The sequence below is a fragment of the Paraglaciecola chathamensis S18K6 genome (assembly GCA_000314955.1).
Lineage (GTDB): Bacteria > Pseudomonadota > Gammaproteobacteria > Enterobacterales > Alteromonadaceae > Paraglaciecola > Paraglaciecola chathamensis.
This window is the reverse complement of the sequence record BAEM01000014.1, coordinates 1-96,362: the sequence shown is the minus strand read 5'-3', so window position 1 is coordinate 96,362 and position 96,362 is coordinate 1. Positions and strand designations below refer to the sequence as shown.

Sequence of the window (96,362 nt, the reverse complement as noted above, 5' to 3'; positions counted from 1 at the left end):
AAACTACTACTAAATTAAAGTGAGCTTTTTTAATATTCGCAGTACAAGCGCAGCTAGTTTACATCTCGTATGAGACTGTCACATAGCCGAAGCGACCAATGTTCTCGTACGCCCCTGTGTTTTCGCCTGTACCAGTTGTGCCGTAAGGCAGCTCTCGGTTAAAGACGTTATCCACACCGACAGTCAGTGAGAAGCCATTTTCAAATGCATAGCCTACTGTGACGTCAGATACCGCGTAAGAGCCGTATTCCATTAAGGTGCTACGGTTAGGGTTAACAGCAAGTTCTTGATTGTCATAGATGCTAACACGCTCTAAATAACGCGTTTTGATACCCGCTTGCCATGCATCAACCATGTAGTTTACGCTTAGCATACCTTGCCATTCTGATTCACCCGCTGTGCCAGCGTATTCAACATAGTCAGACGTATCTTCTTGGAACGGATACTCTTTACGTTCAATCAGGTAGGTGCCGATCAAATTGGTTTTAAATGAACCGCCTAGGGCGTCAAAGTCGTAGCCGAACTCGAAATCTACACCTGATGCATCTTGACCTGAAAGGTTAAGAGCAAAGCTTCTGATTTGTGAAATTTCACCACTTGCATCACGGGAGATAAGCGAACAGTAATCATTGTTTACGCCGCTTGTGTTATCAACGCAGCGATCAAGAATGGTTTGTGAGTCTACTGAGGAAATTGCATCGGTCAGTTCTATTTTCCAGTAATCAATAGTGGCAACAAAACCTTCAAGGTAAGCCGGCTGATAAACCACGCCCACAGTGGTACTTTTTGATTCTTCAGCACGAAGGTTAATGTTACCGCCTTGCTCGCCTTCAATAGTTGCTTGGTCGTAATCTGAATCAAAATCAGTGGGTACACCTAACGCGGCACAGTTAGCGGTACGGGTCGACGCGTCAGCGAGTTGACCTAGCTCAGAGGTTTTACACGGATCGTCAATGCTGAAAAAGGTCTGGCTTGCCTCACCGAACAATTCGCTAATGTTAGGGGCACGCAAAGCGGATGAGTGAGTAGAGCGGATACGTAAGTCATCATACACTTGCCAATCTAGGCCCAACTTCCAGCTTTTTGCATTGCCAATTGTGCTGTAATCAGCAATACGCAATGCAGTTTCAAAGTTAAGATCTTGAATGCCTGGTAAGTCAGTGAGCAAGGGTACTGAGAATTCTACGTAAGCTTCTTTAACATCAAAGTCGCCCTTGTCTTCGCCCAATACGTTGAAAAAGGTACCGGCCGCATTGTCTGGCTCTTCGATCTCACTTTCTTCTTTACGGTACTCAATACCGGCTGCGAAACCGACGTAACCTGCTGGTAATTCATAAATACCAGAGTTATTTACCGAGCCGCCCACGACTGTTTGGGTAATGGTGCTGTTACCAACAGAGGTAGTGTTAACGTAATCTATCGCCTCTTGGCTAGGCGCGCCGTCACCTAATAGGTTCAATGGTGCGCAGCCTGCTGCTTGAGCCTCTGGATTACTACATACAATTGAGCCGTCGTCAGCTTCAACAGCATCTACTGCATTGTAGAAGTTAGCCAGTACAAGGTTATTTTTGTTGGCACGCTCTAGTTTGGTTTCACCGCGAGTGATATAGGTTTCAAAGCCCCAGTCGTCGTTGATGTAACCTTCAAGGCCGGCAACAAACGCAGTGGTTTCACGCTCGTCATCTTCAATTCTGCGGCCAACATCAGTCAACATGCGATCGATAGTAATGCTCGTAAGGTTATTTGCACCCATAAGGGCACGCAGGTCATCCCCTACATACGGGTTATCGTTTTGAATAGTAATGGCATCATCTGGCGCTTCGAAGAAGAAAAACGCAGGCTGACCAATATTAGTTGAGCGAGTACGAGCGTATTTGCCTTCTACGTAACCACGGATATTATCCGTTAAGTCGTAGCTTAACTTCAGGTTATAGTTGGTACGGTCGAACTCAGGCTGAAGCTCGGTGAATTGGTTCAAATTAATGAAGTCACAGTTTTCACAAGCAATGCCGTCTACGTTATCACCAAGGTACACGTCGCGTACTGAGCCGTTGGGGTTAAATGAGTAGTAGTCATCCCCAATTGCAAAGGTCCCTGCGTTACTTAATGCATAGATACCTGCATTTGGGGTGTAGATATCATCTGGCACATCTAAAGAATCTTTATTTTCTTCAGTTTGCGCTTGGTTTGCCAAGTTACGGAATGAAGTAGACGTCCAAGGGTTATCAAGGGCGTTCAGGCTTTCTTGGCTGCTGTGTTCAACAGAGAAGGCGATATTACCGCGATCATCATTGAAGTTAGTGCCGTAAGAGAATGAATACTTGTCGTTGCTGTAGTCGTGGTTGTCAGCATAGCCTTTGGTCGCGCTAACTTGTAAGCCTTCAATCTTGTCTTTAAGAATAAAGTTAACCACGCCGGTAACCGCATCGGCACCGTAGACCGCTGATGCACCACCTGTGATGATTTCAACGCGCTCTATCCAGCTGGTGGGTATGGTGTTGGTATCAACAGATGCAGTACCTGCACTACTTGCCACGTGGCGCTTGCCGTTGACCAATACAAGCGTACGTTCTGTGCCCATTCCACGTAAATCAAGAAGGCTTAATCCAGCCGTACCAATGAATTGACCAGAGTTTGAAAGAGAGTAGGTACTTGCTAAAGCCGGAAGCTCGTTTAGTGCTTCACCGATATTCATTGCGCCAGTATTCAGTAAACTTTCGCCGCTAAGCACTGTCACAGGAGAAGGTGCAATGGCCCCTTCACGAAGAATGCGAGAACCTGTGATTTGAATTTTTTCAACTGTGTCAGCTGATTGCGCGTCAGTGCTTTGTTGAGCCAAAGCCTGTTGTGTCATCGCAATTGAGCCGCCTAAAAGCGCGAGCTTTACGGCCTGAGTGATTTTATGCATATGTGTCCCTGAGAAGATATTTATAGGAAATAAAGAATTCATCTGCTGTAAGCGCAGATTGTAGTGAATTGTATTGCTCATTAGGTTGATATTCAAACAAATGTATCGTGAATAATTTGTTAAATGGTGTTAATAACTGTTTACGTGCTCACTATTCGCCCGATTAGCGATTGCTAAATGCGCAGATCGACTGAACTTTGCACTGATTTTTTAGTGGGTTGGAATGGCCGGATTAAATAACTTTAATCCCATCAGGGAGTTACCCTGCAAAGGGCGAGTAGAACCAAAAAACAGCGTAAATTACGCTGAATTTAAGTGTATTTAGCTGAATTTAGCGCGGATATTGGCGAAATGTTAAGACGATTGGCGAAAGTCACTGACCACAGAGTTGGTTTTCTCGAGCAATAGGCGTCCCTGGCGAGATGACTGAGTGATCGCGATAAACAAAATGTCGATAATAAACTCTTGTGCTGTACGCGCCATGATAGAGGATAAACGCGCTGATTCTTCTTCAGCAACTGAATACAATTTGATATCGGCAAGATCAGAAACCGGCGTCGCTCCGTAGCGAGTGACTGTGATCACTTTGCAATTATTTTGCTTGGCTTGTTTGACTACGTTGACGATTTCTCGGGTACTACCGGATTCACTGATTGCAAACACCACATCATTTTCCGATAGGGTGGCTGCAAACGCTAGTTGCGCATGCATATCAGGCTCTTCAATGGCGAGCATTCCGAGTTTTTGTAGCTTGTAAGAAAAATCCTTTCCCACTAACGCTGAGCCGCCTAAGCCGCAAATTAAAATGCGTTTGGCGGATTTGAGCAAATCCACAGCTTGATGAAACGCAGCTTCTTCATTGAGGTTTTTGGTTTCTGTTAATACGGCCACTTTACTGCTGAGCAATTTCTCAGATACTTGCTTGAAACTGTCATTAAGGGTGATTTTGCCGTGTAGGTTACCCTCGGTTGTCGTGGAATTTAAGGCATCGATCACCCCTAATTTAAACGCTGGGTAACCTTTATAACCGAGTTTCTGGGCGAACTTAACCACACTGGATTGACTGACACCGACTACGTTTGCGAGCTCTTGTGAGGATAAGTCACGCACCGCGTTTGATGAACTAAGTACAAACTTAGCCAGTTTCAGTTCGCTATTTGATAAGGTATCTTTAATGGCTTTTATTTTTGTGAAAGTAGACATTAAGCAACTCTAAGTAATAATTTATTATTTAGTTTACCGTAATTTTAGCAACTTACGTGTAAAACCCAGAAAAAATAAGAGCAATAAGCTTACCGTTTTTATCGGTTAAGGTTAAATATAAATCGATAAATTATTCAATTGCTCTAAACACAGTTCAATTTAAAATTTCTTATGTTTTGCGTATTATTCCGCCGCAGTGCGAATGACGTATCTCCGTTTACTCAAGGCTTCAGATAGACCATTCAGAACGCATCACTGACCACGCGACCTGTAAACGCAGCGCATTGTTGAATGCGCTGTTTTTGAACAGGTGACAGTGTTTCAATATCAAAATAACCATATTCGCTGTGTTCGTCACTTAGACATATGGCTTGTTCTGGCAATCGCACTTTAAAAATACAGGCTTGTGAATTGTGCGCACTGTGAAAATACACACCAGATAGGTAGTCAATTTCAACATTTACGCCAAGCTCCTCATAACATTCTCGCAGCAAAGCCTGATGAATCGTTTCACCGGGCTCGAGTGCGCCTCCGGGCAACCCCCAGGCGCAATTACCGTAGGTGGCTTTCAATAAAAGCACTTGTCCTAACGCATTGAAAACCACGCCATGACTACTGATGCGAAACGTATCGTTAAATGCCATCGTTTCTCCAAGGGTTCAAAATTGCTTGCTTTGTACTATTTAATACCAATCAACAAGTAACGGCCTGTGCCTTAACAAGACCGTTTACTTGACAGAATATTTCACGCATTCACCCATGGTTGAGTTGTTTGATGATTAATCGTTCACTTTATCGATACTAACCGGCAGAGCACCTGTTGCTCGTTGATTACCCACCAGTATATTGGCTAACGCGCGATAGATTGGACCGTCATAATATAACGTTGCTTGCCCACTAGCATCGACTTGCTCTGTGACTTGTGTGTTATAGGCAAAACTTGCCAAGATGCCATCAAGGTAATCCGCGTAATCGACGACTGCATAGGGGGTGCGCATGCTAATCAGTAACGATATTTGATGGGGTTTTACCTCTTTCATTAATGACATTAGTTTTGCGTCCAAGGCTTCTTTTTTCGGCCGTAGGCGCCAATCGGTAATGTCATCCATGCCGCCCATCTCTACCAAGCTTTGTTGCGGAGTGATATCACTAAAAATAACCAGTTGCGCGGTGCGTTGTTGAGCAATAATGTGCTGTGTTGTGTCGCTAACAAGACTGGCACAGCGAATAGCAACATCAGTTGTTGAGGGAGTCGCTTTTAGTGCATCATCTAGCGCAGTGGTCATTGCCATGCATTTGCTGTTATCAGGCATCACTAACTGAATGATTTTGGTGGCTGGTTTTATCGGCCATGCTTGCTGGTTTTTAATCGCCACGATTGCACTGTTCGCTAGCTCTTGTTCTGCTTTTAAATGTGCTGGAGAAGCCAGTGTTTTTCGGGCCTTTACTAGAGCTTGAGACAAAGTAAGTTGTTCTTTTTCAGTGGGAACATAGCGCTGTTTTAAGGTATTAATACGCGCGACTGACTGCTCTACTTCTGCTAATGATAATTCACCTGTTTGCACGCTATAGGCTAAATCTGTAATCATCTTTTTAAGTTTAGGTATGTCTTGTGCCGTGCGGATGGCTAATGGCATTAGAGCGATGTCTGTGCCTGCTTTAAATGTTTGTAGCACCGCTTCTGTGGGTTCATAAAAGTGCGCGATGGCGGCCATATCCAGCGCATCGGTAATGATTACACCATTAAAGCCCATTTTGTCTCTTAACAGGTCAGTTAGAATTGCCCGCGACATTGTGGCCGGTAGCACCGTTTTTGTACCATTGGTAGCAGTGAACATGCTGTTATCAAGTGCTGGGTATTGAATATGGGCAGTCATGATCATGCCGGGGTCACCATGCTCGATGGCATATTGAAATGGGGCGAGGTCTACCGCTTTTATTTGGGCTAAATCATGCTCTACCAAGGGTAAGCCTGAATGGCTGTCGGTACTGGTATCACCGTGGCCTGGAAAATGTTTTAGTGCAGCAATCACCTTGTTATTTTGCATGGCTTGCATTTGCGCGAAGCCCAACTGAGATACGACGTGAGGATCTTCGCCGAACGAACGTACGTTTATCACTGGGTTCTCTGGGTTTACATTCACATCTACCGATGGTGCAAAATTCACATTAAAGCCCAGTACCGCTAGCTCTTTCGCAATTACGTCTCCGCTGAGAGTGGCAAAGTGTGTTCCATGTTCTGCGTAGGTGGCACCAATGGCCATATTACCACTAAATGCTGTGCTTATATTTTGCGGAATGCGCACCACGCGCCCGCCTTCTTGGTCTATGGATATAAGTAAAGGAGAGTGGCCGCCTGCTGCCGATGCAGCTTGCAAGTCACGGTTTAAACGGATCATTTGTTCAGTGTCTTGCAAATTATTGGCAAACAGAATAATGCCGCCGATACCCGTATCAGCAACCATGTCTTTAAGCTCGTCAGGTAATGTGGTCACAGGAGTGGTGCAACGCTGCGTCGCAGGATTGATGTCATTTTCACGACAAAAATAGCGTATATCGAGCATTAGCTTTTGGGCTACTAAGGCTTCAATTCGCGGATCAACAGTTGGTTTGTTTGCGCAGGAAACAAAGGTTAAGACCAATAAACTGATTAACAAAATACGCACTGGCCTAACGCCCATGACTCACTCCTGAAAAAATAGCGCGACTACGCTCTGTGCAATAACACCATGCGTTGATGCAATAAGATAGCGCGTGACAAAAATTAAAATAGATAAAAAAATCCCCGCCATAAGCGGGGATAAACAAACAACTACCTGTATTCGCTAAGGATAGTCGTCAAGCTGGATTAGTAATTTAAACTAACCGAAAGTTGCACACGGCGTGGGTTTATCAAGTTTCGTGCTTCACCAAAGGTGGCGCTAGACACGATAGGTTGATAGTTGTAACCGGTTTGACGGTCAAACACGTTGAATACGTCAGCTTTAAACTGCAACTCTAGATCTTCCGTTAGGTTGAATGCTTGTGCATAGTTTAAGTCTAACTGCCAATGGCTTGATTCACGGCGGCTACCAGCGGGTTCAGAGTAACGAATAGTTGAGCTTGAGTAACCGTAAGCTCCGCCATCCCACGCTTCCCATACATCACCAGACTGGAAGACAAAGTTGAAACCAATGTCGGCATTCCAATCAGTGGTGTAATAACCTAGGGCTTTGAGCACATGAGGACGGTCGCCATTCAGGGTACCTGATTTACCATCCCACAACATGCGGCCGGGGCCGTCACCTAAGTTAGACGAGCCAACAAACAAGTTGCCGTCAGAGGCTGTACTTGTAATGTCTTGGTCATAGTTACCGTAGTAATGACTCCATACGTAAGACACGTTCAAGTAGTAGTTGTCGCCGGTATAGTCACCTTCAATACTCCACTCGTAATACGTATTTTCAGCGCCATCTAATTCGGCAATAACATAACTACCATCACTGGCACTTAATCCCATGCTGGCATATTGCTCAGCTAAATCGGGGATAAATAAGCCTTTGTCGCGCAAGTTTTCAGGTACGCCTCCAAACGGGCCGTAATCACCGTAAGTGCGGGCGTTATTAGGTTGATCTTCCCATGCGTGGAAAGCCTTACGCTGACGTAAGTGAGTGCGTACAAAGAATTCATTTGATATGTACTTCGTCATACCTATGGTGATTTCGTCAGTACGACGAGCATCCATGTCATCTTGGAATAATTTACCTGATGAACCGTTTGCTTCAGTGTTGCCAATGAATGCACCGTCGGCATCAAAGTAAACTACTTGAGTTGATTGGTTGTTACGATCCCAAGATGCAGCACGCGCCAAAGACGTGGTATCAGGGTTATAACTAGCGAAGTTAGCAAACACAGTATCGCGACCGTTGTACGCCCAAGTAATACCTAGACGTGGCTGGATCATGTCCATAAAGTCAAGCTCATACATTTTGTATTTGTTGCCTGGCGCGACTTCGTAACCAGAAGCGTTGGCTGAGTTTTCTCTTAACCCTTGGCCGTATAAAGTGTCATTACTGAACAAGAAGCCCACGTTATAGGTAAAGTCGCCATGCTCAATTGTATCGTTCACTTCAATGTTGATAACTTCAGATGTTGAAGTCAGTGGGTTTAGGTTCTCTTCGCCATTTAAGCTATTTGAGTAAACGGTGGCGCTGTAATAGATAGCCTCATCCGTTTCAAAGTTGGTATCTACGCCTAAACCGCCGTTATAGCTGATTGCGCCCCAACCGTTTGACAGGCGAGTCAGCACCTCTTCGCTTTCTTTCCACTGCCCACCAATATGAATATTGTGCACGGTGTTGCCTAATTCCATTTCATGGTCAAGAGCAACTTCAAAACTCTGACGTGAGAAGTCTTGGTTGTTAATCAGAGATGCGCCACCAATATTGCCGCCACCGGTTATTACACCTGCATCATCAAGGTAGCCATACGTATCGATCAATACTTGTGCTGTCTGTGCATCAAAACCTTCATCAGTTCTGATAGTCGGCACAAAGAATAGGCCTTGTTGATCCAAGTTATTTAGATCAAGAGAGCCGCCAATAGTGGGAGTGACACTTGAATAAATTGTGTCAGGGCGACTCGAGTTTTCGTTTTTAAAGTCACTGTACTGGAAGGTTAACGTGGTGTAATCATCGATAATATATGACCCATCGATGGTGAATATATCTTGTGATACTGAACTACCTTCAGACGTCGAATCAGCCGCTTTCGAATCAACAGAGTCGCCTACAACCTCTTTATCAGACGTTCTGTAGCTAACGTTGAATAACAGGTCTTCGGTAGGGGCCCAGGTTAATTTACCGAAATATTCATCACGGTCACTTTCGTATTCTTTTGTTGGGCCATAAGCCGTTTCTTTATTGTCGCGGGTGATTTCCGGGCCAAAGTAAGAACCATAAAAATACAATTCATCTTCAATCAGGGCGCCGCTGACATTGGCGCTCATCCAGGTTTTGTCTTCTTCAAAAGTCGACGTTGTGCTTTCTGTTGTATCTCGGTCTGCTGACAAGCTCGCAGGTTCGATACGGTACTCTACACTGGCGTGAAATTCGTTTGTGCCAGACTTTGATAAGGTGTTAATGGATAAACCGCCTGCACGGTTAAAACCAATTGCTTTTGCACCCCCGCGATCAATTGATACATAGGCAACATCTTGCGTTGAAGGCTCAGATGCAAGGTTTCCGTACATGGGTAGCGAAACGTCTACCCCATCAAAACCGTATTTGTTATCACGACCCGAACCACCAGCTGATGGGCCAAGAGTGGCATTTTCTGAGTATTGAACTCCCGGAATGATAGCTAATAAAGAGCGGTAATCTTGTCCAGTAGGTACGCGAGAAATGACATCTTCGCCTAGGGAATTGGTCAACGAAGAATCCCCTTCGCGGCTGATACGAGAGCCAACAATTTGAATGACTTCGGTGCTATCAACAGGTGCAGCTTCAAACGCTACATCAACGTTAGATGTTTGGTCTAGCAATACATCGACTTGGGTTTGGCGCACCGTACCGTCAGAAGAAGTAAACGTTAGCGTATATCTGCCTGGTTTCAATGCAGGTAGAACATAGCTGCCATCCGCTTTTGTTTTTACTGTTCTAGGTTTGGGCATCACGTTACTTGACGCAGTAACCGTTACATCACTTACTGCGATGTCAGCCGCTTGAGTTTCAACCTTACCTTTTATGCCGCCAGCTTGTTGCGCTAGAGCAGCGGGCGCGCCTGCCAAAGAGCTGGCAAGCAGTACCGCTGAAAGCGTGGTTGCGCGATTGTTCCATGCACCTTGCATGGCACTGTATATCCGTTGTTGTATGAAATTCCTAGATTGTGTAGCCATGTGTTCACCTATTTGTTGCTTGTGCTTTTTTATTTGAGGACGACGACTCATAAGCCTTCATAAAGTCATTTTTTATTATTGTTGTCTGAACATTTAACAAACAATATTCAGTATCGTCAAGAATAATATGTTCTTTATTGTCAGTTTTTTAGTAATAATTTATCTGTTACGTATATGTGAAAAATTCGTGATTGACTTAAAAACGGGTAAGAATGCGTGTTAGACGAATGTATAAGGGTATTTTTTATTACCCTATTTAGCAGTTGCTGTATAAAAGACAGTCTGTTGATTGAATAAAATACAACGCAAACTCGCACGCAACATAACGCGAAGCTGATATATATTGCTCTGCTGTCTCATGTGGTAAAACTGAACATTAAGTTATGGAATTATTATTCAGATTATTTATTATAACAGTAATTAATTATTCTAAACTGTGATCTGCTAAGAATAAAAAGTGATCTGGCAGATAAAAAGCTAACGGGATATCCTCAGTATCATGAAAAAACTTATAGCCAGTTGGCAGCGTTCTGTCTTGATAAGCATATTAACGGTAGGTATCGTCAGCTGCGCGACTATGCCGATTAGCGATATGCCTTCAAAAAACTTTGGCCATCGAGTCAAATTTTTAGTTATGCATTTCACAGCTATCGACTATCAGAAATCGGTTCACGCGTTGGTCGACGAGGGTGGATTGAGTGCCCACTACCTTATCCCTGAATCGAATGATCCTAGTTATCCTAATGATTCGCTGGAAATCCTTAAGCTAGTGGATGAAGACAAACGCGCTTGGCATGCGGGTAATAGTGTGTGGCAAGGGCGCAGCGAACTAAACGATTCTTCAATCGGCATTGAAATAGTCAATGTGCCTGAGTGCCATTTTGATAGTGAAGCGAAGACAACGTCAGAGCATGGCGAAAATCGCTTATGTGTATTTCCTGACTACGACCCTAAACAAATCGAATTGTTAATTGCCCTAAGCAAAGACATACTTGCGCGCAACCCCGATATATCACCCACGCGCGTTGTAGGGCACGCGGATATTGCCCCGGCACGCAAAAATGACCCGGGTCCGCGGTTTCCCTGGTTCGAATTGTACCAAGCAGGAATTGGCGCATGGTATGACAATGACACATTTGAACAGTACTGGCAGCGCTTTAATCAATACCAACCGAACATTGGGCTAGTACAAAGTGCATTGCGAGCCTATGGCTATAACGTGCTTGAAACGGGCATACGAGACGAGCAAACAAGAAATGCGATCAGTGCGTTTCAGATGCATTTTTTACCTTGGCAAGTAACAGGTAAAGCAGACAGCAAAACTGCCGCGGCCATTTTTGCTTTACTGGATAAATACTTTAATAAAAAAGCCAAAACCTTGATGGCTCGCTATATAGAAGAGCAAGTTCCTCAGACAAAAGATATTAAAGTGGTAAAGCATGGGCAAGTGGACGAGGTTTTTCCTATGCAACAACGCAGCACTCGGCAGCTAGTTAACGATCGTAAACGTTTTAAAGCCTACCAAGGGCGCGGTCAAATTCAACTAACCAGCCAAGGCGCAGCGAAAGCAGATATTTATGTGAACGGCCAAAAACTCAATATAACTCAGCCTTTCGCCCCGGATGAAAGCTACGAGTACAGCCTAAAACGTCGCACGCGAGACGGAATGAATACTTTGCGAGTGGATAATATTCTGCCACAAGGTAGCGAGTTAAAGGTAACGATCCCATCCCCCGTCTTGGTTGATAATAGCGCGTCCTATCAAAACCGATTCAAACAAGTCGATGACTTAATAGAGCAAGACGTCAAAAACGGGTTTCCAGGTGCGGTATTGTTGGTGATGCAAAACGGCGAAATTATTAAACGCAGTGCATACGGTGACGCCCGTAAATATGCTGATGGTGGCGAATTACTCCCCAGCCCCCAAAAAATGCGCACCGATACCTTATTTGATATCGCTTCGAACACAAAGATGTTTGCTACCAACTTGGCTTTGATGAAGTTGGTTAGCGAAGGGAAACTGGACGTGAATGCGCCAATTGAGCAATACATGCCCGATTACCAAGGTGGTGGCCGTGATACTCGCTTAGTGCGAGATTTGCTTACGCATACCGCTGGCTACGCCCCACAAGTGCGTTTTTTCACGCCTGACAACGGCGTAAGCAAGAGCCTATATTCGCAAAACCCACAGCGAACGGACCAGCTATTGCTCAATCGCGTACCCTTTGCCATGGGGCGCAATGTTAAGGCTGTGTACAGCGATACCGATTATATGTTGCTAGGTATGTTGGTTGAGCGATTAACTGGCATGGGGCTAGATGCCTACGTGGAACATCAAATTTATCAACCCTTGGGATTAACCAACACCTTGTTTAACCCATTGTTAAAAGGTCGAGCGAAAGCAGAATTTGCAGCCACTGAAATTCAAGGCAATAGCCGCGGTGGGCGCGTTAGCTTCGATAATATGCGTGAATATGTGTTGCAAGGCGAAGTGCATGATGAAAAAGCCTTTTATTCCCTTGGCGGTGTGGCAGGCCATGCTGGCTTGTTTTCTACGGTGGACGACCTAGCCGTGTTGGGGCAGTTACTTTTAAACGGCGGAGGCTACGGGCAAACCCAAATATTTGATGAAGCAGCATTACAGCAATTTATCAAACCAGAAGAACGGGACGACAGCTATGGTTTGGGCTGGCGCCGAGCAGGGCATGGGCAAAGCAAGTGGCATTTTGGCCCTTACGCTAGCGCGCAAGCCTATGGGCATACAGGATGGACAGGCACAGTTTCGGTGATTGATCCCAAATACGACTTAGCGATATTTTTACTGAGCAATGCACGGCATTCAAAAGTACAAGAAGATGACAGCGGCCATGTGGAGTTCGCAGGTAAAACGTTTGAAACCGGTAAGTACGGTAGTGTTATTAGCTTGGTGTACGAGGCCGTGCTTAACGGGAAATAAACCAGAGTCACCCTGATCCTAAGGTTACTTTTGAAGGCAAATTTTAAGGCAAACAACACTATGACGTTAAGCGACCGTAACAAGAACAATTCAGTTATCTCAGTCTTATGTTTGTGTTTGATTGTGTGGGCGACTATGTGGGCGACAACGTCAGGAGCACAAGTGAAATCAGTCAGTCACGACAAGTCTCAAGATACGTTGCTGAGCGAGGTAAAGGTAGACAGGCAAATACATAACATCATGGATAGCTTAAATATTCCGGGTGTTGCTGTAGGCGTGATTAAAGATGGGCGCATAGTGCTTGAAAAAAGTTATGGCGTAAAAGACATACGTACTAACGAGCCGCTTAGCAGTCAAAGCCTTTTTAAGATTGCTTCGAACACTAAAGCCTTTACGGCTGCGACTTTGGCCATCTTAGTCGACGAAGGAAAGCTAAGCTGGGACGACCCAGTTGTTAAGCATTTACCAGATTTTCAGTTGCACGACCCATGGATAAGCGCCCATTTTACCATTACGGACTTACTGACGCACAGAAGCGGGCTAGGCCTAGGTGCCGGGGATTTAATGCTTTGGCCTGAGCCTTCGAGTTTTAGCCGTGCTGAAGTAGTACATAACCTGCGTTACTTAAAGCCCACAGGGCAGTTTCGCGCAGATTACGCTTACGATAACTTGCTATACATTGTGGCTGGCGAAGTCGTTGCCGCAGCAAGCGGGCAACCCTGGGAGCAATTTGTTGAAAAGCGTATTTTTGCCCCTTTAGGTATGCAGCATTGTTACGCAGGCCACATACCACAAAAAGAGCGATCTTTAGCAGCTACCCCTCACGGCATGGTAAACGGCAAGCTGGCGACGATAGAGCGTGATGTCGACACCAGTAAACCCAATGTGTCAGGTGCCGCCGGCGGTATTCAATGCAGTTTAGAAGACATGTTGACTTGGGCCCAAGTGCAGTTAAATAAGGGGAACACAGCAAACACAAAGCCGCTTTTTTCAAGCAAACAGCACCAAGAAATGTGGTCAGCCAAAACGATTATGCCGGTATCTGGCACTGACAAGCGCTACAACAACAGTCATTTTAGTGCTTACGGTTTAGGCTGGCGCTTAAATGACGTCGATGGCAAGTTGCGTGTTCATCACAGTGGCAGCCTTGCAGGCATGTATTCGTATGTGACGTTTTTCCCAGAACTTGATTTAGGCATAGTAGTGCTGACCAACCAGCAATCAAGCGCGGCGCGCAGCGCAATTATGTATACCTTAATGAAACCCTATTTAGGCGATGCGGAAACAGATTGGCTTAATGTATTTGCACCTACTACATCGCCGGTCAACAGCAAAACGGCGCAGAGTAAAGCAAGCACTAACGATGCACCAATTAACCTTGTTTCAACTACCTCGGTACAAGCTGTTCCCGTAACAAACCGTTCGCTTAAAACCGCTTTGGGCCTGTATCGCGATAATTGGCTTGGTGATTTTTATATTGAGGAAAACAACGGGCGCATACAGCTCAGATCGACTCGAGTTATAAAGCTGGTGGGCGGGGTGTATGCTGATGAACAAGCTGACCGTTTTTTAGTGCGTTGGGACGACAGAAGTTTAGAGGCAGACGTGTATATCAAACTGCATCGTGACAAGAATAAAGCAATCAGTCATATTGAACTTATCCCTGTGCATGCAGACATTGATTTTAGTTACGATTTTCAAGATTTAAACCTACGTAAGGTTGATGCCTAACTATCTGATTAATAAAGTTTTATTTTGAAGTGTTGAGCGCCTTTTTAGGCGCTCTTTTTTTGCTGAAAATAATTGCTGATTTTTTGCAAAAAAGTGTTGATTAAATTTACATAACGCCTATATTCCGCACCATTATCATTGCCCAGACCATCCTACAGATGTGGCAAGCATGAGCTGTTAATTACCTAATTGATTTTGCTTGGCTTGTTTACTGACCTCCTGTTCTAGATGGCGTGTCCTAAATACAAGTCAAATTGCTATTTGGAGCGCTGTAAACATGTTTAAAACGATTATTGTGGTTGATAACGCCGAAGGCTTCCCTGTTTTAGATGCCACCGTTATTGACTTTGCTCAATACCTTGCCGACTACCCTAAAGTAGGCGAGCCCAAAACTCGTATTATTAACCTTTGTGACACAGATAAATATTTGAGTCAGGGTTACTACTGCTCACTTTTAGCCGAAGCTCGCCAACACAAGGTGTTGCCAAGTGTGAATACCATCAATGACTTGAGCGAATCATTAACCGATCAAAGCCAAGTGTTGACCCCAGTGCCTAAATACATGAGCACGGATTTGTACGCGCATATTGATGATGACGTACCGGAAGAGATTTTGCTGTTTTTTGGCTGGTCGCAAAATGAGCGTCATAAACGTATCGCCAAACACGTGTTTGAGCGCTTCCCTGCGCCTATTCTGCGATTAACCTTTAGTCGTGATGATAAAGGCTTAAGTGTGCAGCCAAAGGCGTTAGGTATTCGCGAAATCGACTCTAGCCTGTGGCCTTTGTTCGCAGAGCGCTTAGAACACTTTACGCAAAAGTATTGGCGTAGTCGCAGTCAAAAGAAACGTTTTCGTTGGGACATGGCGATTTTGGTGAACCCAGAAGAAAAGACCGCGCCTAGTGATAGCAAAGCGATTCAGAACTTTGTAAAAGCAGCAGAGCAAGTAGGTATTAGTGCTGAGGTGATCACGGCCAAACAAGGGCCAATGATCAGTCAATTCGATGCCTTGTTTATTCGTGAAACGACTGCGATAAACCACCACACTTATCAACTTGCCCGTAAAGGTGAGCAGGAAGGTTTGGAGGTGATTGACGACGCAACCTCGATTTTACGCTGTTGTAATAAGGTATTTTTGCATGACGCTTTTAGCTACAACAAGGTGCCCTCGCCAAAGAGCCGCTTTGTGTCGAACGCTAGCGATCAGACCTGTGAACTGCTGGAAGCAGAATTCGATTATCCTATGGTACTGAAGTTACCTGAGAGCTCGTTTTCGATCGGGGTATGTAAAGTAGACAACCTAGTGGAGCTTAAGCTCAAGCTAGTAGAAATGTTACGCCAGTCCGCTTTGGTGTTGGTGCAAGAATTTGTGTACACAGACTTTGATTGGCGCATAGGCGTATTAAATGGCCGTGCTATTTACGCTTGTCGTTACTTTATGGCGCGCAACCATTGGCAAATTTACAACCATAGCTCGAAGAAGCACTTCTCTGGTGATTTTGAGACCTTGCCGACCTTTGAAGTGCCTAAACCCGTGCTTGATGCAGCGATAAAAGCCAGTGCCATAGTGGGCAAAGGGTTATACGGTGTGGATATCAAACAAGTGAACAACCAGGTGTATGTGATTGAAGTCAACGACAACCCAAGCTTAGAGTCAAAAGTTGAAGATCTCTATTTGGGTAAAGAGTTGTATATGTTGGTGATGCAAGAGTTCGCTAACCGTCTTGAGTTACGAGGCAAATAAGATGTCCCTTGGGCACAAATTACAGCAAGAACAGCCAGCATTGAGTGATGCTACTTCTATGAATACTGCACAGCTTAGCAGTGTGAAAAGCGTGAGCGTGCGCAACGCCCACGTGGATGACATCACGCAGTTGGTGGCCCTAGAGAACGCCAGTTTTGAATCTGACCGATTAAGCCAGCGCCGCTTTATGCACTGGTTAAAAGCCACAAATAGCCACCGCGTTTTTATGGTCGCGACCGAAGGCGAAAACGTGCTGGGTTATGGCTTGGTCATTATGCGCAAAGGCACACGTTTGGCGCGCTTATACTCTATTGCAGTAAGCAGTACTGCCCAAGGAATGGGAGTGGGTAAAAAACTGCTACTGGCTCTTGAGCAGAAAACCCTAGAGCAAGACAAACTGTTTATGCGTCTTGAAGTGGCGACGAACAACACGGGAGCCATTAAATTATACGAGAGTTTGGGTTATCGCACCTTTGGTACATACGCCAATTACTATCAAGGCTCGATTGATGCCCTGCGCATGCAAAAGCCGATTCGCCAGAGTTTGTCGTTGCAAACGCTGCCTGAATATCCTTGGTATCAGCAGACCACTGAGTTTACCTGTGGGCCTTCATCTTTAATGATGGCCATGGCGAATCTAAAGGGCGAGCTGGACATGTCACAATCTTTGGAGTTGGATATTTGGCGGCAAGCGACCACCATTTTTATGACCTCAGGACACGGAGGCTGCCATCCCATCGGATTAGCTTTGGCCGCTCATCATTTGGGCTTTGAGGTAACAGCTTATGTGAATACAAAAGCGCCATTGTTTATAGACGGTGTGCGCAGTGAGCACAAAAAACACATCATGCAGGCAGTGGATCGGCAATTTTTACAACAAGCACAAGCCAGTGGAATAAATATCATTTACACCGATCCTGACCTTAAAGCCTTACAGAGCGGCTTAGAGAACGGCGCGGCGGTGATTAGCTTAATTAGTACTTATCAGCTTGATGGGAAAAAAATACCGCACTGGGTAACAGTTACACACATAGATAAAGATTGTTTGTATCTTCACGACCCAGATCCAGACGATTTACACCCACAACCGATGGATTGTCAGCATATTCCCATCGCTCGAGAAGATTTTTTTAGTATGTCGGCGTTTGGTAAAAGTAAATTACGAACAGCATTACTGATTTACAAAAAGTAGCATTAAATCATATGGTTGTGGTTATTCTGGCCTAAGTTAACAGGCCAGAATTAAGTGTTGTGACCTCGAGCTTTACTAAATGTGAGCTGAAAATGAGCTAAAAGTGCGGCGATCCAAATCAACAAGTAACGCGTAAAACAAGTAATTTGCCAAGTTGTGCTCTTTTGGTCTGACGTTTGCTTAAGTAGTCAATTGAACAAAAGTACCCAATTGTATATTTAACCTGAGTTGGCTTGTGATCTCTCCCATGCTCAAAGTATGGCTGTGATATAGTAGAAACAGATAAATACTGTCTAATCACATATGAGGGTAAGCAATCAGTTTACTCTACAGTAACGGGTAATCCATTAGCGATTTAATATGGCCTCAGGGCCGACATAATAACTAAAGCAAAAAATTTGGATTATCAGTACTCAAAAAGAAGGAATCAGCGTGTCTCAAATACTATTAGTCGATGATGATAAGGAATTTACCGACGTAGCAAGTAATATTATCGAGTTTTTAGGTCATGACGTCGAAATTGCCAACTGTTTAGAAGAAGCTTACAACTGTATCGAGTTTCAACGCTTCGATCACATATTGCTCGACTTTATGTTACCTGATGGTAGCGCGTTGCATTTAATAGACAAGTTAAACACGCAAGATAAAGTGCCATTTGTTACCTTGATTACTGGTCACCCATCGGTCAAAAGCATTATTTCTGGGATGTGCGGCCCTAATGTGAATTACTTGGTAAAACCCTTGCAGCGTGAAGATCTCGAATTGGTGTTATCTGGTAAAACCAAGGCCACCAAGAAGGCTAAATCGTCTGCTATTACCAAACATTTTGGTTGTTTAGTCGGCGAATCAGCGCCGATGCAAGAACTTTACGAAATGATCGAGCGAGTGGGTAAAACCAACGCCAATGTCATGTTAATGGGTGAAAGTGGTGTCGGTAAAGAAGTTGTGGCCCATGCCATACATACCGCCAGTAATACTGAAGGCCCTATGGTGGCGACCAACTGTGGTGCGCTGTCACGTGAACTGATTGGTAGTGAGTTATTTGGCCATGAAAAGGGTTCGTTTACCGGGGCGGTAGGGCGCAAAATTGGTGTGTTTGAGCAAGCTCAACAAGGTACCTTATTTCTTGATGAAATAACCGAAATGCCGTTAGAAATGCAGCCTAACTTGTTACGTGTGCTTGAAAGCAAACGTGTTACCAGAGTGGGGGCTGTAAAAGACATACCCGTTGATTGCCGAGTGATATCAGCTACCAACCGTACCGTTGACGATATTGCACAAAGCAAGGTGCTGCGTGAGGATATCTATTTCCGTTTAGCTGTTTTCCCTATCACGATACCGCCACTTCGTGAGCGCTTAGCTGATATCCCATTGCTGGCGACTGCCTTTATCGAGCAGTTGAACGCTGAAAATGATACTAATTTCGAATGGAAAAATGCTCAGCTTGATCAGTTGAAGTCTTACGCGTGGCCGGGAAACATTCGTGAATTGCGTCACGCTATTCATCGTGCTTTCATAATGAGTGATCCAACTGGTACGGAAGTGACTTTGCCGAAAAACTTTGAATCGCCGTTCGCTAAAAATCAAACATCGACTAACCAGGTTACTGCTGGGCAAACTATCGATGATGTTGAAAAAGAATTGATTCGCGTCACTTTAGAAAAGGTAGAAGGTAATAAAACGCTCGCTGCCGAAATGCTGGGGATCAGTACTAAGACCTTATATAACCGTTTAAATGCTTGGGAAAACCAAGCTCAAGGGTAAATCATGCAACCAACACAAGAGACGCCGCCCGTTACCACAAATACCTTGATACATGACGTGCGCAACCCGCTGAATCGTATCTCAATGCAGGCTGAGATGGTGAAACTTGTGTTGGAGAATGACATGCCTAAGGAAAAGGCGATAGCCGCTTTAGACAAAATCCTTATTGCCTGCCAAGACAGTAGTGCAGCATTGCAAAAGTTGTCTGAGCATTCGCGTACAAACAACGACGGATAAGTGCTTACTGTTGGCTAAATGATTGTAAGTCAAATTAGTGCAAGGCAAATTACCCATTCAAAAATGATGTTTAAGGGATAAAAATGCAAGTAAAACGCTTGTTTGGCAACACAACGGCAACATGGATCATCATCTCGATAATCGTTGTGGGTATCATAGGCATTAATCTGTCTATCGCTTTGAATACGGTGAATCAGCTTTCCTCGGTGCAGAACAGCCTAGATAAAACAAGCAATATAATTGTCCGTCTTGAAAGCCTTCACTTGTCTGTGGTGGTTGCTGAATCAGGCCAACGTGGCTACCTGCTAACGGAGTACGAGGAGTACTTGAATCCCTATCATGCAGAACTACAAAACCTCGACGAAAAAATCGCTTTGGTGAAAGACATCGATTCTGATGTTGCAGGACAAACGGAGCGTATTGCAGAGATGTTAGTGCTGGTGGATGCGAAGATAAACGAGCTTACCAGTACGGTTGACTTAGCCCTTGATGAGCGAGAAAAGACGGCATTACGTCAAATTATGACCAACCGTGGGCGCGATCTTTATCGTGAAATTCGTAAATCAATGCAGCACTTAATCGATAACGAATACCGCCATCGTCAAGAACTCTACGCCCAACTGAAGCAGATCCAAAAAGATGCCAAAGTCAATTTCGGCATTTCAGCGATCACCAGTGGTTTACTGGTGATAGGTATGTTTTTAATGGCGCGTATCAACTTGACCATTAGCAACCGCTATCAGGACGATTTAGAAGAACAGAACGAATTGTTGCAAGAGAAAGTGACCTTGCGTACCCAAGAATTAACCGTCTATTCTGAAGAGCTTTCCCGCAGTAACCGTGAGCTAGAAGATTTCGCTTTTGTTGCTTCGCATGACCTTCAAGAACCCCTGCGTAAGATCCAAGCATTCAGCGACAGACTCACCACTATATATAAAGACAAGCTAGATGAGCGTGGCGTCGACTATATCAAACGTATGACTTCAGCTGCATTTCGCATGTCGACCTTAATCAATGATTTACTTGAATTTTCTAGGATTACTACTCGAGGAAAAGACTTTGTTGAGGTAGAGTTAGACAGCGTTTTAGACGAAGTGTTAGGTGATTTAGAAATTGCCATCAGCGAAAGTGGGGCACAAATTGATATTGAACCTTTACCGAAAGTCTGCGCTGATCCTAGTCAAATGTATCAGCTGTTTTTAAATGTGTTGTCTAATGGTTTAAAGTTTCGCAAGGCGGATGTACCACCCAAGATTACTATTACGGTGGAAGATAAAACACTGCACGATGAGCTTCAGCACATTGATGTGCCCAGTTGCATCATTACCATAAAAGACAACGGCATTGGTTTCGAGCAAACTTATGCTGATAAGATATTTTCGCCGTTTCAGCGCTTGCACGGACGAACGGCGTACAAGGGCACAGGCATAGGTTTAGCCGTGTGCCGCCGAATTGTTGAGCGACACGGAGGAACTATTTCCGCTCTAAGTGCCCCAAATGAGGGTGCTCAGTTTACCGTTAGCTTGCCAATTGATGCTGTCGTCAACAAATACATGGGAGAGTAAAATGCCGTATTCAAAAGCAAAACCAATCGTAATCTTAATGGCTGACGATGATGAAGATGATCGCCTGTTAGCTCAAGATGCATTGCGTGAGAGTCGTGTATTAAATGAGCTACACTGCGTTGAGGACGGCGTAGAGCTGTTAGAATACCTACGTAAAGACGGTAAATACAGTGAGCCTGATGCGGCCCCGCGACCAGGGTTGATTTTGCTGGATTTAAACATGCCGCGTATGGACGGACGTGAAGCGCTCGAGCAAATTAAGCTCGACCCAGAGTTGCGTAGTATTCCCATCGTCATTTTAACCACGTCAGCGCAAGAAGAAGACATGGTAAAAGGCTACGATTTAGGAGCGGCCTCGTATATTACCAAACCGGTTACCTTTGAAGGGCTTGTCGCTTTGATGAGCGCCTTGGGTAAGTACTGGGTTGAGTTTGTAGAGCTACCTACTAGCAACAACTAAGGCAACGCAGCCCATGTCCCCATTAGTTTCACGCTTATTGCTAGTCGAAGACGATGAAGATGATTACATTCTTGCTCGTGATTATATTGAGCAATTCAGCACTTTGGCGTTTGAAATTGATTGGGTGACAAACCAACAAGATGCGTTAGCTAAGATGGCCGAAAACCGTCACGACATTTGCTTGTTAGATTACCAACTGGGGGCTGAGAACGGTTTAACTGTGTTGAAACTCGGCATAGAAGCAGGGTTTACCTCACCGATTATTATGCTGACCGGCCAAGCGGATGAAGAAGTAGACATGGCTGCTTTGGACGCAGGAGCGGTTGATTACATAATAAAAAGTGAGCTCAGCAGCAGTCGTTTTGCCCGAGCCATACGCTATGCGCTGGCGCGACGTGAAATTGAAAAAGAACGGGTCGACCGGCTTAAAGCCGAGGCTGAAAACCGTTCTAAAGATAGATTTTTAGCCCACCTTAGTCACGAATTACGCACTCCGCTAACGTCGATTCTTGGTTATACCGAACTACTGATGGACTCAAAAGTAGGCCAGTCAGCCCAGTCTGAATTATCCATTGTATTAAATAACAGCAAGCATTTATTGAGCTTGCTGAATAACATGTTGGATTTATCCAAAATTGCTGCGGATAAGCTTGAGTTGAACCTCAGTGAGGTCAACCTCGACGCCATGATAGCTGACGTGTACGCGCTGATGACGATCCCCGCTACGGATAAAGGGCTAACACTTACAGTGAGTTCAGCCACGCCATTGCCGCTAAAAATCACCACTGATGCGACACGCTTTCGTCAGGTGCTTATCAACCTCATTAGTAACGCTATCAAGTTTACTGAAAAAGGCAGTGTAAATGTTAGTTTGTGGAGCGAAAAACGCAACGAAACGGATTACTTGTACTTCACCGTTGCTGATACCGGCATTGGTATTCCCAAAAATCAGATTGGTTGTATTTTTAAGCCGTTTGAACAAGTCGCGGATGTAGTCTCAAGGAATCAAGGTGGTAGCGGCTTAGGGTTAGCGATTTGCAACGAGCTAGTGTCAAAAATGGGCGGTGAAGTAAGCTTAACCTCTGAATTTGGCAAGGGCAGCTGTTTTACTGCATATATTGAAACAGGCGATGTTAGCCAAGTGCCTTATGAAGTGTTGAAATTCGATAGCAAACCGTTAATGGCCAAAGAAGTAAATAACCAAAGTTACCAGGGCAAAGTGCTTGTGGTTGACGATGTGAATGATATCAGGATGCTAGTGGGCCACATGCTTTCAGGAATGGGCTTGCATGTGGAGTACGGCAAAAATGGCTTGGAGGCAATTGATAAGATTAACGACGCTCGCAATGAAAGCGCACCCTATGATTTGGTTTTAATTGATATTCATATGCCCGTTATGGATGGCTCAGAAGCCATTAAACACGTTAGGAGTAATGGTATTGATACTCCGATAGTGGCCATGACAGCCGCCACAATGAAAGGCGTGCGTGATCAGTTAATTTATCAAGGCTTCACTAATGTGATTGAAAAGCCGATAAACCCTGAGTCGTTAATGGTCGTACTAGGAACTTACCTACAGCCCGGTACAGCAGAAAAACGGCTATCACCAGATGATAATCAAATTGAGCTAAGCAGCACGACTGAACCCAGTGAACAGCATATCTTGTTGGTAGAAGATGACGCCGATGCTGCGGATATCACAGCCTTGTTACTCGAAAACTTAGGTGTAGATGTACATATTGCTCATTCAGGAAAAGAGTGTTTAGCCGTGTTTAGTCAGCGCAATGATTGGAGTAAAGTGCTGATGGATTTAAACTTACCGGATGCTAATGGCCTAAAGCTAGCGAAAGAGTTACGTAAGAACGCACCACAGCTTGAGATGGTGCTGTTAAGCGGCGAAGAGCCCGATAGCGCCGAAATGGCCGACGCTGATATTTCAAAATTTATCTTAAAACCCATCAACAAACAGGTCTTAACTGATTTAGTTAAAGGCTAAAACAGCGCGTACTAACGCTGTCTTCCCAGTGGTAAATCGTTCATTCCCAGGGAACTAAGTTCCTTGCACGGCCTGTGTTTGTAGGGCTTCTTTCGTGTTTATAACAATTCCAATAAAGAATTACCCACTGAGCAAAAATTTAAACGGACTGGGTATTACATGCCCTGCGGGCTTTGTGCTGCGCTCTCGGTATTTGAAAGGGAATAACCAATACTTTATAGCGACGCCTTAATCAAAAACCGCTGGACGCATTCTGAGACGGTCACTTATTAATGCGGATTGGTATTACTGCTCACCCGCCCCTTAGCTGGACGCATTCCCTGTCGTCACTTACTAATGCGGGTGCATACTTCGGTGTTAAATTGAATCCGTTGGGGCCACAGATAGTAGCAGTATCAAGTGTGGTTTAACGCACGGCCCCAACGAAAGGGGTAGAGAATTAGCGTACTTACTTCGACCTAGTTAGTAGGGCGATTGCCATGAGGCTAATTCAGCAATTTTTTTCACACTGCTTGTCAGCAGCTTGTATATATAATGCTTAAAGCAATTTCTATGCAAATGTTTAACTATATGATTTTTATGGTTAATATCTTTTGCTGTTGTTTTTTTGTGCACAAGCTTGTGAAAGATTGCGACACTTTTGATCGTACTTAGCTATGCACACTGTTTCGTGTGCATTCTTTTATCTTATGACGCCGGTGACGTGCTTTTACGCTTCACAAACTTCTTCAACAACACGGGCAGCAAAGTCGTGTCGGTTATAAACGCCAGTAGCATTGCTAAACTGGTGAGTAAGCCAAACAGAATGCTGGGTACGAAGTCGGAAAAGCTCAACAATGAAAAACCAATGGCGATAATTGTTGTGGTGTAAATCAGTGCATAACCTACCGATTTAAAGGTTTTATCAATGGCCGCTTGATTGTCTGCATCGTTGTGCGAATTACGCCCGTTCAACTCTTCTAAGTAGCGATGAACGAAGTGTATGGTGTCATCGACCGCGATACCCATTGCAATAGCGGAAATGGTGATGGTCATTAAGTCCAGCGGAATGCTCAACCAGCCCATCACACCTAAGATCACCAGCGTGGTCAGTATGTTCGGTAAGACGGCAATCAAGGCCACTTTTATCGAGCGGAATATCACCAACAAAACAACAAAAAGAGCACAAAAGACTAAGCCTAGCGTCATTATCTGTGAGGCGAATAAGCGTTGTAAAATATCTTGATAAAGAACAAAGAGATTAGTCAGGCTGTAGCTGTCAGGTGAAATATCAAGCATGTCTAAATCGCTACGAAAGGTCTCTAAAAATTCTGCTCGATTAAAGTTTTCCGTACTGTCTTGAATACGAGTGCTAATGCGCAACTGATTATTTTCTGGGTTAAAGTAAGCACCAAGCAGCTGATCCGTTAAAGACTCATCAAGCAATTTATAAATAACAGTCAATTCGTATTCTGTAAGCGGTTTGCCTTGATTAATTTTTTTGGCTAACTCGGTGAAATTGACCACAGAGGTAATATTACCTGTTGCGTCATACTGGCGCATAACATGTTGAATTTTTTGCAGTGTTTGAATGGTTTTAGCGCCCATGACTAAGTCATCACGACGCTCGTCCTCAGGGATCGTATAAATTAAATCTAACGGAGTAGAGCCACCAAATTCCTGATCGATAAACTCTAATTCCGTACGTACCTGAGTAGACTCTTTAAAGTAGTTTAGAAAACTGTTTTCTACATCCAGTTTCAAGATCCCAAATATCGCTCCGCCACCAACAACCAATGTGGTCAGTACAATAAAGGTAGGAAACTTAAGAGTAAATCCGCTTATCGCCGACACAATATATTGACTAAAGCGACTCTCGTGACTATCGCCTTTACGCTTAAATGAGGCAAGCACAGCGGGAAATAACAGCAAACTGACACAGATAGAGACACCCATGGCAACTATCATCATCCAGCCAAAACTCACTACTGGTTGAATGCCACTAAATATGAGAGAGGCAAAACCCACACTGGTAGTAATACCTGCATATAAGCAAGGTTTGAACTTGTTGATAAACGTTTGGCGCAGTAATGCTTGCTGGCTCGCCTCGTCATCGGCTTCTTCCCTTTGCCTAAACTCTACAATAAGGTGCACCACCACCGCTAAGGTCAGTATGAGTTGCAGGGCGATAAAGTTTGATGAAATGACCGTCGCTCTCAAATCCAGTAAGCCAAACAAACCTACGGTTAATATAACGCTCAAGCCACAGCATAAAAGAGGCAGAATCACCCAGCGAATCTTTCTGAATAATAAGAACAGGATCACACAAATCGCTAAGCCAATGGCGCTACCAAAAATGGTTAAGTCGCTTTGAATAATGTCGATCATCTGTTGGCCGAGCACATACGCGCCACCCAAATATAAATCTGAATCGTCTTTATAGGGCTTGATGATCTGGTAAATTTGCTTAATTTCTTGCTGACGGGTTTCTTTCAGCTTTTCTTCTATGGGCTGCGCTTTGGTCTTTAAGGCCTCTATTTTCTGTTCGTCTTGCTCACTCAGTTCGCCATCTTCATTATCAAGGATCTTTTTTTGAATCGCGATTATTTGGCTTTGGATATCAAGCAGTTCTTTATTGGGTTTAAAGACAATCTGCATCGCCGTGGCGGTTTGGTCTTGATTGACTAATAAATCAGTGAACAGAGGATGGTCTGTAAAAACCTCACGCATTTTTTCAGCAGAATAGCGATTTGCCTGCCATGTCAGTTGGTCTGGCTCAAGGTTAGGGTCTAATTCATCCGTCAGCGTCAACAGGGGAACATTTAGTATATTGGTCACTTCGCCTACTCTGGGAAGCGCTGTTAGCTCACTTGAAATCTGCTGAATATCATTGAAGGTTCGTTGACTGAATAGCGCATGGTTTTTCGGCTTGTACGCTACCAAAATAAATTCTTGCGGGGAGAACCGTTCATTCACTACTTGGGTTTCAACGAATAACTTATTGTTTTTAATAAGTAAGGTGTCTGCCGATGCATCAATTTTAAATTGCTGTGCAGACCAAGCCGCCAAACCACCTAAAATGGCAAAAGCCAATAATATTAGCTTTGCATGTCGAATTATAAAGTCAGCTAAAAATCTACTCATTCAGTGTTTACTCCTGTGACGATGCGGGGGCATCGTCTGCTAACTCTGACGGTGTGCTAGTAGCATTGTTGTCATTCGTGCTTGGCTCAACATTTTGCGGCTCTTGGTTTTCTGCTGGGTATTGCTGGTCACGCAGCATACTTTGCATGTACAAATTTCGGAAAAACACATAAGGATCATCTGTTTCTTTACGTAGTTCTTCATAGGTCGGGGCTTCGGGCGCAAAGGCATGAAAACCACCATATGATTGAATATATAAAGTCTCTGGACTTTCGGCAGCATATTGAATGGGATGAAATACGGATTCTGTGATGGTGGAAAAGCCATTGCGCAGATCCGATTGTCCCAATATTGGGAGCACGAGATAACTGCCATAACCCACATCATATTTCACTAAGGTGTCGTTGATTGTGGACACGTTCTCGTCTATCTCAAACCAAGCCGTTGCTGGGTCGAAAAAGCCTAGTAGCCCGACGGTAGAGTTGATAAGGAAGCGACCAATGCTTTTTCCGCTGTCACTTACTTCCCCTTGAAACAACTGATTAAGGGCGTTAAGGGGCTCGCGAATATTGCCAAAGAAATGACCAACACTGGTTCGTACAGGATCGGGAACCACATTCGTGTAGCCTTTTGCAGCTGGAATTAATACGTACTCAAACAATTTGTCGTTAAAGGCGAAAATAGGGCGATTGATGAACTCTAAAGGATCGTCGAATGCGATATTCTCACTGTTACTGACTCCCTGTGCATTGTTCTGTGCTGGATAACTGACCACGGTAGGCTCAATGGTTTGCTCTCCATGTGAACTATTGACGACCAGTTCGCTGCCAGCTTTATTAGAAATCTCGGCCTGTTCGGGCGCTTGTTGCGGCGAGTGTGTACTACATGCGCTCAGGAATAATGACGCGCTGAGTAAACTCCCTGAAATGAACTTTTTCAAAAGGTGATGAGTTAGCAAACTGTTATTCCTCTTTATATAACTGCGAGAGCGTCACGTAATACCAGCGCTTCAAGCAAAATTGTCGTAAAGACCGTTATTGTTATTGAATAATTTTGTCTTTACGCAATAGGATATGTGCAAATATACAAAATCCGTTCCATTCATAACTAACTGTTTTATATGCTTAAATTTTAATTTTCTCAGTCTGACAGGGTTTACGTGGGAAAAATATACCTAGTCGTTGCGACAAAGTTACCGATTTAGCTGACTTTCTTCTCAAGCAAGGGGAACCTATTGTTAAATAGCCAGAGTAAGCGTAATTTTTCTTATATTTATCAGTTGTTTGCTGTTTGTGGTTTGGTACTTGCTATGTGTTGCCACGAAATGTGAAATAGCTTCCTAAGGATGACTCATGCAGTACAAATCAGTGTTATTTGGTCTTTTTGCCACGCTTTCTCTTATATCGTTAGGGGGGTGTTCTACCACTACCGATGCAACTGTCACTCAAAAGCGTCAGGCAGTACAAACAATGAACGACAAAGTACTCACAGAATTATTTGCCTTGAAACCCAGTGTGCGATCGCAAATCAATAGTGCGCCTGGGTATGCCGTGTTTGATAATGCCAACGTTAATCTTATTCTGGCGAGTTTTGGCGGTGGATATGGTGTTGTAACCGACAACCAAACAGGCCAACAAACCTATATGAAGATGGCTGAGGTAGGCCTAGGGCTCGGAGCAGGAATTAAAGACTTTCGGGTTGTGTTCGTGTTTCACAACGAAGCCGTAATGTCGCGATTTGTTGAGAAAGGCTGGGCGTTTGGTGCTCAAGCTGATGCTGCGGCTAAAGCGGGTGACAAAGGCGCTGCGAAAGGAGGCGAGGTGACCGTCGATAACATCACCATTTATCAATTGACTGAAAGTGGCTTGGCGCTACAAGCGACAGTAAAAGGTACCAAGTATTGGAAAGACGACGAGCTTAATTAAGCTCGTTCGGCTATTGTCCACACATGCTATTATCGGCGTTTGGTTAATATCCACGCCTGTTGGTTCTAACCAGCCTAGCTAATAACGGGTGCTGATTCAGTGAGGCTCAGTTACGGTTTTGCTGTATCTGCGCTACTTGAAGGCTTTGCGGTGGTTTCACCGGCTGCATTTAAGGTGTGAATTTGGCCGACTTGCAATAAAGGCGCGGCATCTAGCGCTTCGGCGTCCATCATTTTTGCGATGCGTTGCATGGTGGAAACAAGCTGGGTTTGTTCCCATTCGTCTAATGACTCAAAGCGGTTAATAAAATGTTCTTGCAGCAAGGTGGGTGCATTATTAAAAGCACTAGCGCCAGATTCTGTTAAACGAACGCCGACTTTGCGTTTATCTATTTGTGAGCGCTCTCTGACCACGTAACCACGGGCCTCCAAGCGATCAAGAATGCTGGTTACAGTCGCCGAGCTTAAGTTGATATGGCTGGCAATGTCTTTCACCATAACATCATCGTTATTGTAAATTTCTTGCATTACGATCAACTGAGGACTAGTCAAACCAGACTCTTTACTGAGTTTTTTTGAATAGAGGTCTATGGCCCGTATTACGCGTCTTAGTGACACTAGTAACTCATCGTATTTTTTCATTGCTGCTACCTGCTCTGACGTTAATCGCGAACCCTAGCAAATTTTAGCTTGAATGCAACCTAAAGCACTTTTTCTCGCATTAAAAAGTGTAAATGGCAAATAACGCTCTAGCGTTGAAGTCATCTGTGCTGGCGGCGATCTAACTTACTCTATTTATACTGTTTTTTCAGACTCGGGCTAGCTTTTACCCCCTTTAGATCCAGATTTAGATTTGATCTTTGGACAGTAATTGAGCATAATACTTCGTGTACTAATTAATTGACCTGTAATTATCAGTGCACAACTTATCATTCATTTACGGAGATAAAATGAAAACGCTTAAAGCGATTGGCAATACGCTTACTAAACCTGCCACTTTACTGATTAGCACTATTTTTCATAAAACGAGTTTTTGGCTTTTGACCTGCATTTCTTTACTCGTCCTCGCTACTCACAACCAGTCTCGCGCTCGCACCAAAAGCCAAACCTCCGCTAGCCACTAATTAATACAATATGAGTTATATTTCTTTAGCAGTATATTTTATCGCTATGCTGGGGATAGGCGTGTTCGCTTATCGCCGTTCTACTAGCGATATGTCTGGATATATCTTGGGCGGCCGTCAAGTTAGCCCCCAGGTTACCGCGCTTTCTGCTGGTGCTTCTGATATGAGCGGCTGGATGCTCATGGGGTTACCAGGTGCTATGTTCGTTGGTGGCTTTGATAGCATGTTTATTGCTATCGGTCTGCTTATCGGGGCGTTGGCTAATTATATTTTGGTAGCGCCTAAGCTGCGGGTGTACACAGAAGTGGCGAACGACGCTTTAACCATTCCTGAATTCTTTGCGAAACGCTTTAACAATAAAGCCAGCAGTATTCGCATTATTTCAGCTGGTATTATTGTGATGTTCTTCACGCTATACACATCAGCTGGATTAGTCGCGGGTGGCAAGCTTTTTGAATCGGCTTTCGGATTAGATTATCAGCTTGGCCTTTTCATCACGCTAGGTGTGGTGGTGTCTTATACCTTGTTAGGTGGCTTTTTGGCTGTGTCTCTGACGGATTTTGTCCAAGGTTGCATTATGTTTATTGCTCTGGCGTTAGTGCCCATTGTGGCATACCAGCAATTTACAGATAGCAGTGAAATGCTTGGGTTTGCCTATCAATCTATTCCGTCATTCTCGCAGACAATGAGCGATATCACCTGGTTAGGGTTGTTATCTAGCTTGGCGTGGGGATTAGGCTACTTCGGACAACCGCATATTATTGTGCGTTTTATGGCTATCCGCTCGGTGCCGGCTGTTAAAACGGCTCGAAACATAGGTATGAGCTGGATGACAGTGACCATTATAGGCGCTCTATCAACAGGTCTAGTGGGTGTGGCTTATGCGAATAAATTTAATTTAGCGGTTGATGATCCAGAAACCATCTTCATTATATTTTCTGAGCTGCTATTTAATCCGATAATCAGTGGCTTCTTATTAGCCGCTATTTTAGCCGCCATTATGAGCACCATTTCGTCTCAATTGTTGGTGTCAGCCAGCTCGCTCACGGAAGATATTTACCGCTTGAAAGCTGGAAATGAAGTGAGTGACGAGCAAACCGTAAAAATGGGGCGGTACGGGGTTGCAGGTGTAGCAATCGTCGCGTTGTTATTATCACTGGATAGTAACAATAGTATTTTATCATTGGTCAGTAATGCGTGGGCTGGATTTGGCGCCGCATTTGGACCATTAGTGTTGTTTTGCTTATACAAAGCAAATTTAACTCACAAAGCAGCAGTAGCAGGGATTATTTCTGGTGCCGTAACCGTTTTGGTTTGGATTTATGCACCGCTACTACCCGATGGACAAGCACTCTCTAGTGTGATGTATGAAATTGTTCCGGGCTTTATTGTTAGTGCGGGTGTTATCTGGCTTGTTAGTAAATTTGGTGAAGAACCAAGTCAAGCCACAGCCGCCATGTTCGATGAAACCAATCAGGTTTTAGCTAAACAACATTCAAATTAAGGAAACATTCAATGGATCTTTCACAATGGAAACGCGTTGTAATTAAAGTAGGCAGCGCGCTAATCGCACCTAACCGTAAAGGGTGCAGTAGTCATTACTTACTTAGCATAGCGCAGTTTATTGTGCGCTTAAGAGCCAACGGTGTTCAGGTTGTTCTTGTCTCCTCAGGCTCTGTTGCAGCAGGCTCACATTTATTCCCAGAAACCGACAAGGTTGATATCGCCTTGAAAAAAGCGATGGCCGCTGCAGGACAAACTGAAATGATGGCCACTTGGGACAGACTTTTTGACTTCCCTACGGCACAGATTTTACTTACTCACGGTGATTTACGTGACCGCGAGCGTTATGTGAGTATTCGCGAAACGACATTCTCGTTGTTAAATAACGGTGTGTTACCGATTATCAATGAAAATGACACAGTCACCACAGATGATTTAAAAGTGGGTGATAACGATAATCTATCCGCTATGGTGGCCGCTTCTGCAGACGCAGATGCGTTGATTATTTGCTCTGACGTTGACGGTTTATACGACAAAAACCCGAATACCCATGATGATGCGGTATTGCTTCCCGAGGTGACAACAATTGATAGTCGTATTTTTGCCATGGGCGGCGGTGCAACGAGTGCGGTAGGCACAGGGGGCATGAAAACCAAAATTGAGGCGGCTGAAAAAGCCACTTCTCATGGTATTGATACGTTCATTGTTAATGGTTTTAAAGCTACGACCTTTAATACCTTGCTTGAAGGTAAAAACCCCGGCACGCACTTTAGACCGTATGCCAAACCAATGCAGGAAGACGTGCATTGGATGACTCACACCGCATCAGAGCAAGGCGAAGTTGTAGTGGATAACGATTTTGATACCACATTTGCGGCAGAGGGTGAACAGCTCACCAGTGACGAAATTGTCGAAGTAAACGGTAATTTCTCTGTGGGTGACACCATTTTATTGAGAAAAGATGATGGAACGCGCATAGCGAAAGCACGTTCAAACTACAGCAGTTGTTTGCTGAGTTTCATTGCGGACCAAGATGATCGGGAATTCGCCGATGAATTCCAAAATAAAACAGGTCCTATCATCTCGAAGAAAAATATCGCTGTATTGGAGAAACAATAAGCATGATTAAAGAATTAGCGCAAAACGCAGCAAAAGCTGCAAAAGTACTTGCAGTATTAGACGAAAAAACCAAAAACCAAGTTTTACAAGACATGGCAGATGCACTGCGAACCAACGCAGAAGTCATTTATGCAGCCAACAAAATGGATCTTGCTCAAGCCGAGAAAGACGGTTTAGGTGCAGCTATGATCGACCGTTTAACGTTAAATGAAGAACGTGTTGAAAGCATGGCGGCCGGTATTGAAACCATAGTGTCTTTACCCGACCCAGCAGGTCTTGAGCGTGTTGTGGGTGAGCGCCCCAATGGCTTGAAGATCAGCAAAATGCGCATTCCATTAGGTGTGGTGTGTATGATTTATGAAGCTCGTCCAAATGTAACTGCAGATGCAGGTGCCTTGTGTTTCAAATCTGGTAACGGGGTTATTTTACGTGGTGGTAAAGAAGCTTTAGGAAGCAGTAAAGCAATTGCCGCTGTTTTACAAGACGTCTTGCAAAAGCACAATTTACCCGTTGAATTAATCACAGTGGTACCGGATCCCGACCGCGAGTTGATGATGGAGCTGATGCAACAAGACGAGTATATCGACGTGATTATTCCGCGCGGTGGTGAAGGATTAATTCGTCACGTAACTGACAACAGTAAAATACCTGTTATTCAGCACTTCAAAGGGGTGTGTCATCTTTACATAGACAAAGACGCAGATTTACAGACTGCTATAGATTTGTTGGTCAACGGTAAGACCCATCGTACTGGCGTGTGTAATGCACTAGAAGGTTTGATTGTACATAAAGATATTGCGGACTCATTTTTACCACTTGCAGCCGCAGCATTACAAAGCAAACAAGTTAAGATTAATGCCAGTGCCAAAGCTGCTGGTTACTTTGAAAACCCAACAGTCATAGAAGATGATGCGTTCGGTGAAGAATACTTAGATCTTGAAATTGCAGTGGGTATTGTTGATGACCTTGACGCCGCCTTTGAGCATATATCGCGCTTTGGTAGCCATCACACAGAAGTTATCTGTACTAAGAATGAGTTAACCGCCAAGCGTTTTCAGCGCACAGTAGATGCGTCTGTGGTCATGGTGAATGCGTCATCGCGTTTTTCAGATGGTAGTGAATTAGGCTTAGGTGCTGAAATCGGCATCGCGACGACTAAACTACATGCTTACGGCCCTATGGGTCTTGAATCTCTAACCGCTGAAAAATACCTAGTCAGTGGCACGGGGCAAGTACGGGCATAGCTCCTTCTATCGACATAGCTAACCCGGCCGAGGTTGGCTAGCTTCCTGCATCATCGAGGCTATCTATAGTCATTACAACCGGTGAGCATGCTTAGCAAATCAGAGATTATTAAACTAAACGGGGCGAGTGCGCAGCATTCGCCCCGTTTGTTATTTCCGTTATCGCTTCATGATCAGCCTATATCCGTTGTCACCTTAAGAGCATTTATCGATGAATCCACTTAAAGACCGAGATCGCGAGCTCGCCCCGCTCGAGCGAAAGTTCAATCATTTCATATTCTCATTTGAGCAATTTTTTAAGAGCCAAGCCACCGCGAGCATTACCCTGCTACTCGCAGCGATGGCGGCTATGTTCATTGCTAATTCCCAGTGGCATGAAATTTACCAAGACATAAGTCATATGGCGTTTAGCATTTCACTTGGTGATTTCGCGATTAGTTATTCGTTACATACTTGGGTAAATGATGGCCTGATGGTGCTGTTCTTTTTCTTACTCGGATTGGAAATTAAATACGAATGTTTAGTGGGCGATCTAAAAGATTTTCGTGACTCAAGTTTGGTTATCGCCATGGCCGTCGGGGGAATGCTTATTCCGGCGTGTATCTATGCTGGCATCGCCATGACCGGCACCGATGTAGCCATGCGTGGTTGGGGTATCCCTATGGCCACAGATACCGCTTTCGCACTTGGTATTTTGGCGCTGCTGGGTAGTAAGGCACCGCGCTCAGCTGCGGTTACCCTGTCAGCATTAGCCATAGTCGATGACATGGGCGCTGTGGCAGTGATTGGCTTGTTTTACACTGAAAACATTCATTTGGTTTCACTAGGTTATGCGGGCTTAACGCTGCTTGGCTTAATGCTGATGAATCTCTTGGGTTTTCGCCGCCCTATCTTTTACATGTTAGGAGGAATACTCCTGTGGTGGTTTGTGCTGCAATCAGGCGTTCACGCGACCGCGGCAGGTATATTGGCTGCATTAGCGGTACCGACACGACCCTACGCGCAAAGTTCTTGGTTTTCTCGCAATATGCGTAGCGTATTGAACCGCTTCGAGAAAAACGATCGTGAAGATAAATCTATTTTAGAGCAGCAAGAGCAGCATGAATTAGTCGAACAAGCACAAGATATTGCAGCTATGACGACCACGCCTATTCAACGTTGGGGTCATGTGCTCAATCGTCCTGTTAGTTTGATGATTTTGCCTATCTTCGCCTTTATTAACGCGGGGGTTGCATTACCGAGCGAACTGGACAAAATCTTTGAGTCAGTGGTGTTTGTAGCGGTTGGCAGTGGCTTAGTGCTAGGTAAAGTCATCGGCATTAGTTTGTTTGCATGGTTTGCCGTGAAGTGTAATTTTGCGCGATTACCCAAAGGCTTAAACTTTCACCACATAATCGCTTTAGCAAGCTTAGCCGGTGTTGGCTTTACCATGTCGTTGTTTATCGCGTCGCTAGGCTTTGCGAACTATCCGCAACTATTGGCCCAAGCAAAATTAGGCATATTAGCCGGCTCGGTAATCGCGGCGATCATTGGTACCGGCCTGTTTTTACTCGTGAAAAAAGAAGAGGAAGAACCAAAAGAGCAACTTCACAATAAAGCGGGTTTACCGCAAACAGACCCAGAGTAATTCCATTCTGCTTTTAATAAGTGATTCTGAGGGGGCACTTATTAATGCGGATTGGTATCGATTGATCTGTTTAGGCTTTATTAACATAATAAGCTTAAATAGCACGTGGTTAAACGAGACTAGCTGTGAGTAAAAAAAGGCAATTTAGCGTTTTTATCCGCTTAGTGGTTATATCCACCATGACGAAGTTAGCCGATATTTTAATATCCGCGAAAACCACCTTGCCTTGGATAATGACGAGTATGGGGGCCCCAAGTTGGATGATCTCATTGTTGGTGCCAATACGAGAGTCCGGCTCGCTTATCCCTCAGTTACCGTTAAAACGGCGTATTCAGCATTTTGTTCGACGTGAGCGTGTTTGGCGTCTAGGAGTGTTGGTCCAAGCATTAGCGATCCTCGCTATGGTGCCCTCTGTGGCGCTGTTGGGCTCATTTGGCGCGGGCTTATCTATGCTGATTTTATTACTGATACTTAGCCTGGGCCGAGCCATTTGTTCACTCACCATGAAAGACATGGAAGGGGTATTAATCGAAAAAGGCCGACGAGGTAAACTTGTCGGTATCGCCAGTGGGTTGTCAGGTTTACTGTCCTTGATTAGCGCTGGGGTGCTAATTCTGGGCAAGTCACAATTTGAGCAGGCTTGGTTACTGATTATTATTGCCAGTGCGAGCGTGCTATTTTTGGCGACCCTGCCACTATCTCTTGCCCTAAGAGCCCGAGTTACATCTGATCAGAAACACCCAAGCCAGTCATTCTTAACCACATTAAGAAGCGATAAGGCATTAATGCACCTAATCATTAGCCGCTGTTTATTACTACACAGCGCGCTTATCGCACCATTTTTTGTCAGTATTACAACCGGGCAAGATGGCAGCTTTCACTTACCCTATTTTATTGCTGCAAGTGCGCTTGCGGCTTTTTTATCCTCTTATGTATGGGGATCATGGTCTGATAAAAGTGCAGTGCTAACCATCCGTATTGCCAGCGCCATTTGTGTGCTTGCTAGCAGCGCGTTTTATTGCTTTTTTGATATTGGCTCACTATGGTTAAATGTGGGGTTATTCTTTTTACTTTCAGTAGGTTATGCAGGCGTTCGTACCGCTCGAAAAACTTATCTTCTCGACATAGCCAGTGGCGATACACGCACCGAATATGTAGCCACCGCAAATACCATAGTCGGCTATGTGCTGCTGGCATTTGGTGGTGTGTATGCTGTTATTTACCCTATGATTGATCATCATATTATTGCCCTGATGAGTGTGTTTTTACTACTCGGCTTAGGGCAAAGCTATTGGCTTAAAAAAGAGAAGTAAGGCCTTCGCTACTTCATTTATTATTTATAAAATATTTTGTCCTTGCTCAGGGTCGCGCGCTTGCTTGGCTTGTTGACGTATGTCGTGAGTGTCACTGCTTAAGTCATCTACGTGCTCGCTGTCTTGCATATCGTGTTCAATTGCAGGCGATAGCGGTTTATTCACAGTGCTACTTTCAAGCTGCACAGCTTTGGGACCCTCAGCCTCGGCCAATTGATGCACCGGTACGCCCTGAGGAAAGATAATCTCACGCGCATCATCTGGCATGCTGATGTTGTTTTTCTCGAACTCGCGCATGATTAAGCGCATTAACATCGAAGACACTTTGAGCAAACTGTATTGCTGGGCATCAATCCAGAAGTAAACTTGTAGATTTACCGTAGACGAGCCGAGCGTATCGACTAAAACCTGCGGCTCTGGGTCTTGCAAAATAGTGGGCTGCGCCGCTAATACCTTAGTGGCTAGTTGTTGTGCGTCTAAAATACTAGAGTCATAACCGATACCAATAATAAACTTACCTCGCATCTTAGGGTTGGCAGTCAGGTTGCGTATGATATTTTTATAAATCGTCGCGTTTGGGATTTGAATATGGTTACCGTCGAAGTCAACCAAGGTGGTCGCTCTTGCCGTGACCTGCTTCACAATGCCGAGTTGACCCTGCACCTCAATAACATCATCAATTTTAAAAGGTTTCTGCACGCTTAGTAGCAAGCTAGAAATAAAATTCTCCGCAATATCACGAAACGCAAAACCTAAGATTAAGCCCATCACCCCAGTCCCGCTGACAATGGCAATGGCAAACTCACTTAAACCGGCGAAGCGTAAGAACACATATAACCCGAGCAGAATGATCAACAAGCTTATGGTGCGCCGCGTAACTAGCTTGATCAATTGACTTTGACTTAGGTAGCCAATGGGCCTCACAAGTAAAGTGGAAACAGGCTTGGCTAGCAGGTAACAGAGTACGAAAAACACCAGTCCGAGCGACAACATTGGTAGTGCTAACACGAATTGCTGCCACAGGTTAATGACATCGGCCCACACATCTAAAGGTTGGGTTGATATTGCATCACGCGCTGGAGCTTCTTGCGCTTGGGCCTGTGCATAGGCGATAGGCATAAAAATGGCATAACAGATAGCTGTGAATAACAAAGAAACCGATATTTGACTAACACGAGTATGAGTTTGCATTTAATTAGCACCTCAGTTAATTGGCAATAACAACACGACATTTGACGGGACTTTGCGTGAAGCAAGTAATCGAGCAAACGCAAGATAGGTGCCACGCAAGCGCTCATATAGCAACAAACGAATAAGGACTTGCCCGTGACAGCGAACAGAGGACAAAGCGCCACTTCTCCCCAAGGCATCCCATTAGTTGGATGGTGGGATATTTTACGACGTACCGTGAAAAAAATGCTCGATGACAACCTGTCATTGATTGCCGCTGGGGTCGGTTTTTATTTTTTACTGGCTATTTTCCCCATGCTTGCCGCATTTGTTTCTGTGTATGGCTTAGTGGTATCGCCAGATGAATTACAGCAACATTTGAACAGTTTGATTGGCGTGGTGCCTGCCCAGGGCAGAGAGATCATTCAAAAGCAGATCAGCAACATCATTAATAAATCTCAAGCTGAATTAAGTGCGAGCGTGGTATTTAGTACGTTATTCGCTGTATGGAGCGCCAGTAAAGGGGCTCAAGCGATGGTGACCGCGAGTAATATTACGTACGATCAGCGTGAAAAACGTGGATTGATTATGATGCTTGTCATGCGCGTTGTTTTGACCTTAAGTGCAGTGTTAGTGCTGGCCGGAGCGTTGTTGGCCATCGCCTTGTTACCCATTCTTCTTAATCAAATTGGCCTCAAGGAGCACAGCAGTTTCTTCGTTAAGCTCATCACTTGGCCATTTCTGGCGATTGTTTTTAATTTAGCGTTAGCTTCCTTCTATCGCTATGGGCCGCATCGTTCATCGGCCAAGTGGCGGTGGGTAACGCCTGGCTCGATACTGGCGAGTGTAACTTGGGTCATGTTCTCTGTAGGGTTTTCCTATTACTTAGGCCAATTTGGGCAGTACGATAAAACGTACGGCTCACTTGGTAGTGTGGTTGTTTTACTAATGTGGTTTTACTTAACGGCTTTTATCATCTTGCTAGGAGCCGAGTTCAATGCCGCTATGGAGCACCAAACACAAGAAGACAGCACCCATGGATACGCAAAAAAGGCGGGCAGCCGAGGGGCGGTTGTGGCAGATACGAGACCAGAAGATTTGGAGAATAAATAAGCTTAATTTTCGGTGGTTTGACAAGCCGGAACAGTAATTGCGTAACGAGTTGAGACAATTGCTTTTAAATACCGAAAATTTTTCGCTATTTGGCAAATTGGCATTTACAAACCATATAGATAAAACAGGAGTGTTATTATGGATTTACTAAGAATATTGATCGCAATTTTACTTCCCCCTCTAGGTGTTTTCCTGCAGGTAGGTCTTGCTGGAGCGTTCTGGCTAAATATCCTATTAACCTTGTTGGGATATATTCCAGGCATTATCCATGCGGTTTGGATCATAGCTAAACGATAGAATATTTTGCACTCGCAGTGCAGAACGCGCTTGCTGAAGTGGTAGAAATGCACTCAGTCTGATGTAAGTTTTACCACAATGCATTGTTATTCGATCGCAATGACAGTCACCAGCAATTACCCGCCTTAGTAGCGGGTAATTGCTCATTTTCTCAGGAGCTAACGATGAGGTCTGGTACACGTAAAACCGTGATCACTGCCATATGCTTGGTAGCTATTATCGTTGTATTGCGTTTATTGGCGCCATACGCGGTTGAGAAAGGTGTTAATTATGCGATTGCCAGCACACCCGGCCTAAGCGGTCACGTGGGCGATGTGGATATCGCTTTGTATCGTGGTGCTTATCAAGTCCAAGACATTGAGCTGAATCTTGTCGATGGGGGCTTACAAAAACCGCTGATTAAAATTCAGCAATTAGATATATCGGTTTTATGGTCGGCGTTATTTCGTGGCAGCATAGTATCAGAAATGACCTTTTTAAAACCGCAGTTTTATTATGCTGATACCGCAGGTGAAGAAGAGGAAGTAAATGATGACGTACAAGATGAACAAACCTGGATTACCTTAGCCAATAAACTCGTGCCGTTTTCCATCGACCGGATAGATATTATTGATGGTAAATTGATGTTCGAAACAATCAGTAACGAGCGTAAAACCCACAGCGAAATTCAAGATATACATGGGCAAATTACCAATCTGACCAACAGTAAAGCGCGCTCAGGTTCACTGGTTACCAACATGCGGATCACTGCCGAAATAGCAGGCGTTTGTCCGCTGTCACTCTCTGGATCTTATGATCCTTATGCACAAAAACCGACGTTTAACTTAGATGTTGAAATGCAGCGTCTGCCTATGATGCACATAGACCACTTAATTAGTTTCTATTCACCGTTTGATGTGGAAGCCGGACAGCTTGACTTTGCCATGGAGTTTGCCGCAAAGCAGGGAGTAGTCAGTGGTTATGTAAAAGCGGGGGTCTACGACTTATCTGTATTTGATTGGCAAGAAGACGTGGTGCAAGACGGTGATAACCCTTTTCAATGGTTGTTTGAGGCTGTTACTGGCGGCATAGCTGAGTTATTCGAAGGTGGTAACAAAGATCTTGTCGCTACGCGTATTCCCTTAGAGGGGAATATCGATGATATTGAAACACCATTATGGCCTGCAATAGGGGCTATTATTAGAAATGCATTCATTAAATCCCTTGATATTAAAGTTGATGAAACCGTCACACTGCCTCTATCAACAGGGACTAATGATCGCCAGCAACAGTTTGCTGTACAGCGTAAACATTAAACCCCTTGGGTTAATATTTCATGAGTACCACTGCCACCTTTGACTAAAAGCGAGAGCGAAGATGTTTACCACCTTTATCATAGTAACCTGTGTCTTATTGCTACTGACCTTTGTTCCGCTTCTGCCAAGCGATCACTGGGTTGTTAGAGTGTGGGAGTTTCCGCGCTTGCAAATCGCCGTGTTGACAGCCGTTAACCTAGTAGCGATAGGGGGACTTTATCATGCCAATCTGACCTATATGGCGGGGCTGATACTGGTTAATTTGTTCGCGTTAGGCTATCAAATTTATTGGATATTACCCTACACGACTATCGTTAAACCCAGTGTGAAGGTGATGGAGCAACCTGATCCTAAGCGTAGTATTAAAATTATTAACGCCAATGTACTGATGACTAACCGCGAGGCACCCAAGCTAATCAAGCTAGTGGAACAAGAGCAGCCGCATATTTTGGTTACACTAGAAAGTAATCAGTGGTGGCAAGACGCATTAGGTCCGCTGCATGGAGCTTACCCTTACAGGGTTAACATACCGTTAGAGAACCTTTACGGTATGCATATTTTCAGCCGCCTGCCACTAAGTGAGATTACAACCGCAGAACGCGTAGAAAAGGGCGTGCCCTCTGTGCATTGCATAGCAACTTTGGAAAGTGGTGAACAGATTAGATGTCACTTTGTTCACCCTGCTCCTCCAAGTCCAACGGAAAATGAGGAAGCCACAGAGCGCGATATTGAACTACTAGGACTGGCTAAGGAAATAGCTCAAAACGACAGCGAAAGTGCACTGCCGGTTCTTGTCAGTGGCGATCTAAATGACGTGGCATGGTCACCTACCACCCAAGCATTTTTACGGATCAGCGGCTTATGTGACCCGCGTATTGGGCGCGGGGCGTTTAATACCTTCCATGCGCAACATGTATTTGCGCGCTGGCCACTCGATCATATGTTTCATAGTGATGATTTTGCCTTGGTGAGCTTGTCACGGTTACCTGAAATTGGGTCAGATCACTTTCCACTCTTAACTGAGCTTTGCCTAAAGTAAGGGCGTAAGAAAGGGGCACAGATCAAGAAACTTGTTCCTTTTCTAATTGTAATTATTTCAACTTTTCGTTACATCTCGATCTTACGTCATTTAATTAATATAAATATAACTCTTTAAATTCAATGGCTTATGGTGGTTTGTTGGTGTGGCATGAATAGCGCATTAAGTTACTCGACATCCAAATTTGAAGAAATTTTCAAATACGACTTGAAGCACAACTTCAAAACGAGTTGTAAAAAGAAATTTGAATATTTAAGGAGATTATTATGTTGGGTTGGGCATTAACGTTTTTAATTATCGCAATCTTAGCTGGCGTAATGGGTTTCGGCGGAATCGCAGGAACAGCAGCAGGAATTGCAAAAATCATATTCTTTATATTTTTGATTCTATTGGTACTGTCGCTTGTAGCGAATGCTATTCGCGGTAAAGGCCCTAAAGTCTAAATATACAACACACAATTTATTTATAAAAACAGGACGGAGATTCATTATGAACTTACTTAAAAAATTTACTCTTTTAGCGATGGTTTTCAGCTCACTAACATTAGTGACTGCTTGTAACGATAACAACGCGGAAGAAGCGGGTGAAAAAGTTGACGAAATGGTAACTGACACCGGTAACGCAATCGAAGACGCGTGTGAAGATGTTAAAGACGGCGCAGGCGCTGACGACAACGATTGTTAATATGCCCTAAAGGCTCATAACGAGCTTTAGTGTTAAAAGGGGTGCTTGCACCCCTTTTTTAATGTTTATAAATCAACCTCACAGGGTAGTGGGTATGAGTTATGTAAAGGCCAGCACGGCACATTTTACATCAGGTGAGGTTAAACGAATAACCGTGGCAAAATTTGCCCAGGAGAATTCAACATGTTAATGCAAATTACTATGATCGTTTTAATCGTCTCTATTGGTGTTATTGTCGGCTTAACCGGCACGAGTGGTGGAGGCTTCTTAACCACATTTCTGGCCGCCTTTGGGCTTTTCGTGATTATCGTACTTGGGGCTGCTATGGTGCTAGTGAAAAAAAGAAACGCCAATAAAGACTCATAAATACCTTGCCTAGCTGGCCTACAATGCAGAAGGTAAACTGGTCACATTTGCCAGCGACTACCAGCAACTCAAGTCTTGTTAGTAAAGGAATGAGATGAATACACGGATTATCACGCTTTGGGAAACCATACGAACCAGCTTTTGGTTTGTTCCTTCGATTATGGCCTTACTGGCCATAGTATCATCTCAATTAGGGTTAGCATTTGACCGATTTGGCGCTGACAGTGAACTTAAAATACTGGCAGGCTTTTATGAAACGTCCCCTGAATCAGCCAGAGCGCTTCTGACCACCATAGCCACTGCGATGATTACCGTTACCAGTATCGCTTTTTCCATCACTGTGGTTGCGCTTAGTCTTGCTTCGTCTCAGTTTGGACCAAGATTGATTCGAAATTTCATGATGGATACAGGCACGCAGTGCGTGCTGGGCTTTTTCTTATCTACTTTTATTTATTGTTTGCTCATCATTCAAGCCACCAAATCATTTGAGCAACAAAGCTTTGTTCCTGGCTTCAGTATTCTAACCTCGGTGTTGTTAGCCATACTGGGCGTTGGCGTTTTAATTTATTTTATTCATCATGTGGCTAGAGCGATCCAAGCGGATAATGTAATCGACAATGTGTATTGCGAACTTAACGAAATTATTGAGCGCTTATTTCCTAAAGATGATGAGCAACACACGGCACAAAGCGATGCTGATGTTGATTTACAGACGCCCAATTTCAGCCAAGTTTATCCAAATCAGCAAGAGATACATTCACTCAACAGCGGCTACGTACAAACACTAGACTTAGCACAACTTCAATCACTCGCGAAAGAGACCGACATGGCCTTGCGCATGTATGTAATGCCGGGCGATTTTGTGGTCAAAGGAACTGTGCTTGGCGCGGCATATTTCCATCAGCCCAAGCTTGGCTGTGCGACACATAAAATCACCGACTTAGTGCGCTTAGGAGCTCATCGAACACCTATACAAGACGCAGAGTTTGCGATTCGCCAATTAGTGGAAATAGCAGTTCGGGCACTATCACCAGGCATCAACGACCCCTACACAGCGGTCACGGTAGTGGATAAATTAAGTGCAGTGCTATGTGATTTAACCGCCAAAACGTTCCCACCCCAAACCTATGAAGATGAAGAAGGGGTAATACGCTTACAGTGCAAACCTGTAGAGTATGCCGGACTAGGAGAGGCCGCTTTTAATCAAATTCGTCAGTACTCCAAAGATAGCTTAGCCGTGACCATACGATTGCTAGAGGGCTTGAGCAGCATTTTGTCTTTTAGCCAAGCTGCTGAGCATCGTCAGTTTGTGCGTCAGCAAGCGCAAATGATTGAGCAAATTCAGAGTGAATCCTTATTAGGGCAACAAGACTGGCAAGACATCAAAAAACGCCTAGACGACATTAAGCGCCATCTAGAAAATGATTAGCTTTTAGCAAGCATTTTGATGTGTTGTACGTTTCGTTTTTGTGAGCCCGCTGGGCAGTAATGACTTCACGCGGGCGTGCAAATATTTCACTTTTTTCCCCCAGTACTAGCAGCAATCTGAAAAAGATAATGTAATTCAGTGCGTTAGTAAGTGGCATGGTATTCGAATGCAATTACGCTACTTAGTTAACGCGCAAAGCCAGTTTTGGCTTTCGCCACAGAAGAAGGACTGATTCATGCACACTTTTTCACTACCTACCCCGGGTTTTGGCACCTATCGTTTAAAAGGCGATGAAGCAAAAATGGCGGTAGAGAACGCCCTTGATGTTGGCTACCGTCATATCGACACTGCGCAGGCATATGAGAATGAAGCAGAAGTAGGGGATGCTATATCAGCCTCAACACTTCCAAGAAATGAGCTTTTCGTGACGACCAAGGTTTGGTTTGAAAACCTCTGCGCAGATAAGTTTATTACCAGTGTGCAAAATAGCCTAACTCAACTCAATACTGACTACGTCGACTTGCTACTCATTCACTGGCCGTCACCTGAGGACAAGGTGCCTATGAGCGAATATTTGCAAGAGCTCAAAGCGTGTAAAGAGCGAGGCTTAACAGAGCATATTGGTGTGTCTAACTTTACCCAAAGTCAGCTTGATGAAGCCCTAGCCATACTTGGCAAAGATCATATTTTGACTAATCAGATAGAAGTGCATCCCAACTTTCAAAACAAAGAATTAGTGGCCTACTGTCAACGAAATAACATTCAAGTGACAGCTTATATGCCTTTGGGTGTGGGTAAGGTGATGGAAAACGATGTGTTAAATGCGATTGCTAAAGAGCATGACACTACTCCTTCTGCTGTTGCGCTGGCTTGGTTGAGTCACAAAAAGATCGTAGCGATCCCTTCGTCTACTAACGTAGAACATATGCGAGACAACCTCACGGCAAAACAAATGATGTTAACCGCAGAAGAGATAGAGAAAATAGATGCGATTGAACCTCAAGAACGTATTGTTGACCCTGATTTTGCGCCAGATTGGTAACCATGCGTAGAAGCCTAGTCGCTTAACTACTATTGGGTTACAGCAAAGTACGCAGTACTTAAAGCGCCTCTAGCATTTCGTGTTAGGGGCGTTTTTGTGTTTTATAGGTCAAGATAAAGAGGCGTACAACCCTCAATGCATAGCGAATTTATGCTGTTCCACGTTAATACCGTGATCATTCAGCGAGAGTGTATAAGGGCATAAGCAAGGCACATGACTGAATGAATAATTGTGCTGTTTCGAAGTCATGCAACCCTGCGAAACCCCTTTGCAGCTCGCCTGAAAAGAATGCCCAGCGACTTTTGCTCTAGGGTCCTTGCATTCAAAGGTCTCACTATTTAAAGCTGACTATTTAAAAGAGAACGATTTGAAAGAGAACAACCATTACTAGATAGCGACGCCTTAATGAAAAACCACTGAACTCATTCTAAGGGGCACTAATCAATGCTGATTGGTATTACATCAACACTAAAGCTCAAGAATTGCTAAAGAACTATTTACAAGACTTTGGTAATAATTTTCACTAGTTGCACCGCTGTAAAAGTAACGAATTGAAAATAAATTCATTCAATACAACTACTTATGCTGTTGGCATTGAACTGGCATTAAATACTGTGAATCTTAAAAAGGAGATATTTATGAAAAATTCAATCATTTCAGTATTAGTAGCCGCTTCACTTGGAACTGCATCTTTAGCTGCGAATGCAGAGAATACTTGGAAGGACTCAGCGAGCGATGCCTGGATTGACGGCAAAGCCGAAACCACATTGATGCTAAACGGTAATCTTGATTCGTTCGACATCAATACAGATGTTAAAAACGGTAAAGTTATCCTAACGGGCAAAGTTGACCGTGAAGTTGATAAAGCCTTAGCCACTGAGCTTGTCATGTCGCTTGATGGTGTTGCTGACGTAGACAACCAGTTGACCGTTAGCGAAGAAATGAACGGCGAAGACGACGGCGAAGTGATGCAAAGCCTGAACGACGCCAAAATCGAAACGGTAGTCAAAACCCGTTTAATGTTCGAGTCAGAAGTAAGTGGCATGGACATCGACGTGGAATCTGAAATGGGTGAAGTAACCCTTTCAGGTACAGTAGATACAGACGCTGAACGTCAGTTAGCGATTAAAATCGCTGAAAATACTAATGACGTGAAAAACGTTGTTGATATGCTAAAAACAAACGACAAACCTAGCAACGCATAATTTTGCGCAAGGTTAGTGACATAAAAAACACCCGCTTCGGCGGGTGTTTTTTTATGTATAAAATTATCAAGACCCCCATGTTAAAAATGTTTAATTTTGCAACCTAAACTAAATACAATGACACCCATTATAAAAATGGTTAATTTTCACCCCTAAACTACACTTGATGCGTGTTCCATTTTATTGAGTCGACTGTTATGCCTCAGTCACGAAAAAGCCAAATCAGCTTAGTCGATACGCCTTATTACCACTGTGTTTCCCGTTGTGTACGCCAGTCTTTCTTATGTGGTACTAACACGCTGACAGGGCAAAGCTATGAGCATCGTCGTGGTTGGGTAGAGAAGCGTTTGTTGTTTTTATCGACCGTGTTTGCTATCGACATATGCGCTTATGCAGTGATGAGCAATCATACCCATGTGGTGCTTTGTGTGGATAAAACCCTGGCTGATAACTGGGATACCGAATCGGTACTAAAGCGTTATCATACGCTTCATAAAGGTACGTTACTCACGCAAAAATTTGTAAACGGAGATTCTCTAACCCAAGGGGAGTTAATCACCCTTGATGATACCGTTGAAATCTACAGAAAACGCTTATACGACATTAGCTGGTTTATGCGTGACTTGAATGAGCACATTGCCCGTCAAGCCAATAAAGAAGATGACTGCACCGGTAGGTTTTGGGAAGGGCGATTTAAATCACAAGCCTTATTAGATGAAAGTGCAGTACTAGCGTGTATGGCCTATGTGGATTTAAACCCGATTAGAGCGAAAATAGCCAAAACACCTGAAACAGCAAAACACACCAGCATCAAAAAGCGCATTCACGCCGCTAAACATCACCACGCTCAACCAAGCACGCTAATGCCCTTTGCGGGAAGCTCAAGAGAAAATATGCCCCACGGAATCGCTTACGCCCTCAAAGACTACTGTGAGCTTATCGATACCACCGGTCGCTGTATTCGTGATGACAAGCCTGGTTATATCGATAACACTCAAAGCCCTATTCTAGAAAGACTAGGATTAGACTCAGCACAGTGGCTAGCCTTAACCACTGAGTTTGAAAAACACTTCTGCTACGCAGCAGGTGCAGAGCAAATGATGAATGCCTTTAAGCGCCATACTCATCATCAACGAATACGGGGGATGGGCAAAGCAAAAGAGCTGCTAAAGCGCGCCTGAACTTTATCAACTAATCTCAACAAATACACTTAATGCACAGCTTGTGAGGCGGGCGCTTGGCTAAATTCTACTTAAGCTCGTCCAATTTTTCCTCAATCACCCTGACACTGTGTGAAAACAACCAAATGGTCAGCTTAAAATTCCGGTTACTTTTTATCACGTTGAATTCATACGATTGAATAGCAACGTTAAAGCATAATTGAATCGGTTTTGACGCTTATAAAGATGGCTGTCTTTATAATTACTAAATTTACTTGAGGTTTTTGCAAAGGGTGTCTCTATATTTTTCTTTATATTTTGGGGCCGGAACTAAAATTAATAACATAGCTAATGAGCAAGGCGAAAATGCGTTTTTCTTAACTCCAATTTGTGCGCTTTGCAGCCTGTAATTAATTTTTCTTTTCACTCTTCATGCTGCATTCTTTGTTCCTTGTTCCTTGTTCCTTGTTCCTTGTTCCTTGTTCCTTGTTCCTTGTTCCTTGTTCCTTGTTCCTTGTTCCTTGTTCCTAGCCCCAAGTCCCTTGGGCCTTCTTTGTGTGAACTTAGGTGTTTTTTACTCGGGCGATCTGTTCGTCTACGAATGGTAAGTGTTCGGTTTTTATCCACATTCTTGCGCCTTTTTCCCCCGCTCTGCCATGTAAGCTGCTGCCTATGGGTAAGCGCAGCCAGCTATGCTTTTCTAGCGTGTCACTCCTTTCATGAAATTCACCATCAAGCACTAATGCTTCTAGGCCCTTAGCGGCTCCTAGTTCCAGCACGCTATTAGGCGCTAGCTCATACACGCTAACTACTTCAAATTCATCGCGATACAATTCTTTGCATACATTGCCTATGGCTGGTGGCATAAATTCGTTTGATACTACCGTGCTATCTACCCGAGCCGGTACATTGACGTGTTGCCTGTCATCTGGGTTAAATTGCCATAGTTTTACGAAAATGATGCAGCCTTCATCTGAGCCAGGCTTATGTGACGATTGAGGAGGGTTTCGAATATAGGAGCCAGCAGGAAAGTCACCATGCTGATCTTGAAATACGCCATCGAGCACGATGAATTCCTCACCACCGGTATGTACATGGGGTGAAAATTCACTGCCCGGCGCATAGCGCACTATAGTCGTTGCACGAGCCACTTCATCGCCAACGCGATCAAGTGGCCTGCGATCAACCCCAGGCATAGGTGATGCAACCCAAGGTTGCTGCTGGCTATGTACTACAACGCGCTGGCTGAAATCGGCATTTATGTTCATTTTCTGGCTCCTGTCTACTTTTTGATGCGGATTGGCATTAATTCAAACGTCAGTGGGCGCTGAGCTATGCTGCAATACTAGGGCGCTTTGCTACGCGTTCGTACCATGCTTGTAAATGTGTTAAATCGCCAGGAATGCTGACATTACAAAATCCACCGAAGACCAGTCCGCACCACAGAGTAATATCCGCCATGGTAAACGCTTCTCCAGCTACATAGGGTTGTTCAGCCAATATATTATCAAAGTAAGCCAAGCCTGCGAGTGCTCGGGTATGCTGCTTTTGTCCCCAGTCAATATTTTGATAGGTTTCCAATGCAGGGCCTAAACCATCAGTCGCGTGATGAAAGTAGGTGGCAATAGCATCAAGCACTTGGGTTTCTGCGCGGCGCTGCATCATACTTATCACTGCCCGTTCTTTGGCCGTTTCGCCAGTTAGGGAGGGGCCGGCAAAGTGATGATCTATGTATTCGGTAATGGCTGTGCATTCAGCGATATAAGTACCATCGTCTAATTCCAACACAGGTACACCGGCAAAGGGATTTTTATTTAAGAATGCCTCGCGTCTATGCTCACCGTTCATTACATCTACCGGATGAAAGGTGACCGCATCGAGAGCATTTTTCTCTGCCAATGCAATACGTACCCGAAGGGGGTTTGGAAAGTTTTCTACGTCATAAATGATCATGCTTGTCTCTCTTAGGCTTTGTTTTAAAGCTGGGTTAACGTTTGGTAATTTCGATAAAGTCACATAGGCATCATGAATATCTTTTTGATGAGCGTTAAAAGATACTTTGTATTTTATCTATCTACTGGTAGGTAGTTATAAAGATCTGTGTAAAACCTGTCAAGGTTTTTCAGTTAAGGTATTTTATAAAAGCGAGAGGTCTGTAATTTTTAACGAATCTTTTCAAAGAGTTAGGTTTGTTAAAACCCCAGCGATTATTTTCATGGCTATAAAGCCAGCAATGCAGCTGCACAGGCTAATATCCCATTTAAGTATCTATTTAATTTACTGCAGTTTATTAACAACAAAAGCCATGAAACAGGCATGGTAGCCTTGGCTTGTGCCTATTTACCTACTGATAGATAATGCCCGAAACAGGAGCATATATGAGCAAGAAACAGCAACTACTTAAAGCGGCAGAAGCGAAGGTACGAACCGGCGGATATAGCAATTTTAGTTTTCGTGAGCTAGCAGATGAGATAGGCATTAAAAGTTCTAGCGTGCATTATCACTTTCCCACGAAAGCGGATTTAGGCGCTGAGTTAGCCCGTCAGTACACAGACAATTTCTTAACCAATTTAGGTGATCCTAAAATACTTATTGCTGATGGTAAAAAGCCTATTGAAGTGTATTTGCAGCAATTTCAATGTGCACTCACCCAAGACAAAAAAATGTGCCTCTGCGGTTTGCTAGGTGCTGAAACAGACGGCCTGCCAGAGAAAGTTAAAGCGCAAACTCAGCGGTTCTTTGAACAAAATATTGAGTGGTTGACCCAAGCGTATCAACAAGCGGATGGTGCTTCTGAGCAAGCAGCGAACGCGCAAGCTATTGCGACCTTGTCTTTGCTTGAAGGCGCTATGTTGGTTAGCAAGGCCATGAACGATACCGCCATTTTTGTTACCGCCAGTGCTGGGCTACTCGCCACACGCTAAATAGTAAAATTCACCCCATAAGGCGACTATCGTTAGGCCTATTGTTGTTTATTTCGATAAAGTATTTTGCAATTACTGGTGTTTTTCACAATAATTTATAACGGCATACTACTGCGTAAATTCACTGCTCGTCTTGTTATTTCACAAGACGGCGTTTTTAGAATCATTACGGAGTCTTACTATGCCACTTGCTCTATGGGCCTTAACTTTAAGTGCCTTCGCTATTGGTACCACCGAATTTGTTATTGTCGGGCTGGTACCTACTATCGCTCAAGACCTGAGCGTATCACTACCTTCTGCTGGCCTGTTGGTCAGTCTTTACGCCTTAGGTGTTGCTATTGGCGCGCCAGTGCTAACCGCTTTAACCGGTCGCTGGAACCGTAAAGTTGTGTTACTCGCGCTTATGTCTTTGTTTATCGGGGGCAATATTCTGGCGTGGCTAGCGCCAAGCTATGAGTCTTTGATTACCGCACGTATTCTTACTGGCCTTGCTCACGGGGTGTTTTTCTCAATTGGCTCAACCATAGCCACAAGCTTGGTCAGCAAAGACAAAGAAGCCAGCGCGATCGCTATTATGTTCACGGGTTTGACCGTTGCTTTAGTAACAGGTGTGCCATTAGGTACTTGGATAGGGCAAATGTTCGGATGGCGCGCAACGTTTTTAATTGTCGCTTTACTCGGATTAGTTGCGCTTATCGGCAGCGCTATTTTACTGCCAAATAAGCTGAAAAAATCTGCACCAGCCACGATTGCTCAGCAATTAAAAGTACTGACTCAGCCACGATTACTCTTGGTATACGCTATGACAGCAGTGGGTTATGGTGGCACATTTGTCGCCTTTACCTACCTTGCACCTATGCTGCAACAAGTGTCAGGCTTTTCGGCTAGTGCCATAAGCTTAATACTCTTGGTATACGGGGTGTCAGTGGCATTTGGCAATATCTGGGGGGGTAAACTTGCAGATAAACACGGCCCAGTCAAAGCCTTGCAGTTTATTTTCGCAGCGCTGGCACTGGTGCTGTTTATTTTTACCTTTACCGCAGGCAACCCAATTACTGCCGTACTAACCGTATTAGTCTGGGGAGCGTTCGCATTTGGTAACGTGCCAGGCTTGCAGGTGTACGTGGTGCAACTGGCCGAAAAGCACTCACCAAACGCGGTAGATGTAGCTTCAGGGCTAAACATTGCAGCATTTAATGTGGGTATTGCGATAGGCTCAATTATCGGTGGTAGCGTGGTAGAAAACATGCAACTTACTGATACACCTTGGATAGGTGGGTTGATCGTTGTGTTTGCATGGCTACTAACGTCGTGGTCGGGCTCGCTTGATAAGAAGCAAGCTCCAGTGACTCAAGCGCAAGCAATGTAAAATAAATAGCAGTCACACAAAAGCCGGAGTTCGCTCCGGCTTTTGTGTTGCGTTCTCACTATTTGAAAGGGAACAACCATTACTACATAGCGACGCCTTAATCAAAAACCGCTGGACGCATTCTGAGGCGGTCACTTATTAATGCGGATTGGTATTAAATAACGCTGATCCCGCCACCGAATGCACGGTAAATATCCACTAAGCGGTTAAAGCTTTGCTGTTCTTGCACGGCTAGTTGTTCTCGGCTTTGCAAGGCATCACGCTGGGCTTCTAACAATTCCAAAAACTCGCCGCTACCGGCTTCAAATCGCTGGCGGGCTAATATCATCGCTCTTTCACTAGCTTGCCATTGGTGTTCAGTGCTTTGTTGCTGCTGGCGGCTGAAGTTATAGCTTTGCAATGAAAACTGCATGTCGGCTAGCGCATCAAACACTTGTTGTTCGAACTGGGCTAAGGCGATATCAGAATTAGCTTCTGCTTGGCGGATACGCGCCTTTATCGAACCTAAATCAGCTGCTTGCCAGCTGATAGTCGGGGCAACACTCCAGCTTTTGGTGTCGCCGCCTAAGGTTAAGCCTGGCCCAGACAAAAAGCCTAAAAAGCCGCTTACAGATACATTCGGGTATAAGTCAGCGGTTGCCACGCCAATGCGCGCAGTACTTGCGGCTAACGCCCGTTCTGAACTTGCAACATCAGCCCGATAGCGCAAATAGTTTTCACCGGGTACCAAGGCCACGGGCTTTGATAGCTGGGGTAACTCTGGCTCTGTGCTAAGGGCAAGTTCACCTGGTTTTTTGGCCAAAAGTGCTGACAGTGTGGCCTCGGCTCTGGCAAGCAAGTTACGCATTTGTGGCACACTGGCTTCAACTTGAAAGACTTGAGCATCAATGCGCGCCATTTCAAGTTCTGAGGCAAACCCAGCCTGAAAACGCGCTTTTACGATAGTGCGTGTTTGGCGCAAGTTAGCTAAGTTTTGCTCCGCGACTTTTAATCTGAACTGGGCACCACGATAGTCACCATAGGTGGCAGCCACTTGGCTGATAATTTGTAACTGAGCGTCATGCCACAGAATATCAGCTTGCTCGGCTTCAGCCAGTGATGCTTCTATAGCTCGGCGTACCTTGCCAAACAGGTCCACATCCCAGGTTAAATTAGCGCCTGCGTTATAACCACGGGCAATGGTATCGTCGTCAGATTCGAGCACAGTAATGTTCTTTCCCGCCTCGTAGCCTGCGTTTAACGAGCCTTTTGGCAACAAGTCATTATCGCTATCCCGAAATATGGCATAGGCGCGCAGCACGTTGGCTTGTGCTTGAAATAACGTGCGGTTTTCTTTCAACGCTTGGTCAATCAGCTGATTTAAGTCTTCATCACCAAAAGCGTTCCACCAGTTGGTGAGCTTCTCTGCTTGCTCATAAGCGCTAGCTAATTCAATGTTATTTGCTTTGGTTGGGGCTTGGTAATCAGGCCCTACAGCACAGGCAGCAAGGGCTGAGATCAGCCCAGCCAGTGTGCCGATTTTCAAGATGTTACCCATGGTCAGCCTCCTGTTTAGCGTTGTTTTTTATAGGTAATTGGTGAGATTTACGCTCGCCGCGCTTAGCGAGCACATAGTAAAATAATGGGGTGAGTAGTAGGCCAAACACGGTGACCCCTATCATGCCTGAGAACACAGCAACCCCCATGGCTTGACGCATCTCTGCACCCGCACCGCTTGAGAACACCATAGGCACCACGCCCATGATAAAGGCGATGGACGTCATCAAAATGGGGCGCAAACGTAAGCGGCCGGCTTCAAGAATGGCTTCGTAAGCGGTTCTGCCTTCGTCTTGCAATTCTTTCGCGAATTCAACGATAAGGATCGCGTTTTTTGTCGCCAGCCCCACCAGTACAATAAAGCCAATTTGGGTAAAGATATTGTTGTCGCCCCCTGCGATAAGCACACCGCTTAATGCCGACAGTAGCGTCATCGGGATAATCAAAATGATTGCCAGCGGTAAGCTCAAACTCTCGTACTGGGCCGCCAATACCAAGAACACCAACAGGATGATCAACGGGAAGATATACATGCCCGCATTGCCTGCCAGTATTTGTTGATAGGTGAGTTCGGTCCACTCGTAGGTCATGCCGTTGGGTAAGGTTTCAGCTAATATCTTTTCAATCGCTGCTTGTGCTTCGCCTGAACTGTAACCCGGCGCTGCACCACCGTTGATTTCAGCCGTGGTAAAGCCGTTGTAATGCATAACGCGATCAGGGCCTGCGGTATTGTTTACATTAATGAACGACCCGATAGGCACCATATCGCCGTTGTTGTTACGCACTTTGAGCTGCGCTATTTGTTCTGGGGTTTGTCTGAATTGCTCGTCAGCTTGCACGTTCACCTGATAAGTACGACCAAACTGATTAAAGTCATTGGCGTACACCGAGCCCATATAACCTTGTAAGGTGGTAAACAGCTCATCCAAAGAAACCGACTGCTGTTTAGCCTTGGTGCGGTCAATGTCTACATCAAGTTGCGGAACATTAATTTGATAGCTAGAGAACACGCCAGCTAATTCGGGCGTAGCCCACGCTTTTTGCATCACTTGCATGGTGACCTTATACAGCTCGTCGTAACCATAGTTAGCGCGGTCTTGAATTTGCAGTCTAAAGCCGCCTATGGTGCCTAAACCTTGTACTGGCGGCGGCGGGAAGATAGCGATGTAGGCATCTTCAATGGCGGCAAATTTTTGATTCAGTGCCGCGGCAATCGCCCCAGCTGATAATGATGGGTCTGTGCGATCGGCAAAGTCATCCAGTGGTGTAAATACTATTCCGCTGTTGGTGCTGTTGGTAAAACCATTGATACTCAAGCCAGGAAAAGCAACAGAGTTAGACACACCGGGCTGTTCAAGGGCGATACGGGACATTTCTTTAATCACTTCTTCTGTGCGATCAAGTGATGCTGCATCTGGTAACTGGGCAAATGCCACCAGATATTGCTTGTCTTGTCCTGGCACATAACCTGTTGGGGTGGTGGCAAATTGCAAGCCGGTCAAACCCACTAAACCGATGTAAATCACGCCGACTAATAGGCCAAAACGCAGCACTTTTTTCACAACCCAGCCGTAGCCGTCTGACAAGCGAGCGAAGAAACGATTAAACGGGTTAAATAACCAGCCGCCGAGCAGTTTGTCCATACCTCGGGTGAGGGCGTCTTTCTTGCTATCGTGGCCTTTAAGTAGCAAAGCTGACAAGGCAGGGCTTAGGGTGAGCGAGTTGATTGCCGAGATAAAGGTCGAAATTGTGATAGTCAGCGCGAATTGCTTGTAAAACTGACCAGTCAAACCAGACATAAACGCCGTTGGGATAAACACTGCTGCCAATACCAAGGTGGTGGCAACGATAGGGCCTGTTACTTCTTTCATCGCTTTTTGTGTTGCAGCAACTGGCGATAAACCATCTGCGATATTTCGCTCAACGTTTTCCACCACGACAATCGCGTCATCGACCACGATCCCGATGGCAAGTACCAAACCAAACAAGGATAAGGCGTTCAGTGAAAAGCCCAGTAAATGCATAAAGGCAAAGGTGCCCACTAACGATACTGGCACAGCAACTAATGGAATAATCGAGGCGCGCCATGTTTGTAAAAATAGCACCACGACTAAAACCACTAATAAAACGGCCTCAAACAGGGTTTTAACCACAGCTTCAATAGAGCCGCGCACAAACACTGTGGGGTCGTAAACAATGTCGTAACTCAAGCCTTCAGGAAAGGTTTTTGATAGCTCAGCCATTTTGCTGCGCACATCATCGGAAATTTGAATCGCATTGGACCCTGACGCCTGAAATACCGGCATTGCGGCAGCGTCTTTGTTGTCTAGCATCGAGCGAAGCGCATAAGTAGAGGCGCCAAGTTCAACGCGGGCGACATCTTTAAGGCGACTAATTTGCCCCTGTTCGCCTACTTTAATAATGATGTCTTCAAACTCTTCAACGTCAGTCAAACGACCTTTAACATTGATTAAAAGTTGAAAGTCACTGTCACCACTGGGCTGTGCGCCAAGGCTACCGGCGGCAGCTTGTTGGTTTTGCTCACGAATCGCTGACACGATATTGCTTGGGGATAACCCTAAAGCAGCCACTTTGTTTGGATCTAACCAAACGCGCATACTGTAGTCGCCAGCACCAAACACCCGCACTTGTCCTACGCCTTCGATACGAGCCAATTCATCTTTAACGTTAAGCACGGCGTAGTTTGATAAATACAACATATCGTATCGCTCGTCAGGTGAGGTTAAATGCACCACCATGGTTAAATCTGGGGAAGATTTCTCAGTGACTATGCCTAAACGTTGTACTTCTTCTGGTAAGCGCGGCTTAGCACGCTCAACTCGGCTTTGAACCTGGGTTTGGGCTAAATCCACATCGCTACCAATGGCAAACGTGATGGTCAGGGTCATGGTGCCATCAGACGTGGCTTGAGAAGACATGTACAACATGTTTTCAACCCCGTTGATCTCTTGTTCAAGGGGGGAAGCAACCGTTTCGGCAATCACCTTAGGGTTGGCACCTGGGTAGTTAGCGGTAACGACCACAGTCGGTGGTACTACTTCTGGATATTCGGTAATCGGTAGTTGCCATACAGAGATGGCCCCTACGATAAAGAAAATCAGCGAGATAACCGCCGCAAAAATAGGGCGGCGTATAAAAAACTGCGAAAACATGAGAGGCTCCGTTAACCGCGATCAGCAAACGTTTCGTCGGCTTGTGCCGTCAATTCATTGCTGGTTTGGTCGAGTAATTTCTGTTGCTGGCGAAGGGCGGTCAGTGCCTCAATGGAGGTCATTTCTACTAATTTAGGTTGAATCTGCATATTCGGGCGAACACGTTGTAAGCCATTGACCACTATGGTTTCTTCAGGCGCTAAACCATCAGTGACTATGCGTAAACCGTTGACTTTTTCACCTAGTACCACATTTCGGTATTCAAGTTGGTTGTCTTGGTTCACGACCAATACAAACTTGCGATTGAGATCTGTTCCAACCGCTTTTTCATCGATCAAAATGCCTTGATATGAGTTACTGCCAGTCAGTTTAATCCGTGCAAATAAGCCCGGTAGTAAAGAGTGCTCTTGGTTGGCGAAAGACGCACGAATGCGGATCGTGCCAGTGGTTTGATTAACCGCGTTATCCACAAAATCAATGCTGCCCGTGTGCTCGAAGTTCGCTTCGCTGGCCAGTGCCATATAGACAGGGTTGGCATTATCATCTCGGGTACTTGAACGCTGTCCTGACTCAGCCAATTGGGCGTACTTTAAGTAAGTTTGTTCGTCTACATCAAAGTAGGCGTACATCTTGTCCATTGATACCAAGCTCGTAAGCTGGCTTTGTCCGGCGGTGACAAAGTTACCCTCAGTGATAAGGGCATAAGATACCCGACCTGAGATAGGCGCCGTGACTTGAGTGTAAGACAAATCAAGCTCTGCGCGCTCTAATGCGGCAGAAACCGATGCCACAGTGGCCGATGTTTGTTGCTTGCGGGCTAAGCGACCGTCAAGTATTTCAACTGAAACTGCTCGTTGCTCGCTTAACGTTTTCGCACGTTCAAAATCATTTAGTGCTTGGGTATAGGCACTTTTAGCACTGAGTAACTCTGCTTTTAAACGGTCAACTTCTGCTTTAAAGGCACGGGGGTCTATTTGAAATAGCACTTCACCTTTGTTGACCACTGCGCCTTCTTCAAATAGTACATTTTCGATATATCCTGATACACGCGGGATCAACGTCACGGTTTGCGGAGCTTGTAAACGGCCAGTGAACTCGTCCCATTCAGTGATACGCTCATTTACTACTTTCGCTACGCTGACTTGCGGCGCTACGGGGGCAACAGGTTGATTTGATTCGTCTGGGTTGCCACAAGCAACCAACACGACGCTGGCGATCCCACCTAGTAGCCAATTTTTGACAATGTGTTTTGTGCTCATGAGATTCATTTCCTCTGATTTAACCTTGTTCACGACGACGTTCTAATAGAATTTGCTATTTATGTACTGGTCGGTAAGAATATAGATGCGCAGCATTTAGTCAATATATTTTTGTACCGGTCGGTAATTTAATTTTGATCTAATTAATAATGGATTTTTATAGCCCCCGAAGTCACGGGGATAAATAGGATTGATAGCATGCTAAAATTTGAACTTTGATTTGTTTCAACAGACTAATACCAATCCGCATTAATAAGTGGCCGCCTCAGAATGCGTCCAGCGGTTTTTGATTAAGGCGTCGCTATGTAGTAATGGTTGTTCCCTTTCAAATAGTGAGAACGCAGAGCAAAAGCCGCTGGGGCATTCCTTGCAGGCGAGTTTTAAAAGGGCTTACACTGCGTTGCATGACTTCGAAAGAGAACAACTATTCATTCAGTCATGCGCCTTGTTTAAGCCCTTTTAAACTCTCGCTGAGTCATCACTTATTAACGTGGAATGGTATAAGCACGAGGTACATAGTACGCAGTTAAAGCGACATTCTGAATGTCGAAAACTTCAGCTTTATTGCCTAATTCTACGAATACAATAAATGGTCTGTATTGTACTAAAGAGTATATAACCCCATATAGACAAGGGTTAATTAGCTGTTTACTATGTGAGCATAATGACATCAGGAGCAAAAAAATGAGTGCTGTTAGTTGTACTGCCGCTGTGGGGCGACCACGGGCATTTGACATGCAAACCGCCCTTGAAAAAGCGTTAGACGTTTTTTGGACCAAAGGTTATGACGGCGCATCTTTGTCTGATTTAACCTCTGCCATGGGAATAAATAAACCCAGCTTGTACTCTGCATTTGGTAACAAAGAGCAGTTGTTTTTAAAGGCTATCGAGTTCTACGAGAACCGTCCTTGTAGCTTTTTTAAGCCGGCTTTAGAGCAGCCAACTGCTTACCAAGTGGCTGAAACGATGTTGATTGGCGCGGCAAAAAATATGTCCGATGCGTCTCATCCTCAAGGCTGCGTTATGGTGCAGGGCGCATTGGCCTGCAGTGAAGCGGCCTCTGGGGTAAAAGAAGTGCTAACCCAGCGCCGACAAAAAAGTGAAGAAGATTTGCGCGAGCGCTTAGAATTGGCGATCGCGCAGAAAGATTTACCCAGTGACACCGATGCCGCCGCGTTATCTCGTTACTTATGCACGGTTATCAATGGTATAGCCATTCAAGCCAGCAGTGGCGCGACCGAAGCACAGTTAGTTGAAGTGGCAAATATGGCGCTGGCTAGCTTTCCAAAAGGTGAGTGATATTTAACCCCCAGCTCACGTCGTTGAGGTGGGGTTTTGTTGCGTTCTACTGAGCAAAATCTTGTACTTCTAAATACGCTGGTGGCGCAAAGCAATGGGACAAATACTGAAACGTTCGTTGCCAGTCATAGCTATCTTGTTCTTTTATCTCACTGATGCCAATACACGCTGTCGCTTGTTTCGGCTGTGAGCTCTGGTGATGTGTGAGCCACAGTGCATCGAAAGAGGGGCGCGAGGTAATTTGATGCACTATCAATGTTTCGCTTTCGTTAAGTTCAACCTGAACAAAGCGTGGTTGGTTCGCTTGCTCAAGTACAATTTTCTCGCGATAAATAGGTTTTACAAAGGTAATTTCGCTGCTAAATAGCGCTTCTCCGCCTCTCTCAAAATGTCCCTGATATACGGTCGCTTTCACCTTAAAAGTGTCACCTTTGATCAGGCGATGTAAATCAAACGGCTCAGGTTTTATGGTAAGTAAGCCATGCTTTTTCAAAGCACTAACAGCCTTCGACGTTTCGTTTGGCTGGGATTTTAACCCGTTCGCTGACAAGCTCTTGATTATCCTCAACTGATAGACAAGCTGATAATCATGGGGCGGGGTATATAACGGCAGGTGATGCCCGTATGCGCTACCATCTTGAGCAAACAGTAAGGCCATTCCATGAACACCGATATAATGCCCATGCGCTATGTGCTCGGTTTTTGGCAAACTGTCAGGTGAGTTAGCGGCCAAGCTCATACCAGGCGTGATAACGAGCAGATACAATAGCCAGATCGAAAAATGTTGCATGGCACTCTTTCCTTTAGATGACGGTGAATAACACTGCTTACAGTAGCCTGAACTTTAGTGTCGATAAATAGACAAAAGTCGTATTATCATATCCGCATTGGAAACAAAAAGAGTGACAAACATGGATATTGATGACTTGCGTAAAATTATTCATGTGGCCAAAACACAGAACTTGCAGCACAGTGCCAAAGCCCTTGTCACGTCAGCGGGTGCACTATCTAAAATCGTTAAAAAAACGGAAAAATCGCTGAATACGCAGCTATTTGATCGTATCGGGCGAAATATTAAGTTGAATGAGCAAGGGCGTATTTTTGTTCTGCATGCAGCTAACCTGGTTCATGATAGCGATCAACTTTTGAGTCACTTTGCGGCTAAACAAACTCGTCACAGTATGCAGATCAGTGGGCCGAGTATTATTCAAGATTACTGGCTTGAGCGGATCCTGCCGAGCGCCGTTTGTGAGCAATTTTATATTCATGTTGATAACTGTTACGAAGGTGAAGCCCTGACAAAAGTGAAGCATGGCTTAGCGCAATTGGGGTTTGTGACCGGTGAGGCGCTACATAATGTCGAAAACAGCGAGGTGCAACGAATACATTTAGCTAGGGTGCATTTTGCCTTGGCTATTTCAGACCAACATGCTGATTATGCAGAGCTTGTGAGTGATCTTACCCTAGAGCAATTCACACGTTTGGCTTTTGCATGCCCCAAAAACTCTGCGTTTTGTGGGTTGCAGCGCGGTGTTGGATCAGACGGCTGGCGCGATGATCAATTGCCGCGCAACATTCAGTTTCGTTTTAACGACTTGCATCCTTTACTGGCCATGGTGAAACGCGGCGTAGCAGCGGCGTATTTACCTGAATATGTGATTCAACATCAAGGGTTAAACGCCTTTGGGAGTAGTCAATTTCAGCAGGAAATGACACGCCCTTTCGAAGATATTTATCTTATTTGGAAGCCGACGCTCGCCCCAGGGTGGTTGAATGCATTACTGGAAAAAATCACTGCAAATTTAGCCGCGTCCCAGTAAACGTTATAAAGTCATAAATTATATCAAATTAGCGGTAATCAAAGGGCTACAAGGATGTTAATTGGCCGTTGGTTTGCGTATAATCAGGCCTTTGCACACCACGAAAAACGCATTCTTTGTGGATTGGTTTCAGTGCAGGGCTGAGGATCGCTCGCGAAGCATTTATGGCTGTGTATGAGCAACGTTAAAACAAGAGAGCATGACAGGCGTTCGTGTTGTTTCTTGTGTTTCTCATCAAACCAACTTTATTCAATTATTTAATACGGAAAGAGACTATGAAGGTTATTTGCATTGGTGAAATGCTCATCGATTTTGTATGTACAGATACCAATAAAGGTTTGGTAAACGGCGTTAATTACGTAAAAAAATCCGGTGGTGCACCGGCCAATGTGGCAGCCTGTATTGGTAGGTTAGGCGGCGAGCCCATTTTAGTCGGCTCAGTGGGTAATGACCCTTTTGGTGAATTTCTGATTGAAGAAGTAAAAGGGTATTCAGTAAACACTGACCATGTAGCATCTTTGGCCTCTTCTACTACCTTGGCATTTGTTTCGTTAGGGGACAATGGCGAGCGCGAGTTTGCCTTCAACCGTGGTGCTGACGAACAACTGAATTTAGATGACAGCACAATCAACACTTTGCTTGATGACTCGATTTTGCATTTAGGCTCGGCTACCGCGTTATTGGGCGGCGAGCTTGGCGATAGTTATTTGCGTCTTGCTGAACAGGGCAAAGCGAATGGCAATATCATTTGTTTTGATCCGAATTTCAGAATTGATTTATGGCGCGGGCGCGAAGAGCAGTTTAAAACAATTTGTAATCGCTATTTCGCCTTAGCGGATATTGTTAAGGTCAGCGACGAAGAGCTAGTACTTCTTTCTGGGCAGAGCGATATGGCGGCAGGTTGCCAACATTTTCATGACTTAGGCGTTAAAGTGGTGCTGGTTACTTTGGGCCCAGACGGATGCCTGATTTCACAAAATTCTCAGCAATACATAGTGCCTGCGTATGAAATCAATGCCGTTGATACCACAGGAGCAGGTGACTCATTCATCGGTGCTATTTTATTCCAAATGGCCAACAGCCAGCCAGGGGATAACTTCTTCCAAGACGAATTTAAAGGGTTTATCGAGTTCGCGGGCAAAGTCAGCGGTTTGGTATGCGCCAAAATTGGTGCAATGACAGCATTACCGACCTTGTCTGAAGTAAACGGTATGACCTTTGTGGTAAAAAACAAATAATGATTTAGCGTTACGCTAAATCGAATCAACAAAAAAGGGACCATGTGGTCCCTTTTCTATGTGCGGCTGTTACCTTTTATACCATTCCACGTTAATAAGTGATCACTCAGCGAGAGTTTAAAAGGGCTTAAACAAGGCGCATGACTGAATGAATAGTTGTTCTCTTTCGAAGTCATGCAACGCAGTGTAAGCCCTTTTAAAACTCGCCTGCAAGGAATGCCCCAGCGGCTTTTGCTCTGCGTTCTCACTATTTGAAAGGGAACAACCATTACTACATAGCGACGCCTTAATCAAAAACCGCTGGACGCATTCTGAGGCGGTCACTTATTAATGCGGATTGGTATTAATCGATGCTGAGTATTCGCTCTGCGGTGTATTCGTTGGTGATCAACGAGTTAACCAGCTTTGAGCGCAGTACGCCTAGTATGGCATACACCTTTTCTTCACCAGCCGCTAAAGCAAAAACCGGCTTTTCTGATGCCACCAACAATGGCGTACTGGCCACTCGTTGATTAATAGCGCAATCGAGTAATTGGCCATTTTTATCAAATACCCAACTGATCATTTCACCAACCGCCCCGCCAGATTGTAATTCTTCTAGCTCACTTGGGGTCACGAAACCATCTAAGTGTAGCGGGGAGTTAGTCCCTAAATTGCCAACGCCTACAAAGGTGACATCCGCTTGTTGCGCCAATTGCATATTTTGCGAAATGTGCGGCATGGCGTGTAATTGATTTTTAGCTTTTACCGTTTCCGGTAAGACGGGCAGTGGCATAGGGTAATGCTTGGCGTTAACACGTTCGGCCATTCGCACTACAACATCATAGGGTGATGCAGAACCGTCAGATGCCATATTGCCCAATAACGCGACCACTTTATGCTCGGGGCAATTCAGCGGAGCGAGTTCATCGACGCAGGCTCTCAGTACGCGGCCTGTGCCCATGGCCAGTGTTTTGGGTTTAGAGGATTTTAAATGACGCTCAATTTCATTCGCACCAGCTTGGGCTAACCCAACGGTAGAAGAAGGATCGCTTGGGTCGCTGGGCACCACTTCGCAAGTTTGCAAACCAAAACGGTTGGCAATTTTATCAGCCAAATCCATGCACTTTGCAATAGGGTGGTCGAGGCGAACTTTGACCAGTTTTTCACTGACAGACAAAGCAACCATGCGCTGGGCTGATTGACGAGATACGCCTAGTTTTTTAGCGATTTCGTCTTGGGTATTGCCGGCAACGTAATACATCCAACCGGCTCTGGCGGCGTCATCTAGTCGTCTATTTTCGGCATTGGAAAGCTTAACCACGGATACCTCTCAGTCTCAATATGTTGTTGTTAATTCGGGAGCAAGGGCATAAAGATCTTGCCACTGGCTAATAGTGGTAACATCGTCCGTAAGCGGGTCGATAGCTCTGCGCCAAGGTTCCATATGGCTTGCGCCAGCATAGCGGATAACCTGCATGCTCGCTGCTTTTGCCCCTTGAATTCCAGCGGGAGAATCTTCAATGACCAAGCAATGCTTGGCATCAACGCCCATATTTTTGGCAGCATGTAAGAATAAATCTGGGGCGGGCTTACCATTTTTGACTTGCGACGCAGTGAAAATATGCGGCGCAAAGTATTGGTCTAATCCGGTAACTTTCATCGCATGGCCAACACGGGTAGGTGAGCTACTGGTGGCAATACAGCGAGGCACTGCTAATGAATTGAGCAGGTCTTTTAGCCCTAAGGTAGGTTGCAACTCGGCGGTAAAAGCGGCAATCAAGGCTTTTTGATATTCAGGTCGAAACGTGTCAGGTAAAGCCACACCGAAGTCTTGGTAAATTTTGGCAGTTACGTGTTCGAAGCTATGGCCAAGAAAGTGCGCTTCAAAATAGTCGTCGGTGATATTCACGCCTAACGTTTTAAGTAGCGCCAGTAATTCGCGTTTGCTCAGTCCTTCGCTGTCAATCAAGACACCATCGCAGTCAAATATGATCAGTTTGATGTCTTTCAGCTCAGGCATTGTGTTCACTAAATCCATGTTGTTACCACGTTTTCTGGGTTAAATAGCGGCTCGGCTTATCTGTCATAAAGGCAATATGCATTTACTTAATAGACGTTAAGTCATTGCTTTTCAGACAAATTGGCCATTGCTCAATAGGCTGACAAATATACGCTTAAAATTCAAATATTCATTAACTGATTTAATGCGAACTTCAGTAGGGCGGCAAAAACGTTACGCTTGGCCGACCTCGCCACTATGCCTACGGCATATTCTAACCGTTGGCTATGGTTTGGCCTTGGCTATCAAAACGCAGAATCTTATTAGGTTGTGCACCCAAATAAACGTCATCACCATAGCGAAGTGCACAGTCACCATTGGCTTTAACCGTTAGGGTATCTGCACCTTCAACTTGTACATGCAAAAAGGTTTCTGATCCCAAGTGTTCAACTACGCCCACTTTACCTTGCCAAAGACCGCCTGACTCAGTGATTTCGATGTGTTCTGGTCTAACACCTAAACAGGTGGCGCCGTCTTCTTGAGGTGTATCTAACTCGATGAAGTTCATTTTAGGTGAACCAATAAAGCCAGCCACAAAGCGGTTTACAGGATATTGGTATAGCTCAAGTGGCGTACCGACTTGTTCGATGACACCCGCGTTGAATACGGCAATTCGATCTGCCATAGTCATTGCTTCAACTTGATCGTGGGTGACGTAAATCATGGTGGTTTTCAGGCTTTTATGTAGCTCTGAAATTTCTAAGCGCATGTTTACCCGCAGCGATGCATCTAAGTTCGATAATGGCTCATCGAATAAAAATGCTGAAGGTTGGCGTACGATGGCACGACCAATGGCCACGCGCTGACGCTGCCCGCCAGAAAGCTGGCCTGGTTTACGGTCTAGGTAATCACCTAAATTCAAAATGCGTGCGGCTGAGGCGATTTTTTCTTCTATCTCAGCAGGGGGCACTTTTGCTCGTTTCAACGGAAAAGCAATGTTGTTGCGTACCGACATATGTGGGTACAAAGCATAAGATTGAAACACCATCGCAAGGCCGCGTTTAGCCGGTGGTGTGCTGGTGGCATCTTGGCCGTCAATTTCAATGTTACCGCTGGTGGTATCTTCTAAGCCGGCGATCATGCGTAGCAAGGTTGATTTGCCACAGCCCGATGGCCCAACAAAAACGATAAACTCGCCGTCTCTGATCTCTAAATCGAGCGGTTTAATGACATTCACTTCGTCAAAGCTTTTGGTTACTTGTTTTAAGGTAATACTGCCCATGATAATTCTCCTATTTCACCGCGCCGAAGGTTAATCCGCGTACGAGTTGTTTTTGGCTGAACCAACCAAGTATCAGTATTGGGGCGATTGCCATCGCTGATGCGGCTGATAGTTTGGCGTAAAATAAGCCCTCAGGGCTTGAGTAGCTGGCAATAAACGCGGTTAAAGGGGCTGCGTTTGCTGCGGTTAAAATGAGTGTCCAGAATGCTTCATTCCACGCGAGTATCACGTTCAGTAGCAGAGTTGAAGCAATGCCAGGTAATGCTATGGGTAGCAATACGTGGAATATTTCTGCTTTAATGCTTGCGCCATCCATGCGGGATGCTTCAAGTATTTCATTTGGAATTTCGCGAAAGTAGGTGTACAGCATCCACACCATAATCGGTAGGTTAATCAAGGTCATGACTATGACTAAGCCTAATTTAGTATCCAGTAAATCGAAATCACGGAATAACAAGTAAATAGGGATTAACACACCTACAGGTGGCAACATTTTGGTGGAAAGCATCCACATCAATAGGTTCTTAGTACGCTTTGTTTGCACAAACGCCATTGACCATGCAGCGGGTATAGCAATCAATAACCCAATCAAGCTTGACCCGAGCGAAATCACCACTGAATTCCAAAAATGCTCGAAGTAAGGCGAGCGTGCCAACACGTCTTGGTAGTTTTCTAGCGTCCAGTCGAACATAAATAAGCTTGGGCTGGCTGATATGGCTTCTGCTTCCGTTTTAAAACTGGTAAGTAAGGTCCAGAAAATCGGAAAGAAAATAGCGGCGCTTATACTCCACGCCAGTAGGGTGTAAATGATTTTTGATTTATTGCTGCTTTGAATAGCCATGATTAACCCTCTAAGTTCTTGCCAATCAGGCGCATAAGGAAGATAGCCACGATGTTGGCGATAATGACCGCAATGATGCCGCCTGCTGAACCACCGCCTACGTCAAACTGCAACAAGGATTGGGTGTAAATCAGGTACGTAATGTTGGTCGACTCATAGCCTGGGCCGCCGCTAGTGGTGACCAAAATTTCTGCAAAAATCGATAATAAGAAAATCGTTTCAATCAATATCACAGCGGTAACCGCTCGTGATAAATGCGGCAGTACAATGTAAAAGAACTTGCTGAATGGGCCTGCACCATCTAAATCAGCTGCTTCAAGTTGTTCTCTGTCCAGTGACTGAATGGCGGTGAGTAATATCAATGCCGCGAAGGGCAACCACTGCCATGACACGATAATGATGATTGACAGCAAGGGCGCTTGAGAAAAGAAATCTATAGGCTCTATTCCAATGAAGGTCGCAAAGTGAGCGAACAAGCCGTTCACTGGGTTCATTAGCATATTCTTCCATACGAGTGCTGACACAGTAGGCATAACGAAAAACGGTGCGAGTACCATAATGCGTACATAATTACGGCCCCATATGGCTTGGTCGAGCAAAATGGCTAAACCGATACCACCACAAATTGTGATGAGCAACACACCACCGACTAACACTAGGGTGTTAAAAAATGATTCAAAGAAAGCCGGGTCGGTTAAGAAAAACTCATAGTTAAGAAAACCAATGAATTCCTCTGTTCCTGGGCTAAGAAGGTTGTAATCTAAAAACGAGAAATACAAGGTCATGCACAGAGGCACTATCATCCAGGCGAGTAATAAAACCACCGAAGGAAAGAGCATGAACTGCGCTAGCGTACGTGAATGTGTAGTCGCCATAACTGAGTCCCATTACTGAAATAAAAAGCGGGTAAGCACAGCACATTGTGCTTACCCGAACCAAAGCGCTACTTGGGGTAGCGCGCCTTGCGCATTGCGCGGTCTACTAAACGTTGGGCGTTACTGAGAGCTTGCTCTACGGTCATCTTGCCTGCTAATGCGGCAGAGAACTGCTGACCAACGGCGGTGCCAATCCCTTGAAATTCAGGGATAGCAACAAACTGCACACCCACATAAGGAACCGGTTTTACGGTTGGGTTTTTCGGGTCTACCGACTCAATTGAAGCAAGGGTGGTTTCAGCAAAAGGAGCGGCTTCCATGTATTTAGGGTTTTCGTACAGTGATGTACGTGTGCCTGGTGGAACAGCTGCCCAGCCTTTTTCTTTGGCCACTAAAGCTGAATACTCTTTTGAGGTCGCCCAGCTAATGAACTTTTGCGCCGCATCGCTTTTTTGGCTGCTTGATGGTACGGCTAAGGTCCATGCCCATAACCAGTTGCCGCGTTTGCCTAAGCCCATATCGGGTGCCATGGCAAAGCCGACTTTGTCAGCCACTTCAGAGTCTTTCTTGTTGGTTACGAATGCGCCTGCAACGGTGGCATCAATCCACATGCCGCATTTACCGGTTTGAAACAAAGCAAGGTTTTCGTTGAAGCCATTTGATGACGCGCCAGGAGGGCCTGATTCTTCCATCACATCAACATAATATTGCAGCGTGTCTTTCCACTCTTGGGTGTTGAATTGTGGCTTCCAGTTTTCGTCATACCAGCGTGCGCCAAATGAGTTAGACATAGCCGTAATAAGCGCAGTGTTTTCACCCCAACCCGCTTTGCCGCGCAAACAAATACCGTAAACACCGGCTTCTTTGTCGGTCATGGCTTTCGCCGCTTGGCGAATGAACTTCCAGCTTGGCTTAGTCGGCATTTCAAGACCGGCTTTTTCTAGCAAGTCAGTACGGTACATTACCATTGAGCTTTCGCCGTAAAACGGTGCGGCATAAAGCTTGTCATTAATAGACAAACCACTACGAATGGCAGGTAATAGATCCTCTTCGTCGTAATCTTCGCCTAATCCGTCAAGCTCAGTTAGCCAGCCTTGTTTTCCCCAAATCGGCACTTCATACGTGCCTATGGTCATCACATCGTACTGGCCACCTTTGGTTGCCACATCCGTGGTAACACGTTGGCGCAATATGTTTTCTTCTAAGGTGACCCATTTAAGGTCTATGTCAGGGTGCTTAGCTTCAAAATCTGAGCTGAGCTCTTTCATGGTGATCATATCGCCGTTGTTAACCGTTGCGATGGTGATGGTTTCAGCGCTTGCTGAGGCACTGATGGTTAATGCCGCGCTTATGCTAAGCGCGGTGCAAGTTGCTATCGTTATTTTTTTCAACATCGGGCATTCCCCTTATGTTTTCTGTGGGTGACTCACTAAGCGCTGTTTTCAACTGCACGCTTAGTGAAGTGCAAGAAGCCAGCTGTAGCCGGCCAAAACTTAAAACTTAACTGAAATCTCAGACGTGATGCCGTCAAAGCCGGCGCCAATTTGGCCACCAGAGTTGATGCCTTCGTCTTGATCAACATATTCAACTTTCAATAGGGTTCTATCGTTGAACCAGTAACCAGCGGCAACTTGTAAGCGCTCTACTGTGTTGTCTGTTTGGGCAATCAAGTCAGAGGTGTTTTCGGCTTCTCCATAGCGGGCAGCAAGATATAATTTACCTGGAATAATGTAGTGCTGGGCTTCTACGGTCCAATACTCAACAGATGACTCACCTTTGATGACTCTGTTGGAATCAAACGTGGTGCCCTGAGGGTCTGCTACGCCATCGGTGCCGAAATAAGTAATACCGGCAACAGCGTTACCTTCGGTATCTGCAAAGGTATAGTCATCGCTTGATTGTCCTAGCATCAAAATAACGCTGGTATTTGCATTCGGTTGATAAGCTAAGTTTAGCTGAATCGTTGTTTGGTCAAGGCCAGGCATAATACCTACGTGAGTATCACGTTCACTGCTAGGTGAAGCTGAGAAGTTGTAGTTTTCACCGTCGCCAAAGCGATAGTTTGTGGTAGTTAGGCCGTCGAGGCTGGCAACACCGTTTTCAAAGCGTAGTTGGTCGCCTTGATTGGCTTGTAAGAAGTTCAAACCCACTTTAAAGCCACCGGTGAACTCCAAGGTACCTTGAAGAAGGTAGTTAAAACCGCGATCTTCTTGAAATGCTTCACCAAAACTTGAGGTTGTAATGTGGCCCGTCACGTTATAAGCGCGAAGCACACCGCTGTCGAATCGCTCGTTGTAACGCAATTGCGCACCGTTTTCTGCGGTGGCGTAGTCGGTCATCCAGTTACCAATAAGCGCGTTGCCTTGGTTATCAGCACCGTCTTGAAAACCTTTAAATTGGAATGGCGAGCCACCGATATTACCCAAACGTAGGGTCAAATCTGCATTTTCACGCTCGTATTTAGTCAAACCGAACACATCAAACTCGATACCGGCGTAGTCATTGTGAAACGAGAAGTCTCGGTCGCCATTGTTACCAAAGTCATTTGGCTCTTCGGCAATATCGATATCCGCGGTGATGTACTCGTTAACGTGAAACTTAAACATCAAGTTGGCTCTGATACGGCCAAATCCAGCTGATTGCTCTTCATCTACTGGGCGAAACGCGCCTTCTTTCGCCTGAATCGACTGATAGTTTTGCATGGCTAAAAAATTTACATCCACTAAGCCATCAAGGAATGAAGCGGCGTTAACAGGCGCTGATGCGGTCATTACAGCGGCAGCTACTAGGCCTACTTTGCTAAAAAGTGATGCTGAACGGGCATGACTCGCCTTTACGTTAGATGCATTGTGAAAGCGTTTGGTGGCTGTTGAAACTAGTGTTGTCTGTATGTTTTTTAACATCATTGTGTCCTAGTAAAAGTAAATATGTGTGTGGTGGTTAGATTTCCTTAGGAAATCACTTAACGCCGATAAACCCATTAACCATCATTTGATTTAGAGCATAAGCTCTTACGCATCGCTAAAATATATATAATGGGTATATGCCCGACTGGTGAGCATATTCCCAAATTGTTTTAACATCGTCAATTGTTTTTGCTTACAAAAACTTCACATTTCCGCCCATTTTTAAATAATTAGAGGAAGATCAGCGGCTTAACTTTGTTAAAAATGTTGTTTAAATGTGCACTTGCTGTGCGGGTTCGCTTTATTTAACGCTTGCTTAACAGTGACCTTATGTAATAAAGCCTGTTGAATTCTGGTTTTTAAGCCAAGGTGGAATAAGTAAAGTGAGTTGAATCGATATGGGGAGCGAAGGGGCAGCTCGGGGAAAAGCGTTAATTCGTGCGCTTAACCAAAGAGCAACAAGGTGATGGCGTCAGTGCGTCATGTTTAAAGAGAAGTTGAAAACTTAACCAATTGTTTAATATCGAATCTTTAGAATAATTATTATGCTATATAATCGGCAATGGGTTACTTTATAGCCCGCCGGAATATGCTTAATTTATGTGTTTAGTGATTGTATTTTAGCGTGATAAGCCATGCTGTTAGCTTTAAAGTGATTCGGTTGAAAGGGATAGATACATGTTGTTTAAAAGCATTAAAAGCACTACCACTATGCTCACTGTCGTCGCCATTTCATTGGTGTGTGCTGCGGTGGTTGTTTTTTCCATTGAAGAGTATGAAAGACTCTATTTAGAAACAACCAGTAGTGACTTAGATGGCTTATCAGAAAACATGGCGAACGACCTTGTTTCCTTGATTGCGTCAGAACCGGACGTATTTGAGGTCACCACTACCTTGCTGCGCTTAGATCGCTACGAAAACGTTAAATACGCAGTGGTTTATGATGATCAATGGCAGCGTATTAATGTTTACTTCGGCCCGCTTTTTGAGCCTGACGATTTTGAAGGGGATGTGCAGCTAAGCGAATTGCAACGTCGCGAATTTGGGGTGTCGGTAAAAGATGGCGAACTGATTGCACTCAAACTAGTAGGTGATACTCGCTTACCCCTAGGTTATTTGCTCATAGTGAATGACTCAGTAGGGCCATTGAATAACAGTAAGCTAACGCTGTTAAAACGCGTATTACCCTTGGTATTGTTAGTTTTGTTTATTGCGATAGTGGGTTCGTTGATGATTCAACGAAAGCTCTTTTTACCACTGAGCCGCTTGTCTCGCTTAGCGCAAAAAATTCAAGAAACCCATGACTATTCCCTTAGGATCGACATTCGCGGTAAACAAGAAGTGGCTGAGTTAAGCCGTGATATCAATAGCATGATGGAAACCATCAGCAACGAGACTGAGAAAAACAGCGAATACACCCAGCAATTAAAAGAACAGCAAAAAGCCATGGAACGTTTAGCCAACTTTGATGGTTTAACTGGCTTACCTAATCGACAATTTTTTATGGAAACCTTGCGTATAGAGTTGGCGAAGGCGAAACGCGATAAGCGCAATCTTGCCCTGATGTATTTTGATCTTGATGGCTTTAAAGGCATTAACGATTCCTTTGGGCATGAAATCGGTGATTTGCTGTTGTTAGAAGTCTGTCAGCGCACCAAAAACTTTTTACGCGAAGGTGATTTGATTTCTCGCTTGGGGGGCGATGAGTTTTTGATTTTGCTGCACAACGACCCTGACGACATTATGCTATTTGAAATATCAGAACGCATAGTTAACGGCTTAAGCAAGCCATTTGAAATCCAATCTTGGGAAATGCAAATTGGTGTGAGTATCGGTATTGCCCGGGCCAGTGATTCACATTTCAATGTGAGTGAATTTATCAGTAATGCTGATATCGCTATGTACCGCTCAAAAATGGCTGGGCGAAGCACTCATACGGTTTTTGTGCCCGATATGATGGAAGACAATAAACGTCGCCTGTTGGTGGCTAACTCTATTTCTAATGGCATTAAAAACGACGAATTCACTGTACATTACCAGGCTAAGGTTTCACCGAATGAAACCGTAGTGGGTTACGAAGCTTTGATCCGCTGGCATAGTGAACAACTGGGTTTTGTTTCTCCTGCTGAGTTTATTCCGATTGCAGAACAAAGCGGTAAGATTTTATCCATCACCAAGTGGGTTATTCAGCAGATATGCGAAGAGCTAAACCAGCTGCTAGCGTTGCATGAAGAACATGTGGTGTTATCCATCAACCTTTCTGCGCATGATATCAATAATGCCTCTCTGGTAGACTACATTCGCGCGATGTTTGAGAAATATAGCGTTGATACGTCGTTTATTGAGTTTGAAGTCACGGAATCTGCTTATTTGGAAAATTTTGACGTGGCTAACCAGTTTCTAAAACAAATTCGAGATATGGGCTGCTCAATCGCTCTTGATGATTTTGGGGCAGGCTATTCGTCACTAGGCTATTTAACGCAGATTCACTTAAATACTTTGAAAATCGACAAGCAGTTTGTAGATAACTTGAATGTCTCTAAACGTAGTACCCTAGTTACCAAAACCATTATCGAAATGGCCAAGCAGCTCAATTTACATATTTGTGCTGAAGGGGTAGAAACAAGAGAGCAAGCTGACTTTTTAATCGCCAATGGCTGTCATCAATTGCAAGGGTATTTGTTTTCTAAACCTAAGAGTTTGAAAGATATTCTGGCTAGTTGATTTTATACACAACGGTTAGTTCATCAGGTACAGGCATTCCTGCTGGTAAATAACCGATAGAGCCCTGGTGGGTTTTTAAGTACTCTAAAACCTGCTGCTCATTGTTGATTTCTTTCGGTGCTTTTTTACGCCCAGTAAAACGCATTTGCGCCCAATATGACTGAATGCGCGATTCAGTTAGGCCCACCACCTTGGTGTTAAACAACACGCGAGTGTGATTCTCTGGTGGTAGCGCCACCGCATTTAAATCATAGGACAAAGCGCCCCCCATGAAGAGGTTACGCACCTGTTGGCGGGTTAATTGAATTGAAGCGTCAGACGTGTTGGCAACAATAATGAGCGCGTCATTTGCCATTGCCGCTTTTACAGAGCCAAGAAAACTAAGTATCACTATGCAGAGGTATTTATTCATCAGAATACCCACTCTAAACCAAGCTGATACAAAATTGCACTGCCGTCAAAGTTTCCTAGGTCTCGCAGGGTAAAGTCACCACTGATTTTCTCGTCGGCGTCAATATAGGTTGCTTCTGCTTTTAGGGCTACATTTGAACGCCAATCCCAGCGTATACCAACCTTAGTGCCTGCGGACTTATCATCTAAAAAGCCGTTTGTGATGGCAACATAGCCGCCCGCAAGGGCATTTAACTGATCAGATACGCCAAATGGTATTTCGTTTTCTGGATGGTCATAGTAAAGATCGCGTTTGCTGTATGAAAGGTAAATTGTATAAGGATAAAAGTTGTAGCCGACTGAAACATAGAAACTGTCTATATCAGGCACCATGCCACTTTCGCCTTCCATTTTAGCGATTTCACTGCGCAAAAAATAATTTAGATCTTCATAGTTAACACTGAATTGATAAAACTGTATCAACCCGTTCGGGTCTAACCAATCAGCACTTCGCTCAAAACCTACTTGCCTTAACTGCTCGCCAAATTGACTCGCGCTTAGCAGCGTTAATTCAGTGTTGCCTTGGTTGTATGAAGCCCGAGCGTTCCAGTTTTTCCATGTCACGCTGGTGTTAAAGCCAAATAGCCCAGTTACCTTGGTTTCAACGCCGCCATCTGGTGAGTAAATATCATCGTCGTAATAACCCCAATATCCTTCAAGGTTGATGAGTAGAACGGAAACCGGAAACTCGTAATTGGCCAGCAATCCTTCAAAAGTTGAGAAGAATGAGGTTTCGTAAAATTGTTTTGGTAGGGTGAGCCAAGGATAAGCAAAGCCCACATCAAGACTGTCACTGTAATTAAAAAAAGGCAGACGTTGTTTGCCCAATTTTACTTGAAAAGCGTTACTCGGTTTGTACGTGACGTACAACCACTCCAACCCCGATTCACGCCGTTCATTTGTATGCCCCACCAATTGACCAGTGATAGACAAGGTTTCGTTAAATTGATAATCCGCTTGTAAGCCTAAGAGTGATTGCTCTCCTAAACTGATACTGTCGTCATAGCCTGCATATTCGGCGTTGCTATCGTCTAAATAGCCCATTACCACACGCGCAAAACCGGAGAATTGCAGGTTATCTTCTGCCTGCGCATTAGCAAAACATGTATAGCTGCCAAGCAATAAGCAGATGGCGAAAATTGGTCTAGGAAAGAACGTCATATAATAGATAATTCGATTTACAACTGTGTGAAATGCAACATCTTTGTATTAAAAATACTCTAGGATGGCTAAGAGTCAAATTCTTTTCCGGTTATCTTTGCACAATATATTAGCGGCACAGCAAAATGGGTCGAAACAACTATTTATTCAATATAGGCTATAGCCCTCTTAAGTCAGTTGTAAGCATAGTGATATGGAGTTTTTTAGCAGTGAGTTGGTCAGCCCAACGCTTTCCTTTTTTTTAATTGTTCTGGCAGGTTTCACCTCGTTTTTAACCGCAGCGATGGGCGCTGGTGGTGGCTTGTTACTGCTGGTGGTCATGGCGTCATTTTTGCCTATGGCCATTGTTATTCCTGTGCACGGTTTGGTGCAGTTGGGCTCAAACGCTAACCGAATGCTACTGACTTATCGCCATGTTGATAGCAGTATGTTGCTGTTTTTTGTGGCTGGTGGCTTGATTGGCGCGCTAATGGCATTTTTTGTGGTCAGTGATGTACCACTGGATTGGATGAAACTGTTCGTCGGCGGGTTTGTACTTTTTTTACTGTGGGGCAAAAAGCCTAGCATTAAAGAATCAAGCCCGCTTGGCAAAGCAATGGCAGGGCTGAGCACTACGTTTTTGTCGATGTTTGTGGGCGCCAGTGGCCCGTTAGTCGGCAGTTATTTGCACACCAAGGGCTACGACAAAATGCGTTTCACAGCGACGTTTTCATCTAGCATGACCATGCAGCATACCCTTAAAGCGTTAGTGTATGGTGTGGCGGGGTTTGCATTTTGGCAATGGCTGCCTTTGGTCATCGCCATGATCGCCGCAGGTGCCATCGGCACTTGGTTAGGTTTAAAACTGCTCAACAAAATACCCGCAGAGCGATTTAAGCGTATTGTGCAAATTATCTTGTCTGTTTTAGCGCTAAATTTGATGTGGCAAGCGGTGAAGGTGTTATTGACCTAGCATCCAGCTTGGCTTTGAAAGAAGATTTTGTGCTTAACGAACGGTATAAATAACAGATAACCCATCAGGAATAGGCGTGCCTGCAAGCAAATAGCCCACGGCACCCTCATGATTTTGCAAATACTCAAGCACTGACATTTCGTTTTTAATTTCTTTGGGCGCTTTTTTACGCCCTGTGAAGCGCATTTGTGCCCAGTAAGACTGAATTCGCGACTCTGTTAACCCGACTACCTTAGTATTAAATATAACCCGTGTATGGTTTTCAGGGGGCAAAGCAATTGCTTTTAAATCGTAAGGCATTATGCCGCCCATATATAAGTTTCGTACTTGCTGACGATTGAGCTTAATGGATTTATCAGAGGTATTAGCAACCACGATAATCGTTTCAGCAGCCGCCATGTGATGGGGGCAGCAAAATGCGAAAAGCAGTAGTAAGGTAGAATACACTTTCATCAAAATACCCACTCTACACCGAGTTGGTACAGCATAGCGTGACCGTCAAACCCGCCTAAATCTTTAACTGCATAATCGTTACTAATTTCGTCTTGGGCTTCTACAAAGGTCATTTCTGCTTTAAAGGCGATATTAGGTTGCCAATCCCAGCGAGAGCCTATTTTTATTCCTGTGGCTTTGTCATCAGCAAAGCGCCCTATGACGTCGGCATAGGTGGCGGCCAAGAAATCGAGTTCTGGGGTCACGCCCAAGGGGATTTCACTGGGGCGGTGGTCAAAATGCAGGTCTTTTTGGCTGTAGGATATGTAAAAGGTGTAGGGGTAGAAATTGTAGCCAGCGGAAATATAAAAGCTTTCTATGTCAGCTACTAAGCCGCCATCACTGACCATTTTAGATACTTCGCTACGCAAGAAATAGTCTAAGTTTTCGTAGTTTGCACTCAATTGATAAAACTGAATAAGCCCATTTGCATCAAGCCATTCGGCGTTATTCGCAAAACCAAATTGGCGTAATTGCTGACTAAACAGGCGCGCCTCTTCTTGCTCTATGTTTACATCACCTTGGTTATACGAAGCACGCAAAGAAAGGTTTTTATAAGCAAAGCTGGTATTGAAACCAAATAATCCAATTACCTGAGTGTTAATTTCTTCACTTGCTAAGTAGATTTTATCGTCAAAACGGCCCCAGTAGCCTTCGTAATTGATTTGCCAATCGTTAAGCGCAAATTGGTAATTGGCTAGTACACCGTCAAAGGTTGAAAAGAATGCCGTGTCGTAAAATTGTTGCGGCAGGGTTAGCCAAGGATAAGCAAAGCCAACATCTAGGCTGTCGCTGTAATTAAAAAACGGAATGCGCTGCCTGCCTAGTTTGATTTGTAAGGCATTGCTAGGGGAATACGAAATATATAACCACTCTAAGCCAGAATTACGCTGATCGTCAGTAAAGCCAACCACCTGCCCAGTGACAGACAATTCATCGTTAAATAAGTACTCGGCTTGAAGCCCAAGCAAGGATTGTTGGTTAGCACTGATGCTGTTGTCGTAACCCACATACTCAGCATTTTCGTCATCAAGGTAGCCCAGAATCACCCGAGCAAAGCCCGATAATTGGAGTTTATCCTCTGTTTCAGCGTGAAGCGTAGGCGCAACGCACAGTAACAACAACCAACAGGTATGAAATAGAGTGGATAGTCTGCGCGTCATATTTTAAATTCAAGACCTTAATGGCGGTCAAAATATTACCTATTAATCAAGGTACTATAGAGCTGCAATGTGTCAACTTCTATTAGACGAAATGGTATAGCTTTCTCGTATTTTACAGGTTAGATATAAAAAGCCCTTTGCCAACAGATTAGCAAAAGGCTTTGTTTTTCCTTTAGGTATTTACATTATTAGGTTGAAGCCTAAAACGTTATTTCTCGATAACTGCAAACTTACCATCAGTGTGAATAAAGCCCCAAATGGTGTTGCTGTCTTTTACATATCCCCAGTAGCGCTGCTGGCAGTTACTGATTTGGAATCCACCTTCTGGGTGTTGATCCGTTAAGCGATAGTAAACAGAGTAATGATCCGAATAACCGCTTTCGATATAGCACTCATCGGCAAAGGCAGGAACCCATGACTCGGTAGCTTCGTCATAACGACCAATGGTTAAATCAGTAAGGGTTTCTCCCTCTGGCGCGGCAAATACCAATGTCATGGCGTCAGCAAAATCTAGCCCATCGTCAAGGTAACGCTCTGTCCAATTGGCATCGTTACCGCTTGGATTACCGTTTACGATATCGGGATTAAGCGACGTTTCAATATCGGTACCTTTATTAAATACGCCATCACGTGTCACGTGTGTGGGGTTATTTACCTCTTCACCGTTTTGGTTAACATAGATCAACGAAGCTGACTCGCCCTGTGCTAACGTACTATTGTCAACATCCACAGTGGGTAGGCTAACGTAACCGTATTGGTCAAAGTACGAACCTTCTTGGGTCTGGTTACCGCTTATTTGTAATACATCCGATAGGGTGGTTGCATCGTCGTCTACAAACCAACTCATCGTCAATAACTCACGCAGACGTTCTACTTCGCCCACTGAAGCAGCATATGAACTGTTGTAGGTCAGGTTGTAACCGTCAATTATTGTTGCCTCTGAGCCAATATAGCCATCATCTGAGCTAGCTTTTGAGTGAGCGTAGTAGTTTTGATCGGGAGCAACAACGCGCATTGTTGCATCTGTTGTACGCGTATTTTCATCCAATACTTGCCATTCTACTTCTGCACAGGTTTCTGTGGTTACAGCGCCTGTTACCATATAATCACCACTGAAGGTACACCATGAATTTTCGGTGTAGTCATAATATGCCCCCAAGTTCATATCTACTTCGGTCAATGTATGGTCGGCAAAATATGATTTGGTGGTGATTTGACGGCCGTTTATTTCAACAACGACGAATGAAATACCATTACCTAAATCTGAGGTGACACTGGCGTAGCTTGTACCTTCACTGTTGGTTAGATTGCCACCAGTAATGGTGTCGTAGAAATTATTAATAAATAGACCTGTTTCATGCTCGTCGTGCATGCCGTATAAATCTTCATAGGCCTTCCAAGACGCATTACCCCCGATAATTTGGGTAAAGCCGTTAGCGGTATCTTTATCTTCAACCGATGGGTGAATTAGACTGCGTGCATATTGATGATCATGACCCGCCACATAGGTGACTTTGTAATCGTTAAATAAATTTAATATGTCACTCGCAAGGCCAGGATCTGCTTCATCCTGTAGCTGTAAATAACCTAACTGGCCTATGTCATAACCATTTAGGCTAGGCTCTTCTAGTTCTTCGTAGGCGCTGGTGGCTGCTTCAACTGCATTGGTATAGACCGCGATCTCCTCATCGGAAGCATCGCCGGCGACAGCATTATCTAAAGTTGCTTGCGCTTCCTCTAGCGCGGCTTCAAGCGATAAGCGTTCAGCAACATATGCATCATATATTTCTACTTGATAAGTTTGTGGACGTTTTTTGGTCGACAAAGGCTCGTGTCCAAATGCAACAATATGATCAACATCTGCCGCATTGGTTGTAATGACCTCAGTCAACCACTCGTGCAAAATAGTCCATGTGCCTCGATAAGCGCTGCTGTACAGCTCTGCAAAATAGAAGTCTAATGCGATAAACAGGGTTTTATCTTTGATCACGTAATAGACTAAGTCCTCCGCACCCGGGAAGCCAACCGCGGTTCCTGCGTCTAAATGCTCTTGAACCAAAGCGCCAGTGTACGCTTGATAGAGGCGATAGCCCTGATCGAAATCAACTTGCTCGTAGCCGTCATAGGGGTTGATGTCGTTGTACACATTGTTGACCGATTGACGTTCCCATTCTTGCTCGTTGGTAAACCAAGCCGGCCAATTCCGACCGTTTACTACTTCGTGATTTCCACGCGCAGGAAATATACTGACACCTGCATCTATAAGCGGTTGAGCGACTTTTTCCATCCATTGCACGTAATCAGATTCAGCGCGATATTCTGTGATGTCACCTGTGGCTAGCACCATATCAACGCCTAGCTCAATCATCTTATCGGTGACCGCTTCAACTAAAGGTAGCGGTAGTACTTTCCAATCAGGGCCGAAATCTTGACGATCTTCAGGGGCAACCACGATAGGCTCGCCCGCATCATCCGTTTCGATAAAAGGATGAAATGGGTCCATTACGTTGACGAGATAACTAATTCCATCTTCATCCCAGTCACCTTCTTTTACGGCGTCATTTTGGCTTTCTGTGCCTGCATCGTAGTAACCATCGCCATTGTAATCTACGCCAATGTACTCTTTTACCGCCAAGGTATTACCATCGCGGTCGACATCTGCATACACAATCATGTTGTCGTCGTCACGGCCTTGGGTGTCAGGAAATACCGCAAAACGTAAAATATTATCTGAGTCTTTTGCCAGTATGTTAGCGCCTTCTGTACCTGCGCTTCCTAATATAGGTGCGGTAGCCATCAGTGCTTCAAGTTCGGCTTGCAACGTATCGATTTCAGCCTGTAGTGCGATGACATCTTCACTGGCGGTTGAAGCGTCACTTTGTGCTTGAAGGGCTGCTAATGCTGTTTCCATTGCGCTCAGTTCTGCCTGCATAGCGTCAGCGGTAGCTTGTAAGCTTGCGAGATCCGATACGCTGGCTTCATTGAGCGTATCAAGCTGAGCTTGCAGAGCCGCTACTTGCTCCTCAAGGGCGTTAACTTCTTTGTCGTTGTCGTCGGTTAGATTACAAGCGCTTAGTACACTGACCGCGGCCAGTGAAAGTGCAAAATGTCGAAGTTTCATTTAGGGTTCCTTTATCATCCATACAGCGGTGCGTTTTTAATTTTTCTTCAAGTGTGTATTGAAGAGCTCGTGCAACTGACGCGACAAAAAGAAAAAAGGTGACAAAGTTTTTTATATTTTTTTAGAAGCAAAAATAGTCATAAACCTGTCATATTCAACCTATAAGATAAATGGTTAACTAGCTGAATTAAAAGAGTTTTATATCCTGCTGGTAGTTCGTTTGTAGATATTGGATTTAGCCAAATTAAAGCAATTCGACATACGCTAAATTCTTCTTTTAGGAATGTTTTGCACCGTTCATGTGGTGTTTACTCGTGATTAGGCAGTGACTATTGTGAAACAAAGTGACTCATTCATTTCTTTTATGCCTAGGGTGAGGCGGTTTGTTCTTAACAAAACCCAAAATACAGACGTTGCCAACGATGTTGTTCAAGAGACTATGCTCAGAACCTTTCGCTGTGCCCCGAGTGATCCTCTTCAAAGTCCACTTGCTTATATGCTAACGGTAGCGAAATCGGTTTTATCTGATCATTGGCGCGTGGAAAAAAAGCACCAAGTGGATCAAGAACTTAATGAAAGCCAAGCCCATCACACGGATATTGAATTTGAATATTTAAACAGTGAAAAAGTGCGCATTATTGCGCAACTGCTTGAGGGTATGCCCCCACTTAGGCGTAAAGTATTTGAAATGCGCCGTATTGAAGGTAAAAGTCGAGAAGAGATAGCACAGGAATTAGACTTGAGCGTTGAGGCGGTCAAAAAGCACATCAACCGTGCGATGGTTGAAGTAACCCTATGTGCAGAAAAACACGGCTGGGAATTTTAACTAAATATGTCACCTTTTTTTGCCCATTTCCGTTATAACCAAGAGCGACTCCTCTCGATAACGAATTGAACTTAAGATTGATTATGAATAAACATCGACTTGAACAAGCAGCTGACTGGCTTGACCAAGAACAAGAATTGAATGAACAACAGCAAAGCGAGTTCAAGCAGTGGTTGGCGGTGCCAGAAAATGCTAGCGCCTATCAAAAAATGAAAGGGGTGATGGCATCTGATGAGCTTACGCAAGCACTCAATCACTCGGCTGAGCAAACCGTCGTTAATATAAAGCGGCCGCTAAAAGTGACATCGTATTTAGCGTTGGCGGCATCGGTTACGTGTTTAGGTGTGTTGGTGTATTTTATGACATCGATGCAACCAGAGCAGCTTAGGGACGTTCCCGTTGCTGCCACGTCCAATGTTTATCAGCTTGAGCTTGAGTCACCACTTGCACAGCGAAGTTCAAAAGTGCTTATCGATGGCACACAATTACATCTAAACGCCAACAGCGCCGTGCAAATACAGCAAAATTCTGCACAACGCCACGTGAAACTTACCAGCGGTCAGGTTTATTTTGATGTGGCTAAAGACGCCACGCGGCCTTTTGTAATTGATGTTGGTCAAGCCAAGGTGACGGTTTTAGGCACCGCTTTTGATATTGATTACACCACTTCGCACACCACTATTCGCGTATATGAGGGGCACGTGAAAGTGCAGGCTGGGCAGAGTATTGAGTTAACTGCGGGGCAATCTCTTGCCATTTCAGGGGATAAGCTACAAATCGATGAAGATGCGCACCTTGGTATGTTACCTTCGTGGCGAAGTGGTTGGCTTGAAGCAGATGACCTGCCTTTAGCGCAGGTTGTTGAAAAGCTACAGCGATATTTACCTAAGCCTGTGGCGCTTTCTTCGTCAGAATTAGCTGCTATTCCTATCGTGGGGCGCTTTTCGCTAGACGACCCACAACAAGCATTGGCCTTATTGGCGAGTGCGCACCAACTTAGGCTGTTAGATGAGTCGAATCAGTTTGTGCTTCAGCGTTAATCGTGACTTTAATGAGGCAATTAACAGCGCACTAACGCGCAGCATAGATTGGTGCCCGCCACGGCACTGTTCGTGTTGATAACATGCTAGGCAAAACGTTACTGCTATTTGCACTGCTTTGCTCAGCCGGCACGCCTGTGCTAGCCAAAGATGCTGAAAAAAAACACTTCCTTCGCCTTAAAACAAAAACGCTTGCGCAAGCATGTCATCAGCTTTCACGCATATATGATGTGGCATTTGTTTGTGCGAAAGGGGCACATAGCAAGTCTTTAACCACAGATCTAGTAGGCAGTTATTCGATTACACAAGCGCTAAACATCCTACTAAGGGATACCGATTACGCCTATCAAATGACACCCGATGGCATCATAGTTACGAGTAAGCCGGCGGCTAAACATAACCGCCAAAATACGGTTATCGACGAGGTAGTGGTGATGGGCATTCAAGCGTCACTGACGCGGGCTCAAACCTTAAAAAAGGCCACCACAGAGATTTCAGATGCCGTTGTTGCACAAGACATAGCAGCCTACCCCAATATCAACACAGCTGAGGCATTGCAACGAATACCCGGTGTTGTTATTACTCGCGAAGCGGGGGAAGGGCGTCAAGTATCCTTACGTGGGCTTTCTGCTGACTTCACCCTTGTGACTGTAAACGGCATGCCGGTATTAGCCAATAATGACTCCCCCATGGACAGCCGCGTACAAAAGCAACATGATCGTTCCTTTGACTTTAACCTTTTTTCTGCCGAGCTATTTAGCCAGACTCAAGTGTTTAAAGCTTACTCTGTTGAGCAACCAGCTGGTGGTTTAGCGGGGACCTTGGCACTACGTACAACACGACCCTTCGACCGAGAAGGTTTCAACTTTGTAGTGACACCGCAAGTGAGCTACAACGAATACACTAAACAGCCCGCAGAGCGAATCACTAGTATGGTGTCGAATACGTGGGGTGATTGGGGGGCTATTTTATCTGTGTCATACGGTAAACGCTGGGTAGAAGAGCAGGGAGCGAACACCATTCGTTGGCGGCAAATCGCTTTACCTGATAACTCGCTCTCATTGCTGTCGCCCCAGCTGCAATCTACCTTGGCCCAAGGTGATGTCATTATCCCTAGGGGCAACCGGTATTCCGTATGGCGCAGTGAGCAAAATCGATTGGGGATCGGAGGAGGGCTAGAGTACAAAGGCCCGAAAGGGCATGTGAATTTAGATGTGCTGCACGCAAAACTGGATTCACAACGCGATGAATTTCACTTATACCCCAGAGGATATGAATCAACCCCTATTATTAGGGAGTTAACCCAATTGACCGACGCCGAAATTAACCACAAAAACGAACTGATATACAGCCGTTACCAAGATGCACGGGTTGCCACGGAAAGTCGTTATCAGCAAACAAAAACCGACTACGATCAAGTTGTTCTCAGTGCGGCGTTTACCTTATCCCAATACACCCACTGGAACATATTACTTGGCGAAGAGAAATCGAGTTTTATTATCCCCATCAGCAATAAAATTTATACTCGCGGGGTTAGCGATGTCAGTGTAGATTATCGTGATGACCGTTACTTTGCTGATATCCAATATGCTAGCAATTTACGCCAAGACAGTATGTGGTACATGAATGAAATCGACCTAGAAGAATATGCCTCAGCCACACACTACCGACATGCTAAAACCGCTGTTAATCAAACATTTTTTGATAAACTGAATATTGAATGGGGCTTGGATTTTAATCGTTTTACGACATTTTCATCTTCTACATATCAATCAGACTTGTTAAAAGAGCTGTGGGCAAACACAGAAACCGCGTTACCTACAGGAATGACGCGTCTGTTAAGTAGCCACTCCAATGCCAGTTGGTTAGGCTTGAAAACGAATCAAGCGATTCAATCTTTTTCCCTAAACCCCTATGACTTAGCCGCAAACCCTTATGCTATACAAAACAATACGACTCGATTAAGAGAAGACAAAAGCGCGGCTTATATTAGCGCTAAGTGGCAAACAGATACGTTGACCATACAAGCTGGTTTACGTTATCAAAAAGAGAAAATCAGCGTGACTCTTGATTCATTTGAGGCGTGTTGTTCAACCGCAAAACATCAACAATGGTTACCTAGTATAAACCTAGCGTTTCAACCTAACGCACAATTGATAATGCGTTTAGGCCTGTCACGCAATATAGGGTTTCCGTCGTTCGAAGATTTAAGCAGCGCGTTAGCTTACGATGAGCAAAATAAAATTGTGTATGGCGCGAATCATCAACTAGCGCCATATACGTCAGACAATGTTGACATCGCTATTGAACGTTACATCGAACAGCACACTTCTATGTCAGTGAGTGTTTTTTATAAAAATATAAGCGATTTTATTGTGCCACAGGCCACTGAAATGACGTTTGGCGAAGCAAACTTGCCTAACCTTTGGGCTGATACCGACTTAGACTCAACAACCTTAATTACCTTGGTAAATAAAACCAATCAGGAACAGGCAAGCATCGCTGGTATTGAAACCATGGTGCGCTATGAACGCCCAGATCTACCCAAACCTTGGGGGAATATGGGAGTTGTTGGTCACTATACGTTTATTCAGGGAGAAATGACCTACTACAACGAATTTAACGGACAACCTTTGTTTGATAAAGCCATGCCTAATCTATCTAAACACACAGGTTCACTCACGCTGTACTATGAAACGGAGCGCTTCAATGCGCGTCTTTCTGCGACGTATCGAGACAGTTACATATATCGGGTTAACAGTGCGAATCTAAACGATGAAGACGAAACAGGTTTTCACCCATCTACCTATCTTGATGCCAGCGTGCGTTACAAATTGAATAGTCAGTGGCAACTACAAGGTGAAGCACTGAATTTAACAAATGAACGCGAAGAGCAATACACTAGCTCACAAGATAGGGCGTACAACTCAACCACCAGTGGTAGAACGTTTTATTTAGGGGTGAATTACCGTTATTAATCAGTAGCTAAATAAGTACTAAGTTAATCTAGTATTTAAGCGTTTAATTACCTCTAGGACGCATAAAATGAATCTTTTTACGCCGTGCTAATAAGTGGTCATTAGGGCAGTACAGCTCGCCCAATATCCAGCCACCTTGGCCACCATCCACGGCTTTTATATCACTCGCGTCATAAACCGTGTCACAGCTTTTACAATGCACTTGCCCTTTACCCGCTTCAATCATATCGGCGGCGATATACTCAAAACGGTCAAACGAAGTGGGCACCACGTTACACACAAAAAGCGCCGGGTCGTAAGTGCGTAACCAACGATGAATATAATGCTCTTGGGTGTTTGGAAGACTAGGCGTGTTAACCCAACTGCTTGTTTGCGAGTCAATTTCAGCTTCGCCGTCACTCGCCTCGCGCTCAGCATCAGGGCTGTCGTTTGCGCTGTCGGTATCATCGAAAGAAACCGGCTTAGGGTTTAGCTTATCGAAAACCAAGGGTAGCAAATCAACGGTTTCAAAAATAAAACGCCCATCGAGCCTTTCACCGTAAATATCAGTGCCCTTGTACATAATATGCGAGCCACACTGAGGCAGTGTATCTACAAATGAGAGCCATTCTTGATGCAATGTTTGGGCTTCACGCTCGGCATCGCGCGCGCTGTTTTTCACTATGTTTGGGTCAACTGGCCTCGGCTCAGGCATCACAAACTCTGGTTCAGTAATAAAACGTGTTTTGGCTTCACTTTTAAACCACTTCCAGAACAACACAGGCCACACAAAGATATAGGCAGTTGCTCGAATCAGCATAAGGTTGAGTGACGCGGGAATATCCACCCTGTCTTTGTACAGCCACCAATAGCCCACAAACACAAAAGCAGAAAATAACCCAATCGAGAAATAGAAATTGAAAAGATACACAGTGTTGTTACTCCTTTAACGTACTGAAAACCCTGAGGTAAGTGTTCTTTATACAGATTGCTTATTCACCTAGTTGGAAATAATCAAACAATTTAGTTGGTAAAGGCTTTTGAAGCTTCCAAGTTACATTCATGGGGGCCTCACCTTGATGCGTTTGATAATCTAATTTACCAAGATAATAAAATGGTGATGCTGTCCCAGCTGTTAGTTTATTTTTTCTAACAAAAAGATGAACGTTCGAGTGCCTTTGGATTGCAATACCTTTAGCGCTATCACTGCGCGTGCGGCCCTGACTTTGCCAATGGAATGTTGATGGATCGACAAAATAGTCATGGTATTGGTGTTCAGTTGCTTTACCTTGCTTATTGAGTGTGACTAATAAAAATTGTTCGTCACATCCTTTAGGTCTTATATGGCCTGCTTCCCATAAGCCTTTGTTAAATTCTAAGCCGAATATGGGAGGAATATTTTGGCGCATAAACTCACGGTGAATAAATATATCGGCAGGGTCAAGTACTGATTTAAGGAACGCTAATGGCTTCATTTCCTCATTTGCAGCCATCGGCTCATAATCCGGGTTTTGAGCAATTAACTGATATTGTTGATTGCCTGTTTTAGATATGTTTCTTAATAAATACTGATCATCACCTGTCATGTCATAACGTTCAATTGCAACTGTTTTTCCACTTATGCTGCCAGCGTGTTCGGGACTAAAGAGTTCCAGTAACAGTAAATCCCCGTGTTTAATCGGGTGTTTTCCACCATTCATAGAGTCGCCGGTCGCATTCGCTACGAAATGCTTAGTGGGATCTAACTTACCATAAGATTCAGGCACATCTATCGTTTCAATAATTTCGTGCTCACTACTTTTAAAGTGACCGCACGCAATTTTTAAATCAGTAAAATAGGGAATCGATTGTTGCGAAGATACGTCGAGCTCAAATATATTTGGAGCACTGCTCTCAGACGCTTGTGTTTTAGAACTCAAGCGTTGCTCGTACTGTAGGAAACGATAATTTACGAGTTCTTGTATCATTACTGAAAACACATCCTGCGTATTTTCAGCTATTTCAAATAATGTTTGGAATTCGTTATCTTCAACTGCGAAAAAGGATGCGGTGGCATTACTATTACCTCCGATCCAAGCGTTTACTGGGTTATTTCTCCAGTAACGCGCCCACTTAACCCTATCAATTTCAGTTTTATTCCTAAATTCATCTGGGATATCGACTTGCAAAAGAGGGTGACGTTTAAATATCTGAAATGAGCGTACAGCCAAAGAATCCAATGGCGTTGGATTCGTAAACCCTTCTAACTCGAGCATAGCTTCAAGTAGAACAAGCTTAAATGATTTGGTTAATCTAGTTGTTTCTACTTCCAATAGAATTGGTTGGAGGCTACTGAAAATAAGCCCCTCAGTATGCGTCAAGTCTTCTTGGTGTTGAACAAATGCAAACCAGCTCCCGTGCTCTTTGCGCACACGATCAACAGCTCCGCCTGCATGGTAAAACTCAGATAAAGACGGCCTTCTGCCTAAGGATTCTTTGAGGCCTAGGTATACATCAATTTGAGTATCAAAATTGTTATCTATTAATTGCTGTAAAACGTCTATTGCGGATAGCTCTATGTTAACAAAGCAGCCTCTTGGTAACTGTAATGCACCATTCTTCAAAGTGGAAATAAATGCTTTTCGAGCATCGTTTGTGATCCCTAATTTGAACAGAGAGTCAATTTTTCGGAAAAAACTGATGTGGTTACCGATGAAATCTAAAATAACTAAATGTTCTTTATTGGTTTCGCTAGATCTGCGTAACCCCCTACCCAGTTGCTGTAAAAAAATGATTTTCGAATCAGTTGGGCGAAGCATCATTACAGTATCAATTGAAGGGAGATCAACCCCTTCATTAAACAGGTCTACTGAAAAGATTATATCTATCACACCCGTTTTAAGCTGCTCGAGCGCGACATTTCTAGGCATTTTAGAGTTACTGTGTACCGAAACGGCTTTTACTCCGTTTTGTATGAAGTAGGCGGCCATAAAATCGGCATGTTTAGTCGAAATACAAAAACCTAGCGTTCTACTCTGTTTGTGTTTTTTCCAATATTTTAAACTGTGTTTTGCACGGCCAGTAGTAGCTAATTTGTTTTCAAGTTGTTCTGGATCGAATTTTCCATTGCGCCAGCTGATTTCTTTATAATCAATAACATCTTTAATACCCCTATAATCGAATGGACATAGAATTTCCGATTCAATTCCTTTAAATAAATCATATTCAAATACAAGATTATCGTCACAAAGAGAGTAAATATCTGACTGGTCAGTTCGTTCCGGAGTGGCGGTTAATCCCAGCATGAATGTGGGCGTAAAATATGAGAGTAATTTCTGGTAGCTATTAGCTGATGCGTGGTGGAATTCGTCAATGACAATATAATCAAAGTCGCTTGGGCGAAATTCTTGTAGGTGCTGCTTTTTGCCTAAAGTTTGAATTGAGGTAAATAGTAAATCGACGTTTTTTTCTTTGGAAGCTCCAGAGTATCGGCCAACCCTACGATTTGGAAACATTCTATTAAATGTTTTCTCTGCTTGAGCTAAAATTTCTTCCCGGTGAGCAACAAACAAAACTCGTTTTGCATCTATCTGCCGAGCATCGAACGCTGATAACCAGGTTTTGCCTGTCCCTGTAGCCATTACGACTAATCCTCGTTCATAGCCTTTTTTTCGAGTTTCAGATAGAGCCGTTAATGCTTGGAGCTGAATGATATTTGGTTCTGGAGTTGGCACAAATTCTTCATTTTCAGAATCGGCTACTAGTTTGACTGCAAGTTTGGTTGGGATCCGCGCCTCGTACTCATCAATCCACTCGTGGCTTAATACTACACATCGTGGCTCAAGGTATAGATTTTCATATTGCGCTTGTACTGCTTTGAATTTCTCGGGCTCGGTCCTCAATGCAATGCTGAGATTCCACTCAAGACCGTCCTGTAGCGCTGATTTAGATATATTGCTTGAGCCAATAAAAGCACAGCCGTCAATGTTCGGGGCCCCAGCATTTTCTATAAAAATATACGCTTTCATGTGAAAGCTTTGTTTTGCTTTGGATTCAAATACCTTGATTTGTGCACCACGGGACTGCAGTAAAATTAACTGACGTAATGCTCTTGGTTCAGTAATGCCCATATAATCCCCAGTCAAAACTCGCACTTCTGCGCCGCGCAAAAGCGCATCTTCTAATGCAGAGAAGATTAAATTCAGTCCAGACTGGCGTATAAAAGCAGCTGCAATGGCAATAGATGAAGCATAATTAATTGCTTGCAGTAAGCTTGGTAAGAAAGGATCGTTGCCACCCACAGTGAGATGTCTATCTGGGAATGCACTCATTTTAAATTGCCACCTTACGACAAAGAATATTTACCCAAACTTGAACTGAATTTCGTAACGGTTTGGTTTCTTCCCAACATTCGATTATCTCGAAGCCAGCTTGTTGTTTAAATAGAGAAGTTAATTGACTGGTGGTGTAATTATTAAAGAAGCGCCCGCGAGCATCACAAGATTCGTCTTTGCCCAATTTAAAGGAAGCGTACAATATTCCCCGTGAGATTAGAGAATGATGTATTTTGTTCAATACATCTAATATTTGGCTTTTAGGACAATGTAGTAAACTAGCACACGCCCAAACACCATTGAATTGGTTATTATAATCAAGCTCTTGAAACAGCTTTACTTGTACCGGTTGGTTTATATGCTTTTCTGCAATTTTAGCTAGATTAGCGCTACCATCTAAGGCTGTAACGGTAAAACCTAGATCAATAAAATGGGCAGAGTCTCTACCTGCACCACAGCCTAAATCTAATATATGCGCATTTTCGGGAAGTAAATTGAGAAATTTCGGATATAAGTCTTTCATATCAATATGTTGTGTTTCATCTGCGTATGGTTGCGCAAATTGCTGATAAAACTCGGTAAGGCTTATAATTGATTTGAATGATTGAATAAGCGGTATATCTGCTTCAGCCCAATTGAGAGAGTCTAATTCTACAGTTGAAAGCCACTTAATTTGATCATGATCGTTGAGCTGTATTTGACCACTTAAATGCTCTACTTGGAAAGCCATGAGGTGAATAGTTTTGCTGTCGTAAGCATGATAGTTGTCTCCCACATAATTAACTATACGGGTATCAATACCGAATTCTTCTTTGAGTTCTCTAACTAAACAACTTTCAGGAGTTTCGTTTGGCTCGACTTTCCCCCCCGGGAATTCCCACAGACCAGCCAGATGAAGCCCCGGCTTCCTGCGTGCGGCAAGAACTTTGTTATTTTTAACTATTATTCCGGCAGAAACTTCAATAGTAGATGTCATGAAAAAGCCGTTGTCCTTAACTTTAATTTCTTTGCTCCAGGTTAACTTATTTCATTTTTTGTTGCTAATACAAAGAGTTCAATAATCTACACGCTAACTAAATACACACGAAGAATACTTTGTTAACTTGCTGAGAATGAAAAGCTACAACTTTCCAATATTGAAATTCCTTTTGAAAAATATACCAATCATGTTTTTCGGATACTTAATTTACCGTTTTTGGCATTGAAGCTGACTGAAGCTCTGACATAATCGACTTTCTCAAGGTCGTTTACAGGATGTATTTGAGTGAAAGTGTTAATGTCAGTTTTGATCGTATTTGTTGTAACCAGCGCTGATGTGAGTGCGAAGTGCGACTACGAAAAGGAGAGAGCAGATTACTGGAATAAGAAGCTCAAAGAAAAAGTGACGGAGAGAAGAAGGGAACGACATCGCGAGGCTAAAAACGAATTTTTAGCCTGTTTACGAGATGATAAGAACGACGAACAATCAAACAGTAGTGCTAACTCGATTTACTTTAGTGATAGCAGGCAATCGTCAGTTTACCGCTCATCTAGCAGCTATCAGCAAAAACGCTATCCACAAACCATGAATGTGCAGATCTCAAATTACGCGAATTTCGATGGGAAGAAAAAATTAGCATGGCAGCGCTATTTTAAAGAGTCACCCCAGTGTTTATACAACAGCGGAAACATGAAAGTCTTTGTGGCCTGTTCAAAAATTCGCAAGCGAGAGCTAAAGGCATTCAACGCTAGATGGAATGAGAAGACCGGCCAGTTGAACCCAGTCGATTAGCTTTATACTTTAAAAATTGCATGCGAATAGCAAAGACTTTTTTGTTAAAGACTCTGCACTTTTAATTAAAATCTCGCCCTCAACTGACGGCTTTCCGTGAACTTGGAGCGGTGGTAATTCTTATAATTAACCTGTAGCACTTACAGTAAAACATCGATAAAGTCGTTTTAATAATTTATGTATCAATGACTTATATTGGGCATTAAGATTGCTAATGCTTGTGATGTAATACTCATAAATTTATCAAGGGAAAGTAACAATGATCGATCTTACCTATTCCTCATATACGGCGTTTTACTTATATTTAGTGATGCTACTAGTGCAGTGGGCGGTCGCGACGTTTAGTAAGGCAAAGCAACCAAATGCGATCCCTGGGAAGATAGATGAAAACTTATCTCACGATAGTTTTGTGTTCAGGGCGCATCGTACTTTCCAAAATACCCTAGAGAACAGTGCCCTGTTCGTTGGTACGGTACTTTTCGCATTTCTTCTAAATATGCAAAGTCCAGTTTTTGCAATTTGTGTGTGGGTATATTTAGCCGCAAGAGTAGTGCATATGGTGTTGTACTATGTAATTTCGACGGAAAAGAACCCCAGCCCACGTACCTACTTCTTTTTGATTGGTCTATTGGCGAATGTGGTTATGTTAGTAATGTTGGGACTAAGGCTAATCTAGCAACAGCTTGTTAGCATGTCACCCGCGTGACTCCTTAGCATGACATCTGGCACCTTAACATGACATCTGCGATACGGCCGGCTTCGTTGCGCGTTATCGTGACACCCATGATATAGGCTAAGCGAGATGTGAGTGTTCCAGCGCAGATGAGTAGAGGACTGCTTTTTGTGGTTCACCAGACACTTTATTTCTTCCGGTTTTTTTCGAGTGATAAAGAGCTTTATCGGCTCTTTCAAGTGTTGCTTCCCAAGTTTCATCGTCTTCTGAAGATATGGCAAAGCCAACACTGACTGTAATTTCGAGCGGGCCGCTACTGGCATTGAAATTAGTTTTTTCAATTGCTTTACGAACACGCTCAGCTATTTTGTTTAGTTCGTTAACGTTTGTGTCGCTAACTAATATGACAAATTCTTCCCCACCTACTCTGAAACAGTAATCAAAGCTTCTCATGAGATCTTGGGTCGCTTTACTGATCTCTATTAATACTCGATCTCCTGTCGCATGGCCGTGGTTATCGTTTACGTGCTTGAAGTGATCAATATCAAACATGATAAATCCAAAGTACCGTTTTTTCCTTTCAGCTATATAGAATTCTTTCAGTGCTGCTTTTGACAACGCTTCACGGTTTAATAAATTAGTGAGGTAATCGGTCATTGACGCTTCTCGGAGCAACACTTCTTTCTTCCAGAACACAATAATCGCAAAGCTTATGGTCAGCAAAAATATGAACCCGATGATCGCTAAGTTTCCGGACGTTTGCATAAATTGATTACCAATAAATTCTAAACGAACATTTTCTGCCAACATCAATACCGCTCGTATTATTAACTGCGTGATAAACAAAAATAAGATTGCCATTAGTGGCCAATAAGCTTTGCCTATTTTGTCCTTCTTTCTTCGCCATAGTGCGACCAAAGCAGAAACGTTAAGTGCAAATATCATCGGATAAAATATAAAAATCCTCATTTCGACTGATTCTGCAATCATAGGAATGTGATGTAACGGAATAGGAATTAAAAATATTGCTAACGTTAGGGGCCACGTTGAGCGGCCATGGAGGCACCTATGAACACCGCTATAAATAGCTGAATGACCAGCTAAATAGAATGCGTTCCCCATTGCTGGGTGGATAGTGGTGGGAAGATCGAAATTAAGAGAAAATATGGCAAGTACGTTTGACGACATAAAAAATATGCCTGCCATAGCCCAATCCACCAAGTATTTTTCCGTTTTGTCGGTGGTGCGCAAAATTACCATGGTTAACGTCATGATAGCGCTGGCTAGAATTGTACAAATAAATAAAGTAAGAGCGTCCATTAGTTGCCTGTATAGCCTAATTTAATCCATTAAACGTGAAGTTATATCAAATGAAACAATGCTTTGGCAGGTTACTTTATTTGCCTTTCTATAACAACAACTCGAAAAACTGAATTCGTTTACAAAATTATCAAGACACCCATGATAAAAAGCGTTGTAGATGTTTTCGAGTTATCAAGACACCCATGATAAATGAGGTGCGCTTTCATCGAAGTAATAAAGATGGGTGTCTTGATAAATAATAAGCATGGTGTCTTGATAAATAGAAAGTTTAGTAATTGAGCACGACAACTATCCCGATATCGTTGCAGTCTTTGTTTTCGGTTACAGCCAAGTTTATGTTTGCCAGTGATTTTCTCTCATACTTTTGACTTTTAAATTCCAGCCATTGGTTGTGGTACTATGAGAATCCAAAATCAGAACAAGCTGTAGCGCTTTTGCGTTTTTAATAGCAGCGCATGAAATAAGGTAATTATATTGAACCCTATCGCCTCATCTAGTCATCTGAATAAAATCGTATTTGTTGGCGCATCCAGCGTTATAGTTGCACTACTCCTTTTTGCTTTGGGCTCGCCTGAGTTTGCGGACCAAACCTTTTCTAAAGTTCAAACGGCGATCGTTGATAACGGCAGTTGGTTTTACGTACTTACCGTTGCCGCAATTTTAATTTTCGTTATGTATTTAGCTATCTCTCGGCATAGCCAAATTAAACTTGGGCAGGACCACGCAGAGCCTGATTATTCGTTTATATCTTGGCTTTCCATGTTGTTCGCGGCGGGAATGGGAATCGGCTTGATGTTCTTTGGTGTCGCCGAGCCATTAATGCATTTTTTGGCGCCGCCTACCGCAACACCGGCAACAATAGAAGCTGCGCGCGAAGCGATGAAAATGACGTTCTTCCATTGGGGGCTGCATGCTTGGGCGATATATGCAGTGGTCGCATTAATTCTGGCTTATTTCAGTTACCGGCACAATTTACCGCTCACGTTGCGTTCGGCGTTGTACCCCATTATCGGGGATAAAATTTATGGCTGGCGCGGTAACTTGGTCGATATTTTCGCTGTAATCAGTACTATCTTCGGGGTCGCTACATCACTTGGCATTGGTGTTACGCAAATTAGTTCGGGCCTTAACTATTTATTTGATTTTCCTATTTCTGCCCCTTATCAATTGCTGTTAATTCTGGCAATTACTGGCTTGGCGATTATTTCAGTGGTCAGCGGGTTGGATAAGGGGATCCGCATTTTATCTGAATTCAATATGTTGCTGGCCGTTGGGTTGTTGCTATTCATCTTGTTTGTAGGCCCTACGGTATTTCTATTGCAAGCTATGCTGCAAAACACGGGCGCGTATCTGTCAGATATTGTGCGTAACACGTTTAACCTTTTCGCGTATGACAAGAAAGACTGGCTAGGTGGTTGGACTATCTTTTACTGGGGCTGGTGGCTAGCTTGGGCACCTTTCGTTGGTGTGTTTATAGCGCGTATATCAAAAGGCCGCACGATACGTGAATTTATTATTGGCGTGATCTTAATTCCGTCTATGTTTACGTTGGCATGGATGACAATTTTCGGTAATAGCGCCATCGAATTGGTGTTAAATCAAGGCAGTACAGAGCTGGGTAAATTGGCCACTGACAACACGCCTGTAGCGCTGTTTTTATTTTTAGAGAACTTCCCTTGGTCGAATGTGATATCCGGCGTGGCGGTGCTGATGATAGTGGTATTCTTCGTTACCTCATGTGATTCAGGGGCCATGGTAGTGGATATGTTGTGCTCGAACGGTAGGAATGACACGCCGGTATGGCAGCGTATTTACTGGGCTGGTGGGGTAGGTTTAGTGGCTGGTATATTACTTATGGCCGGCGGGTTAAGTGCCTTGCAAACGATGACAATCGCCAGCGCGCTTCCATTTGCCGTCGTGCTCATTATTGCTATGTATGGTTTGGTCAAAGCGCTGCGAGTTGAAGAATACAAGCGCGAGAGTATGACACTGCACGCACCCTCTGTTCAGCACACAACAAATACAGATAGCTGGAAGGAACGCTTGCAGGTTATTGTGGATTTTCCGAATAAAGCGGCGGTTGAGCGATTTGTAGAGCACCGCGTAAAGCAAGCATTTACAGCTGTTGCCGAAGAGTTAAATGAAAATCAGATAGACGCTGATATTACCCAAACCGACGAAGCGGTTATTTTAACGGTTAAGCACGGCGAAGACGCTGAATTTATCTATGCGGTCTACCCAACCATTCATCTTCTGCCTGAGTATAGCCAATCAGCAGAACAGGTTGCAGCCGACTCAAACGACGAGCACACGTATTATCGAGCCGATGTTCATTTGAGCGAAGGTGGGCAAAACTATGACATTATGGGTTGGTCAAAGGTCGCTGTTATCAACGATATTATTGATCAGTATCATCGTCACTTACATTTCCTGCATATAGCCGGGTAGTCTGCAGACTTGAGCTTTTCACTATGGCAAAGCTCAGTCCTTTAAGGGCTGATACCTGTAAACGCTTAGGTATTGTGCAATTAATAATTGGGAAACCGGCGATATGTTAGCCGGTTTTTTTATATCTAAATTTATACCTAGCAAGCATGCTTTAGGCGACTGTGAATTTCGTGCATTAGCTGAAATTTTGCATGCGGTAGATACTGCGACCCCCATGATAGAGGTCAGTTTAAATAGCATTACCGTTCAAATAGCATGACACCCATGCTTTGAGAGCAGAAGTGTTGATGCCATCCATAGTGTTATCGTGACAGTCATAGTAATACCATTCCACGTTATTAAGTGATGACTCAGTGAGAGTTTAAAAGGGCTTAAACAAGGCGGATGACTGACAGCTCTTTATTAAAAGAAAGCTAGTTCTCTTTCGAAGTCATGCTGGTATAAGAGCGCTCCTAGTGATTTGAGTTTGAAGGCGCAGAACAGCAAACATTTAGCCTCATTTATGTAAACGATGATAACGAACTAGAACCTCATCAGTATTCCAGTTATCAGCTAAAGATTTATCAACACAAAGCACGATATGAGTCTACTTCAGGCATCCTGCCTTACGCCCTTCGGGCCAGCTAAAGCGGCTGTAAAGAGCGCCGGCATTTTTACCAATTATCCATGACTGCATACGCGACAATACCTAGCCGCGCTATTGATCGCGAACACAGTAGCTAAAAATAATAAACGCTCCTCTACCAACTCGCGACGATGCTCATAACTGTGGTCTCAATAATTGTCTGTACCGCATAGAAATGACCGGTGTACGCAGCGTGAAACGCAGAGGTAATTATCATGGGTGTCCCGATAAGGGAATTATCATGGGTGTCCCGATAAGGGAATTGTCATGGCTGTCCCGATAAGGGAATTATCATGGGTGTCCCGATAAGGGAATTATCATGGGTGTCCCGATAAGGGAATTATCATGGGTGTCTCGATAAGGGAATTGTCATGGGCGTCTCGATAAGGGAATTAGCATGGGTGTCCCGATA

The 96,362-nt window shown here is 44.3% G+C and carries 71 protein-coding genes and 1 pseudogene; 40 read left to right on the top strand and 32 right to left on the bottom strand.

Annotated features, from left to right (window positions below; genetic code table 11):
* Positions 1-58 precede the first annotated feature (58 nt).
* The 5 genes from GCHA_RS04840 to GCHA_RS04820 all read right to left on the bottom strand — a co-directional run bounded on the left by GCHA_RS04840 (position 59) and on the right by GCHA_RS04820 (position 9,986).
* On the bottom strand, positions 59-2,908 hold the full coding sequence (locus GCHA_RS04840; RefSeq protein WP_007985679.1) for a TonB-dependent receptor domain-containing protein: 2,850 nt from the start codon (positions 2,906-2,908) through the stop codon (positions 59-61).
* 354 nt (positions 2,909-3,262) lie between these two features.
* A complete protein-coding gene (locus tag GCHA_RS04835) occupies positions 3,263-4,111 on the bottom strand; it encodes a MurR/RpiR family transcriptional regulator (RefSeq protein WP_007985678.1) in 849 nt (282 codons plus the stop codon).
* Positions 4,112-4,353: 242 nt separating this feature from the next.
* Positions 4,354-4,755: an NUDIX hydrolase gene (locus GCHA_RS04830; RefSeq protein WP_007985677.1), complete on the bottom strand. Its 402-nt coding sequence runs from the start codon at positions 4,753-4,755 to the stop codon at positions 4,354-4,356.
* 135 nt (positions 4,756-4,890) lie between these two features.
* Positions 4,891-6,792, bottom strand: a complete 1,902-nt coding sequence (locus GCHA_RS04825) for a glycoside hydrolase family 3 protein (protein WP_007985669.1) — start codon at positions 6,790-6,792, stop codon at positions 4,891-4,893.
* Between the two features lie 167 nt (positions 6,793-6,959).
* Positions 6,960-9,986: a TonB-dependent receptor gene (locus GCHA_RS04820; RefSeq protein ID WP_039992097.1), complete on the bottom strand. Its 3,027-nt coding sequence runs from the start codon at positions 9,984-9,986 to the stop codon at positions 6,960-6,962.
* Between the two features lie 499 nt (positions 9,987-10,485).
* Between GCHA_RS04820 and pbp4b the strand changes: the two genes are divergently transcribed.
* The 9 genes from pbp4b (at position 10,486) to GCHA_RS04775 (ending at position 23,631) form a co-directional block, all read left to right on the top strand.
* On the top strand, positions 10,486-12,942 hold the full coding sequence (pbp4b, locus tag GCHA_RS04815; RefSeq protein ID WP_007985664.1) for a penicillin binding protein PBP4B: 2,457 nt from the start codon (positions 10,486-10,488) through the stop codon (positions 12,940-12,942).
* Positions 12,943-13,002: 60 nt separating this feature from the next.
* Complete coding sequence (locus tag GCHA_RS04810; protein ID WP_007985662.1) at positions 13,003-14,673, top strand: serine hydrolase; 1,671 nt, start codon at positions 13,003-13,005, stop codon at positions 14,671-14,673.
* Between the two features lie 277 nt (positions 14,674-14,950).
* Positions 14,951-16,417 carry a RimK family ATP-grasp domain-containing protein gene (locus GCHA_RS04805; RefSeq protein ID WP_007985660.1) on the top strand — a complete coding sequence of 489 codons (1,467 nt, stop codon included), beginning with the start codon at positions 14,951-14,953 and terminating at the stop codon, positions 16,415-16,417.
* 1 nt (position 16,418) lies between these two features.
* The gene (locus GCHA_RS04800; RefSeq protein ID WP_007985658.1) at positions 16,419-17,609 is read left to right on the top strand and encodes a GNAT family N-acetyltransferase/peptidase C39 family protein; all 1,191 of its coding nucleotides are present in this window, start codon (positions 16,419-16,421) and stop codon (positions 17,607-17,609) included.
* Between the two features lie 432 nt (positions 17,610-18,041).
* Positions 18,042-19,373 (top strand): sigma-54-dependent transcriptional regulator, encoded by a 1,332-nt coding sequence (locus tag GCHA_RS04795; protein WP_007985656.1) that lies wholly within the window; start codon positions 18,042-18,044, stop codon positions 19,371-19,373.
* Between the two features lie 3 nt (positions 19,374-19,376).
* Positions 19,377-19,610 carry a hypothetical protein gene (locus tag GCHA_RS04790; RefSeq protein WP_013754935.1) on the top strand — a complete coding sequence of 78 codons (234 nt, stop codon included), beginning with the start codon at positions 19,377-19,379 and terminating at the stop codon, positions 19,608-19,610.
* Positions 19,611-19,693: 83 nt separating this feature from the next.
* Complete coding sequence (locus GCHA_RS04785; RefSeq protein ID WP_007985654.1) at positions 19,694-21,175, top strand: sensor histidine kinase; 1,482 nt, start codon at positions 19,694-19,696, stop codon at positions 21,173-21,175.
* Position 21,176: 1 nt separating this feature from the next.
* On the top strand, positions 21,177-21,635 hold the full coding sequence (locus GCHA_RS04780; RefSeq protein ID WP_007985653.1) for a response regulator: 459 nt from the start codon (positions 21,177-21,179) through the stop codon (positions 21,633-21,635).
* Between the two features lie 13 nt (positions 21,636-21,648).
* On the top strand, positions 21,649-23,631 hold the full coding sequence (locus GCHA_RS04775) for an ATP-binding response regulator (protein WP_007985652.1): 1,983 nt from the start codon (positions 21,649-21,651) through the stop codon (positions 23,629-23,631).
* A 687-nt stretch (positions 23,632-24,318) separates the two neighbouring features.
* Here the strand turns inward: GCHA_RS04775 and GCHA_RS04770 are convergent.
* Entirely contained in the window at positions 24,319-26,754 is a 2,436-nt protein-coding gene (locus tag GCHA_RS04770) for an efflux RND transporter permease subunit (protein ID WP_007985650.1), read from the bottom strand.
* Positions 26,755-26,761: 7 nt separating this feature from the next.
* Positions 26,762-27,712: an MlaA family lipoprotein gene (locus GCHA_RS04765; protein ID WP_007985649.1), complete on the bottom strand. Its 951-nt coding sequence runs from the start codon at positions 27,710-27,712 to the stop codon at positions 26,762-26,764.
* Between the two features lie 394 nt (positions 27,713-28,106).
* On the opposite strand from GCHA_RS04765, the gene GCHA_RS04760 reads away from it, so the two are divergent.
* Positions 28,107-28,679, top strand: coding sequence for a lipid-binding SYLF domain-containing protein (locus tag GCHA_RS04760; protein ID WP_007985647.1), 573 nt, complete (start codon positions 28,107-28,109; stop codon positions 28,677-28,679).
* Positions 28,680-28,789: 110 nt separating this feature from the next.
* Here GCHA_RS04760 and GCHA_RS04755 read toward each other — a convergent pair whose 3' ends face one another.
* Positions 28,790-29,320 carry a MarR family winged helix-turn-helix transcriptional regulator gene (locus GCHA_RS04755; RefSeq protein WP_008305374.1) on the bottom strand — a complete coding sequence of 177 codons (531 nt, stop codon included), beginning with the start codon at positions 29,318-29,320 and terminating at the stop codon, positions 28,790-28,792.
* 308 nt (positions 29,321-29,628) lie between these two features.
* Between GCHA_RS04755 and GCHA_RS22995 the strand changes: the two genes are divergently transcribed.
* The 6 genes from GCHA_RS22995 (at position 29,629) to GCHA_RS04730 (ending at position 36,608) form a co-directional block, all read left to right on the top strand.
* Positions 29,629-29,802 (top strand): hypothetical protein, encoded by a 174-nt coding sequence (locus tag GCHA_RS22995; RefSeq protein ID WP_007985643.1) that lies wholly within the window; start codon positions 29,629-29,631, stop codon positions 29,800-29,802.
* Between the two features lie 10 nt (positions 29,803-29,812).
* Positions 29,813-31,306: a sodium/proline symporter PutP gene (gene putP, locus GCHA_RS04750; protein WP_007985641.1), complete on the top strand. Its 1,494-nt coding sequence runs from the start codon at positions 29,813-29,815 to the stop codon at positions 31,304-31,306.
* A gap of 11 nt (positions 31,307-31,317) precedes the next feature.
* On the top strand, positions 31,318-32,424 hold the full coding sequence (gene proB, locus GCHA_RS04745) for a glutamate 5-kinase (RefSeq protein WP_007985639.1): 1,107 nt from the start codon (positions 31,318-31,320) through the stop codon (positions 32,422-32,424).
* A 2-nt stretch (positions 32,425-32,426) separates the two neighbouring features.
* Positions 32,427-33,668: a glutamate-5-semialdehyde dehydrogenase gene (locus GCHA_RS04740; protein ID WP_007985632.1), complete on the top strand. Its 1,242-nt coding sequence runs from the start codon at positions 32,427-32,429 to the stop codon at positions 33,666-33,668.
* Positions 33,669-33,879: 211 nt separating this feature from the next.
* Positions 33,880-35,295, top strand: coding sequence for a Na+/H+ antiporter NhaA (nhaA, locus tag GCHA_RS04735; RefSeq protein ID WP_007985630.1), 1,416 nt, complete (start codon positions 33,880-33,882; stop codon positions 35,293-35,295).
* Positions 35,296-35,420: 125 nt separating this feature from the next.
* Positions 35,421-36,608, top strand: a complete 1,188-nt coding sequence (locus tag GCHA_RS04730; RefSeq protein WP_007985628.1) for an MFS transporter — start codon at positions 35,421-35,423, stop codon at positions 36,606-36,608.
* A 24-nt stretch (positions 36,609-36,632) separates the two neighbouring features.
* Here GCHA_RS04730 and GCHA_RS04725 read toward each other — a convergent pair whose 3' ends face one another.
* On the bottom strand, positions 36,633-37,799 hold the full coding sequence (locus GCHA_RS04725) for a mechanosensitive ion channel family protein (RefSeq protein ID WP_007985626.1): 1,167 nt from the start codon (positions 37,797-37,799) through the stop codon (positions 36,633-36,635).
* 135 nt (positions 37,800-37,934) lie between these two features.
* Between GCHA_RS04725 and GCHA_RS04720 the strand changes: the two genes are divergently transcribed.
* The 11 genes from GCHA_RS04720 (at position 37,935) to GCHA_RS04670 (ending at position 47,429) form a co-directional block, all read left to right on the top strand.
* Complete coding sequence (locus GCHA_RS04720) at positions 37,935-38,891, top strand: YihY/virulence factor BrkB family protein (protein WP_007985623.1); 957 nt, start codon at positions 37,935-37,937, stop codon at positions 38,889-38,891.
* A gap of 138 nt (positions 38,892-39,029) precedes the next feature.
* A complete protein-coding gene (locus tag GCHA_RS22460) occupies positions 39,030-39,188 on the top strand; it encodes a YqaE/Pmp3 family membrane protein (RefSeq protein ID WP_008305367.1) in 159 nt (52 codons plus the stop codon).
* 164 nt (positions 39,189-39,352) lie between these two features.
* Positions 39,353-40,483, top strand: coding sequence for a DUF748 domain-containing protein (locus GCHA_RS04710; protein WP_007985619.1), 1,131 nt, complete (start codon positions 39,353-39,355; stop codon positions 40,481-40,483).
* 61 nt (positions 40,484-40,544) lie between these two features.
* The gene (locus GCHA_RS04705) at positions 40,545-41,522 is read left to right on the top strand and encodes an endonuclease/exonuclease/phosphatase family protein (RefSeq protein WP_007985616.1); all 978 of its coding nucleotides are present in this window, start codon (positions 40,545-40,547) and stop codon (positions 41,520-41,522) included.
* Positions 41,523-41,788: 266 nt separating this feature from the next.
* Positions 41,789-41,965 (top strand): DUF1328 domain-containing protein, encoded by a 177-nt coding sequence (locus GCHA_RS22455; protein ID WP_007985614.1) that lies wholly within the window; start codon positions 41,789-41,791, stop codon positions 41,963-41,965.
* A gap of 46 nt (positions 41,966-42,011) precedes the next feature.
* Positions 42,012-42,206 carry a hypothetical protein gene (locus GCHA_RS04695; protein ID WP_007985612.1) on the top strand — a complete coding sequence of 65 codons (195 nt, stop codon included), beginning with the start codon at positions 42,012-42,014 and terminating at the stop codon, positions 42,204-42,206.
* A gap of 183 nt (positions 42,207-42,389) precedes the next feature.
* A complete protein-coding gene (locus GCHA_RS04690; RefSeq protein WP_007985610.1) occupies positions 42,390-42,572 on the top strand; it encodes a hypothetical protein in 183 nt (60 codons plus the stop codon).
* A 94-nt stretch (positions 42,573-42,666) separates the two neighbouring features.
* Complete coding sequence (locus GCHA_RS04685) at positions 42,667-44,001, top strand: DUF2254 domain-containing protein (RefSeq protein ID WP_007985609.1); 1,335 nt, start codon at positions 42,667-42,669, stop codon at positions 43,999-44,001.
* A 235-nt stretch (positions 44,002-44,236) separates the two neighbouring features.
* Positions 44,237-45,043, top strand: a complete 807-nt coding sequence (dkgB, locus tag GCHA_RS04680) for a 2,5-didehydrogluconate reductase DkgB (RefSeq protein WP_007985607.1) — start codon at positions 44,237-44,239, stop codon at positions 45,041-45,043.
* Positions 45,044-45,681: 638 nt separating this feature from the next.
* Positions 45,682-46,248 carry a BON domain-containing protein gene (locus GCHA_RS04675; RefSeq protein ID WP_007985606.1) on the top strand — a complete coding sequence of 189 codons (567 nt, stop codon included), beginning with the start codon at positions 45,682-45,684 and terminating at the stop codon, positions 46,246-46,248.
* 197 nt (positions 46,249-46,445) lie between these two features.
* On the top strand, positions 46,446-47,429 hold the full coding sequence (locus tag GCHA_RS04670; RefSeq protein ID WP_007985605.1) for a hypothetical protein: 984 nt from the start codon (positions 46,446-46,448) through the stop codon (positions 47,427-47,429).
* Between the two features lie 542 nt (positions 47,430-47,971).
* Here the strand turns inward: GCHA_RS04670 and GCHA_RS04665 are convergent.
* Both GCHA_RS04665 and GCHA_RS04660 read right to left on the bottom strand, forming a co-directional pair.
* Positions 47,972-48,676: a cupin domain-containing protein gene (locus GCHA_RS04665; protein WP_007985604.1), complete on the bottom strand. Its 705-nt coding sequence runs from the start codon at positions 48,674-48,676 to the stop codon at positions 47,972-47,974.
* Positions 48,677-48,740: 64 nt separating this feature from the next.
* Positions 48,741-49,361: a glutathione S-transferase family protein gene (locus GCHA_RS04660; RefSeq protein ID WP_007985603.1), complete on the bottom strand. Its 621-nt coding sequence runs from the start codon at positions 49,359-49,361 to the stop codon at positions 48,741-48,743.
* Positions 49,362-49,786: 425 nt separating this feature from the next.
* On the opposite strand from GCHA_RS04660, the gene GCHA_RS04655 reads away from it, so the two are divergent.
* Together GCHA_RS04655 and GCHA_RS04650 are read left to right on the top strand one after the other, a co-directional pair.
* Positions 49,787-50,332, top strand: a complete 546-nt coding sequence (locus GCHA_RS04655; protein ID WP_007985601.1) for a TetR/AcrR family transcriptional regulator — start codon at positions 49,787-49,789, stop codon at positions 50,330-50,332.
* 181 nt (positions 50,333-50,513) lie between these two features.
* Entirely contained in the window at positions 50,514-51,701 is a 1,188-nt protein-coding gene (locus tag GCHA_RS04650; protein WP_007985600.1) for an MFS transporter, read from the top strand.
* 154 nt (positions 51,702-51,855) lie between these two features.
* On the opposite strand, the gene GCHA_RS04645 is transcribed toward GCHA_RS04650, so the two are convergent.
* From GCHA_RS04645 to GCHA_RS04635, 3 genes are read right to left on the bottom strand one after another with little or no spacing between them, the layout of a single operon-like run.
* Positions 51,856-53,238, bottom strand: a complete 1,383-nt coding sequence (locus GCHA_RS04645) for an efflux transporter outer membrane subunit (protein ID WP_007985598.1) — start codon at positions 53,236-53,238, stop codon at positions 51,856-51,858.
* Positions 53,231-56,410 (bottom strand): efflux RND transporter permease subunit, encoded by a 3,180-nt coding sequence (locus tag GCHA_RS04640; RefSeq protein WP_007985597.1) that lies wholly within the window; start codon positions 56,408-56,410, stop codon positions 53,231-53,233. Before GCHA_RS04640 ends, GCHA_RS04645 begins: the two co-directional genes overlap by 8 nt.
* 11 nt (positions 56,411-56,421) lie before the next feature.
* A complete protein-coding gene (locus tag GCHA_RS04635) occupies positions 56,422-57,669 on the bottom strand; it encodes an efflux RND transporter periplasmic adaptor subunit (protein WP_007985596.1) in 1,248 nt (415 codons plus the stop codon).
* Between the two features lie 684 nt (positions 57,670-58,353).
* Here GCHA_RS04635 and GCHA_RS04630 point away from each other — a divergent pair.
* Positions 58,354-58,968, top strand: coding sequence for a TetR/AcrR family transcriptional regulator (locus GCHA_RS04630; RefSeq protein WP_007985595.1), 615 nt, complete (start codon positions 58,354-58,356; stop codon positions 58,966-58,968).
* Between the two features lie 46 nt (positions 58,969-59,014).
* Here GCHA_RS04630 and GCHA_RS04625 read toward each other — a convergent pair whose 3' ends face one another.
* Positions 59,015-59,758, bottom strand: coding sequence for a hypothetical protein (locus GCHA_RS04625; protein ID WP_007985586.1), 744 nt, complete (start codon positions 59,756-59,758; stop codon positions 59,015-59,017).
* A 121-nt stretch (positions 59,759-59,879) separates the two neighbouring features.
* Here GCHA_RS04625 and GCHA_RS04620 point away from each other — a divergent pair, with 121 nt between their 5' ends.
* Positions 59,880-60,788: a LysR family transcriptional regulator gene (locus tag GCHA_RS04620; protein WP_007985584.1), complete on the top strand. Its 909-nt coding sequence runs from the start codon at positions 59,880-59,882 to the stop codon at positions 60,786-60,788.
* A gap of 275 nt (positions 60,789-61,063) precedes the next feature.
* A complete protein-coding gene (locus GCHA_RS04615) occupies positions 61,064-62,026 on the top strand; it encodes a carbohydrate kinase family protein (RefSeq protein ID WP_007985582.1) in 963 nt (320 codons plus the stop codon).
* A 343-nt stretch (positions 62,027-62,369) separates the two neighbouring features.
* On the opposite strand, the gene GCHA_RS04610 is transcribed toward GCHA_RS04615, so the two are convergent.
* The 7 genes from GCHA_RS04610 to GCHA_RS04580 form a co-directional block, all read right to left on the bottom strand.
* Positions 62,370-63,329, bottom strand: coding sequence for a sugar-binding transcriptional regulator (locus GCHA_RS04610; protein WP_007985577.1), 960 nt, complete (start codon positions 63,327-63,329; stop codon positions 62,370-62,372).
* Positions 63,330-63,344: 15 nt separating this feature from the next.
* Positions 63,345-64,046 carry an HAD family hydrolase gene (locus tag GCHA_RS04605; protein WP_007985575.1) on the bottom strand — a complete coding sequence of 234 codons (702 nt, stop codon included), beginning with the start codon at positions 64,044-64,046 and terminating at the stop codon, positions 63,345-63,347.
* Positions 64,047-64,281: 235 nt separating this feature from the next.
* Positions 64,282-65,289, bottom strand: coding sequence for an ABC transporter ATP-binding protein (locus GCHA_RS04600; RefSeq protein WP_007985573.1), 1,008 nt, complete (start codon positions 65,287-65,289; stop codon positions 64,282-64,284).
* A gap of 10 nt (positions 65,290-65,299) precedes the next feature.
* A complete protein-coding gene (locus tag GCHA_RS04595) occupies positions 65,300-66,130 on the bottom strand; it encodes a carbohydrate ABC transporter permease (protein ID WP_007985562.1) in 831 nt (276 codons plus the stop codon).
* 2 nt (positions 66,131-66,132) lie between these two features.
* Positions 66,133-67,005 carry a carbohydrate ABC transporter permease gene (locus tag GCHA_RS04590; protein ID WP_007985560.1) on the bottom strand — a complete coding sequence of 291 codons (873 nt, stop codon included), beginning with the start codon at positions 67,003-67,005 and terminating at the stop codon, positions 66,133-66,135.
* A 68-nt stretch (positions 67,006-67,073) separates the two neighbouring features.
* Positions 67,074-68,399: an ABC transporter substrate-binding protein gene (locus tag GCHA_RS04585; protein WP_007985558.1), complete on the bottom strand. Its 1,326-nt coding sequence runs from the start codon at positions 68,397-68,399 to the stop codon at positions 67,074-67,076.
* 99 nt (positions 68,400-68,498) lie between these two features.
* A complete protein-coding gene (locus tag GCHA_RS04580) occupies positions 68,499-69,908 on the bottom strand; it encodes a hypothetical protein (protein ID WP_007985555.1) in 1,410 nt (469 codons plus the stop codon).
* A gap of 681 nt (positions 69,909-70,589) precedes the next feature.
* On the opposite strand from GCHA_RS04580, the gene GCHA_RS04575 reads away from it, so the two are divergent.
* Positions 70,590-72,635 (top strand): putative bifunctional diguanylate cyclase/phosphodiesterase, encoded by a 2,046-nt coding sequence (locus GCHA_RS04575; protein WP_007985553.1) that lies wholly within the window; start codon positions 70,590-70,592, stop codon positions 72,633-72,635.
* Here GCHA_RS04575 and GCHA_RS04570 read toward each other — a convergent pair.
* Positions 72,628-73,047: a hypothetical protein gene (locus tag GCHA_RS04570; RefSeq protein ID WP_007985551.1), complete on the bottom strand. Its 420-nt coding sequence runs from the start codon at positions 73,045-73,047 to the stop codon at positions 72,628-72,630. The genes GCHA_RS04575 and GCHA_RS04570 overlap by 8 nt on opposite strands.
* Positions 73,047-74,246: a hypothetical protein gene (locus GCHA_RS04565; RefSeq protein WP_007985548.1), complete on the bottom strand. Its 1,200-nt coding sequence runs from the start codon at positions 74,244-74,246 to the stop codon at positions 73,047-73,049. Before GCHA_RS04565 ends, GCHA_RS04570 begins: the two co-directional genes overlap by 1 nt.
* 193 nt (positions 74,247-74,439) lie before the next feature.
* On the opposite strand from GCHA_RS04565, the gene GCHA_RS04560 reads away from it, so the two are divergent.
* A complete protein-coding gene (locus GCHA_RS04560; RefSeq protein ID WP_007985546.1) occupies positions 74,440-75,198 on the top strand; it encodes a sulfite exporter TauE/SafE family protein in 759 nt (252 codons plus the stop codon).
* A gap of 33 nt (positions 75,199-75,231) precedes the next feature.
* Here the strand turns inward: GCHA_RS04560 and GCHA_RS04555 are convergent, their stop codons facing one another.
* From GCHA_RS04555 to GCHA_RS04545, 3 genes are all read right to left on the bottom strand, one after another.
* Complete coding sequence (locus GCHA_RS04555) at positions 75,232-75,651, bottom strand: hypothetical protein (protein WP_007985545.1); 420 nt, start codon at positions 75,649-75,651, stop codon at positions 75,232-75,234.
* Positions 75,651-76,853 (bottom strand): porin, encoded by a 1,203-nt coding sequence (locus GCHA_RS04550; RefSeq protein ID WP_039992086.1) that lies wholly within the window; start codon positions 76,851-76,853, stop codon positions 75,651-75,653. The genes GCHA_RS04555 and GCHA_RS04550 overlap by 1 nt, the downstream gene beginning before the upstream one ends.
* A 208-nt stretch (positions 76,854-77,061) precedes the next feature.
* Positions 77,062-79,974, bottom strand: coding sequence for a metallophosphoesterase (locus tag GCHA_RS04545; protein WP_007985541.1), 2,913 nt, complete (start codon positions 79,972-79,974; stop codon positions 77,062-77,064).
* A 334-nt stretch (positions 79,975-80,308) separates the two neighbouring features.
* On the opposite strand from GCHA_RS04545, the gene GCHA_RS04540 reads away from it, so the two are divergent.
* The 3 genes from GCHA_RS04540 (at position 80,309) to GCHA_RS04530 (ending at position 84,818) form a co-directional block, all read left to right on the top strand.
* A complete protein-coding gene (locus tag GCHA_RS04540; protein WP_013754904.1) occupies positions 80,309-80,800 on the top strand; it encodes an RNA polymerase sigma factor in 492 nt (163 codons plus the stop codon).
* Between the two features lie 83 nt (positions 80,801-80,883).
* Positions 80,884-81,840 carry a FecR family protein gene (locus GCHA_RS04535; RefSeq protein WP_007985537.1) on the top strand — a complete coding sequence of 319 codons (957 nt, stop codon included), beginning with the start codon at positions 80,884-80,886 and terminating at the stop codon, positions 81,838-81,840.
* An 83-nt stretch (positions 81,841-81,923) separates the two neighbouring features.
* Entirely contained in the window at positions 81,924-84,818 is a 2,895-nt protein-coding gene (locus GCHA_RS04530) for a TonB-dependent receptor (protein ID WP_007985536.1), read from the top strand.
* Positions 84,819-84,861: 43 nt separating this feature from the next.
* On the opposite strand, the gene GCHA_RS04525 is transcribed toward GCHA_RS04530, so the two are convergent.
* The 3 genes from GCHA_RS04525 to GCHA_RS22310 all read right to left on the bottom strand — a co-directional run bounded on the left by GCHA_RS04525 (position 84,862) and on the right by GCHA_RS22310 (position 90,086).
* Positions 84,862-85,728 (bottom strand): hypothetical protein, encoded by an 867-nt coding sequence (locus tag GCHA_RS04525; RefSeq protein WP_007985535.1) that lies wholly within the window; start codon positions 85,726-85,728, stop codon positions 84,862-84,864.
* A 61-nt stretch (positions 85,729-85,789) separates the two neighbouring features.
* Positions 85,790-89,107 (bottom strand): DUF3427 domain-containing protein, encoded by a 3,318-nt coding sequence (locus GCHA_RS04520; protein ID WP_007985534.1) that lies wholly within the window; start codon positions 89,105-89,107, stop codon positions 85,790-85,792.
* A 1-nt stretch (position 89,108) separates the two neighbouring features.
* Positions 89,109-90,086 carry an NUDIX domain-containing protein gene (locus GCHA_RS22310; protein WP_007985533.1) on the bottom strand — a complete coding sequence of 326 codons (978 nt, stop codon included), beginning with the start codon at positions 90,084-90,086 and terminating at the stop codon, positions 89,109-89,111.
* 300 nt (positions 90,087-90,386) lie between these two features.
* Here GCHA_RS22310 and GCHA_RS04510 point away from each other — a divergent pair, with 300 nt between their 5' ends.
* The gene (locus GCHA_RS04510; protein ID WP_229816552.1) at positions 90,387-90,881 is read left to right on the top strand and encodes a hypothetical protein; all 495 of its coding nucleotides are present in this window, start codon (positions 90,387-90,389) and stop codon (positions 90,879-90,881) included.
* Between the two features lie 259 nt (positions 90,882-91,140).
* Positions 91,141-91,557 (top strand): MAPEG family protein, encoded by a 417-nt coding sequence (locus tag GCHA_RS04505; protein WP_007985531.1) that lies wholly within the window; start codon positions 91,141-91,143, stop codon positions 91,555-91,557.
* 117 nt (positions 91,558-91,674) lie between these two features.
* On the opposite strand, the gene GCHA_RS22305 is transcribed toward GCHA_RS04505, so the two are convergent.
* Entirely contained in the window at positions 91,675-92,874 is a 1,200-nt protein-coding gene (locus GCHA_RS22305) for a GGDEF domain-containing protein (protein WP_007985530.1), read from the bottom strand.
* Positions 92,875-93,351: 477 nt separating this feature from the next.
* On the opposite strand from GCHA_RS22305, the gene GCHA_RS04495 reads away from it, so the two are divergent.
* Positions 93,352-95,325 (top strand): BCCT family transporter, encoded by a 1,974-nt coding sequence (locus GCHA_RS04495; protein ID WP_007985528.1) that lies wholly within the window; start codon positions 93,352-93,354, stop codon positions 95,323-95,325.
* A gap of 699 nt (positions 95,326-96,024) precedes the next feature.
* Here GCHA_RS04495 and GCHA_RS23180 read toward each other — a convergent pair.
* A pseudogene (locus GCHA_RS23180) lies at positions 96,025-96,159 on the bottom strand (transposase); the annotation flags it as partial.
* Between the last annotated feature and the right edge of the window lie 203 nt (positions 96,160-96,362).

Excerpts from the sequence above, each read along its gene's own strand:
- GCHA_RS04520 (WP_007985534.1), bottom strand. The coding sequence starts at position 89,107 with ATGAGTGCATTCCCAGATAGACATCTCACTGTGGGTGGCAACGATCCT.
- GCHA_RS04545 (WP_007985541.1), bottom strand. The coding sequence starts at position 79,974 with ATGAAACTTCGACATTTTGCACTTTCACTGGCCGCGGTCAGTGTACTA.
- GCHA_RS04755 (WP_008305374.1), bottom strand. The coding sequence starts at position 29,320 with ATGAAAAAATACGATGAGTTACTAGTGTCACTAAGACGCGTAATACGG.
- GCHA_RS04710 (WP_007985619.1), top strand. The coding sequence starts at position 39,353 with ATGAGGTCTGGTACACGTAAAACCGTGATCACTGCCATATGCTTGGTA.
- putP (WP_007985641.1), top strand. The coding sequence starts at position 29,813 with ATGAGTTATATTTCTTTAGCAGTATATTTTATCGCTATGCTGGGGATA.
- GCHA_RS04625 (WP_007985586.1), bottom strand. The coding sequence starts at position 59,758 with ATGCAACATTTTTCGATCTGGCTATTGTATCTGCTCGTTATCACGCCT.
- GCHA_RS04805 (WP_007985660.1), top strand. The coding sequence starts at position 14,951 with ATGTTTAAAACGATTATTGTGGTTGATAACGCCGAAGGCTTCCCTGTT.
- GCHA_RS04635 (WP_007985596.1), bottom strand. The coding sequence starts at position 57,669 with ATGAGCACAAAACACATTGTCAAAAATTGGCTACTAGGTGGGATCGCC.
- GCHA_RS04835 (WP_007985678.1), bottom strand. The coding sequence starts at position 4,111 with ATGTCTACTTTCACAAAAATAAAAGCCATTAAAGATACCTTATCAAAT.
- GCHA_RS04505 (WP_007985531.1), top strand. The coding sequence starts at position 91,141 with ATGATCGATCTTACCTATTCCTCATATACGGCGTTTTACTTATATTTA.
- GCHA_RS22310 (WP_007985533.1), bottom strand. The coding sequence starts at position 90,086 with ATGACATCTACTATTGAAGTTTCTGCCGGAATAATAGTTAAAAATAAC.
- GCHA_RS04590 (WP_007985560.1), bottom strand. The coding sequence starts at position 67,005 with ATGGCGACTACACATTCACGTACGCTAGCGCAGTTCATGCTCTTTCCT.
- GCHA_RS22995 (WP_007985643.1), top strand. The coding sequence starts at position 29,629 with ATGAAAACGCTTAAAGCGATTGGCAATACGCTTACTAAACCTGCCACT.
- GCHA_RS04560 (WP_007985546.1), top strand. The coding sequence starts at position 74,440 with ATGGAGTTTTTTAGCAGTGAGTTGGTCAGCCCAACGCTTTCCTTTTTT.
- GCHA_RS04555 (WP_007985545.1), bottom strand. The coding sequence starts at position 75,651 with ATGAAAGTGTATTCTACCTTACTACTGCTTTTCGCATTTTGCTGCCCC.
- GCHA_RS04665 (WP_007985604.1), bottom strand. The coding sequence starts at position 48,676 with ATGAACATAAATGCCGATTTCAGCCAGCGCGTTGTAGTACATAGCCAG.
- GCHA_RS04640 (WP_007985597.1), bottom strand. The coding sequence starts at position 56,410 with ATGTTTTCGCAGTTTTTTATACGCCGCCCTATTTTTGCGGCGGTTATC.
- GCHA_RS22305 (WP_007985530.1), bottom strand. The coding sequence starts at position 92,874 with ATGGACGCTCTTACTTTATTTATTTGTACAATTCTAGCCAGCGCTATC.
- GCHA_RS04825 (WP_007985669.1), bottom strand. The coding sequence starts at position 6,792 with ATGGGCGTTAGGCCAGTGCGTATTTTGTTAATCAGTTTATTGGTCTTA.
- GCHA_RS04575 (WP_007985553.1), top strand. The coding sequence starts at position 70,590 with ATGTTGTTTAAAAGCATTAAAAGCACTACCACTATGCTCACTGTCGTC.
- GCHA_RS22460 (WP_008305367.1), top strand. The coding sequence starts at position 39,030 with ATGGATTTACTAAGAATATTGATCGCAATTTTACTTCCCCCTCTAGGT.
- GCHA_RS04615 (WP_007985582.1), top strand. The coding sequence starts at position 61,064 with ATGAAGGTTATTTGCATTGGTGAAATGCTCATCGATTTTGTATGTACA.
- GCHA_RS04550 (WP_039992086.1), bottom strand. The coding sequence starts at position 76,853 with ATGACGCGCAGACTATCCACTCTATTTCATACCTGTTGGTTGTTGTTA.
- proB (WP_007985639.1), top strand. The coding sequence starts at position 31,318 with ATGGATCTTTCACAATGGAAACGCGTTGTAATTAAAGTAGGCAGCGCG.
- GCHA_RS04695 (WP_007985612.1), top strand. The coding sequence starts at position 42,012 with ATGAACTTACTTAAAAAATTTACTCTTTTAGCGATGGTTTTCAGCTCA.
- GCHA_RS04630 (WP_007985595.1), top strand. The coding sequence starts at position 58,354 with ATGAGTGCTGTTAGTTGTACTGCCGCTGTGGGGCGACCACGGGCATTT.
- GCHA_RS04510 (WP_229816552.1), top strand. The coding sequence starts at position 90,387 with ATGTCAGTTTTGATCGTATTTGTTGTAACCAGCGCTGATGTGAGTGCG.
- GCHA_RS04675 (WP_007985606.1), top strand. The coding sequence starts at position 45,682 with ATGAAAAATTCAATCATTTCAGTATTAGTAGCCGCTTCACTTGGAACT.
- GCHA_RS04740 (WP_007985632.1), top strand. The coding sequence starts at position 32,427 with ATGATTAAAGAATTAGCGCAAAACGCAGCAAAAGCTGCAAAAGTACTT.
- GCHA_RS04810 (WP_007985662.1), top strand. The coding sequence starts at position 13,003 with ATGACGTTAAGCGACCGTAACAAGAACAATTCAGTTATCTCAGTCTTA.
- GCHA_RS04660 (WP_007985603.1), bottom strand. The coding sequence starts at position 49,361 with ATGATCATTTATGACGTAGAAAACTTTCCAAACCCCCTTCGGGTACGT.
- GCHA_RS04800 (WP_007985658.1), top strand. The coding sequence starts at position 16,419 with ATGTCCCTTGGGCACAAATTACAGCAAGAACAGCCAGCATTGAGTGAT.
- dkgB (WP_007985607.1), top strand. The coding sequence starts at position 44,237 with ATGCACACTTTTTCACTACCTACCCCGGGTTTTGGCACCTATCGTTTA.
- GCHA_RS04600 (WP_007985573.1), bottom strand. The coding sequence starts at position 65,289 with ATGGGCAGTATTACCTTAAAACAAGTAACCAAAAGCTTTGACGAAGTG.
- nhaA (WP_007985630.1), top strand. The coding sequence starts at position 33,880 with ATGAATCCACTTAAAGACCGAGATCGCGAGCTCGCCCCGCTCGAGCGA.
- GCHA_RS04570 (WP_007985551.1), bottom strand. The coding sequence starts at position 73,047 with ATGAATAAATACCTCTGCATAGTGATACTTAGTTTTCTTGGCTCTGTA.
- GCHA_RS04690 (WP_007985610.1), top strand. The coding sequence starts at position 42,390 with ATGTTAATGCAAATTACTATGATCGTTTTAATCGTCTCTATTGGTGTT.
- GCHA_RS04770 (WP_007985650.1), bottom strand. The coding sequence starts at position 26,754 with ATGAGTAGATTTTTAGCTGACTTTATAATTCGACATGCAAAGCTAATA.
- GCHA_RS04620 (WP_007985584.1), top strand. The coding sequence starts at position 59,880 with ATGGATATTGATGACTTGCGTAAAATTATTCATGTGGCCAAAACACAG.
- GCHA_RS22455 (WP_007985614.1), top strand. The coding sequence starts at position 41,789 with ATGTTGGGTTGGGCATTAACGTTTTTAATTATCGCAATCTTAGCTGGC.
- GCHA_RS04645 (WP_007985598.1), bottom strand. The coding sequence starts at position 53,238 with ATGGGTAACATCTTGAAAATCGGCACACTGGCTGGGCTGATCTCAGCC.
- GCHA_RS04655 (WP_007985601.1), top strand. The coding sequence starts at position 49,787 with ATGAGCAAGAAACAGCAACTACTTAAAGCGGCAGAAGCGAAGGTACGA.
- GCHA_RS04820 (WP_039992097.1), bottom strand. The coding sequence starts at position 9,986 with ATGGCTACACAATCTAGGAATTTCATACAACAACGGATATACAGTGCC.
- GCHA_RS04780 (WP_007985653.1), top strand. The coding sequence starts at position 21,177 with ATGCCGTATTCAAAAGCAAAACCAATCGTAATCTTAATGGCTGACGAT.
- GCHA_RS04705 (WP_007985616.1), top strand. The coding sequence starts at position 40,545 with ATGTTTACCACCTTTATCATAGTAACCTGTGTCTTATTGCTACTGACC.
- GCHA_RS04775 (WP_007985652.1), top strand. The coding sequence starts at position 21,649 with ATGTCCCCATTAGTTTCACGCTTATTGCTAGTCGAAGACGATGAAGAT.
- GCHA_RS04725 (WP_007985626.1), bottom strand. The coding sequence starts at position 37,799 with ATGCAAACTCATACTCGTGTTAGTCAAATATCGGTTTCTTTGTTATTC.
- GCHA_RS04830 (WP_007985677.1), bottom strand. The coding sequence starts at position 4,755 with ATGGCATTTAACGATACGTTTCGCATCAGTAGTCATGGCGTGGTTTTC.
- GCHA_RS04650 (WP_007985600.1), top strand. The coding sequence starts at position 50,514 with ATGCCACTTGCTCTATGGGCCTTAACTTTAAGTGCCTTCGCTATTGGT.
- GCHA_RS04535 (WP_007985537.1), top strand. The coding sequence starts at position 80,884 with ATGAATAAACATCGACTTGAACAAGCAGCTGACTGGCTTGACCAAGAA.
- GCHA_RS04605 (WP_007985575.1), bottom strand. The coding sequence starts at position 64,046 with ATGGATTTAGTGAACACAATGCCTGAGCTGAAAGACATCAAACTGATC.
- GCHA_RS04790 (WP_013754935.1), top strand. The coding sequence starts at position 19,377 with ATGCAACCAACACAAGAGACGCCGCCCGTTACCACAAATACCTTGATA.
- GCHA_RS04595 (WP_007985562.1), bottom strand. The coding sequence starts at position 66,130 with ATGGCTATTCAAAGCAGCAATAAATCAAAAATCATTTACACCCTACTG.
- GCHA_RS04840 (WP_007985679.1), bottom strand. The coding sequence starts at position 2,908 with ATGCATAAAATCACTCAGGCCGTAAAGCTCGCGCTTTTAGGCGGCTCA.
- GCHA_RS04685 (WP_007985609.1), top strand. The coding sequence starts at position 42,667 with ATGAATACACGGATTATCACGCTTTGGGAAACCATACGAACCAGCTTT.
- GCHA_RS04585 (WP_007985558.1), bottom strand. The coding sequence starts at position 68,399 with ATGTTGAAAAAAATAACGATAGCAACTTGCACCGCGCTTAGCATAAGC.
- pbp4b (WP_007985664.1), top strand. The coding sequence starts at position 10,486 with ATGAAAAAACTTATAGCCAGTTGGCAGCGTTCTGTCTTGATAAGCATA.
- GCHA_RS04565 (WP_007985548.1), bottom strand. The coding sequence starts at position 74,246 with ATGACGTTCTTTCCTAGACCAATTTTCGCCATCTGCTTATTGCTTGGC.
- GCHA_RS04670 (WP_007985605.1), top strand. The coding sequence starts at position 46,446 with ATGCCTCAGTCACGAAAAAGCCAAATCAGCTTAGTCGATACGCCTTAT.
- GCHA_RS04785 (WP_007985654.1), top strand. The coding sequence starts at position 19,694 with ATGCAAGTAAAACGCTTGTTTGGCAACACAACGGCAACATGGATCATC.
- GCHA_RS04580 (WP_007985555.1), bottom strand. The coding sequence starts at position 69,908 with ATGTTAAAAAACATACAGACAACACTAGTTTCAACAGCCACCAAACGC.
- GCHA_RS04760 (WP_007985647.1), top strand. The coding sequence starts at position 28,107 with ATGCAGTACAAATCAGTGTTATTTGGTCTTTTTGCCACGCTTTCTCTT.
- GCHA_RS04530 (WP_007985536.1), top strand. The coding sequence starts at position 81,924 with ATGCTAGGCAAAACGTTACTGCTATTTGCACTGCTTTGCTCAGCCGGC.